This is a genomic window from Variovorax sp. NFACC27 (genome assembly GCF_048301545.1).
Taxonomy (GTDB): Bacteria; Pseudomonadota; Gammaproteobacteria; order Burkholderiales; family Burkholderiaceae_C; genus Variovorax; species Variovorax gossypii.
Genome location: NZ_CP157613.1, coordinates 6,004,995 through 6,116,575, shown reverse-complemented (window position 1 = coordinate 6,116,575; position 111,581 = coordinate 6,004,995). Strand labels below are relative to the sequence as shown.

At 67.4% G+C, this 111,581-nt stretch carries 102 protein-coding genes and 12 tRNA genes (2 of these 114 cut by a window edge); 60 read left to right on the top strand and 54 right to left on the bottom strand.

Annotation, left to right across the window (positions count from 1 at the left end):
- The 5 genes from ABL840_RS28685 to ABL840_RS28665 all read right to left on the bottom strand — a co-directional run.
- A protein-coding gene (locus tag ABL840_RS28685) for a c-type cytochrome (RefSeq protein ID WP_093305363.1) crosses the window boundary here: on the bottom strand, positions 1-1,128 show its 5' portion. It extends 192 nt beyond the left edge of the window; only the first 1,128 of its 1,320 coding nucleotides appear in the window; its start codon is at positions 1,126-1,128; the stop codon falls past the left edge of the window.
- Positions 1,125-3,368: a xanthine dehydrogenase family protein molybdopterin-binding subunit gene (locus tag ABL840_RS28680; RefSeq protein WP_093305361.1), complete on the bottom strand. Its 2,244-nt coding sequence runs from the start codon at positions 3,366-3,368 to the stop codon at positions 1,125-1,127. The genes ABL840_RS28685 and ABL840_RS28680 overlap by 4 nt, the downstream gene beginning before the upstream one ends.
- Positions 3,365-3,868, bottom strand: coding sequence for a (2Fe-2S)-binding protein (locus ABL840_RS28675; protein WP_093200117.1), 504 nt, complete (start codon positions 3,866-3,868; stop codon positions 3,365-3,367). Before ABL840_RS28675 ends, ABL840_RS28680 begins: the two co-directional genes overlap by 4 nt.
- 189 nt (positions 3,869-4,057) lie before the next feature.
- Positions 4,058-4,279 carry a DUF1059 domain-containing protein gene (locus tag ABL840_RS28670; RefSeq protein ID WP_093200118.1) on the bottom strand — a complete coding sequence of 74 codons (222 nt, stop codon included), beginning with the start codon at positions 4,277-4,279 and terminating at the stop codon, positions 4,058-4,060.
- A gap of 22 nt (positions 4,280-4,301) precedes the next feature.
- Entirely contained in the window at positions 4,302-5,363 is a 1,062-nt protein-coding gene (locus tag ABL840_RS28665; protein ID WP_093200119.1) for a class I SAM-dependent methyltransferase, read from the bottom strand.
- 148 nt (positions 5,364-5,511) lie between these two features.
- Between ABL840_RS28665 and ABL840_RS28660 the strand changes: the two genes are divergently transcribed.
- Positions 5,512-5,970, top strand: coding sequence for a helix-turn-helix transcriptional regulator (locus tag ABL840_RS28660; protein WP_093200120.1), 459 nt, complete (start codon positions 5,512-5,514; stop codon positions 5,968-5,970).
- A gap of 18 nt (positions 5,971-5,988) precedes the next feature.
- Here the strand turns inward: ABL840_RS28660 and ABL840_RS28655 are convergent, their stop codons facing one another.
- The 4 genes from ABL840_RS28655 to ABL840_RS28640 all read right to left on the bottom strand — a co-directional run bounded on the left by ABL840_RS28655 (position 5,989) and on the right by ABL840_RS28640 (position 11,139).
- Complete coding sequence (locus ABL840_RS28655; protein WP_093305359.1) at positions 5,989-7,302, bottom strand: MFS transporter; 1,314 nt, start codon at positions 7,300-7,302, stop codon at positions 5,989-5,991.
- 58 nt (positions 7,303-7,360) lie between these two features.
- Positions 7,361-9,001 carry a GMC family oxidoreductase gene (locus tag ABL840_RS28650; protein ID WP_093305357.1) on the bottom strand — a complete coding sequence of 547 codons (1,641 nt, stop codon included), beginning with the start codon at positions 8,999-9,001 and terminating at the stop codon, positions 7,361-7,363.
- Between the two features lie 222 nt (positions 9,002-9,223).
- Entirely contained in the window at positions 9,224-10,846 is a 1,623-nt protein-coding gene (locus ABL840_RS28645) for a methyl-accepting chemotaxis protein (protein ID WP_093305355.1), read from the bottom strand.
- Complete coding sequence (locus ABL840_RS28640) at positions 10,843-11,139, bottom strand: hypothetical protein (RefSeq protein ID WP_143042974.1); 297 nt, start codon at positions 11,137-11,139, stop codon at positions 10,843-10,845. The genes ABL840_RS28645 and ABL840_RS28640 overlap by 4 nt, the downstream gene beginning before the upstream one ends.
- Before the next feature lie 46 nt (positions 11,140-11,185).
- On the opposite strand from ABL840_RS28640, the gene ABL840_RS28635 reads away from it, so the two are divergent.
- Positions 11,186-11,992, top strand: coding sequence for an IclR family transcriptional regulator (locus ABL840_RS28635; protein WP_093305353.1), 807 nt, complete (start codon positions 11,186-11,188; stop codon positions 11,990-11,992).
- 16 nt (positions 11,993-12,008) lie between these two features.
- Here the strand turns inward: ABL840_RS28635 and ABL840_RS28630 are convergent, their stop codons facing one another.
- Positions 12,009-13,073 (bottom strand): DNA methyltransferase, encoded by a 1,065-nt coding sequence (locus tag ABL840_RS28630; protein WP_093305351.1) that lies wholly within the window; start codon positions 13,071-13,073, stop codon positions 12,009-12,011.
- Positions 13,066-14,250, bottom strand: coding sequence for a hypothetical protein (locus ABL840_RS28625; protein ID WP_176947567.1), 1,185 nt, complete (start codon positions 14,248-14,250; stop codon positions 13,066-13,068). The genes ABL840_RS28630 and ABL840_RS28625 overlap by 8 nt, the downstream gene beginning before the upstream one ends.
- 106 nt (positions 14,251-14,356) lie before the next feature.
- Here ABL840_RS28625 and ABL840_RS28620 point away from each other — a divergent pair, with 106 nt between their 5' ends.
- Positions 14,357-15,574, top strand: coding sequence for a DUF2252 domain-containing protein (locus ABL840_RS28620; RefSeq protein ID WP_093305350.1), 1,218 nt, complete (start codon positions 14,357-14,359; stop codon positions 15,572-15,574).
- A 6-nt stretch (positions 15,575-15,580) separates the two neighbouring features.
- On the opposite strand, the gene ABL840_RS28615 is transcribed toward ABL840_RS28620, so the two are convergent.
- The 8 genes from ABL840_RS28615 to ABL840_RS28580 form a co-directional block, all read right to left on the bottom strand.
- Entirely contained in the window at positions 15,581-16,378 is a 798-nt protein-coding gene (locus ABL840_RS28615; protein ID WP_093305348.1) for a sulfite exporter TauE/SafE family protein, read from the bottom strand.
- The gene (locus tag ABL840_RS28610; protein ID WP_093305346.1) at positions 16,375-17,892 is read right to left on the bottom strand and encodes an AMP-binding protein; all 1,518 of its coding nucleotides are present in this window, start codon (positions 17,890-17,892) and stop codon (positions 16,375-16,377) included. The genes ABL840_RS28615 and ABL840_RS28610 overlap by 4 nt, the downstream gene beginning before the upstream one ends.
- Positions 17,893-17,894: 2 nt before the next feature.
- The gene (gene sauS, locus ABL840_RS28605; RefSeq protein ID WP_093305345.1) at positions 17,895-19,334 is read right to left on the bottom strand and encodes an acylating sulfoacetaldehyde dehydrogenase; all 1,440 of its coding nucleotides are present in this window, start codon (positions 19,332-19,334) and stop codon (positions 17,895-17,897) included.
- A gap of 15 nt (positions 19,335-19,349) precedes the next feature.
- Positions 19,350-20,348 (bottom strand): tripartite tricarboxylate transporter substrate binding protein, encoded by a 999-nt coding sequence (locus tag ABL840_RS28600; RefSeq protein WP_093305343.1) that lies wholly within the window; start codon positions 20,346-20,348, stop codon positions 19,350-19,352.
- A complete protein-coding gene (locus ABL840_RS28595) occupies positions 20,345-21,154 on the bottom strand; it encodes an IclR family transcriptional regulator (RefSeq protein ID WP_093200150.1) in 810 nt (269 codons plus the stop codon). Before ABL840_RS28595 ends, ABL840_RS28600 begins: the two co-directional genes overlap by 4 nt.
- A gap of 143 nt (positions 21,155-21,297) precedes the next feature.
- Positions 21,298-23,034: a cobaltochelatase CobT-related protein gene (locus tag ABL840_RS28590; protein ID WP_093305341.1), complete on the bottom strand. Its 1,737-nt coding sequence runs from the start codon at positions 23,032-23,034 to the stop codon at positions 21,298-21,300.
- Positions 23,031-24,014: an AAA family ATPase gene (locus ABL840_RS28585; protein ID WP_093305339.1), complete on the bottom strand. Its 984-nt coding sequence runs from the start codon at positions 24,012-24,014 to the stop codon at positions 23,031-23,033. Before ABL840_RS28585 ends, ABL840_RS28590 begins: the two co-directional genes overlap by 4 nt.
- 28 nt (positions 24,015-24,042) lie before the next feature.
- On the bottom strand, positions 24,043-24,873 hold the full coding sequence (locus ABL840_RS28580; protein ID WP_418116037.1) for an IclR family transcriptional regulator: 831 nt from the start codon (positions 24,871-24,873) through the stop codon (positions 24,043-24,045).
- A gap of 172 nt (positions 24,874-25,045) precedes the next feature.
- On the opposite strand from ABL840_RS28580, the gene xsc reads away from it, so the two are divergent.
- Positions 25,046-26,869 carry a sulfoacetaldehyde acetyltransferase gene (gene xsc, locus ABL840_RS28575; protein ID WP_093305335.1) on the top strand — a complete coding sequence of 608 codons (1,824 nt, stop codon included), beginning with the start codon at positions 25,046-25,048 and terminating at the stop codon, positions 26,867-26,869.
- A 14-nt stretch (positions 26,870-26,883) separates the two neighbouring features.
- Positions 26,884-28,086, top strand: coding sequence for an acetate/propionate family kinase (locus ABL840_RS28570; protein WP_093305333.1), 1,203 nt, complete (start codon positions 26,884-26,886; stop codon positions 28,084-28,086).
- A 6-nt stretch (positions 28,087-28,092) separates the two neighbouring features.
- Here the strand turns inward: ABL840_RS28570 and ABL840_RS28565 are convergent, their stop codons facing one another.
- A complete protein-coding gene (locus ABL840_RS28565) occupies positions 28,093-29,013 on the bottom strand; it encodes a LysR family transcriptional regulator (RefSeq protein ID WP_093305332.1) in 921 nt (306 codons plus the stop codon).
- A gap of 83 nt (positions 29,014-29,096) precedes the next feature.
- On the opposite strand from ABL840_RS28565, the gene ABL840_RS28560 reads away from it, so the two are divergent.
- The 3 genes from ABL840_RS28560 to ABL840_RS28550 are packed head-to-tail and all read left to right on the top strand — an operon-like array spanning position 29,097 to position 33,824.
- Positions 29,097-32,036, top strand: a complete 2,940-nt coding sequence (locus ABL840_RS28560) for a molybdopterin oxidoreductase family protein (protein WP_093305330.1) — start codon at positions 29,097-29,099, stop codon at positions 32,034-32,036.
- Entirely contained in the window at positions 32,033-32,884 is an 852-nt protein-coding gene (locus ABL840_RS28555; protein ID WP_093305328.1) for a 4Fe-4S dicluster domain-containing protein, read from the top strand. Before ABL840_RS28560 ends, ABL840_RS28555 begins: the two co-directional genes overlap by 4 nt.
- A gap of 7 nt (positions 32,885-32,891) precedes the next feature.
- Positions 32,892-33,824 carry a dimethyl sulfoxide reductase anchor subunit family protein gene (locus ABL840_RS28550; protein WP_093200181.1) on the top strand — a complete coding sequence of 311 codons (933 nt, stop codon included), beginning with the start codon at positions 32,892-32,894 and terminating at the stop codon, positions 33,822-33,824.
- Here the strand turns inward: ABL840_RS28550 and ABL840_RS28545 are convergent.
- Positions 33,821-34,750, bottom strand: coding sequence for an SMP-30/gluconolactonase/LRE family protein (locus ABL840_RS28545; protein ID WP_093305326.1), 930 nt, complete (start codon positions 34,748-34,750; stop codon positions 33,821-33,823). The two genes, ABL840_RS28550 and ABL840_RS28545, sit on opposite strands and share 4 nt — an antisense overlap.
- Before the next feature lie 73 nt (positions 34,751-34,823).
- Positions 34,824-35,951, bottom strand: a complete 1,128-nt coding sequence (locus tag ABL840_RS28540; RefSeq protein WP_143093973.1) for a serine hydrolase domain-containing protein — start codon at positions 35,949-35,951, stop codon at positions 34,824-34,826.
- 143 nt (positions 35,952-36,094) lie between these two features.
- Here ABL840_RS28540 and ABL840_RS28535 point away from each other — a divergent pair, with 143 nt between their 5' ends.
- Positions 36,095-36,751 (top strand): response regulator transcription factor, encoded by a 657-nt coding sequence (locus tag ABL840_RS28535; RefSeq protein WP_093200190.1) that lies wholly within the window; start codon positions 36,095-36,097, stop codon positions 36,749-36,751.
- Positions 36,748-38,160 (top strand): HAMP domain-containing sensor histidine kinase, encoded by a 1,413-nt coding sequence (locus ABL840_RS28530; RefSeq protein WP_093305321.1) that lies wholly within the window; start codon positions 36,748-36,750, stop codon positions 38,158-38,160. The genes ABL840_RS28535 and ABL840_RS28530 overlap by 4 nt, the downstream gene beginning before the upstream one ends.
- A gap of 24 nt (positions 38,161-38,184) precedes the next feature.
- Here the strand turns inward: ABL840_RS28530 and ABL840_RS28525 are convergent, their stop codons facing one another.
- From ABL840_RS28525 to ABL840_RS28510, 4 genes are all read right to left on the bottom strand, one after another.
- Positions 38,185-39,015, bottom strand: a complete 831-nt coding sequence (locus ABL840_RS28525; RefSeq protein WP_093305319.1) for a hypothetical protein — start codon at positions 39,013-39,015, stop codon at positions 38,185-38,187.
- Positions 39,012-40,448: a DUF2314 domain-containing protein gene (locus ABL840_RS28520; protein WP_093305317.1), complete on the bottom strand. Its 1,437-nt coding sequence runs from the start codon at positions 40,446-40,448 to the stop codon at positions 39,012-39,014. The genes ABL840_RS28525 and ABL840_RS28520 overlap by 4 nt, the downstream gene beginning before the upstream one ends.
- A gap of 66 nt (positions 40,449-40,514) precedes the next feature.
- Positions 40,515-41,036, bottom strand: a complete 522-nt coding sequence (locus ABL840_RS28515) for an Lrp/AsnC family transcriptional regulator (RefSeq protein ID WP_093200194.1) — start codon at positions 41,034-41,036, stop codon at positions 40,515-40,517.
- Positions 41,037-41,146: 110 nt separating this feature from the next.
- A complete protein-coding gene (locus tag ABL840_RS28510; protein ID WP_093305315.1) occupies positions 41,147-41,935 on the bottom strand; it encodes a DeoR/GlpR family DNA-binding transcription regulator in 789 nt (262 codons plus the stop codon).
- 314 nt (positions 41,936-42,249) lie between these two features.
- Here ABL840_RS28510 and deoC point away from each other — a divergent pair, with 314 nt between their 5' ends.
- From deoC to ABL840_RS28465, 9 genes are all read left to right on the top strand, one after another.
- Entirely contained in the window at positions 42,250-43,230 is a 981-nt protein-coding gene (gene deoC, locus ABL840_RS28505; protein WP_418116380.1) for a deoxyribose-phosphate aldolase, read from the top strand.
- An 8-nt stretch (positions 43,231-43,238) separates the two neighbouring features.
- Positions 43,239-45,662 (top strand): aldehyde dehydrogenase family protein, encoded by a 2,424-nt coding sequence (locus tag ABL840_RS28500; RefSeq protein ID WP_093305582.1) that lies wholly within the window; start codon positions 43,239-43,241, stop codon positions 45,660-45,662.
- A 124-nt stretch (positions 45,663-45,786) separates the two neighbouring features.
- Positions 45,787-46,239 (top strand): RbsD/FucU family protein, encoded by a 453-nt coding sequence (locus ABL840_RS28495; protein WP_093305311.1) that lies wholly within the window; start codon positions 45,787-45,789, stop codon positions 46,237-46,239.
- A 5-nt stretch (positions 46,240-46,244) separates the two neighbouring features.
- Entirely contained in the window at positions 46,245-47,204 is a 960-nt protein-coding gene (locus tag ABL840_RS28490; protein ID WP_093305580.1) for a ribokinase, read from the top strand.
- 25 nt (positions 47,205-47,229) lie between these two features.
- The gene (locus ABL840_RS28485) at positions 47,230-48,282 is read left to right on the top strand and encodes an ABC transporter permease (RefSeq protein ID WP_176947565.1); all 1,053 of its coding nucleotides are present in this window, start codon (positions 47,230-47,232) and stop codon (positions 48,280-48,282) included.
- 13 nt (positions 48,283-48,295) lie between these two features.
- Positions 48,296-49,300: a substrate-binding domain-containing protein gene (locus ABL840_RS28480; RefSeq protein WP_093305307.1), complete on the top strand. Its 1,005-nt coding sequence runs from the start codon at positions 48,296-48,298 to the stop codon at positions 49,298-49,300.
- Between the two features lie 13 nt (positions 49,301-49,313).
- Positions 49,314-50,903 (top strand): sugar ABC transporter ATP-binding protein, encoded by a 1,590-nt coding sequence (locus ABL840_RS28475; protein ID WP_176947564.1) that lies wholly within the window; start codon positions 49,314-49,316, stop codon positions 50,901-50,903.
- Positions 50,900-51,952: an ABC transporter permease gene (locus ABL840_RS28470; RefSeq protein ID WP_093200205.1), complete on the top strand. Its 1,053-nt coding sequence runs from the start codon at positions 50,900-50,902 to the stop codon at positions 51,950-51,952. The genes ABL840_RS28475 and ABL840_RS28470 overlap by 4 nt, the downstream gene beginning before the upstream one ends.
- 151 nt (positions 51,953-52,103) lie before the next feature.
- Positions 52,104-55,712, top strand: coding sequence for an indolepyruvate ferredoxin oxidoreductase family protein (locus ABL840_RS28465; RefSeq protein WP_093305303.1), 3,609 nt, complete (start codon positions 52,104-52,106; stop codon positions 55,710-55,712).
- A gap of 9 nt (positions 55,713-55,721) precedes the next feature.
- Here the strand turns inward: ABL840_RS28465 and ABL840_RS28460 are convergent, their stop codons facing one another.
- Positions 55,722-56,675 carry a phosphate acetyltransferase gene (locus ABL840_RS28460; protein ID WP_093305301.1) on the bottom strand — a complete coding sequence of 318 codons (954 nt, stop codon included), beginning with the start codon at positions 56,673-56,675 and terminating at the stop codon, positions 55,722-55,724.
- A 131-nt stretch (positions 56,676-56,806) separates the two neighbouring features.
- Here ABL840_RS28460 and ABL840_RS28455 point away from each other — a divergent pair, with 131 nt between their 5' ends.
- The 19 genes from ABL840_RS28455 (at position 56,807) to ABL840_RS28365 (ending at position 68,635) form a co-directional block, all read left to right on the top strand.
- Entirely contained in the window at positions 56,807-57,010 is a 204-nt protein-coding gene (locus ABL840_RS28455; RefSeq protein WP_093305300.1) for a hypothetical protein, read from the top strand.
- A gap of 209 nt (positions 57,011-57,219) precedes the next feature.
- Positions 57,220-57,296 (top strand) — tRNA-Leu (locus tag ABL840_RS28450).
- A 6-nt stretch (positions 57,297-57,302) separates the two neighbouring features.
- Positions 57,303-57,380, top strand: a tRNA-Pro gene (locus tag ABL840_RS28445).
- 28 nt (positions 57,381-57,408) lie between these two features.
- Positions 57,409-57,484 (top strand) — tRNA-Trp (locus ABL840_RS28440).
- Between the two features lie 21 nt (positions 57,485-57,505).
- A tRNA-Glu gene (locus tag ABL840_RS28435) sits at positions 57,506-57,582 on the top strand.
- An 8-nt stretch (positions 57,583-57,590) separates the two neighbouring features.
- A tRNA-Gln gene (locus tag ABL840_RS28430) sits at positions 57,591-57,666 on the top strand.
- A gap of 23 nt (positions 57,667-57,689) precedes the next feature.
- Positions 57,690-57,765 (top strand) — tRNA-Asp (locus ABL840_RS28425).
- A 138-nt stretch (positions 57,766-57,903) separates the two neighbouring features.
- Positions 57,904-57,977, top strand: a tRNA-Cys gene (locus tag ABL840_RS28420).
- Positions 57,978-57,999: 22 nt separating this feature from the next.
- Positions 58,000-58,076 (top strand) — tRNA-Asn (locus tag ABL840_RS28415).
- A 35-nt stretch (positions 58,077-58,111) separates the two neighbouring features.
- A complete protein-coding gene (locus ABL840_RS28410) occupies positions 58,112-58,828 on the top strand; it encodes an SIR2 family NAD-dependent protein deacylase (RefSeq protein WP_093200215.1) in 717 nt (238 codons plus the stop codon).
- Between the two features lie 365 nt (positions 58,829-59,193).
- A complete protein-coding gene (locus ABL840_RS28405; RefSeq protein ID WP_130426498.1) occupies positions 59,194-59,676 on the top strand; it encodes a type VI secretion system tube protein Hcp in 483 nt (160 codons plus the stop codon).
- Positions 59,677-59,845: 169 nt separating this feature from the next.
- Positions 59,846-62,053, top strand: a complete 2,208-nt coding sequence (locus tag ABL840_RS28400) for a type VI secretion system Vgr family protein (RefSeq protein WP_418116036.1) — start codon at positions 59,846-59,848, stop codon at positions 62,051-62,053.
- 10 nt (positions 62,054-62,063) lie between these two features.
- Positions 62,064-63,407, top strand: a complete 1,344-nt coding sequence (locus ABL840_RS28395) for a DUF2169 family type VI secretion system accessory protein (protein WP_093305296.1) — start codon at positions 62,064-62,066, stop codon at positions 63,405-63,407.
- Positions 63,404-63,760, top strand: a complete 357-nt coding sequence (locus ABL840_RS28390) for a DUF4150 domain-containing protein (RefSeq protein WP_093200218.1) — start codon at positions 63,404-63,406, stop codon at positions 63,758-63,760. The genes ABL840_RS28395 and ABL840_RS28390 overlap by 4 nt, the downstream gene beginning before the upstream one ends.
- A 3-nt stretch (positions 63,761-63,763) precedes the next feature.
- Positions 63,764-64,972 carry a hypothetical protein gene (locus tag ABL840_RS28385; RefSeq protein ID WP_093305294.1) on the top strand — a complete coding sequence of 403 codons (1,209 nt, stop codon included), beginning with the start codon at positions 63,764-63,766 and terminating at the stop codon, positions 64,970-64,972.
- A 24-nt stretch (positions 64,973-64,996) separates the two neighbouring features.
- Positions 64,997-65,479: a hypothetical protein gene (locus tag ABL840_RS28380; RefSeq protein ID WP_093305292.1), complete on the top strand. Its 483-nt coding sequence runs from the start codon at positions 64,997-64,999 to the stop codon at positions 65,477-65,479.
- Positions 65,480-65,504: 25 nt separating this feature from the next.
- On the top strand, positions 65,505-66,512 hold the full coding sequence (locus ABL840_RS28375; RefSeq protein ID WP_093429341.1) for a hypothetical protein: 1,008 nt from the start codon (positions 65,505-65,507) through the stop codon (positions 66,510-66,512).
- A gap of 316 nt (positions 66,513-66,828) precedes the next feature.
- On the top strand, positions 66,829-67,101 hold the full coding sequence (locus ABL840_RS28370) for a hypothetical protein (protein ID WP_093305289.1): 273 nt from the start codon (positions 66,829-66,831) through the stop codon (positions 67,099-67,101).
- Between the two features lie 334 nt (positions 67,102-67,435).
- Positions 67,436-68,635, top strand: coding sequence for a restriction endonuclease (locus tag ABL840_RS28365; protein ID WP_093305287.1), 1,200 nt, complete (start codon positions 67,436-67,438; stop codon positions 68,633-68,635).
- Positions 68,636-68,688: 53 nt separating this feature from the next.
- Here the strand turns inward: ABL840_RS28365 and ABL840_RS28360 are convergent.
- From ABL840_RS28360 to ABL840_RS28330, 7 genes are all read right to left on the bottom strand, one after another.
- Positions 68,689-68,764: transfer RNA gene (locus ABL840_RS28360), tRNA-Thr, on the bottom strand.
- Between the two features lie 25 nt (positions 68,765-68,789).
- Positions 68,790-69,800 carry a class 1 fructose-bisphosphatase gene (locus ABL840_RS28355; RefSeq protein WP_093305285.1) on the bottom strand — a complete coding sequence of 337 codons (1,011 nt, stop codon included), beginning with the start codon at positions 69,798-69,800 and terminating at the stop codon, positions 68,790-68,792.
- 26 nt (positions 69,801-69,826) lie between these two features.
- Complete coding sequence (pepN, locus tag ABL840_RS28350) at positions 69,827-72,520, bottom strand: aminopeptidase N (RefSeq protein ID WP_093305283.1); 2,694 nt, start codon at positions 72,518-72,520, stop codon at positions 69,827-69,829.
- Complete coding sequence (locus ABL840_RS28345) at positions 72,507-73,202, bottom strand: HAD family hydrolase (RefSeq protein ID WP_093305281.1); 696 nt, start codon at positions 73,200-73,202, stop codon at positions 72,507-72,509. The genes pepN and ABL840_RS28345 overlap by 14 nt, the downstream gene beginning before the upstream one ends.
- Positions 73,203-73,207: 5 nt before the next feature.
- Positions 73,208-74,312 (bottom strand): peptide chain release factor 2 gene (gene prfB, locus ABL840_RS28340; protein ID WP_103893603.1). Its coding sequence is split into 2 segments (ribosomal slippage): positions 73,208-74,230 and positions 74,232-74,312, totalling 1,104 coding nucleotides; the frame shifts between segments, so codons are not numbered across the junction.
- Between the two features lie 91 nt (positions 74,313-74,403).
- Positions 74,404-75,177: an SIMPL domain-containing protein gene (locus ABL840_RS28335; protein WP_093305279.1), complete on the bottom strand. Its 774-nt coding sequence runs from the start codon at positions 75,175-75,177 to the stop codon at positions 74,404-74,406.
- A gap of 122 nt (positions 75,178-75,299) precedes the next feature.
- On the bottom strand, positions 75,300-76,112 hold the full coding sequence (locus ABL840_RS28330) for a MetQ/NlpA family ABC transporter substrate-binding protein (protein WP_093305578.1): 813 nt from the start codon (positions 76,110-76,112) through the stop codon (positions 75,300-75,302).
- Positions 76,113-76,362: 250 nt separating this feature from the next.
- On the opposite strand from ABL840_RS28330, the gene ABL840_RS28325 reads away from it, so the two are divergent.
- From ABL840_RS28325 to ABL840_RS28310, 4 genes are read left to right on the top strand one after another with little or no spacing between them, the layout of a single operon-like run.
- On the top strand, positions 76,363-77,235 hold the full coding sequence (locus tag ABL840_RS28325) for a methionine ABC transporter ATP-binding protein (protein WP_093305576.1): 873 nt from the start codon (positions 76,363-76,365) through the stop codon (positions 77,233-77,235).
- Positions 77,228-77,890 carry a methionine ABC transporter permease gene (locus ABL840_RS28320; RefSeq protein ID WP_093200265.1) on the top strand — a complete coding sequence of 221 codons (663 nt, stop codon included), beginning with the start codon at positions 77,228-77,230 and terminating at the stop codon, positions 77,888-77,890. The genes ABL840_RS28325 and ABL840_RS28320 overlap by 8 nt, the downstream gene beginning before the upstream one ends.
- A 34-nt stretch (positions 77,891-77,924) precedes the next feature.
- A complete protein-coding gene (locus ABL840_RS28315; protein WP_093305278.1) occupies positions 77,925-78,752 on the top strand; it encodes a MetQ/NlpA family ABC transporter substrate-binding protein in 828 nt (275 codons plus the stop codon).
- A gap of 32 nt (positions 78,753-78,784) precedes the next feature.
- Complete coding sequence (locus ABL840_RS28310) at positions 78,785-79,135, top strand: hypothetical protein (RefSeq protein WP_093200271.1); 351 nt, start codon at positions 78,785-78,787, stop codon at positions 79,133-79,135.
- Between the two features lie 64 nt (positions 79,136-79,199).
- Here ABL840_RS28310 and ABL840_RS28305 read toward each other — a convergent pair whose 3' ends face one another.
- The 9 genes from ABL840_RS28305 to ABL840_RS28265 form a co-directional block, all read right to left on the bottom strand.
- Complete coding sequence (locus tag ABL840_RS28305; RefSeq protein ID WP_093305276.1) at positions 79,200-80,552, bottom strand: LLM class flavin-dependent oxidoreductase; 1,353 nt, start codon at positions 80,550-80,552, stop codon at positions 79,200-79,202.
- Positions 80,549-81,388 (bottom strand): MetQ/NlpA family ABC transporter substrate-binding protein, encoded by an 840-nt coding sequence (locus ABL840_RS28300; RefSeq protein WP_093200277.1) that lies wholly within the window; start codon positions 81,386-81,388, stop codon positions 80,549-80,551. The genes ABL840_RS28305 and ABL840_RS28300 overlap by 4 nt, the downstream gene beginning before the upstream one ends.
- A gap of 145 nt (positions 81,389-81,533) precedes the next feature.
- A complete protein-coding gene (locus ABL840_RS28295; RefSeq protein WP_093305274.1) occupies positions 81,534-81,926 on the bottom strand; it encodes a DUF4150 domain-containing protein in 393 nt (130 codons plus the stop codon).
- A 27-nt stretch (positions 81,927-81,953) separates the two neighbouring features.
- A complete protein-coding gene (locus ABL840_RS28290; protein WP_093200280.1) occupies positions 81,954-82,592 on the bottom strand; it encodes a DUF3540 domain-containing protein in 639 nt (212 codons plus the stop codon).
- A 64-nt stretch (positions 82,593-82,656) separates the two neighbouring features.
- A complete protein-coding gene (locus tag ABL840_RS28285) occupies positions 82,657-83,706 on the bottom strand; it encodes a pentapeptide repeat-containing protein (protein WP_093305272.1) in 1,050 nt (349 codons plus the stop codon).
- On the bottom strand, positions 83,703-86,294 hold the full coding sequence (locus tag ABL840_RS28280; RefSeq protein WP_093305271.1) for a DUF2169 family type VI secretion system accessory protein: 2,592 nt from the start codon (positions 86,292-86,294) through the stop codon (positions 83,703-83,705). Before ABL840_RS28280 ends, ABL840_RS28285 begins: the two co-directional genes overlap by 4 nt.
- The gene (locus ABL840_RS28275; protein WP_093305270.1) at positions 86,294-86,755 is read right to left on the bottom strand and encodes a hypothetical protein; all 462 of its coding nucleotides are present in this window, start codon (positions 86,753-86,755) and stop codon (positions 86,294-86,296) included. The genes ABL840_RS28280 and ABL840_RS28275 overlap by 1 nt, the downstream gene beginning before the upstream one ends.
- Before the next feature lie 13 nt (positions 86,756-86,768).
- A complete protein-coding gene (locus ABL840_RS28270; protein ID WP_093305268.1) occupies positions 86,769-89,159 on the bottom strand; it encodes a type VI secretion system Vgr family protein in 2,391 nt (796 codons plus the stop codon).
- A gap of 287 nt (positions 89,160-89,446) precedes the next feature.
- Positions 89,447-90,373, bottom strand: coding sequence for an alpha/beta fold hydrolase (locus ABL840_RS28265; RefSeq protein WP_093305266.1), 927 nt, complete (start codon positions 90,371-90,373; stop codon positions 89,447-89,449).
- 126 nt (positions 90,374-90,499) lie between these two features.
- Between ABL840_RS28265 and ABL840_RS28260 the strand changes: the two genes are divergently transcribed.
- Positions 90,500-91,561 (top strand): aldo/keto reductase, encoded by a 1,062-nt coding sequence (locus tag ABL840_RS28260; RefSeq protein ID WP_093305264.1) that lies wholly within the window; start codon positions 90,500-90,502, stop codon positions 91,559-91,561.
- 1 nt (position 91,562) lies between these two features.
- On the opposite strand, the gene ABL840_RS28255 is transcribed toward ABL840_RS28260, so the two are convergent.
- The 3 genes from ABL840_RS28255 to ABL840_RS28245 are packed head-to-tail and all read right to left on the bottom strand — an operon-like array spanning position 91,563 to position 92,912.
- Positions 91,563-92,156 (bottom strand): hypothetical protein, encoded by a 594-nt coding sequence (locus ABL840_RS28255; RefSeq protein ID WP_143042973.1) that lies wholly within the window; start codon positions 92,154-92,156, stop codon positions 91,563-91,565.
- The gene (locus ABL840_RS28250; protein WP_093305260.1) at positions 92,132-92,347 is read right to left on the bottom strand and encodes a helix-turn-helix domain-containing protein; all 216 of its coding nucleotides are present in this window, start codon (positions 92,345-92,347) and stop codon (positions 92,132-92,134) included. The genes ABL840_RS28255 and ABL840_RS28250 overlap by 25 nt, the downstream gene beginning before the upstream one ends.
- A gap of 7 nt (positions 92,348-92,354) precedes the next feature.
- A complete protein-coding gene (locus ABL840_RS28245; RefSeq protein WP_093305258.1) occupies positions 92,355-92,912 on the bottom strand; it encodes a DUF2975 domain-containing protein in 558 nt (185 codons plus the stop codon).
- Positions 92,913-93,013: 101 nt separating this feature from the next.
- On the opposite strand from ABL840_RS28245, the gene ABL840_RS28240 reads away from it, so the two are divergent.
- From ABL840_RS28240 to ABL840_RS28225, 4 genes are read left to right on the top strand one after another with little or no spacing between them, the layout of a single operon-like run.
- Positions 93,014-93,508, top strand: coding sequence for an aminoacyl-tRNA deacylase (locus ABL840_RS28240; RefSeq protein ID WP_093200314.1), 495 nt, complete (start codon positions 93,014-93,016; stop codon positions 93,506-93,508).
- 8 nt (positions 93,509-93,516) lie between these two features.
- A complete protein-coding gene (locus ABL840_RS28235) occupies positions 93,517-94,350 on the top strand; it encodes a DUF6348 family protein (RefSeq protein ID WP_093305256.1) in 834 nt (277 codons plus the stop codon).
- Between the two features lie 52 nt (positions 94,351-94,402).
- Positions 94,403-95,041, top strand: a complete 639-nt coding sequence (gene plsY, locus ABL840_RS28230) for a glycerol-3-phosphate 1-O-acyltransferase PlsY (protein WP_093200320.1) — start codon at positions 94,403-94,405, stop codon at positions 95,039-95,041.
- A 20-nt stretch (positions 95,042-95,061) separates the two neighbouring features.
- Positions 95,062-95,415 (top strand): RidA family protein, encoded by a 354-nt coding sequence (locus tag ABL840_RS28225; protein ID WP_093200323.1) that lies wholly within the window; start codon positions 95,062-95,064, stop codon positions 95,413-95,415.
- 115 nt (positions 95,416-95,530) lie between these two features.
- On the opposite strand, the gene ABL840_RS28220 is transcribed toward ABL840_RS28225, so the two are convergent.
- Positions 95,531-96,175: a retropepsin-like aspartic protease family protein gene (locus ABL840_RS28220; RefSeq protein WP_093200326.1), complete on the bottom strand. Its 645-nt coding sequence runs from the start codon at positions 96,173-96,175 to the stop codon at positions 95,531-95,533.
- 140 nt (positions 96,176-96,315) lie between these two features.
- Complete coding sequence (locus ABL840_RS28215) at positions 96,316-96,801, bottom strand: YajQ family cyclic di-GMP-binding protein (protein ID WP_093200329.1); 486 nt, start codon at positions 96,799-96,801, stop codon at positions 96,316-96,318.
- A gap of 47 nt (positions 96,802-96,848) precedes the next feature.
- Here ABL840_RS28215 and murB point away from each other — a divergent pair, with 47 nt between their 5' ends.
- Entirely contained in the window at positions 96,849-97,901 is a 1,053-nt protein-coding gene (murB, locus tag ABL840_RS28210; RefSeq protein ID WP_093305254.1) for a UDP-N-acetylmuramate dehydrogenase, read from the top strand.
- Between the two features lie 18 nt (positions 97,902-97,919).
- Positions 97,920-98,756 (top strand): glycine-rich domain-containing protein, encoded by an 837-nt coding sequence (locus tag ABL840_RS28205; RefSeq protein WP_093200335.1) that lies wholly within the window; start codon positions 97,920-97,922, stop codon positions 98,754-98,756.
- Between the two features lie 90 nt (positions 98,757-98,846).
- On the opposite strand, the gene argG is transcribed toward ABL840_RS28205, so the two are convergent.
- The 4 genes from argG to ABL840_RS28185 form a co-directional block, all read right to left on the bottom strand.
- Positions 98,847-100,187 (bottom strand): argininosuccinate synthase, encoded by a 1,341-nt coding sequence (gene argG / locus ABL840_RS28200; RefSeq protein WP_093200338.1) that lies wholly within the window; start codon positions 100,185-100,187, stop codon positions 98,847-98,849.
- 159 nt (positions 100,188-100,346) lie between these two features.
- The gene (locus tag ABL840_RS28195) at positions 100,347-100,673 is read right to left on the bottom strand and encodes a pyrimidine/purine nucleoside phosphorylase (protein WP_093305253.1); all 327 of its coding nucleotides are present in this window, start codon (positions 100,671-100,673) and stop codon (positions 100,347-100,349) included.
- Positions 100,674-100,798: 125 nt separating this feature from the next.
- Complete coding sequence (locus tag ABL840_RS28190) at positions 100,799-101,404, bottom strand: hypothetical protein (RefSeq protein WP_093305251.1); 606 nt, start codon at positions 101,402-101,404, stop codon at positions 100,799-100,801.
- A 59-nt stretch (positions 101,405-101,463) separates the two neighbouring features.
- A complete protein-coding gene (locus ABL840_RS28185) occupies positions 101,464-101,817 on the bottom strand; it encodes an ArsC family reductase (protein ID WP_093305249.1) in 354 nt (117 codons plus the stop codon).
- A gap of 36 nt (positions 101,818-101,853) precedes the next feature.
- Between ABL840_RS28185 and folC the strand changes: the two genes are divergently transcribed.
- From folC to ABL840_RS28140, 9 genes are all read left to right on the top strand, one after another.
- Positions 101,854-103,161, top strand: a complete 1,308-nt coding sequence (folC, locus tag ABL840_RS28180; RefSeq protein WP_093305247.1) for a bifunctional tetrahydrofolate synthase/dihydrofolate synthase — start codon at positions 101,854-101,856, stop codon at positions 103,159-103,161.
- Positions 103,162-103,222: 61 nt separating this feature from the next.
- The gene (locus tag ABL840_RS28175; protein WP_093200353.1) at positions 103,223-104,098 is read left to right on the top strand and encodes an SPOR domain-containing protein; all 876 of its coding nucleotides are present in this window, start codon (positions 103,223-103,225) and stop codon (positions 104,096-104,098) included.
- Positions 104,099-104,125: 27 nt separating this feature from the next.
- Positions 104,126-104,611 (top strand): CvpA family protein, encoded by a 486-nt coding sequence (locus ABL840_RS28170; RefSeq protein ID WP_093305245.1) that lies wholly within the window; start codon positions 104,126-104,128, stop codon positions 104,609-104,611.
- 12 nt (positions 104,612-104,623) lie between these two features.
- Complete coding sequence (purF, locus tag ABL840_RS28165) at positions 104,624-106,126, top strand: amidophosphoribosyltransferase (RefSeq protein ID WP_093305244.1); 1,503 nt, start codon at positions 104,624-104,626, stop codon at positions 106,124-106,126.
- Positions 106,127-106,137: 11 nt separating this feature from the next.
- Complete coding sequence (locus ABL840_RS28160; RefSeq protein ID WP_093305243.1) at positions 106,138-107,364, top strand: O-succinylhomoserine sulfhydrylase; 1,227 nt, start codon at positions 106,138-106,140, stop codon at positions 107,362-107,364.
- Between the two features lie 4 nt (positions 107,365-107,368).
- A complete protein-coding gene (gene gltX, locus ABL840_RS28155; protein WP_093305241.1) occupies positions 107,369-108,757 on the top strand; it encodes a glutamate--tRNA ligase in 1,389 nt (462 codons plus the stop codon).
- Between the two features lie 35 nt (positions 108,758-108,792).
- Positions 108,793-108,868, top strand: a tRNA-Ala gene (locus ABL840_RS28150).
- A gap of 48 nt (positions 108,869-108,916) precedes the next feature.
- Positions 108,917-108,992, top strand: a tRNA-Glu gene (locus ABL840_RS28145).
- A gap of 69 nt (positions 108,993-109,061) precedes the next feature.
- Positions 109,062-109,138, top strand: a tRNA-Asp gene (locus ABL840_RS28140).
- A gap of 68 nt (positions 109,139-109,206) precedes the next feature.
- Here the strand turns inward: ABL840_RS28140 and ABL840_RS28135 are convergent.
- The gene (locus ABL840_RS28135) at positions 109,207-110,181 is read right to left on the bottom strand and encodes a LysR family transcriptional regulator (protein ID WP_176947563.1); all 975 of its coding nucleotides are present in this window, start codon (positions 110,179-110,181) and stop codon (positions 109,207-109,209) included.
- A gap of 81 nt (positions 110,182-110,262) precedes the next feature.
- Between ABL840_RS28135 and gstA the strand changes: the two genes are divergently transcribed.
- Both gstA and ABL840_RS28125 read left to right on the top strand, forming a co-directional pair.
- Entirely contained in the window at positions 110,263-110,877 is a 615-nt protein-coding gene (gene gstA, locus ABL840_RS28130; protein ID WP_093305237.1) for a glutathione transferase GstA, read from the top strand.
- A gap of 130 nt (positions 110,878-111,007) precedes the next feature.
- Positions 111,008-111,385, top strand: a complete 378-nt coding sequence (locus ABL840_RS28125; RefSeq protein ID WP_093200374.1) for an HU family DNA-binding protein — start codon at positions 111,008-111,010, stop codon at positions 111,383-111,385.
- Between the two features lie 116 nt (positions 111,386-111,501).
- Here the strand turns inward: ABL840_RS28125 and ABL840_RS28120 are convergent, their stop codons facing one another.
- A protein-coding gene (locus ABL840_RS28120) for a hypothetical protein (protein WP_093200377.1) crosses the window boundary here: on the bottom strand, positions 111,502-111,581 show its 3' end. It continues 130 nt past the right edge of the window; the window shows 80 of its 210 coding nt (coding positions 131-210); its start codon lies off the right edge, out of view; the stop codon is at positions 111,502-111,504.

Below are 111,581 nucleotides of genomic sequence, written 5' to 3'. Positions count from 1 at the left end.
CGTCACGTTCGAGCCGTTCGGGTCGTTCACGCCGCGCGTTCCGAGCAGCGATGCGTTGGCGGTCTGCTGGCCCTGTCCGTTCCATTGGTGGCAGCTCGCGCATGCGGCCGCGAAGAGCCGCAGGCCCTGCTCGTGGCCCTCGGCGGTGTTCGCGGCCGGTGCCGCCGCGCTCGCGGCCAGGGCCCATGGCGGCTTCGCATCGACCTCGATCGGATCCTTGCCGGCCTTGGCGGGCACCGTGCGCAGGTAGCTCACCAGCGCCGAGGCGTCTTCCGGCTTCAGGTACTGCAGGCTGTGCTCGACCGCCTCGCCCATCGGGCCCGAGGCGGAGCCACGGCCCGCGGCATGGCCGGTCGTCAGGTACGAGGCGATCTCGGCATCGCTCCACGCGCCGATGCCGTTCTTCGCGTCCGACGTGATGTTGTAGGCGCGCCAGCCCTGGATGGATTCGCCCGCGAGCTCGTTGCCCTTTTCCATCGCGAAGGCGAAGTTGCGCGGCGTGTGGCATTCCGCGCAGTGGCCCAGCGCGGTGGCGAGGTACTTGCCCTGGTTCCACGCGAGCGGCTTCGACGCATCGGCCTCGAAGCGAGCGCTCTTGAAGAAGGCCGCGTTCCAGAAGCCCATGGCCCAGCGCTGGTTGAACGGGAAGCCGAGGTCGGCTTCCCGGTTCGGCTGGTTCACCTTGGGCAGGCTGAACAGGTAGGCCTTGATCGCCAGCACGTCGCCGCGGCTCAGCGAGGTGTACGAGGTGTATGGGAAGGCCGGGTACAGGCGCTTGCCGTCGGCGCGCACGCCGTCGTGCAGCGCGCGCACGAACTGGTCGTCGCTCCACTTGCCGATGCCCGTCTCGGGGTCCGCCGTGATGTTCGACGAGTAGATCGTGCCGAAGGGCAGCACGAACGGCAGGCCGCCCGCGAAGGGCTGGCCCTTGCCGCCCGGCACCGTGTGGCAGGCGATGCAGTCGGCGGCCTTGGTGAGGTATTCGCCGCGCACGAGCAGTGCCGCATCGTTGGGCGCACCGGCCAGCACGGGTGCCTCGCCCGCCGAGCCGTCGGTGCGATTCAGGAAGAAGTAGAGCGCCGCGCCGATGACGACCAGCACCGCCAGGGTCTTGAAGAGCCGCTTCATGCCGACCTCCCTTCATCGTGCGGGGCTTCGGCGATCTTCTTCTTCATCGCCTCCTTGTCCTGCGCCAGCAGCGCGCGGTTCACCGGCAGCGCGCGCAGGCGCACGCCGGTCGCGGCGAAGATCGCGTTGGCCAGCGCCGGTGCCGCGATGGCGGTGCCGACTTCGCCGAGCCCGCCGGGCGCCTCGGCACTCTTCACCATGTGCACCTCGATCGGCGGCGACTCGTTGATGCGCAGCGTGCGGTAGTCGTGGAAGTTGCTCTGCTCGATGGCGCCGTCGCGCAGCGTGATCTCGCTGTAGAGCGCGGCGCTCAGCCCGAACAGCAGCCCGCCCTGTATCTGCGCCTCGATGGAGCCGGTGTTCACCGCGATGCCGCAGTCGAGCGCGACCACCGCGCGCCGCATGCGCACCTCGCCCTGCGGCGAGACCTCGGCCTCGACGATCGCGCACACGCGGCTGCCGAAGGCATCGCCCACGGCCACGCCTCGCCCCACGCGCGCCGGCAGCGTGCTCTGGCCCCAGCCGGCCTTGCTGGCCGCGAGGTCGAGCACGGCGAGCGTGCGCGGGTTCTTCTGCAGCATCGCGCGGCGGTAGGCCACCGGGTCCTTCTTGGCGCGGTGCGCCAGCTCGTCGATGAAGCTCTCCATCACGAAGAGGTTGTGCGTCGGGCCCACGCCGCGCCACCAGCCGACGTTCAGGCCCGGCGGCATGTCGTGCCGCACCCATTCGACCTTGAGGTTCGGCAGGTCGTAGCAGGGCTCGGCCACGCATTCGATCAGGTCGCCGTCCATGCCGTCCTTGCCCATGAAGGCGGGCGCCCAGCGGCCCAGCACCGTGCCGCCCGAGATGCGGTCGCCGAACCACTGGATGCGGCCTTCGCCGTCGACCACGGCCGAGATCTCGTCGTGGTACATCGGGCGCACGATGTCGTGGCGGATGTCTTCCTCGCGCGTCCACACCACCTTGAGCGGGTAGGGCACCTGCTTCGCGAAAGCCACGGCCTGCTCCACCGAGTCGGTCTCCAGCCGTCGGCCGAAGCCGCCGCCCAGGTACTGGTTGTGCACCGTCACCTTGTCTTCGGCCAGGCCGGTGATCTTCGCGGCCACGCTCACGCAGCGCGCAGGCACCTGCGTGCCGACCCAGACGTCGCAGCCGTCGGGCCGCACGTGCACGGTGGTGTTGAGCGGCTCCATGGTCGCGTGCGCCAGCATGGGCAGGTCGTAGGTGGACTGCACCAGCGTGCCCTCGGGCCGTTTGCCGGCTTCCTTGCCGACGATGGCCTTGCCCTTCGCCAGCGCATCGGCCAGCCCTTCGCGCAGCTGCTGCGTGGTGAGCGCGGCGTTGCGCCCCGGCGTCCATTGCACCTTCAGCGCATCGAGGCCGCGCTTCGCAGCCCAGAAATGCTCGCCGACCACGGCCACCGCGTCCTTGATGCGCAGCACGGCGATCACGCCGGGAATCGCCCGCGCGGCCTTGTCGTCCACCGAGGCCAGCACGCCGCCCAGCGTGGGGCTCGCCTTGACCGTCGCGACCTTCATGCCCGGCACGCGTACGTCGATGCCGAACTGCGTCGTGCCGTTGACCTTGGCGGCCGAGTCGACGCGCCGCAGCGGCTGGCCGATGAGCCTGAAATCCTTCGGCTCCTTCAGCGCCACCTTGGCCGGCATCGGCAGCTTCGCGGCGGCGCCGGCGAGCGTGCCGAAGCCGAGCTGCCGGCCCGAGGGCGAGTGGCTCACCACGCCGCGCGCGACCGTGCAGCTTTCGGGTTCGACCTTCCATTGCGCGGCGGCGGCGCTCACCAGCAGCGTGCGCGCCACGGCGCCGGCCTCGCGCAGCACGCCGTAGGTGCCGCGCGTACTGGTCGAGCCGCCGGTGATCTGGCCGCCGAGCAGCGGCATGCCGTAGAGCGCCTCGTTCGCCGGCGAGTGCTCCACGCGCACCTGGTCGAGGTCGACGCCGAGTTCCTCGGCCAGCAGCATCGCCGAGCCGGTGTAGATCGCCTGGCCCATCTCGGCCATCGGCATCACGAGGCGCACTCCGCCGTCGGCGTCGATGCGGATGAAGGCATTGGGCGCGAAGGCCGGGTTGCCGTCGGCGAGCGCGGCGGCCGCGTCGCCCGGCTGCTGCCTGGGGCTGATCGCGGCGAAGGCCTTGCCGCCGCCGATCCAGGTGAAGGCCAGCGCGAGGCCGCCGGCCTGCAGGGCCGCGCGGCGGCTGATGGTGCCCGCCGCCGCGTTCACGATGCGCTCCTTGCCGGCATCACCGCCACCGACTGCAGCACCTCGGCCTTGCCCGTGGCCGCCTGCTTGATGGCCGCGCGGATGCGCGAGTAGGTGCAGCAGCGGCAGACGTTGCCCGACATGGCCAGGTCGATGTCGGCGTCGCTGGGGTTGGGCGTGCGCTGTATCAGCGCGGCGGCCGACATGATCTGGCCCGACTGGCAGTAGCCGCACTGCACCACGTCGACGTCGAGCCAGGCCTTCTGGATGCTCTTGCCGGCCGGCGTCTGCTCTATGGCCTCGATGGTGGTGACCGCCTTCTTGCCGATGGAGCCCACCGGGAGCACGCACGATCGCACGGGCTGGCCGTCGAGGTGCACGGTGCAGGCGCCGCACTGCGCGATGCCGCAGCCGAACTTGGTGCCTGTGAGTCCGACGATGTCGCGCAATGCCCAGAGCAGGGGCATGTCGTCGGGTGCGTCGAGGGCAACGGACTTGCCGTTGATGTTGATGTCGATCATGGGCCCCGCCTTCTTCGTATGGTTCGCCGTGGGTGGCAGCGAACCATAGCGCGACTTGGCGAATCGCGCTTGCCGGGCAAGGGAGCGTTCAAGCGGCGTGCGCGGGCTTCCCCGCAAGGGGAACGCCCGCGTTCAGCCGAAGGTATTCATCGCCGCCATGCAGTGGCAGGCGTTGCCGCGAAGGGCTCGTCAGGCGGGCGTCTTCTGCGCGGGTGCCTGCAGCGGCGGCGTGCCGGTCTTGAAAAGGCCCACCAGCTGCTTGCGCAGCTCGGGCGTGTCGGTGTGGCCGTGGACGGTCACGGCGTGCTGCACGGCGGCATCGAGCAGTTCGCTCTCGCTGTCGGCGCTGAGCGCGACGCTGCAGTTCGTCGTGCTCGGGTACTCGCGGCAATCGATGTATTGGCGTGACATGGCGGCGCCTCCTGGAATGTCCTCACGGACGTGCTTCGAAGATCAGGTTGAAGGGCGTTTCGCTGGCGCGGCGGAAGTGCGCGAAGCCGCCTTTGGCGGCCACGTCGCGCAGGCGCGCCTCGCCGGCCTGCGCGCCCAGGCACAGGCCCACTTCCTGCGAACGCGAGGCCGGCGTGCAGATGAAGTTCGACGCCGAATAGAACACGCGCCCCACGGGGTTCATGTTGTCCTCCAGCCGGTCGTTGGCGAAGGGTTCCACGAGCATCCACGTGCCTCCGGGCTTGAGGCTGCCGCGCACGTGCGCCGCCGCGCCGACGGGGTCGCCCATGTCGTGCAGGCAGTCGAAGAAGGCCACCAGGTCGTAGTCCTTGCCCGGAAAGTCCTTCGCGCTCGCGACCTCGAAGCTCAGCCGCTTCGGATCGTCGATGCCGGCCTTGCGGGCCGTCTCGCGCGCACGCTCGATCGACGGCGCGTGATAGTCGAAGCCGACGAAGCTCGACTCGGGATAGGCCTGCGCCATCAGCAGCGTCGACGCGCCATGTCCGCAGCCCACGTCGGCCACGCGCGCGCCGCGCTCGAGCGCGGCCGGAACGCCTTCGAGCGCAGGAATCCACTGGCTCACAAGGTTGGCGGCATAGCCGGGCCTGAAGAAGCGCTCGGTGCCGTGGAAGAGCGCAGGGTCATGCTCGTGCCAGCCGATGCCCAGGCCCGTGCGCATGGCCTGGATCATCTTGGGCACGGCCTTGAACTGTGCCACCGCGATCTGGAAGGCGCCGGGCACGAAGGCCGGGCTGCCTTCCTCGGCGAGCGCGAAGGCCTGTTCTTCCGTGAGCGAGAAGCGCTGGCTTGCCGGCTCGTACTCCACGTAGCCGCTGGCGGCCTGGGCCGAGAGCCATTCGCGCAGGTAGCGCGGATCGGTCTCGGTGCGTTTGGCCAGTTCCTCCGCGGTGCCGGGGCCCTTGGCCATCTCCTTGTACAGGCCGAGCTGGTCGCCCACGACGATGGTTGCGGCGTGCATCACGGCGCCGATGTCATGGACGAAGTTACCCATGAACGCGTTAAGCCTTGTTTCGTCGATAGCCATGTGTATCCCCTTCGCCGGCGAACGGCTCGCGCGTCCCCCGCCTGCCTATACTGGGCTCGCGGCAGAGGGACAGTGGTCATCCTCCGTCCCGCTGCAGGCAGGCGCCATACGCAGCAATGCGTATGCGGCACGATGAAAGGGGCACGCCATGACGCATCTCACGCGCGGCGATTGCGCGAGCGCACTTCGCCTGCTGGAGCAACTCGAGTCCGGACAATCGCCCGTGCGGCATCGCGGCGTGCATGCAATCCGCCGCATGCCGACGAAGGCGCCGCGACGGCGCGAGTTCCGCCGGGCCTCGATGCAGGCCGACCACTACCGCCGCGCAGGGCTGGAGCATGCGGTGGCGGTGGCCCTGCTGTACCGGCTGGCCTGCCGCGCAGAGGCGCCGGCTCCCGCCGCCTCGCCGCCGCCCGGCCTTACGCCCCGCGAGGGCGACGTCATGCGCTGGCTATCGTGCGGAAAGACCGATGCCGAGATCGCCGCCTTGCTTCAGATCAGCCCGCGCACCGTGCACAAGCACCTGGAGCACGTGTACGTGAAGCTGGGCGTCGAGACGCGCACGGCGGCCGTGATGCGCGCCCTCGGCATGGGCGGCGCCCTTTGAGAAGCTCCGGGAGAGCCTTCAGCGCGACGCCACCGCCACCGGCGAATCCGCGGGCGAGGCGCTGCGCCCGATCATCCACGCGCACACCGCCGACACCATGCCCGCGAACAGCACGTACATGCAGATCTGCCACGGCTCGCCGCCGCCCGACTTCAGCAGCGCCGTCGCGATGATCGGCGTGATGCCCGAGGCGAAGATGCCCGAGAACTGGTAGACGAAGCTGATGCCCGTGTAGCGCACCTTCGCATCGAACAGGTCGCAGAAGAGGGCGGCCTCGGGTCCGTACACCGAGGCGTACAGGATGCCGAAGGGCACGATGATCGACAGCCAGACGAGCAGCACGTTGCCTCCGCTGTGCGTCATCAGCCAGAAGCCCGGGAATGCCGACACGGCCGTGATGAGCGAGCCCCACATGTACACGCGCGGGCGCCCCAGCCGGTCGGACATGCGCCCGAAGAAGGGGATGGCGAAGCACATCACCACCGCCGCGGCCATCACGCCCAGCAGCGCCTCGGTGCGGTTGATCTTGATGGTGGTCGTGAGGTAGTTGATGGAGAACACGCCGAAGATGTTGAAGAACACGCCGTCGATGTAGCGCGCGCCCATGCCCTTGAGCACATTGCCCGGGTAGCGCCGCAGCATGTCCATGAAGGGAATGCGCAGCTCGGCGTTGCGCGCCTTCACCGCGGCGAACTCCGGCGTTTCCTTCACGTGCAGGCGGATATACATGCCCACGATCACCATCGCGCCCGAGATCAGGAAGGCGATGCGCCAGCCCCACGAGAGGAACTGCTCGTCGGTGAGAAGCCACGACAGCAGCGCCACCACGCCCGAGGCCATGCACAGCCCGATGGCCAGCCCGATCTGCGGCAGCGAGGCGTAGAAGCCGCGCTTTTCCTTCGGCGCGTACTCGTAGGCCATGAGCACCGCGCCGCCCCATTCGCCGCCCAGCCCGATGCCCTGCGCCACCCGCAGCAGCAACAGCAGCAGCGGCGCCGCGATGCCGATCTGCGCGTAGGTGGGCACAAGCCCGATGAGGAAGGTGGCCACGCCCATGATCATCAGCGTGATGATGAGCATGCTCTTGCGGCCGATCTTGTCGCCGAAGTGGCCGAAGATCACGCCGCCCAGCGGCCGCGTGACGAAGCCCACCGCGAAGGTCGTGTAGGCCAGCAAGGTCGACACCACCGGGTCGCTGCCCGGGAAGTAGAGCTTGTTGAACACGATGCCGGCCACCACGCCGTACAGGAAGAAGTCGTACCACTCGATGGTGGCGCCCACCAGGGCCGAAACCACCACCCTGCGAATCGCTTTCTCGTCGCTTGCACTCATGTTTGTCTCCGATGAGGTTTGTCGTGGCGGCCTCTGCGGGCCTTGGTCTGCAAAAGAATCAGTGCGCGGCGGCTGCCGCTCTCGCGTCCTCTCTGATCAGGTCGACGGCCTTCTCGGCCATCATCACGGCGGGTGCGTTGGTGTTGCCCGACACCAGCGTCGGCATCGCCGAGCAGTCGATCACGCGCAGCCCAGCCACGCCGTGCACGCGCAGGCGCGCATCGACCACGGCGAGGGCGTCGCTGCCCATGCGGCAGGTGCCGGTGGGGTGGAAGATGGTGGCGCCGTTGTTGCGGCAGAACTCCAGCAGGTCGGCGTCGCTCGCCGCGCCGGGGCCGGGCTTCACCTCGCGCTTCACGTAGGGGCGCATGGCGGGCGATTCGGCGATCGCGCGCGCGGCCTTCACGCCGGCTACGGTGGTCGCGCGGTCGAGCTCGGTGGAAAGGTAATTGGGCTGCATCTCGGGCGGCTCGGCCGCGTCGAGCGAGCGGATGCGCACGTGGCCGCGCGACTCGGGCCGCAGCTGGCACACCGACATCGTGAAACCCGAGTACGGATGCACCTTGCCGCCCGCCATGTCGGCCGAGAGCGTGGCGACGTGGAACTGGATGTCGGGCGTGGCCGCCACCGGCCGGCCGCTTTCGTCCTTCAGCGCGCGCATGAAGCAGCCGCCCTGGTTGATGCCCACTGCCAGCGGGCCGGTGCGGTGCAGCAGCCATTCGAGGCCCATGCCCATCTGTCCGAACCAGGAGTTGAGTTGGTCGTTGGTGGTGATGGGCTTGGTGCACTCGTAGCCCAGGCGGATCTGCAGGTGGTCCTGCAGGTTCTCGCCGACGCCGGGCAGCTCGTGCACCGGCGCGATGCCGAAGCGCTCGAGCAGCGCGCGCGGGCCGATGCCCGAGAGCTGCAGCAGCTGCGGCGACTGCAGCGAGCCGGCCGACAACAGCACCTCCGCGCGGCAGCGCGCGGTCTTCAGCTCGCCGCCCTGGCGGTAGGTGATGCCCGCGGCGCGCCTGCCGTCGAACACCAGCCGTTCGGCCATCGCCTCGGTCTCGATGCGAAGGTTGGGCCGCCGCTTCACCGCCGGCGTCAGGTAGGCCTTGGCCGTGCTGCAACGCCAGCCCTTGTGCGTGGTGAGCTGGTAGTAGCCGGCGCCTTCCTGCGCGGCGCCGTTGAAGTCGCTCGTGCGCGGCACGCCGGTCTGCGCGGCACCGTCGATGAAGGCTTCGATCAGCTCGTGCTTCGCCGCGATGTCCGAGACCTTCAGCGGCCCCTCGCCGCCGTGGAAGGCGTCGCCGCCGCGCTGGTTGCCCTCGGAGCGGATGAAGTAGGGCAGCACCTCGTCGTAGCTCCAGCCGGCGTTGCCGAGCGCGGCCCAGTGGTCGTAGTCCTCGCGCTGGCCGCGGATGTAGATCAGGCCGTTGATCGAGCTCGATCCGCCCAGCGTCTTGCCGCGCGGCCAGTAGATGCGCCGGCCGTTCATGTTCGGGTCGGGGTCGGTCTCGAAGCGCCAGTTGTAGGTGGGGCTCCACATCGTCTTGCCGTAGCCGATGGGCAGGTGGATCCACAGCGACCTGTCCGCCGGCCCCGCCTCCAGCAGCAGCACGCGGGTGGCCGGATCTTCGCTGAGCCGGCCGGCGAGCACGCAGCCGGCGGAGCCTGCGCCGACGACGATGTAGTCGAACTCTTCTTCAGGCATGCAATGGGGTCCTGGGAGGTTCTGTGGGTCTTGCTGGCGTTGTGCGGAGGAGCGAGCACAGCACCTGACCGAATCCTAGGTCATTGATTTTCGGAACGCAATGTTCCATTTTTAAGGTTTACCCGCATGCCGGCGTGCGAGAGACGGGCTGCTCCAGGCGTCCGTCGAACCTTTGCAATCGAAGAGCCGTGTTGCTCAGGAAGTGGGAAACCTGCCCCCGGTTCACGCCGGGATCTGAAGCACCGGCGTGGATGCCAGCGCCGGCGGGGCGTCCGGACGGGGTGCCTTGATCCGGAAGACCGAAACGGCTTCCACCAGTCGGTCGGCCTGGAACTTCATGCTTCCGGCAGCGGCTGCGCTTTCCTGGACCAGCGCGGCATTCTGTTGCGTTGCCTGGTCAAGCTGCATCACCGCCTCGCTGACCTGCGCTACACCGACGCTTTGCTCGGAGCTGGCCGTGCTGATTTCGCCGACGATGTCCGCGACCCGCCTGATGGAGTCGACGACTTCCGACATGGTGACTCCGGCGCGATCCACCAGCACCGAACCGGTTTCGACGCGATCGACGCTCGCGCTGATCAGTGCCTTGATTTCCTTGGCGGCGTCGGCCGACCGGCTCGCGAGACTGCGCACTTCGGAGGCAACCACAGCGAAGCCTCGCCCCCGCTCGCCCGCGCGCGCGGCCTCGACGGCCGCGTTCAGCGCGAGGATGTTGGTCTGGAAGGCGATGCCGTCGATCACGCCGATGATGTCGGCGATCCGCCTGCTGCTGTCGTTGATGCTCTTCATCGTCTCCACCACCTGCACCACGACCTCGCCGCCGCGCATGGCCACGGTGCTCGCGCTGTCGGCGAGCCTGTTCGCTTCGGTGGCGTTGTCGGCGTTGCGCCTGACGGTGGAATTGAGTTCTTCCATGGAGGCCGCGGTTTCTTCGAGCGAAGACGCCTGCGACTCCGTTCGACGGGAAAGGTCGTTGTTGCCATGAGCGATCTCGGCGCTCGCCATGGCGATGCTGTCGGCGGAAGAGCGGACCTGGCCGATGAGCCCCACCAACTGTCGCTGCATGGTGGCCATGGAGGCCAGCACACTGCCCTCGGGGGCCTCGTGCGCGCCGTCGATTTCGCTGAGATCGCCCTCGGCGACGTTGTGTGCTGCCACGCTGAGCTTGGCCGGTTCGTCGCCAAGAGCCAGGAAAAGACGGCGCGCAATGAAGACGCCCAGCGCTGCTGCAGCAAGCACGGCAAAGATGCTCAAGGCAAGCAGCAGGGTCCGCTGCCTGGAATACGCGGCCGCGGAAGCCTCGACGTTCCTTCGGGAAGTCTCTTCGCCGTGGTCCGTGTATTCCTTCGAGGCGGCGAGAAGTTGCACGAGCAAGGGCCTGCACTCGACGTTCATCTTCTGGATGGCCTCGTCACGCTTTCCGGCACCGGCGAGTTCGACGATGGACAGCGCGATGGGCAGGTACTCCTTTTCGATTTTTTGGATCCTTGCAAAGATGGCTCGCTCGCCGTCCGTGATGTCTTCTCCAGCTTCGAGCGCTGCCTTGAGGTCCTTCAGGCTGGATTCCAGCTGTCCGTTGCTTCCGACCGCCATCGCCTTGGCCGATTCGCGATCGGCCGGACGGTCCAGAAGCACCATGTCGCGCACGCCGATGGCCCGCTGACTGGCCGCGACGCTGATGCCGGTGGCCAGCGCCTGGCGATGTGCGATGCCGGCGACGTATCCGGAGAAGCGATGGTCGGCCGCGCTCAGCGAACGCTGGGCGAGCAGGCTCACGAGCAGCACCAGCAGCGCGAGTACGGTGAAGGTCCCGGCGAGCAGTTTGCGGGTCGAGAGAGTTTTCATGGGTCCAAATCCGGAGAGAAGGAAAGAAAAGGGCAATACGCATTGCCGGAAGTGCCGCGTTCCGGGCGGCCGGTTTCCGTGCTTTTCTTTTCGGCCATGAATGCTGTTTTCTTAAGTCTTGTTTCCTCTTTTTTGTTTTTTTGATAACAAATGGCAGATTTTTGTTTACGAAGCGAGCTTTTATCGATCTTTTGAGCACTGCATGCGTCAGCGAATACGGGTTCACTGTCCGGAGTTTCCGGAATGCCCCGAAAGCCCGGCAATGGAACAATCGCCCCCGCCTGGCTGTTCACGGCCGGCGATTCCTGGAATGTTTCTCCGTCCATAAGGTTTATCTGCATGTCACGTAATGCGCGCGCATCTGCCGCAGCGATTCCCCCGGAGGAGCCGGAGCCCGCATCCGCCTCCGGCTCCTCGGCCGAGCGCAGCCTGCGCCTGCTGGCGCTGCTCGCCAACGAAGGCCGCGCCCTCACGCTCGCCGAACTCGCCGCGCAGCTCGGCCTGCCCAAGGGCACCGCGCACCGCATCTGCACCCAGCTGCTGGCCACCGGCTTCCTCGCGCGCGACGTGGACGAACGCTCCTTCACCGTCGGCCCCGCGCTGCGCAGGCTGGCCTTCGATACGCTGAACCACGGCGTGGTGCGCGGGCTGCGGCACGAGGTGCTGTCGGCGCTGGTGCGCCAGGTGGGCGAGACCTGCAACCTCACCACGCTCGACGGCGCGCAGGTGCTGTACCTCGACCGCGTCGAAGCGCAATGGCCGCTGCGCCTGACGCTCGACGTGGGCTCGCACGTGCCGCTGCACTGCACGGCCAGCGGCAAGCTGTTCCTCGCGCAGATGCCGGCGAAGGCGCGCGATGCATTCATCGACGGGCTGCCGCTGGAGCGCATGACGCCCAACACCATCACCAGTGCCGATGCGCTGCGCACCGAGTGCAAGGCGATCGCGAAGCAGGGCTATTCGCGGGACAACGAGGAATTCATCGCCGGCCTGGTGGCGGTGGCCGTACCGGTGCGCGACGCGGCCGGCGCGGTGCGTGCCGCGCTGGCTGTGCATGCGCCGACGGCGCGCATGTCGATGGACGACGCCGTCCGGCGCATCGACGCGCTGAAGGCTGCGGCCGAGAAGATGGCCGCGCTGCTCTGAGGCGGCCCGGCTACTGCTACTGCTCGTAGCAGATGTCCAGCCGCACCATGGCGCCGCTGCTGTCGACTCTTTCCGCGCGGAAGTAGTAGCGCCCGCGGTAGCTCTCGAAATGCAGGGGCAGGGCGACAGGTTCGTCCCAGCTCGCCAGCGCGAAGCCACGGTCGCGCAAGTCGCGCAGCAGCGCGTCCAGCCGCTGCGGATCGGCAGCGACGCGAATGTCCGCGTCGGCCGGTTGCGTGTCCTGCTTCGGGTCTTGCAGCCATCGCGCGAAGCTGCCGACGAGGGTGAAGACATGGCCTTGCGCGCGCAAGGCCTCGAGCAGTTCGGCCGTGGCTTGCAGATCGATGCGCGCGCGTTGCTTGCGGAACACCAGTGCGTATTCGTGGCTGCGATCCGTGCGGGCCGCGTCGACATCGCCGTCGGCACCTGTTTCTTCGCCGTGCGGGTAGATCAGCACCCGCTCTTCTTCCATGGTGAAGAGCGAACCGAGGATGCGTGCGAGGTCGAAGGCCAGGGGCAGCATGCGTTCGCCGATGCGGAGGTTCTGCGCCATCGCTATGCAATGGCCGCCTTCGCGCAGATGGGTGCGAACGGCGTGGAACACGTTGCGCAGGCCTTCCAGGTGCTGCGCATAGCTGCGGCTGTCGTAGAGCTGGCCGGCAGCGGGTGCTCCCGGCCATCGGCATCCGAAGTAGGGCACGTTGGTGAGGCAGAGCTCGAAGGGCTGCGGTGCCGCGCCGTCGAGTGCGTCGCAGGAGCCGTGCAGCAAGGCGACGCCGTCGTCATCGGCACCGATGCCGTGGCGCGCGAGCCGCTCGCGAATCAGCCCGAGCCGGTCCGCGTCGACTTCGCAGCCGGCGGCCCGCCGGCCTTCGAGGCGCGCCGCGAGCAGGGTCGTGCCGAAGCCCGCGAAGGGATCGAAGACCGTGTCGCCGGGCTGCGAGAAGCGGCGTATGAACGGCGTCATCTGCTCGACCCAGCCGCAGTCGCGCGCGCCCAGCGGGTCGCGTGCGCGCAGGTCGTCGGGCAGGCGGTGGCGCGGTGACTCGTGGTCGAGCATCAGCCAGCTGTGGTCAGGCATCGGCATGCTCCCGTGTCGAACGGGTGTCGAGCAGCACGTCGCGTCCCGGCTCCCAGCCAGCGCAGAGTTTTCCGTCGGCGAAATAGACCAGCTTGTAGATGTCGCCGCTCGCGTGGCGTGCGTGCATGGCGCCGTAGTCGGAGCTCTCGAAGATCACGGCCAGGCCGTCCGCGGTGCGCAGGCGCAGGTTCCAGAAGTAGTAGCCCTCGGTCAGGCTCTCGACCGTCCATCCGCGGGAGACGGCCTCGTCGTCGAGGCAGGCTGCCAGCAGCGCGTCCATCGGCACCCGCTGTGCCTGCAGGTAGCGGGCCGTGGCGTTCTCGCGGTAGCTGCTGTCGAGCCGCGAGAACTCCCTGAAGACGACGGTGCCGGCGCCGCAGCGCTCCCGAACCCACGAGAGGTAGGCCGAAACGTCCGGCGGCCGCGCGATGCCGTCGCGCTGGAGGATGCACACCATGCGCAGCGGCATGGCCGAGGCCAGTTGCCGCGCGGTCCGCTCGAACACGGCCTGGTCGGCAATGGCGAGCCCGGGCCTGAAACGCATGATGGACTGGTTGGCCGCTCCGTCGTGGTGATGGCGGGACAGCTCGAGCCAGCTCAGGCCGAAGTCCTGCAGCGCGCGTCGCAGGCCGGAGCCGTCGGGCTTGGCGAAGCCGGCGCCGTTGCTGTACAGCACGCGGTCTTCCACGATCGGGCCATCGCCGGCTTCGGCGGCAGCCAGCGTATCCAGAAGCCGGAGCATCCAGCCGGCGTCGTCGCTGGTCTCCAGGCCCGAGAGAGACCACGACAGCGGCACGCCGCGCAGGGCCCGCAGCGCGCGGGACAAGCCATCGAAATAGCCGTGGTCGGGCCGAAGCAGGGAGGCCGGCACGCCACCGTCGGCCTTGCGCAGATTCTCCGAACAGAAGCCGCAGCGCGCGGAGCAGGGCTGCACCGATGCGTAGGGCGTGAAGGTCAGCGGCTGTGCAAGACGCCACCGGGCGCCGCCGATGGCGTGCGGGTGCCAGCGCGTCGCCTGGCGCGGGTCGGGCGCACGCAGGCTGACCTGCCCGGCCGCGGCACGCAGTCGGGCGAAGAACGGCGAGCCCGCGCTGCGGGGCAGGTCGGCGAGGTCCACCCTGTCGATGGAGACGATGGGGACGCGCGCGGCACTGTCGGAGGGGGCTGCAAGAAGCATGTCGGGCGGGTCGGCGAGCCGGAAGTCGGGGCAGCCGCAACGATACGACACCGCGCCGCATGCGTTGACAGAGAATCTGCCGCTCACCCAACGGGAGAAAAACGCAATGGCCAACGTCGTCAAGACCATCCGCAACTTCAATGCCGGCCGCGATCCCGAGCGCCTGGCGATGAAGTACGAGAAGCTGCGTTCCAGCCCCTTCGTCTTCCTGCGCGGCACCTGCCACCTTTTTCACGACCGCCTGCCCTCGGATGCGCTGTTCGCGAAGGCGCCCGTGGCCTGGCTGTGCGGTGACGCCCACCTGGAGAACTTCGGCAGCTACAAGGGCGACAACCGGCTCGTGTACTTCGACATCAACGACTTCGACGAGTCGGCCCTTGCGCCCGTGACGTGGGAGCTGGTGCGCTTCCTCACGAGCATCCTGGTGGCCGGCGACAGCCTGCGCGCCACGCGCGACGACGCGAACGCCCTGTGCAGGGTGTTTCTCGACGGCTATGCCGGCGCGCTGGCGCTCGGCAAGGCCCGCTGGGTGGAGCGCGACACCGCCAGCGGCCTGATCCACGACCTGCTCGCGACGCTCAAGGCCCGTACCCGGCCCGAGCTCCTGGACAAGCGCACCGAGCGGAAGAAGAACGGTCGCAGGCGCATCCTGCGCGACGGAGAGCACGCACTGCCGGCCGACAAGGCCGGGCAGGAGAGGGCGAAGAGGCTGGTCGCCGCATTCGCGGAAACGCAGGACAACCCCGGCTTCTTCAAGGTGCTCGACGTGGCCCGACGCATCGCCGGCACCGGCAGCCTGGGCGTGGAGCGCTACGTGATCCTGGTCGAAGGCAAGGGCTCGCCCGACGGCAACTACCTGCTCGACCTGAAGCAGGCGCCCGCGTCGTCGCTCGTGCCGCACCTGGCGAAGATCAGGCAGCCCGCATGGCCGTCGAACGCGCACCGCGTGGTGACGCTCCAGCGCCGCATGCAGGCTGTGTCGATGGCCTTCCTGCACCCGATCGTCGACGGCAAGTCTTCCTACGTGCTGCGCGGCCTGCAGCCCAGCGAAGACCGCGTGAGCCTCGACGTGCGTCGCACCGGCCTCGACCATGTCCGAGGCACGATCGCGGAGATGGGGCAGCTGATGGCCTGGGCGCACCTGCGCAGTTCGGGGCGCCAGGGTTCGGCGATTGCGGATGCGCTGGTGGACTTCGGGGCGTCGGTGAAGTCGTGGCGAAGGGATTTGCTGGATGCAGCGCACCAGTGTGCGGCGCAGGTCGAGGAGGATTGGGAGGCCTACAGCGAGGCCTATGACGCGGGCAAGCTCGCGTTGCCGGCCTGACTGCCTTCACCAGACCAGCCCCACTACCGACCGCACCACGCTCACCGTCGCCAACGCAATCAGCAGATTCAGCACCTGCCGCCTGAACTGCTCCGGCGACACGCCCTTGAACGAGCGCTGTCCCCACCAGATGCCCGCGAGCATCGCCGGCGCGAGCCACAGCGCCCACTTGAGCGTGTCGGGCCCCAGCAGGCTGCCGGACGCGTGTGCCGACGAAGGCATCAGCGCCGCGCTGATCAGCGACACCACGTCGCTGAAAAGCAGCAGCGCGATCAGCGTGGCCCGCAGCGCTGCAGGCGCCATCTTCGCCGTGCTCAGCAGCACCGCGACCGCGATGCCACCGATGGCCGCCACGCCGTTGATGAAGCCCGAGGCCAGTCCGGCAACCAGCCGCAGGCCGCGCGTGGGCTCCAGTGCGACATGCGCGCCGCCGCGCAGCAGCAGGGCCGCCGCCATCAGCAGCACGCCGATCAGCAGCCGCAGCGGCGTCTCCGGCAGCCAGGCGAGCAACGCCACGCCGATGGGAATGCAGATCAGGTTGCCCAGCATCAGCCAGCCCAGCCAGGGCATGTCGACGTCGCGCGCGATGCCTCGCAGCTGGCTCAGGCTGGCGAGGATCTCCAGCATGAAGATCGCGGGCACCACCAGCGCGGGCGACACCACCAGCGACATGCCCGCCACGGTGATGGCCGAGAAGCCGAAGCCCGCGAAGCCGCGCACGATACCGGCCGCGAACACCACGCACAGGCTGTAGGCCAGCGTCGCCGGCGCCAGCGGCGGCACCAGCAGTTCGGCCGCCGTCATGCCTCGAAGAGCGGCATCAGCTTCAGTCGCTGCACCTTTCCGGAGGGGCCGCGCGGCAGGTCCTGCACGAAGCGGTAGTGGCCGGGGGCCTTGTAGCGGCCGAGCACGGTGGCGGCGAAGTCGCGCAGCTCTTCCTCGGTGCAGGCGCTGCCTTCGCGCAGCACGATGCACACGCCGATCTCCTGGCCGTAATGGCGGTCGGGCACGCCCACGGACGCAGCCTCGAGCACGGCGGGGTGCTTCAGCAAAGCCTCGTCGATCTCGCGCGGCGCGATGTTCTCGCCGCCCTTGATGATGAGTTCCTTGATGCGGCCGGTCACGAAGAAGAAGCCGTCCTCGTCGCGGTGGCCCAGGTCGCCGGTGCGCAGCCAGCCGTCGGGCGTGAAGCTCGCACGGGTGGCTTCCTCGTTCTTGTAGTAGCCGAGCATCACGTTGGGCCCGCGGATGACGATCTCGCCGGTGGTGCCGTCGGGCACGGCCGCGAGCTTCGCGTCGACCACGCCGGCGATGCAGCCCGAGGCGCGGCCCACCGAGCCGAGCTTGCGCGTGGCCGGATCCATCGGGTTGGAGAACGAGGGCGCCGCCGTCTCGGTGAGGCCCATGGTCTCGACGATGCCGACGCCGAACATCTGCTCGAAGGCGCGCAGGTGCTCCGGCGGCAGCGCGGCCGAAGCGGAGCGGCAGAAGCGGATGGCCAGCGTCTGCGCGAGCGGCGGCCTCGTGCCTTCGAGCAGGTACGAGATCATGGTGGGCACCACGTTGATCCAGCTGCACTGCGTCTGCGTGGCCTGTTCCCAGAAGCGGCCGGCCGAGAACTTCGGCGGCATCGCGAGGCTGCCGCCGTGCGCCAGCGGCGCGAGCATGGTCACGGTGAAGGCGTTGATGTGATAGAGCGGCAGCACCGCGAGCACGCGGTCGGACGGGCGCAATTGGTGCTCGGCACTGATGGCGTGCGCATTGGCCGCCAGGTTGCGGTGCGTGAGCATCACGCCCTTGGGGTTGCCGGTGGTGCCCGAGGTGTACATCAGCAGCGCGACAGCATCGGGCAAGGGCGGTGGCACCTCGGCCGCGGTTTCTTCCTCGCCGGGCAGCGCATCGCCCTCGGGGTCGACCACGATCAGCTTCACCGGCCGATCGAAGGTATCGACGATGCCGCGCACGCGCGATTCCCATTCGGGCGCGACGCAGACCATGCGGCAGTCGGAATGCGAGAGCACGTAGTGCATCTGCTCGGGCTGCGACAGCAGGTTGACCGGGTTCACGCGAAAGCCGCCATGCATCGCGCCCAGCAGCAGGCGCAGCGTCTGCAGGCCGTTGGGCATGACGACGGACACCGTGTCGCCCGGCTGCATGCCGAGCCCGCGCAGCACGGCCGCGACGCGACGGCATCCGCGCGCGAGCTCGCCATAGGCGATGTGCTGTTCCGATTCCGTGGCGCGCGCGTACACCGCGTGCGGCTGCTGCTGTGCCTGGCGCTCGATCAGCGCATGCACCGTGGTCGCGGCCGCCGTCATCTTCACTTCGCGCCGTGGCTGGCGAAGAAGGCGCCGAAGATGTCTTCCTCGCTCGGCACCACCTCGGGAATCGGCCGCGACACGCGCGTGATGTTCAGGTAGTGACGGTAGTTCATGTTGTCGGAGAAGTTGTTCTTGCCCCAGGTGCCGCAGCCCATCGACAGCGAGAAGGGCAACCCGTTGTCGAAGCTGCCGCCGGTGGCGATGCAGTGCGCCTGGTCGACGATCACGCGCGACACCGGCAGGGTGAGGCCCAGCGCCATCGCTCGTTCTGGCACGGCGCTGTGCAGGCCTACCGAATGGCCTGCGCCCTCATAGGAGTAGATGCGCGCCACGGTTGCGGCGGCCTCGTCGAAGTCGCGCGCCGCATACACCGCGAGCACGGGGCTCAGCTTCTCGCCGGAGAAGGGGTGGTCGTGCCCCACGCCGTCCTCGGCCACCATGAGGATGCGCGGGTCGGCCTCCGCGATGGCTTGCCACGCGGCCCGGTTGGCGCCATCGACCTCGGCCGCGCGCTCGGCGATGACGCGCGCCGACTGCCCGATGACGGCGGCCGAGAGCTTGCCCTCGGGCCACATCAGCTTCTGCAGCGTGGCTTTCTGCGCGTCGGCGAGCATGACGGCGCCACGGTCCTTCAGCGCCGAAAGCATCTTCGCGCGCACCGCGTCGACGATGACGAGGCTGTTCTCCGACGAGCAGCTCGTCGCGTTGTCGAAGGTCTTCGAGCGCACGATGCGGTCTGCCGCGGCTCCTACGTCCGCCGTCTCGTCGACGATGCCCGCCACGTTGCCCGCGCCCACGCCGAAGGCCGGCGTGCCGCTTGCGTACGCCGCGCGCACGTTGGCCTGCGAGCCGGTGGCCACCACCAGATCGCACAGGCGCATCAGCTCGGCGGTCGACTGCTTGTTGACCGGCGCCGGCAGCAGCTGCACGAGGTCGCGCGGCGCGCCGATGCGGTCGAACTGCTGGTGGATGAATTCGATGAGCCGCGCCGCCGTCGACCAGCCCTTGGGCGAGGGCGCGACGATGACTGCGTTGCGCCCCTTGAGCGCGTTGATGATCTTGTTGGCCGGCGTGGCGCCCGGGTTGGTCGATGGCGTGATGGCGCACACCACGCCCACGGGCCGCGCGATCTCGACGATGCCGCGTGCCGGGTCTTCGGCGATCACGCCGACCGAGCGCGCGCCGTGCAGGTCGCGCAGCAGGCCGAAGGTCTTGCGGTGGTTCTTGCGCACCTTGTCCTCGACGTTGCCCACGCCGGTGTCCTTCACGGCCAGCTCGGCCAGCTCGCGGTTGCGCGCGGGCTCGATGATGGCCCAGCCCGCCGCGACCACGGCGGTGTCGACCTGCGCCTGCGACCAGGTCTCGTAGATGCGCTGGGCGGCGCGCGCGCGCGCCACCAGCTCGGCGATGGGGGAGGAGGGGGTGTTCGTATGTTCCATGGGGACCTGTGTGGCTCAATCCACCTTGATGCTGGCTTCCTTGGCGAGCTTCTGCCAGCGTACGAGTTCGGCGGTCACGACCTTGCCCAATTGTTCGGGTGTGCCGCCTACGCCTTCGCTGCCTTGTGCGAGCAGCTTGTCGCGGATCTCCGGCTCCTTCACGACCGTGTTGATCACGCGGTTGAGCTTGTCGATGGCGGGCTTCGGCGTCTTCGCCGGCACGAACACGGCGTACCAGGAGTCGACGTCGAAATCGGGAATGCCGGCTTCCTGCATCGTCGGCACGTCGGGGAAGGCCGCGCTGCGCTTGGTGGTGGACACCGCAAGCGCCTTGAGCTTGCCGGCCTTCACGAACTGCGCGGCGGCGGGAATGGACACCCACAGCAGCGGCACCTGTCCGCCCATCACGTCGGTCACGGCCGGGCCGCCGCCGCGGTACGGCACGTGCGTCATCTGCGTGCCGGTGCGCAGCTTCAGCAGCTCGCCAGCGAGGTGCCCGGGCGAGCCGTTGCCTACCGAGGCAAAGGAGATGCTGTCGGGCTTGGCCTTGGCCAGCGCGACCAGCTCGGCCACCGTGTTCGCCGGAAACTGCGTGTTGGCCACCAGGATCTGCGGCAGCGACGCGACCATGCCCACGGGCGCGAAGTCTTTCGCGGTGTCGAAGCCCAGCTTCGCGTAGATGGCGGGGTTGATGGTGTGCGACGACAGCGTGAAGAGCACCGTGTAGCCGTCGGGCGGCGACTTGGCCACCAGTTCGGTGCCGATCGAGCCGGCCGCGCCGCCGCGGTTGTCGATGAGCACCTGCTGGCCGAGCAGGGCCGAGAAGCGCTCCTGCACGATGCGCGCGATCACGTCGGTGCCGCCGCCGGGCGGGTAGGGCACGATGAGGCGGATCGGCTTCGTCGGGTAGTCGCCGCCGTTGTCCGCCTGCGCGGCGAAGGGCGATGCGAGGGCGGTGAGTGCGGTGGCGGCCAGCAACCCGGCGCGCAGCCAGGAAGCGAAGAACAGCTTCATTCGAGTCTCCTTCTCTTTGTGATCGACATCGGCGACGGCCCGGCCGGTGCGGCGCCCACGCGATAGCCCAGCGTGACGCTGGCATCGCGCGCGCAGGCCATCAGGTGATCGGCCAGCCCGCGCGCCTGCGTGCGCGCGAAGCGGATCGAGGGCACGCTCATGCCGACGGCCGCCACGGCCTCGCCGCGTGCATTGAGCACGGGCACACCGAGGCCGCAGACGCCGATGCGCCATTCCTCGCGGTTCTCGGCGTAGCCGCGGGCGCGGGAGCGCTCCAGTTCGTTGAAAAGGGTTTCGAAGTCGGTGATGCTGTTCTTCGTGTGCGCCTCCAGCGTGCCGAGGCACTCCTGCAGCGCCGGCACGCCCAGGCCCGCCGCCGCGAGAAGCGCCTTGCCCGAGGCCACGCAGTACGCGGCCGCGCGGCCGCCGATGCGCGAGTAGGCGGCCACGGGCAACGGGCTGTCGAACTTGTCGAGGTAGACGATCTCGGCGCCGTCGAGCACCGCGAGGTGGATGGTCTCGCCGGTGGCCTGCGCCAGTCGCGCGAGATGAGGGCGCAGCAGCGAGCCGATGTCCGATGCCTCGGAGACCATGGCGCCCAGCTCGAAGAGCCTCAGGCTCGGCCGGTAGGTGCTCGTGTCCGGGTCCTGCACGGCCCAGCCGCATTCGACCAGCGTCTGCAGCGTGCGGTGCGCATTGCTGCGCGCCATGCCGAAGGCCTGGGCCAGGTCGGTGACGCGGCAGTCGCGCTGCTGGCGCACCATCCATTCGATGGCGGCGAGACCCTTGGCAAGCGTGGAGTCCATGAGGCTTCGGCTTTCATTCGTGTTCCAGATATTGGAACAGCGTTCTTGAATTTGAAACGCAATGTATGAACCCGGCGCCCCCTTTGTCAATCGGGGACTTGGATGTAGTTCCAAAGGCCTCAGCGACTCGACGGCTCAGCGGCTCAGCGCCGATGGCGCCCGGCCATGAGTTCGATGACTTCGCGAAAGATGGCGTTGCCGCTGGAGGTCGCCAGGTCGAGCACGTGGCTTCGGCTGTAGTAGGGGCTCAGGTCGAGGCCCACGCCGATGCCTGCGATGGCGATGTCGCCGCGCTGCTCCTGGCGCGCGATCACCTCGCGCAGGTGGTGGTCGAGGTAGTGAGCGTCGTTGGCGAGATGGGTGGCGCTGTCCATCGGCGAGCCGTCGGAGATCGCCAGCAGCAGCTTGCGCGCCTCGCCGCGCTGTCGCAGCCGCATGCAGGCCCAGTCGATGGCTTCGCCGTCGATGCCTTCGCGGAACAGGTCGGCCTTGAGCAGCGCCGCCATCGCGGGGCGCGCGCGGCGCCATGGCGTGGCCGCGGCCTTGAAGACGATGTGGCATCGCTCGTTGAGCCGCCCCGGATGCGGCGGCCGGCCCGCGCGCACCCACTCGCGCTGCGGGCGCCCGCCGTTCCATGCGCCGGTGGTGAAGCCCAGCACCTCGCAGGCCACGCCGGCCTGCTCGAGCGCGCGCGCGAACACGTCGACCATCATCGCTACCGATTCGGCGTGTTCCTTCATCGAGCCCGAGCAGTCGATGAGGAAGGTGACGACGCAGTCGGCGATCGGCTCCATGCGCTCGGTGCGGAACAGCCGGCGCTCGGTGGGCGAGGCCACGAGCTGCGCGAGACGGCGGCCGTCGACCAGGCCTTCTTCCTGCGCGCCGTCCCAGCCGTCGCGCTCGGGCTCGGCGAGCAGGGCGCGCAGCTCGCGCGCGAGGCGGGCGATGTTCACGCCCTGCGCGGCGATGCGACGGTCCAGACGTTCGCGATGGTCCGCGAGCACTTCCTTGCGCGCGAGCGCGGCGGCATCGTGCTCGCGGTCGTAGGCATCGGAGAAGACGCGGTATGCGCCGCCCGCGCCCTCGAGCACTTCGCTGCGGCCCGACTCGGCGGTGGTGAAGCGCTCGACTATCTCCTGGTCCATGTCGGCCACGAGGCTGAACACGCTGCGCTTGTCGTCCACATGCGCATCGCGCGCGTCTTCGCCGTCTTCCTCGCCGGCCTCGTGCAGCATCGCGGCCACCGTGCGCGCGATGGCGCGGGCGTGCACGGCGTATGCGGCCTGGTCGGCGCGGTCCTTGCGCAGGCCGGCCAATGCGTGCCCGATCAGCGGCGCGAGCGCGAAGCGCGTGGCTTCGAGCATGTCCTCGGTTTCTTCCACCACCTGCTCGCCGCTGACGCGCGCACGGCAGATCTGCGCCACGGCATACAGCAGCAGGCCGCGCGCGGTGTCGGTCAGGCCCGAGTGGTGGAAAGCCAGAGACCACTGCTCGTGCCGGTGCCGCAGGTTGTGCCGCATTCCGGCCATGATCTCGGGCGCAAGTGCTTCGACGCGGAACTGCTCCAGCATCTCGAACAGCATGCGCTCGACCGGCTCCTCGGGGCGCAGGCTTTCGTGCAGCGCGGCGTCCGATGCGGTGAGCCGCAACGCGAGGCCGTCCGCCACGCCGCGAAAGGAAGCGAAGTCGTCGGTCTCCGGCGATGGATGCAGGTGCGGCGCGAACCACGGCAGCGCCGCGCGGCCGCGGTGCAGCCGCCGTCCGCGAAAGTGCAGGTCGCGCTCGCCGCTGAAGGCGCGCACCACGCCCGCGCAAAGCTCCGCGACCAGCTCTTCCTGCCGCACGCGGCGCTGCATCGCGCTCGCGGGCCCGGCGTTCATCCGCGCGAATCCGGCGAGAGCTGGTGCGACTCCTTCAGTTCGCGGTCGAAGCAGCGCTGGAAATACTCCGCCACCAGCGGGCGCTCCGCGTCGTCGCACTTGTTGACGAAGGACAGGCGGAAAGCCAGCGCCGGGTCCTTGAAGATCTCGACGTTCTCGGCCCAGGTGATGACGGTACGCGGCGACATCAGCGTCGAGAGGTCGCCAGCCGCGAAGCCCTTGCGCGTGAGGTCGGCCACCGCCACCATCGACGCGACGAGCTTCGTGCCCGCCTCGTCGGCCAGCGAGGGCACGCGCGCCTGCACGATGGCGATTTCTTCCGCGGCCGGCAGGTAATCGAGAGAGGCCACGATGTTCCAGCGGTCGATCTGCGCGTGGTTGAGCCGCTGCGCGCCGTGGTACAGCCCGTTGAGATTGCCCAGGCCCACGGTGTTTGCCGTGGCGAACAGGCGGAAGAAGGGGTGGGGACGCAGCACCCGGTTCTGGTCCATCAGCGTGAACTTGCCGTCGCGCTCCAGGATGCGCTGGATGACGAACATCACGTCGGGCCGGCCTGCGTCGTACTCGTCGAAGATCAGCGCCACCGGCCGCTGCAGCGCCCAGGGCACGATGCCTTCCTGGAACTCGGTGACCTGCTTGCCGTCGCGCAGCACCACCGCGTCCTTGCCGACGAGGTCGAGCCGGCTGATGTGGCCGTCGAGGTTCAGGCGCACGCAGGGCCAGTTCAGCCGCGCTGCCACCTGCTCGATGTGGGTCGACTTGCCGGTGCCGTGCAGGCCCTGAACCATCACGCGCCGGTCGCGCGTGAAGCCGGCGAGGATGGCGAGCGTCACGTCGGGGTTGAAGCGGTAGACCGCATCGATCTCGGGCACGTGGTCGTCGCGCTCGTCGAAGGCGGGCACGCGCAGGTCGGAGTCGATGCCGAATACCTCGCGCACGCTGAGCATCCTGTCGGGTCGAAGGTCGGCGGTGTCGGTCATGGCGGCTCTCGGGAAATATGGGTTCGATTCAGGCCAGCGCGCGGTCGGAGGCCGCGTCGGCGTCGATGCGGCTCAGTGCCTGCGCGGCGCGCTGCAGCGCGGGCAGCAGCGTCTTCGCCTTGGCGGCGTCCAGCCGCATCACCGGCGCCTGCACCGCGATGCAGAGATTGGAGGGCGCGTCGTCGCCCGAGGGCACCAGCGTGGCGATGCACAGCAGGCCGGGCAGGAACTCTTCGTGGTCGATGGCGTAGCCGTCCTTGCGCACGCGCTGTACTTCTTTTTCCAGCGCATTGGGGTCGGTCAGCGTCCTTTGCGTGTACGGCTCCAGCGGCGCGTGCGACAGCAGCCGGCGGCGCTGCGCCGCGCTCATCTGCGAGAGAAAGATCTTGCCGCTGGCCGAGCAATGCACCGGCACGCGCGAGCCCGAGTGCAGGTAGAAGCGCAGCGGCGCGGCGGTCTCCACGCGGTCGAGGTAGACGACCTCGCTGCCCGAGAGGGCCGTGAGGTTGCAGCTCTCGCCGATTTCCTCCACCAGCTGGCGCAGCACCGTGTGGCGCGCGCCGTGCAGGCTGTCGTTGAGCAGCAGGTTCTCGGCCAGCCGCCGCAGCCGCGTGCCGATGCCGTAGTGCCGGCCGTCGCCCTCGCGCTGCAGCAGGCCTGCGCCTTCGAGCTGCTGGAGCATGCGGTGCAGCGTGGGCTTGGGCAGGCCGGTTTCTTCCACCAGGCCCTGCAGCGAGTAACGCTGGTCCTTCGCGGCCATGACTTCGAGCAGCGCGAACAGGCGCATGGTGGGCGAGTCGCCACCCGTGCCGGCCGGTTCCTGTTGTGCTTCCGGCGCGAGGCCTTTGACGATTTTCATGGCGCGGATCATATGCGTTTCACAAAAAAAGAGACAAGACGTTCCGATTTTTGTAAATTGTTTGACGCAAGGCGGATGGCGTCCTATATTCCGCCGAAACGAATTCCGGAACAAGAAGTTCCGACTTTTCGCGCTTCAACCCACAGCCACATCCCTTCAGGAGACGCCTTCCATGAGCCAGAAGCAACCCGCCGCACCCACCCGCGAAGCCGTCAAGGGCGTGCAGAAGATGACGCCCTCCGAGGCCTTCGTCGAGACCATGGTCGCCAACGGCGTGACCGACATCTTCGGCATCATGGGCTCGGCCTTCATGGACGCGATGGACATCTTCGCGCCCGCCGGCATCCGCCTGATTCCGGTGGTGCACGAGCAGGGCGGTGCCCACATGGCCGACGGCTATGCGCGCGTGTCGGGCCGCCACGGCCTCGTCATCGGCCAGAACGGCCCAGGCATCAGCAACTGCGTGACGGCCGTCGCGGCCGCCTACTGGGCGCACAGCCCGGTCGTGATGATCACGCCCGAGACCGGCACCATGGGCATGGGCCTCGGCGGCTTCCAGGAGGCCAACCAGCTGCCGATGTTCCAGGAGTTCACCAAGTACCAGGGCCACGTGAACAACCCCAAGCGCATGGCCGAGTACACGGCGCGCTGCTTCGACCGCGCCATCTCCGAGATGGGGCCCACGCAACTCAACATTCCGCGCGACTACTTCTACGGCGAGATCCAGTGCGAGATCCCGAAGCCGATGCGCGTGGAGCGCGGTGCGGGCGGCGAGAACAGCCTGAACGCGGCCGTCGAATTGCTGGCCTCGGCCAAGTTCCCGGTGATCCTCTCGGGTGGCGGCGTGGTCATGGGCGACGCGGTGGAAGAGTGCAAGGCGCTCGCCGAGCGCCTGGGCGCGCCGGTCGCCAACGGCTATCTGCGCAACGACTCCTTCCCCGCGAGCCATCCGCTGTGGGCCGGCCCGCTGGGCTACCAGGGCTCCAAGGCCGCGATGAAGCTGATCGCGCAGGCCGACGTGGTGCTCGCGCTCGGCTCGCGCATGGGGCCCTTCGGCACGCTGCCGCAGCACGGCATGGATTACTGGCCGAAGGAGGCGAAGATCATCCAGGTCGAGGCTGACCACACCAACCTGGGCCTGGTGAAGAAGATCACCGTCGGCATCCACGGCGATGCCAAGGCCACCGCCAAGGAACTGCTCAAGCGCTTGCAGGGCAAGACGCTGGCCTGCGACGCCACCAAGGCCGAGCGCGCGGCGAAGATCAAGGCCGAGAAGGCCGCGTGGGAGAAAGAACTCGACGAGTGGACCCACGAGCGCGACCAGTTCAGCCTCGACGTCATCGAGGAAGCCAAGGGCGAGAAGACGCCCACCGGCGGCAGCTACCTGCATCCGCGCCAGGTGCTGCGCGAGCTCGAGAAGGCCATGCCGCCGCGCGTGATGGTCTCGACCGACATCGGCAACATCAACGCCATCGCCAACAGCTACCTGCGCTTCGAGGAGCCGCGCAGCTTCTTCGCGCCGATGAGCTTCGGCAACTGTGGCTACTCGCTGCCCACCATGATCGGCGCCAAGTGCGCCGCGCCCGACCGCCCGGCCGTGGCCTATGCCGGCGACGGCGCATGGGGCATGAGCATGGTCGAGATCATGACGGCGGTGCGCCACGACATCCCGGTGACGGCGGTGGTCTTCCACAACCGCCAGTGGGGCGCCGAGAAGAAGAACCAGGTCGACTTCTACAACCGCCGCTTCGTGGCCGGCGAACTCGAGAGCGAGAGCTTCGCGGGCATCGCCAAGGCCATGGGCGCCGAAGGCATCGTGGTCGACAGGCTGGAAGACGTGGGACCGGCGCTGAAGAAGGCCATCGACATGCAGATGAACGAAGGCAAAACCTGCGTGATCGAGATCATGTGCACACGCGAGCTGGGCGACCCCTTCCGCCGCGATGCGCTGTCGAAGCCGGTACGATTCCTCGACAAGTACAAGGACTACGTCTGAACTCAAGCCACTCCATGACCGGTTCGCTGCTGACGCTCAACGCGGGTTCGTCTTCCATCAAGGTCGCGTTGTTCGACGCGACCGGCGATGGCGATGCCCCGCTGCCGGCGGCACGCTGGTCGGGGCAGGCCGACGGGCTCGGCGCGGGCCTGAAGGCGCGGCTGCGCGTGCGCGACGCCGAAGGGCAGACGCTGCACGACACGCCGCTCGAGGGCGCGCAGGCCTCGCACCAGGGCGCGCTCGCGGCCCTGCTCGACTGGCATGCGAAGCAGTCGGGAGGAGGGCGCATCGCGGCGGTCGGCCATCGCATCGTGCATGGCGGTGCGGACTTCGTGGCGCCGGTGCGCATCGACGCGGCCGTGCTCGACGCGCTGGCGCAACTGGAGCCGCTGGCGCCCCTGCACCAGCCGCACAATCTCGCGGGCGTGCGCGCGGCGACGGCCGCCTTCGACGGCGTGCCGCAGGTGGCGTGCTTCGACACCGCCTTCCACGCGGTGCAGCCCGAGGTCAACCGCCGCTTCGCGCTGCCGCGTGCATTGCACGATGCGGGCGTGCGGCGCTACGGCTTCCATGGCCTTTCCTACGAGTCGATCGTCGCGCAGTTCGCGGGCATCGCACCCGAGTTGGCGCAGCGGCGCGTGATCGTCGCGCACCTGGGCAACGGCGCTTCGATGTGCGCCATCGCGCAGGGCCGATCGGTCGCGACGACCATGACTTTCTCTCCGCTCGACGGCCTGACGATGGGCACGCGCTGCGGCCACATCGACGCGGCCGTCGTGCTGTACCTGATGCGCTCGCAGGGCATGTCGGCCGACAGGGTCGAGGCGCTGCTGTTCCGCGAATCGGGGCTGCTCGGCATCTCGGGCGTGTCCAGCGACATGCGCGTGCTGGAGGCTTCCGCCGAGCCTGCCGCGGCGGAAGCCATCGGCCATTTCGCCGAGCAGGTGGTGCAGCACATGGGCAGCCTCGCGGCTGCACTGCGCGGCGTCGATGCCATCGTGTTCACCGGTGGCATCGGCGAGAACGGCGCCGCGCTGCGCGAACGCATCCTCGAAGACTGCGAATGGCTGGGCGTGAATGTCGATGCCGCAGCCAACCGAAGTGGCGCCGCACGGCTCACCACGGCTGAGAGCCCGGTGAGTGCATGGGTGCTGCGCACCGATGAAGAGGCCGTGATCGCGCGGCACACGGCGCGCGTATTGCAAGCCGCCGGCTGAAGAGTCCTAGCGGCGCGGCACGATGGCGCCGCAGTGGCGCAGGAAGTCGGCCGTCGCGCGGCCCAGCAGCTTGTCGCGATGCATCACCGTCGCGAGCCGCCGCACTCCTGCCGGCAGCCGCGTGCGCAGCTCGACCAGATGCCCGTCTTCCAGCGCCTGCGCCACCGTGTAGCGCGAGAGGCACGCGAGCCCGGTGCCCGAGGCCACCACGCGCTTGATGGCTTCGGTGCTGCCCAGCTCGAAGCCGACGTGCACCTGCTCCAGGTTCTGGATCAACCACGCGTCCGTCACCTGCCGCGTGCCCGAGCCGTGCTCGCGCAGTACCCACGTCGCCTGCGACAGCTGCTTGTGCGTGGCGATGCGGCCCGCCAGTTCGTGGCCTGGCGCGGCGACGATCACGAGCTCGTCTTCGCGCCAGGCGCGCACCACGAGGTCGGGGTGCGTCTGCGGGCCTTCGATGAACCCCACGTCGACATCGAAGCCCGCGACCGCCTCGATCACGTCGTGCGTGTTCGCGATGTGCAGGTGCACCTGGCTCTGCGGATGCTGCGCGGTCCAGGTCGACACCCGCTCGGGCAGTAGGTATTCGCCGATGGTGAAACTGGCCGCTACGCGCAACGGCGCCGCATGCTCGCCGCTGAAGAGCGCCTCGACCTCGGCAGCCTGGTCGAGCAGCGCCTGCGCCTTGGGCAGCAGCGCGCGGCCGTTCTCGTTGAGCACCAGCCGGCGGCCCAATCGGTCGAAGAGCTGTACGCCCACGGAAGACTCCAGGTCGGCCAGCGCGCTGCTTGCGGCCGACTGCGAGCGCGCGATGCGGTCGGCCGCGGCGCGGGTGCTGCCTTCGCGGGCGGTGGCGACGAACACTTCGAGCTGGCGCAGGTTGAGGCGCAGGCGCTGGCTGGAAGACTGATCTGTTTTTCCGGTCATGGTGAGCGATATTCTCTGCTTTTTCGTTTGATCGAGGCTGCATACCATCGAGCGGACCCCGCCTGAAAACAAAGGACCTCCAAGTGTTCAGCTTCCTGTCTCGCGAGCCCGTGCACGACCCGCTGGTCGCGCCCACGCCCACGGCCGACACCACGGTCAAGACCACCACCTGCTACATGTGCGCCTGCCGCTGCGGCATCCGCGTGCACCTGCGCGAGGGCGAGAAGGGCCCCGAGGTCCGCTACATCGACGGCAACCCGAACCACCCGCTGAACCAGGGCGTGATCTGCGCCAAGGGCTCCTCGGGGATCATGAAGCAGGTGTCGCCTGCGCGCATCACGCAGCCGCTGTTGCGCAAGGCGGGCAGCGAACGCGGCGCGGGCGAGTTCGAGCCGATCAGCTGGGAGCGCGCCTACGACATCCTGACTGAGCGCCTCGCGAAGATCCGCGCCACCGATCCGAAGAAGTTCGCGCTCTTCACGGGGCGCGACCAGATGCAGGCGCTCACGGGCCTCTTCGCGCGACAGTTCGGCACGCCCAACTACGCAGCGCACGGCGGCTTCTGCTCGGTCAACATGGCCGCGGGAATGATCTACACCATCGGCGGCAGCTTCTGGGAGTTCGGCGGCCCCGACCTCGAGCGCGCCAAGCTCTTCGTGATGATCGGCACGGCCGAGGACCATCACAGCAACCCGATGAAGATCGCGATCAGCAAGTTCAAGCGGGCTGGCGGGCGCTTCATCTCCATCAACCCGGTGCGCACCGGCTATTCGGCGATTGCCGACGAGTGGATTCCGATCAAGCCCGGCACCGATGGCGCGCTGTTCATGGCGCTGCTGCACGAGCTGATCGGCAACGAGCTGGTGGATCACGCCTTCCTCAAGCGCTTCACCAACGCGCCGCAGCTCGTGGTGCTCGACGACTGCGAGCGCGAGGGCCTGTTCGCCTTCGATCCCGAGCGCGGCCCGCCGGGCGACGGCCGCAATCCGCACAACAAGCTGGTGTGGGACAAGGCCAGCGGCAGCGTGAAGCCCGCGTATCCCGAAGGCATTGCCGACGGCTGCGATCCGGCGCTCGAAGGCCACTACACGCTGGCCGACGGCACGCGCGTCGCGCCTTCGTTCCAGCTGCTGCGCGAGCGCGTGGCGAGCTGCACGCCCGAGTGGGCGCAGGCCATCACCGGCATCGACGCGGCGCGCATCCGCAAGCTGGCGCGCGAGATGGGAGAGACGGCGCTGAAGCAGGCCTTCGAGCTGCCGATCCCGTGGACCGACGCGTGGGGAAAGAAGCACGAGACCACGCAGGCACGGCCCGTGGCCTTCCACGCGATGCGCGGGCTGGCGGCGCATTCCAACGGCTTCCAGACGGTGCGTGCGCTGGCGGTGCTGATGAGCGTGCTCGGCACCATCGACGCGCCGGGCGGCTTCAGGCACAAGGCGCCGTACCCGCGCCACATCGTGCCGAACTACCGCGCGTTCAACGACCCCGGCATGATCCAGCCGAACACGCCGCTCAACGCCGCGCCGCTGGGCTTTCCGGCCAGCCCCGACGAGCTGGCGATCAACCCCGATGGCTCGCCGATCCGCATCGACCACGCGTTCTCCTGGGAGCACCCTCTGTCGGCGCACGGGCTGATGCACAACGTGATCACCAACGCGGTGAAGGGCGACCCGTATCGGATCGACACGCTGCTGATCTTCATGGCCAACATGGCATGGAACTCCAGCATGAACACGATGGCGGTGCGCGAGATGCTCAACCGCAAGGACGAGAAGGGCGAGCACATGATCCCCTTCCTGGTGGTGTGCGACGCCTTCCAGAGCGAGACAGTGGCATTCGCCGACCTCGTGCTGCCCGACACCACGTACCTGGAGCGGCACGACGTGATGGGCATGCTCGACCGGCCCATCTCGGAGTTCGACGGCCCGGTGGATTCGGTGCGCATCCCGGTGGTGCCGCCCACGGGGCAGTGCAAGCCGTTCCAGGAGGTGCTGATCGAGCTGGCCTCGCGGCTGAAGTTTCCGGCCTTCACCACGCCCGAGGGTGGGCGCAAGTACAGCGGGTATCCCGACTTCATCGTCAACTTCGAGCCGCAGCCGGGCATCGGTTTTCTCATGGGCTGGCGCGGCAAGGACGGTACCGAGCACCTGCGCGGCGCGCCCAATCCGAAGCAGTGGGAGGCCTACGCGCAGAACAACTGCGTGTTCCAGTACCACATGCCCGAGACCATGCACTACATGCGCAACTGGAACCGGGAGTACCTCGACTTCGCGAAGGACAAGGGCTGGCGCCAGCGCAACGACCCGGTTCAGCTGGCGCTGTACTCCGACACGCTGCAGAGCTTCAGGCTCGCGGCGCAGGGCAAGAGCCCGGGGCGGCAGCCGCCCGATGCGCTGCGCGAGCGCATCGACACGTATTTCGATCCGCTGCCGTTCTGGTACCCGCCGCTCGAAGAGGCCGCGACCGACCTCGAGGCGTTTCCGCTCAACGCGCTCACGCAGCGCCCGATGGCCATGTACCACTCGTGGGACTCGCAGAACGCGTGGCTGCGGCAGATCCACAGTCACAACTACCTGCACGTGAACCCGGTGACGGCGCAGGCCGCGGGCATCGCCGACGGTGGCTGGTGCTGGGTGGAGAGCCGCTGGGGCAAGGTGCGCTGCATGCTGCGCCACAGCGAGGCGGTGGAGCCCGGCACGGTGTGGACCTGGAACGCCATCGGCAAGGCCGACGGCGCGTGGCAGCTCGCGCCGGGTGCGGACGAGGCGCGCAAGGGCTTCCTGCTGAATCACCTGATCAGCGAGGAGCTGCCCTGCGCAGGCACCGCGAGCGGGACCATCAGCAACTCCGATCCCGTGACCGGACAGGCCGGCTGGTACGACGTGCGCGTGCGCATACGGCCGGCCGAACCGGGCGAGCCTGAAGAGAGCTATCCGCAGATGGCGAGCATGCCGGCGGTGCCCGGCGTGCTGGGCAAGGCGGCGAGCGTGTTGACCTACTTCGCGGGGAGGGCGCGGAAATGATGCAGTGGTTGAAGGACCTGATGTCGTCGGCCCCGGTCTTGCCCCCTCTCCCACTTGCGGGAGAGGGCTGGGGTGAGGGCGGCGGCGCTGGAGTTGGCAGCCTTGGGGTGATGAAGGCTGTTGCACCCTCACCCCGACCCTCTCCCCCAAGCGGGAGAGGGAGCAACACAGCTACCCAGCGGGCCGAGCAGGGCGAGACGCTCGCCAAGCAGCTCGCGCTGGTCATCGATCTCAACGTCTGCGTCGGCTGCCATGCCTGCGTGACCTCGTGCAAGCAATGGAACACTTCCGGCAGCGCGGGCCCGCTGGCCGACGAGCGGCCCTACGCCGCCAACCCCACCGGCACCTTCTTCAACCGCGTGCAGACCTACGAGGCCGGCGAGTTCCCGGTCACCGAGACCATCCACTTCCCCAAGAGCTGCCTGCATTGCGAAGACCCGCCATGCGTACCCGTGTGCCCCACGGGCGCCAGCTACAAGCGCAAGGAAGACGGCATCGTGCTGGTCGACTACGACAAGTGCATCGGCTGCAAGTACTGCGCATGGGCCTGCCCCTACGGCGCGCGCGAGCTCGACGAGGAACGCCAGGTCATGACCAAGTGCACGCTCTGCGTGGACCGCATCCACGACGAGCAGCTGCCCAAGGAAGACCGCAAGCCCGCCTGCGTGAAGGCCTGCCCGACCGGCGCGCGGCTCTTCGGCGACGTGAAGGACCCGGACTCGGAAGTGTCGAAGGCGATCCGCGAGCGCGGCGGCTACCAGCTCATGCCCGAGTGGGAGACCAGCCCGGCCAACCGCTACCTGCCGCGACGGATCACGTCGTCGACTCAGGCGCAGTCGCAGGAGTAGCCGCCGCATGCATCCCGCGTTCTCGATCCTTTTCTTCACCACGCTGGCCGGCGCCGCGCAGGGGCTGGTGTTCGCGCTTGCGCTGGCGGTGCTCTTCGGGCTCGAACTCGCGCCGGGTTTCCTGGGCGTGGCACTGGGCGTGGCCGAGGTGCTGCTCGTCGCGGGCCTCGCCGCGTCGTTCATGCACCTGGGCCGCAAGACGCGCGCATGGCGCGCGGTGCTGATGTGGCGCACTTCGTGGATGTCGCGCGAGGTGATCGTGCTGCCGGCCTTCATCGCGCTGGTGGCGGTGTGGTGGCTGTCGCTGCGCTTCGGCGCCGGCGCGCCGTGGTCGTGGCTGCTGCCCTTGCTGGCGCTGTGCGGTGCCGTCGCGCTCTGGTACTGCACCGCGATGATCTACGCCTGCCTGCGCTTCATCGAGGAATGGGCGCACCCGCTGACCGTCGTCAACTTCACGCTGATCGGGCTGTCGTCGGGGCTGGTGCTGGCCTGCGCGATGGCGGCGCTGGCCGGCGAGGCGCGCTTCGTGCAGGTCTTCGGGCCCTGCGCGCTGATCGCCACGCTGGCTGCCTGGGCCGCGCGCGGCACGGCGCTTCGGCGCAACGCAGGCATTCGCCACAAGTCGACGCTGCAATCGGCCACGGGCATCCGCACGCAGAAGCTGGTGCAGAAGTCGATGGGCATGTCGGCCGGCTCGTTCAACACGCGCGAGTTCTTCCATGGCGCGTCGCTGGCGGCGTTGAAGAACATGAAGTTGGGCTTCCAGCTGCTGGCCTTCGTGCTGCCCATGCTGTTGCTGGCGTGGGGCATTGCCGGCGCGGGCGTGCTTCCATGGCTGCTCGCGGCGCTGGTGCAGGCGCCGGGGCTGCTGGCCGAGCGCTGGTTCTTCTTCGCGCAGGCCCGGCATCCGCAGAACCTGTACTACCAGGTCGTTTCCTAGGCTTCGAAGTTCAGCGCGAGGCCGGGCGTCGGCCAGTCGTCGATGGCAACGAGCCGCCCGCTGCCAGAGAGCGTCACGTAGGCCGTGCGCCGCTCGCGCCCGCCGAAGCAGATGTTGGTGGTGTAGCGGTCGGGCAGCGGCACATGCTCGACCGTGCTTCCGTCGGGCGCCACGATGCTGATGCCGCCGTGCAGCAGCGTCGCCACGCAGATGTTGCCCAGCGCGTCGACCGCCATCGAGTCGAAGCGCTGGTAGTGCCCGCCCGGCGAGGCGCAGAGCATGCGGCCACCGTGCGGCGAGGGCCAGCCGTCCTTGCGCACGCGGCCCGGGGCGACGATGTCGAAGGCCCAGACCCGGGCGCCCTCTGTTTCAGCGTAGTAGAGCGTGCCGCCGTCGGGCGAAAGAGCGATGCCGTTGGGCGTCATCACCGGCCGCGCGATCACGCTGGCGGCGCTGCCGTCGGCGTGGCCGTAGAACAGGCCGCCGCGGTCCATGTCGCGCTCCCGCACCTTGCCCAGGTCGGTGAAGTAGAAGCCGCCCTGAGCGTCGAACACGATGTCGTTGGGGCCGCACAGCGCGCCGCCGTCGATCGTGTCGTACAGGCGCTCGGCGCGGCCGGTGGCGAGGTTCACGCGTTCGATGCGCCCGCCCGAATAGTCCTCGGCCTGCCCCACGGGCCGCAGGCAGCCGTCGGCCTCGGTGTGCCACCTGAAGCCGCCGTTGTTGCAGACGTAGACGGCGCCATCGGGGCCGATGGCCGCGCCGTTCGGGCCGCCGCCAAGGTCGGCGACCACCTGCACGAGCCCGTCGGCGCGCACGCGGGTGAGCGTGCCGCGCGCGATCTCGACCAGCAGCACGGAGCCGTCGTCCATGGCGATCGGGCCTTCTGGAAACTGCAGGCCGGTGGCGAGTTCGCGGATGCGCATCGGAGGCTCCTCGGTGATCGGACGGGCCTCCAGTTTGCGCCAGATCGCTGCATCGCGTGGCGGCTTGCCCGAGTCAGCGCAGCAGCGCCTGAAGCCACTCGCTGCGCCGCAGCCGCATCACGAAGCTGCAGCGACTGAGCCTGCAGCGCAGTTGTGCGAAGAGCGGCTTTGCGGTGGGCGTGTCGCTGCCCAGGCCGGCCATGAGCCGGTCCAGCACGGCAGAGGCACGCGTGCCGTCGCCGCCCTGGCTTGCAAGCGACAGCGCGAAGCTCGCGTTGCGGCCGTCGGTGTCGATGATGGCGTCGGACTGCGCCTCGGCCAGTGAGGCGTTGGCGTTGCCGCGCGCATGGCGCAGCACCGGGCGCCCCTGGACGAGCGCGCCCGTCCATCCGAGCGCGTAGCTGCCGGGCGAGAGGCCGCGCAGGCGCTCCACGTAGCCGAAGGGCAGGGGCGTCTCGTCGCCCTGCAACGCGTGCAGGTGCCAGCGCAGCCAGCCCGCGTAGTTCGACGCCGTGGTGGTGAAGCGGCCGGCCGGCATGATCGCGTCGAGCCAGGCCTGAGGGCTCGCCGGGCCGCGTGCGTCGGCTTCGCGCCATGCGCCGGCGATGCCGAGCGGACGGGCCAGTTCCTGCTCGAACATCGCGCGGTAGCTCAGGCCGGTCGCGCGCTCCATCATCGTGGTCGCGAGCGCGTAGCCCGCGTTCGAATACAGGAAGCCGGCGTTGCCCGCCGCGGGCGGCTGCCGCACCAGCCAGCGCGCGAAGAAGAGACGGCGCCCGGCGTCGGTCGTGGGCAGCGCGCCGGCTGGCACGGCCTCGGGAAGAACGGCCAGGAAGCGGCGGAATTCGTCTTCGGTGGTGAAGGCCGGCAGGCCGGCGCGGTGCGCGAGCAGGTCTTCGAGCGTCACGTTGCGGTAGGCCGGAAGCATCATGCGCCGCAGCTCGGGCAGGGCCTCGGCGATGCGCGTGTTCCAGCGCAACGCGCCGCGCTCGACCAGGCGCGCGGCGATCACGGCCGTCATCGCCTTCGCGTCGGCCCCGATGGGAAACAGCGCCCTGGCACCGGCCCCGCCGAATTCGCCGTCCGCCAGCGTGACGCGGCCCGTCACCGCGTCGGCACGCTGTTGCGGGCCGGGGCCTGCTGGCTGCGGGCCGGCATCGTGGTTGCCGCATCCCGACAGGAATGCGGCGGCGAGGAGCATGGTTGCGAGGGTGATGTTCACTCTGTGCGACTCCGGAATGCTCGGGGGGCTCGGGAAAATCGTGGGCTCGGAACGAAGAGCGAAGCATTGTTCTTCGCCGAACCTTTGGCAATGCTTAAGGTTCCCGCCGGAAAATCCGGGCAATGCACCTCCTGCTCATCGAAGACGACCTGGACCTGGGCCGCGCCCTCTCGCAGGCCCTGAAGGCCGAGGGCTTCAGCATCGAGTGGCTGCGCCGCATCGCCGACGCCCCGCGCTCCTTCGAGGGGGACGCCTGCGGCTGCGTGCTGCTCGACGTGAGCCTGCCCGACGGCTCGGGCCTGCAGCTGCTCTCGCGCTGGCGCCGTTCGGGCGTGACGGTGCCCATCGTGGTCATTACCGCGCGTTCCGCGCTGGAAGACCGGCTGGCAGGCCTCGACGGCGGCGCCGACGACTACGTGGTGAAGCCCTTCGCCACGCCCGAGCTGGTGGCGCGCATCCACGCGGTGCGCCGGCGCTATGCGCACCAGGCGAGCGACGTTTGGTCCTTCGGCGAGCTCGAGATCGAGCCGCGCAGCCATGTGGCGCGGCTCGGCGGCGCCACGCTCGACCTGTCTCCACGCGAGTTCCAGCTGGTGCTGGAGCTCGCCCGCGAGCCCGGCGCGGTGATCCCCAAGGGCACGCTCTCGCAGCGGCTCGATCCGCTGGGCGAGCCGGTGGATTTCGGCGCGATCGAGGTGCATGTGTCGAACCTGCGCCGCAAGATCGGCGCGGAGCGGATCAAGACAGTGCGCGGCGTCGGCTACATGCTCGCGCCATGATGTGGCTGTTTCGTCGCAGCCTGGTGCGGCGCGTGGCGCTGTCGCTGCTGCTCGCATTCACGCTGGCCTGGGTCGCGCTGGTCGTCTACATGTACCTGAGCTTCAGCTGGACCATGAACACCGACTCCAGCGTGGTTCGTGCCGGCCGGGAGATCAACGCCGGGCTGGCCGACATCGAGAACGAGGAGGTCGCCGCCGGCGTGATGGACACGATGGGGCGGATCATCAACGAGCTGCGCCGCAGCGAAGGCGGTCTTCCGGGCAACGTGGTTTTCCAGCTGAAGAACCGCGAAGGTCGGCTGCTGTACGTTTCCCCCGAGATCAAGGGCTTCGCGCTGCGCGGCGAGCCCGACAAGATGGTGGACGTGACGCTGGGCGGCCAGCGCTACTGGCTGTACGAAGGCAGCAGCCCTCGCTGGCAGGTGTGGCTGGGCGAGCCGCACTCGGGCATTCCGTGGCTGATCGGCCTGTTCGGCAGCTCGCTCTTCATGCCCTTCCTGATCGCTTTTCCTTTCGTGCTCGCGCCGGTGTGGATCGCCGCGGCGCAGGGCATCAAGCCGCTGCGCCTGCTCGGCGAGCGCATCCAGATGCGCGGCGCGGAAGACCTGTCGCCGCTGGGCGTCGATCCGAAGTACGCCGAGCTCAAGCCGCTGGTGAAGGCACTGGAAGACCTGCTCGCGCAGCTGCGGGGCAAGGTCGAACGCGAGCGCTCGTTCGTGAACGATGCGGCACACGAGCTGCGCACGCCGCTCGCGGTGATCGGCGCGCAGGCCCACGTGCTCTCGCGCTCCACCGATCCGCAGGAGCGGCAGGAGGCGGCGCAGCACCTGGCGCATGCCATCGCGCGCGGATCGCACCTGATCCAGCAGCTGCTCGAGCTGGCCACCATGGACGGTGCCGAGCGTCCCGCGACGCAGTACATCGACGTCGCCGAACTGACGCGACGGCACCTCGCGCAGGCGTCGAAAGACGCAGACCACCGGCGGCTGGAGCTGATCCTCGAAGCCCCGGACAGCCTCGTCTTCGAGCTGGCGGTGCCGCTTTTCGAGTCGGTGCTGCGCAACCTGCTGGACAACGCGGTGAAGTACGTCGAGGCCGGCGGCCAGGTCGTGGTGACGCTGCGGCGCGATGCGCGGGAGCTGGTGCTCTCTGTGGTCGACAGCGGACCGGGCATTCCGCCCGAGGAGCATGAACTGGTGTTCGAGCGCTTCCATCGCGGCTCGGGCACCCTGGCGCAGGGCACGGGGCTGGGCCTCTCGATCGCGCGCCAGGCCTGCCAGCGCATGGGCGGGACCATCGGGCTCGCGCAGGCGCCGGGCGGGAGCGGGTGCGCCTTCACGGTCGTCATTCCGACCGGGCCGGTTTCCATGGCGGCCTCCGCGACAGCGCGTCCGTCGCGCTGCGGATGAAGCGACGAGGAAGAAGCTTGTCGGCTAGCCGGCGGCGGGCTCGCGTATCGCCGCCCGCGCCAGCCGCCATGCGATGAACAGGAAGGCCAGCGGCAGCACCACCGTCTGCAGCACGAACAGCGCGATCAGCCGCACGATGCGCTCGGCCCAGTCGGAGGCCGACTTCAGGATCTGGTCGTAGGTGGCCTTCAGGTCCGGCAGCTTCGGCAGCCAGCGCTCGATGCGCTCGCGCCAGCCTTCTCCCTGCGCGGCGGGGGGCTCGCGCGTGGCGTCGGTCACTGCGCCGGGCGACTTCTCGATGCCCGAGAGGGCCGCCTGGTACTCGTTCGCCATGAACACGCGGTAGATGCCCTCGTTGGCCACCGCGCTCAGCGGTACCGCGAAGCGCACCAGCAGCAGCCCGATCAGCGCCGACTGCAGCCAGCGCGGCGAGCTGCCGCGCCGCCAGCGCACGGCGATCCAGACCAGCGCCACGATGCTGACCAGCCACGACATAAGCTGATGCGCGCCGATGTTCAGCAGCACCAGCTGGATGCCGAAGGACACGCTGGCCGCCAGCATGACGGCCGCGAACTGTTCGATGAGCTCGTTGAGCGGCTTCAGCGCCTGCCCCGGCGCGAAGCTCACGCCGACCCCGCCCGGGGTGGCGTCGACCTGCGTGCCCTGCGCCACCGACACCACCGCGCCCAAGGCGCGCGCCGCGGCGAAGGTGGTCAGCGCGCGCTTCAGGCCGTCGTTGACCTGCTCGCGCGCCGGCGCGTCGATGGGGGCGACCCAGCAGCCGACCAGCACGAGGATGGCGACGAGCAGGAGGTAGGCGCGCCGCAGGCCGAGGCTCTTCGCCACGTCGCTCATTTCTTCGCGCCCTGCATGCGCTCGATGATCCGGGAGGTCTCGTTGCCTTCTTCACGGCCATCGGCGTGGCGGCGCATGTAGTCGAACACCTTGGCCTGCGAGACCTTCACCATCTGGCCTGCATGCAAGCCCTGTACGTCGACCGGTTCGTTCTTCAGCAGACCCTCGATGGCATCGCCGTTCCAGCGCGCAACCTCGACCCACATCCATTCGTTGCCGCCCTCGCGCGTGGTGAACGGTGCCTTCACGAGGATGTATTCGCCCGGCTGCAGGCCCTTGGCGAAGGCGTCGCGTAGCCTGGGCAGTTGCGCGACAGCCTTCTTGCTGGCGGCGAGCAGTTCGTCGTTGTGCCTGAGCCGGGTGACGCCGTCTTCGTCGGCGCCGAAGGCGGCGGTGAGCAGGGCGGTCTGCTGGGCGTAGCGGTCGGGCCCCTTGTAGCGATCGAAGCGGATCTCGTACAGCCGGTTCTGCGGATCGCCGTTTTCCCATGTTCCGTTGACCAGCGAGAGCCGGGCCACCGCGGCGGCGTTGGGCTTCAGGTTCGCGAGCATGGGGTCGCGCGCCGCCGCGTGCTTCAGCGCGCGCAGGTCCAGGTCGTACTGGCCGGGCCGCGCCAGCGTGGCGCCCTCGACCATCGCCTGCGAGAAACCGTTGACGAGATTGCCCATCGGCCGGTTGCTCGACCACGAGAAATCGCTCACCACCACGTCGGGCAGGCCGAATTTCGCCATGCCGAGCGTGATGGCCCGCACGAGGTCGCCGCTGCGGTAGGCGTGAATGGTCGTGTGCCGCGCCACATCAGGCACGCCGCCGGCCCAGGTGTCGATGCGGCGCTTCTGCCATTCGTCGGGCGTGAAGACCTCGCGCGTCTCCTCGTCCCACAGCAGGCCGTTGGTGTCGCGTGCGACCTGCAGGGTGATCTGCAGCGCCTTCTGCATGGCCAGCGAAGACTGCTGCGCCGGATGCGCGAAGTCGAGGATCAGCGCCTTGTCGGCCTTCTGAAGCGCTTCCGCCTGTTCGCGCGAGATGCCCCGGCCGAAACGCTGCAGCATCTCCATGCTTGGCGCGCGGTACTCCTTCAACACCGTGGTGGTGTTCCAGTTCGCGAAGACCACCGGGGCGGTGACGGAGGCGGGGGCCGGCATGGCCGCAAGGAGCTTCGGCCCGCCGCTCGTCTTGCCGAGCGCGCCGCGCAGCGCGCCCATCGGATCGGTTGCCGGGTTGCCGGCGTAGTAGATGGCGAACTGGAAGTGGATGGGGCTGGCCTGTTGCGGCGAACCTGCGGGTACCGGTGCGCCGGGCACGGCCTTGGCGGTGCTCTGCGCCGCGGCGGGCGGCGTGGCTGGCGTCGCCGCGAGGGACGCGGTGCCCATCGGGACGACGAACGCGGCGAGGAGTGCGAGTCGATGCGGAAAAGTCTTCGGCAAGGTCATGGGCGTGGAGTCGTCATGGCTGCGGAGCGGCCATTCTCCATGCAGTCCATGCAGTCCATGCAGACCCTAGCCGCGCCGCGAACCCGAGGCGCGCGGCGTGCCGGGCAGAAGGTGGTCGAGCGGCAAGGCTGCTTCCGACTTGATCTCGCGCAGCACGATGCTCGAGCGCACGTGCGTCACGCCGGGCAGGCTGAACAGCACCTCGTGCAAGAAGCGCTCGTAGTGCTTCATGTCGGGCACGGTCACGTTGAGGATGTAGTCGGCGGGGCCTGTGGCCGACACGCAGCGGATGATCTGCGGGCTGGCGGCCACGGCCTCCTCGAAGCGCTGCACCATCGCCTCGCTGTGGCGGTCGAGGTTCACCTCGGCCACGGCCGAGACGTGCAGGCCGACCAGTTCGGGGTCGACCAGCGTGGTGTAGCCGCGGATGACGCCGGCGGCTTCCATGTCCTTGATGCGCTTCCAGCAGGGCGTGGGCGACAGGCCGACGGCCTCGGAGATCTGCTGCACGGTCTGGCGGCCGTCGTGCTGCAGTGCGGAGAGGATCTTGAGGCAGTGCTCGTCGAGGGAAACGGTGCCGGCATTCATCGCGGGTAGTGGGGTTCGGGGGATCGGGTGCCGATCCCGGCCGTCGCCGCGATTCTCCTTGATCGAGGCGGCGGGGCAATGTCGTGCCCCGCCGCCGCCGGGTGTTCCTTCTACGCGTCGGCGGCGCGCGCGAATTCCAGCGGCAGGTCCTTGAACTGCTTCTTCAGCGAAGCCTCGGGCGAGCCGCCGACCACGATGTGCGCGAAGGCGTCGAGCGGGCTGAAGAACGCGGGCCGCAGCGTGCCCAGCTTGCTCTCGTCGATCACCAGGAAGCTCTGCGACGCGCTGCGGATGGCAGCCTGCTTCACCGGCACCTCGTGGAAGTTGGAGCAACTCGCGCCGCGCTCCAGGTCGACACCGCCCGCCGAGATGAAGGCCTTGTTGACGCCCAGCCTGCTGAGGTACTGCAGGCCCTCGTCCGAGAAGAAGGTGGCCGAGGAGGGGTGGTACAGCCCGCCCAGCAGCATCAGCTGCGTGTTCGGGCGGCGGCTGAGCACCGAGGCAATGTTCGTGGAATAACACACCACGCTCAGCGGCATCTCGGGCGGCAACGCCTCGGCGAAATGGACCATGGTGGTGCCGCAGTCGATGAACAGGCTGTCGTGCGGCTGCACCAGCCCGGCGGCGCGCTCGCAGGCCAGGCGCTTGTTGGCCGCGTGCTGGTCGCTGGCCTCGTCGAGCGAGTAGCGCTCGGCGCCCGGCAGCGTGGTCGCGAGCACGTAGCCCCCGAGGGCGGAGAGGGGCGATTCGGCCGACGACAGGTCGCGGCGGATGGTCATCTCCGTCACGTCGAGCTGCTGCGCCGCCTGCTTGATCGGCAACGGGCCGCCGGCCTCGACGAGTTCCTGCATCCTGGCCAGGCGCACGGCCCGGGCCTCGGCTCCGGCGGTTCTTCGCATGTTCGGTCTCCTCAGGTCCACGTGCCGGAGTATCGGGCATCGCACGCTGTTTCAATGTTGTTTGAAAAACATATTGCGCAGATAAATGTTGTTGTAATAACATTTGTGCCAACACGAACGACATACGGCTGCGTCGCCAGACGACACAGACCGGAGACAAAAGACATGCCCCTTGCCTGCCCGCCGCAGTCGCGGCCCTCGCGCGCCACGGCGCCCGCCCATCCATGACTTCCACTTCCCTCGTTCGCCCCAGCGGCGCGGTGCGCTCGCGCCCGGCTGCGCCGGCCTCGGCCGCAGCAGCAGCAACAGCACCGATGACGTCGACGCCCGCGCAGACGCACATCGCCGCTTCTCGCAACACCGCCCAGCCCTTCGACACCGGCTGGATCGACGGCATCCGCTTCAACCTCTCCGCCGCCGAGCGCCGCGTGGCCACGCTGCCCGGGCGCCGGTCGGTCAAGAAGGACGCCCAGGCCGGCTGGCTGCTCAAGGCCATCACCTGCATCGACCTCACCACGCTCAGCGGCGACGACACCGCCGAGCGCGTGAAGCGGCTCTGCGCCAAGGCCGTGATGCCGGTTCGCCCCGACTTGCTGGCCGCGTTGGGCTTCGCCGACCGCAAGCTGCACACCGGCGCGGTGTGCGTGTATCACCGCTTCGTCTCGACGGCCGTCGAGGCGCTGGCCGGCACCGGCATTCCGGTGGCCGCGGTGTCCACGGGTTTTCCGGCGGGGCTGATTCCGCACGAGCTGAAGCTCAAGGAAATCGAAGCCTCGGTGCGCGATGGTGCCGCGGAGATCGACATCGTCATCACCCGCGAGCACGTGCTCTCGGGCCAGTGGAAGAAGCTCTACGACGAGATGCTCGACTTCCGCCGCGCGGCAGGCGATGCGCACGTGAAGGCGATCCTTGCGACGGGCGAACTCAAGACGCTGCGCAACGTCGCGAAGGCCTCGATGGTCTGCATGATGGCCGGCGCCGATTTCATCAAGACCTCCACCGGCAAGGAGGGCGTGAACGCCACGCCGCTGGTCACGCTCGCGATGCTGCGGATGATCCGGCAGTACGAGGCCCGCACCGGTTTCCGCGTGGGCTACAAGCCCGCGGGCGGCGTCTCCACCGCGAAGACGGCGCTCGACTACCAGGTGCTCATGAAGGAAGAGCTGGGCCGCGACTGGCTCGAGCCCGACCTGTTCCGCATCGGCGCTTCCACGCTGCTGGCCGACATCGAGCGCCAGCTGGAGCACCACGTCACCGGCCGCTACTCGGCCTACAACCGCCACCCGATCGGATGAGCAGCCCGATGAGCAACAACAACAGCAGCAACAGCAACGTCGCACGCTACTTCGACACCATGGACTACGGCCCCGCGCCCGAGAGCGACACCGACGCGCGCGAATGGCTCGCGCGCCATGCCGAAGGCTTCGGCCATTTCATCGACGGGCGCTTCACGCCAGCATCGGAGGGTGCGCATTTCGACACGGCCGAGCCGGCCACCGGCCAGCGCCTGGCCCGCATCGCCCAAGGTTCCGCGAAGGATGTGGATGCAGCGGTGGCTGCGGCGCGCGCCGTGCAGCCCGGCTGGTTCGCGCTGGGCGGCCACGGCCGCGCGCGGCATCTGTATGCGTTGGCACGAATGGTCCAGCGCCATGCGCGCCTGCTCGCGGTGGTCGAGGCTCTCGACAACGGCAAGCCGATCCGCGAGACGCGCGACCTCGACGTACCGCTGGCCGCGCGCCACTTCTATCACCACGCCGGCTGGGCGCAGCTGCAGGAGCGCGAGTTCGCCGACCAGGTGCCGCTGGGCGTGGTCGGCCAGATCATTCCGTGGAATTTCCCGCTGCTGATGCTCGCGTGGAAGATCGCGCCCGCGCTCGCGCTGGGCAACACCGTGGTGCTCAAGCCCGCAGAGTTCACGCCGCTGAGCGCCTTGCTCTTCGCCGAGCTTGCGGCCCAGGCCGGCCTGCCGCGCGGCGTGCTCAACGTGGTGACCGGCGACGGCGCCACGGGCGCGGCGCTGGTCGCGCACGAGGGCGTGGACAAGATCGCCTTCACCGGCTCGACCGAAGTGGGGCGGCTCATCCGCACCGCCACGGCGGGCACGGGCAAGTCGCTCACGCTGGAGCTGGGCGGCAAGTCGCCCTTCATCGTGTTCGACGATGCGGACATCGACGCTGCCGTGGAAGGCGTGGTCGACGCCATCTGGTTCAACCAGGGCCAGGTGTGCTGCGCCGGTTCGCGGCTGCTGCTGCAGGAAGGCATCGCCGAAGACTTCATCGCGCGGCTCAAGCGCCGCATGCAGACCCTGCGCGTGGGCGCGCCGCTGGACAAGGCGATCGACATGGGCAGCCTCATCGACGCCACGCAGCTGGAGCGCGTGCGCTCGCTGGTGGCCACCGGCGTGCGCGAGGGCGCGAGCTGCTACCAGGCGCCAGGCGAACTGCCGCCGGGCGGCAGCTTCTTTCCGCCGACGCTGCTGACGGGCGTGCAGCCGGCATCCACCGTGGCCACCGAGGAAATCTTCGGCCCCGTGCTGGTGACGATGACTTTCCGCACGCCAGACGAGGCCGTCGCGCTGGCCAACAACACGCGCTACGGACTCGCCGCCAGCGTGTGGAGCGAGACCATCGGCCTCGCGCTGGGCATCGCGCCGCAACTGCAGGCGGGCGTGGTGTGGGTCAACGCGACCAACTTGTTCGACGCCGGCGTGGGCTTCGGCGGCTATCGCGAATCGGGCTATGGCCGCGAGGGCGGGAGAGAAGGCTGTTACGAGTACCTGAAGCCGCGTGCGTGGGCGCAGCGCAAGCCGCGCTCGGCTGACGTGGCTGTCGCGGCGAACGAAGCTGCGGACACGAGGAACGAGTCTCCGCTCGCTTTGCCCGCCATCGACCGCACCGCCAAGCTCTTCATCGGCGGCAAGCAGGCGCGTCCGGATGGAGAACTCTCTCGCTCCGTCTTCGCCGCCAACGGGCAGCCTGCCGGCGAAGTGGGCGTGGGCAACCGCAAGGACATCCGCAACGCCGTCGCCGCCGCGCGCTCGGCCGCGGGCTGGTCGAGCGCGACGCCGCACCGCCGCGCGCAGGCGCTGTACTACCTCGCGGAAAACCTCTCGGCCCGTGCTGGCGAGTTCGCCGCCCGCATCGCGAGCCTGACCGGCGTTGCCGCGAAGACCGCGCAGGCCGAGGTCGATGCATCGGTGAGCCGCCTGTTCGCCTATGGCGCCTGGGCCGACAAATACGAGGGCACGGTGCATGTGCCGCCGCTGCGCGGCGTGGCGCTGGCCACGGTCGAGGCGATCGGCGTGGTGGGCGTGGTGTGCCCCGACGAGGCGCCGCTGCTGTCCTTCGTGAGCCTGCTGGCACCGCTGCTCGCCATGGGCAACCGCACGGTGATCGTGCCGGGCGAGAAGCACGCGCTGGTCGCCACCGACTTCTACCAGGTGCTCGAAACCTCCGACCTGCCGGCGGGTGTCGTCAACCTCGTGACCGGGCCGGCCGCGAGCCTCGCGCGCACGCTGGCGGAGCACGACGACGTCGATGCGCTCTGGGTCTTCGGCGCGAAGGAACTCTCGCGCGAAGCCGAGCGGCTGTCGGTCGGCAACCTCAAGCGCACGCTGGTCGACCACGGCCTGGCCACCGACTGGTACGACGCGGCTTCGGCCGAGGGCGCCGCATTCCTGCGCCATGCCACGCAGGTCAAGAACATCTGGATTCCCTATGGCGAATGAACGCGTAGCCGTTGTTCGCAACATCGCAAACAAGGGAAATCCCCAAATAGAAAACGTTTGCGCAAACGTTTTCTTTACATAGGATCGCAACCGCGACGCCGTTCATTTCGAGGAGACAGACCGCATGCTGAAGTCCATCCACCCACTGCTCAATGCCGACGTGCTCTACGCCCTGCGCGCCATGGGCCATGGCGACGAGCTGGTGCTGTGCGACGCCAATTTCCCGGCCGACTCGGTCGCTCGCCAGACTTCGCTGGGCCGGCTGCTGCGCATCGACGGCGTCGGCACTACCGAGGCGGCGCGCGCCATTCTTTCGGTGCTGCCGCTGGACAACGCGGTGGACGATCCGGCGCGGCGCATGGAGATCATGGGCGCGCCCAGCGAGATTCCGCCCGTGCAGCAGGAGATGCAGCGCGAAATCGACGTGGCGGAAGGGCGCTCGCGGCCGATGGGCTCCATCGAGCGCTTCGCCTTCTACGAGGCCGCGCGCCGTGCCTACTGCGTGATCGCCACCGGCGAGCGTCGCTTCTACGGCTGCTTCGTGTTCAAGAAGGGCGTGCTCGCCTCCGAGGCGTGATCGCGATGGCTGCCGCTTCTCCGCATCAGCAACAACGACAGCACGGCGTGGCCGTGCTCGGCATCTTCGTGGCGGACCTCGCCTTCCGCGCGGCCGACCTCCCGGGCGTGGGCCAGACCATCGCCGGCTCCGGCTTCGCGATGGGGCCCGGCGGCAAGGGCTCGAACCAGTCGGTGGCGGCGGCGCGCGCCGGCGCCCGGGTGACCTTCATCTCCAAGCTCGGGCAGGACTCCTTCGGCGCCAATGCGCTGGCACTGTGGGCGCAGGAAGGCATCACGCCGCGCGTGCCGCAGGTGGCGACGCAGCCGACCGGCGCAGCCTTCATCTACGTGCACGAGGTCACGGGCGACAACGCGATCATCGTGGTGCCCGGTGCGGCGGCGCTCATCGACTCGGCTGACGTCGATGCAGCCGCCGACGCCATCCGCGGCGCGCGCGTGTTCGTCACGCAGCTGGAACAGCCGGCCGGCGCCGCGCAGCGCGGCCTGGAGCTTGCTCGCGCTGCCGGCACGGTGACGGTGTTCAACCCCGCGCCCGCGCTGCCCTTCGACGACGCGGTGTATGCGCTGTGCGACTACATCACGCCCAACGAGCATGAGGCGGCGGCGCTCAGCGGCATCGCCGTCGAGACCATCGACGACGCGCGCCGCGCCGGCGACTTCTTCCTTTCGAAGGGCGTGGGCTGCGCGCTCATCACGCTCGGTGAGAAGGGCGCGCTGCTGCACAGCGCGAAGGAATCGGTGCACCTGCCCGTGTTCCACGCCGGCGCGGTGAAGGAAACGGCCGGCGCGGGCGATGCCTTCAACGGCGGCTTCGCTGCCGCACTGGCCGAGGGCGCGTCGCCGCTGGAGGCCGCGCGCTTCGGATCGGCCGTGGCTGCCATCTCGGTCACGCGCGCGGGCACCGCGCCGTCGATGCCCACGCGCGCCGAGGTCGATGCGCTTCTGGGCCGGGTGGCGGCCTGAATCGCGAGCCGCAAAGGAGCCTTCCGTGAAATTCAGGTTTTCAGACCGCGAGCTCAACTTCCTGGTCGGCATCAATGTCGCGATCCTCGTGGTCGCCACGGTGCTCTCGAAGGGTGATTTCCTCGACGTCTACAACTTCCAGTCGATGGGCGGCCAGCTGCCCGAGCTCGGCCTGCTGGCGATGGGCGTGGCGCTGTCGATGATCTCCGGCAACGGCGGCATCGACCTCTCGGGGGTGGCGCTGGCCAATCTCTCGGGCGTGGTCGCGGCCACGCTGGCGCCGATGCTGGTGGATGCCGATGCCTCGCCGTGGCTCTACACCGGGTCTTTCGCCGCCATCGCGCTGGCGACGGGGCTGGCGGGCGGGCTGCTCAACGGCGTGCTGATCGCGCGTGCGGGGCTCACGCCCATTCTCTGCACGCTGGGCACGCAACTGCTCTACACCGGCCTGGCGGTGGTGCTCACCGGCGGCTCCAGCCTGCGCGTGGGCAATGCGGAGCCGCTGTCGGCCATCGGCAACGAGAACGTGCTGGGCGTGCCCATTCCGTTCGCGATCTTCGTGGCGATGCTGCTGGCCGTGGGCTGGTTGCTCAAGCAGAGCCCGTTCGGCATCCGGCTCTTCCTGCTCGGCACCAATGCCAAGGCGGCGCGCTACGCGGGCATTCCGCAGGGCCGCATGCTGATCGCCACCTATGCGCTGTGCGGCGTGCTGGCGGCGGTGGCGGGCGTGATCATCGCGGGCCGCACGGCCAGCGTGAAGTCGGACTACGGCAACTCCTACCTGCTCATCGCCATCCTCATCACCGTGATGGCGGGTGTGCGGCCGCAGGGCGGCTACGGGCGGATGGTGTGCCTGTTCTTCTCGGCCGTGGCGCTGCAGCTGCTGTCGAGCACCTTCAACCTGCTGGGCATTTCCAACTTCTTCCGCGACTGCGCCTGGGGACTGCTGCTGCTGTTCTTCCTGGCATCGGCGCGCTTCAGCCTGGCCGACCTGCGCAGCTTCATCTCCGTTTCGCGCACCAGCGCACCGCCGCATCAGCCCCCTCCTGGCGCGACGCAGAGAACCACCGAGGGCTAGGAGACAAACGAACATGCTGAAGAAAACCAAGATCGCCTGCACCGTGCTGGCACTCGGCACCGTGGCCTTCGCCTCGGCGCTGCATGCGCAGGGCAAGCCGCAGGACATCGTCACCGTGGTGAAGATCACCGGCATCAGCTGGTTCAACCGCATGGAAGTGGGCGTGAAGGAGTTCGGCAGCAGCACGCCGGGCGTGGCCACGCGCCAGATCGGCCCGGCCCAGTCGGACGCCGCCCAGCAGCAGCGCCTGGTGGAAGACCTGGTGGCCAAGAAGGTCGATGCGATCGCGGTGGTGTCGATGGACCCGCCCACGCTGGAGCCGGTGCTCAAGCGCGCGATGGAGCGCGGCATCAAGGTCGTCACGCACGAGGCCGACAACCAGAAGAACACCATGGTCGACATCGAGGCCTTCGACAACACGGCCTACGGCGCGCGCATCAACGAGCGCCTGGCCGCCTGCATGGGCCAGCAGGGCAAGTGGACCTCGCTGGTCGGCTCGCTGGGCAGCCAGTCGCAGGTGCAGTGGGCCGACGGCGGCGCGGCCAACGCGAAGAAGTACCCCAAGATGCAGCTGGTCGACGCCAAGAACGAGTCGCTCAACGACGCCGAGAAGGCCTACGGCAAGGCCAAGGAAATGCTGCGCAAGCACCCGGACCTGAAGGGCTTCCAGGGCTCGTCGTCGCTCGACGTGCTGGGCATCGGCCGCGCGGTGGAAGAGGCCGGCCTGCAGGGCAAGATCTGCGTCTTCGGCACCGGCCTGCCGAGCGAGGCGGCCAAGTTCCTCGAGTCGGGCGCGGTCGGCGGCATCGCCTTCTGGGACCCCAAGGACGCCGGCATCGTCATGAACAAGGCCGCCAAGATGCTGCTCGACGGCAAGACCATCACCGACGGCACCGACATGGGCGTGCCGGGCTACAACAAGGTCTCGGTGAAGAAGGGCCCGGGCGTCGGCATCATCGTCACGGGCCAGGCCTGGGTCGAGGTCGACAAGCAGAACTACAAGAAGTACTCGTTCTGAGCTTCCGCCGGCCATGACTCTTACCGCGCCTTCCACGCAAGCAAGCCCGGCAATCTCAGAGAGCGCGGCCGGGCGCCGGGTCTTCCTCGAGGTGCAGGACGTGCACAAGCGCTTCGCGGGCGTGCACGCGCTGCGCGGCATCGACCTCGTCATCGAGGCCGGCGAGATCTACCACCTGCTCGGCGAGAACGGCTGCGGCAAGAGCACGCTGATCAAGATCATCTCGGGCGCGCAGCCGCCGAGCCAGGGGCGCATCGTGATCGACGGGCAGCCGTACGAATCGCTGTCGCCGCTGCAGGCGCTCACGCTGGGCATCGAGACGGTCTACCAGGACCTGTCGCTGCTGCCGAACATGAGCGTGGCCGAGAACGTGGCGCTCAGCGAGCAACTCGTTGCCACCGGCGGCCGGCTGGCGCGTCGCTTCGACCGCAAGGCGGTCGCGGCCACCGCCACGCGGGCGCTGCAGGCGGTGAAGCTGCCGACCGACGCGGCATTCCTCGCGCGGCGAGTGGACGAAATGCCGATCGCCACGCGGCAGTTGGTGGCCATCGCGCGCGCGGTGGCCACGCGTGCGCGCATGGTCATCATGGACGAGCCCACCACCTCGCTCACGCAGAAGGAGGTGGACAACCTCGTGCACGTGGTCGAAGTGCTGCGCGAGCAGGGCGTGGCCGTGCTGTTCGTGAGCCACAAGCTCGACGAGTGCATGGCCATGGGCGGCCAGGCCATCGTGTTCCGCGACGGCACGAAGGTGGCGCAGGGACCGATCCGCGACTTCACCAAGGCGCAGATCGCGCACTGGATGACCGGCAAGCACCTCGACGGTGAGCGCTACCGCCACGGCACGCACGGTGGCGACGAACTGCTGAAGGTGGAATCGCTGGGCCGCGGCGCGCAGTTCAGCGACGTGAGCTTCGCGCTGCGCAAGGGCGAGATCCTCGGCGTGACCGGGCTGCTCGACTCCGGCCGCAACGAGCTCGCGCTGGCGCTGGCCGGCGTGCAGGGTGCCGACCGCGGGCGCGTGCTGCTCGACGGCAGGCAGATCGTGCTGAAGACGCCCACCGACGGCATCCGCCAGGGCATCGGCTACGTGCCGGAAGACCGCCTGAGCGAGGGCCTGTTCCTCGACAAGCCGATCCGCGACAACATCGTCACGGCGGTGCTGAACCGCCTGCGCGGCCGCTTCGGCGCGCTCGACATGCGGCAGTGCCAGGCACTGGCCGAGCGCACCGTGGGCGAGCTGCAGATCGCCACGCCAGACGTCGACCGGCCGGTGCAGTCGCTCTCGGGCGGCAACCAGCAGCGCGTGCTCATCGGGCGCTGGCTGGCCATCGGGCCGCGCGTGCTGATACTGCACGGCCCCACCGTGGGCGTGGACGTGGGCTCGAAGGACACCATCTACCGCATCGTGCAGCGGCTGGCCGAGCAGGGGCTGGGCGTGATCCTGGTGAGCGACGACCTGCAGGAGCTGCTGCAGAACTGCGACCGCATCCTGCTGATGCGCAAGGGCCGCATCGCCAACGACTTCGAAGCGCAGGGGCTCGCCGAGAGCGACCTCTACCACGCGCTGGTTTCCGACACACCTTCCCCCGCATTCTCATGACGGCTTCCACCATGCAAGCGCATTCCGCGCCGGCCACGCCGGAATCGGCTCCGCTCCCGCCCGAGGCGCGGTTCTCGCTGCGCGGCTGGCTCGCGCAGCGTCCCTCGGTCTTCACGCTCGCGCTGATCGTGCTGGCGAGCCTGGCGGTGGGCGCCATCAACCCGAGCTTCTTCCAGCTGCCCGTGCTCTTCGACATCGTGCGCGCCTGCACGGTGCTGGGCCTGTTCGCGCTGGGCGTGCTGATCGTGCTGGCCGCCGGCGGCATCGACGTGTCGTTCGCGGCCATCGCGGCGCTCACCATGTACAGCATCACCAAGCTGGTGCTGAACTACTTTCCGGAAGCGCCCATCGCGCTGCTGCTGATCGCCGGCGCGGCGAGCGGCGCGCTGCTGGGCGTGCTCAACGGGCTGCTGGTGCACTGGCTGAAGGCGCCGTCGCTGATCGTGACCATCGGCACGCAGTACCTGTACCGGGGCATCCTGCTGACCTTCGTGGGCACCGTGTTCTTCATGAACGTGCCCGCGCCGATGGACGCCTTCGGCAAGCTGGCGCTGTGGCGCTTCGACACCCCGCAGGGCTTGCACGTGGTGCTGCCCGCCACCGTGCTGGTGCTGGTCTTCGCGGCGGCGCTGACCTGGTGGCTGCTGAACCGCACGCTGATCGGCCGCGCGGTGTACGCCATAGGCGGCAGCCTCGCGATCGCGGAGCGGCTGGGCTACAACCTGCGCACGGTGCACGTCTTCGTGTTCGCCTACGCGGGCTTCCTCTCGGGGCTGGCGGGCATCGTGCACGTGTCGAGCACGCGGCTGGCGAACCCCTTCGACCTGGTGGGCAACGAGCTGGACGTGATCGCTGCCGTGATCCTCGGCGGCGCGCGCATCACCGGCGGCAGCGGCACCGTGGGCGGCACGCTGCTGGGCGTGGTGCTGGTCACGCTGATCAACAACGTGCTGATCCTGGCCGGGGTGCCCAGCACCTGGCAGAAGGTGATCATCGGGGCGTTCATCCTGGTGGCGGGCGGCTTCTTCGCGATGCGCAGGCAGGACTGAGATTGGTGGCGCTTGTTTTCTCGGAATTTCGACAATCGGGAAAGGAAATCGTATTTTTCCGATTGATTGAAGTGGATTTTTCTCGAAACAAGGGTCTGCCCTAGCGTATTGAGGAAGCACTTCCCCGGAGGGCGGCAGAACAATTCCGGGCATGAATGCCCCACTCAATGCCACCGCGATAAGACGGCCCGGCTACCAACTCTCCGACAACATCTGGGCCGAATCCGGCTCGGTTTTCCTGACCGGTACGCAGGCGCTGATCCGCGTGCTCGTGATGCAGGGCCGGCGCGATGCGCAACGCGGCCTGCACACCCAGGGCTTCGTCAGCGGCTACCGCGGCTCGCCGTTGGGCATGGTCGACCAGGCGATCTGGAAGGCCGGCGCGCGCTTCAAGGAGACGGGCATCCGCTTCGTGCCGGCCGTCAACGAAGAACTGGCCGCCACGCAGGTGCTGGGCACCCAGCGCGTGGAATCGGACCCCGAGCGCACCGTCGATGGCGTGTTCGCCATGTGGTACGGCAAGGGCCCCGGCGTGGACCGCGCGGGCGACGCGCTCAAGCACGGCAATGCCTACGGCTCGTCGCCGCACGGCGGCGTGCTGGTGGTGGCGGGCGACGACCACGGCTGCGTGTCGTCGTCGATGCCGCACCAGAGCGACCACGCCTTCATGGCATGGCGCATGCCCATCATGCAGCCCTCGAGCGTGGCCGAGTACCTGGAGTACGGCCTGTACGGCTACGAGCTCTCGCGCTACTCGGGCGCGTGGGTCGGCATGGCGGCGCTGTCTGAAGTGGTGGAGAGCGCGGGCACCGTCGACCTGGACGCGATCAACACCCGCGTCGATGCCTGGGAGGACGCCGAGGCGGTGAGCGCCGCCACCGGCCACCGTGCGCCGCCGGACGGCCTGCATTACCGCTGGCCCGACCTGCCTTCGCTGCGCATCGAGTCGCGGCTCGAAGACAAGCTCGCGGCCGTGGCCGCATTCACCAGGCGCAACAGCATCGACCGGCACGTGATCGTGAGCGAGCACGCGAAGGTGGGCATCGTCACGTGCGGCAAGGCGCACCACGACCTGATGGAAGTGCTGCGCCGGCTCGAGCTTTCGCCCGAGCAGCTGGCCCGCGCCGGCGTGCGGTTCTACAAGATCGGCCTGAGCTTTCCGGTGGAGCAGACGCGCATCAAGGCCTTCGCGCAGGGGCTGGAAGAGATCCTCATCGTCGAGGAGAAGGGTGCGGTAGTCGAGACGCAGCTGCGCGACATCTTCTACAACGCGCCCGCCGATGCACGGCCCGTGCTCGTGGGCAAGCACGACCGCGAGGGGCAGCCGCTGGTGTCGGCGCTGGGCGAGCTGCGCCCGTCGCGGCTCATCGAGCTGGTCGCCCACTGGCTGGCCGTTCACTTCCCCGACAACCACGACCTGGGCGACCACCTGCAGCACGTGCGCGACTTCACGCCACCCGAGCTGCTCGGCAACGCGAGCGATGCGGTCAAGCGCCTGCCTTACTTCTGCGCGGGCTGCCCGCACAACACCAGCACCAAGGTGCCTGAAGGCTCGACGGCGCGCGCCGGCATCGGCTGCCACTTCATGGCCAACTGGATGGACCGCAGCACCGCAGGCCTCATTCAGATGGGCGGGGAGGGCGTCGACTGGATCTCGCACGCCATGTTCACGAAGACGCCGCACGTCTTCCAGAACCTGGGCGACGGCACTTACTATCACTCGGGCTACCTTGCGATCCGGCAGGCCGTGGCGGCCAAGGCGACGCTCACCTACAAGATCCTGTTCAACGACGCGGTGGCGATGACGGGCGGGCAGCCGGTCGACGGCGTCATCAGCGTGGACGCCATCGCGCGGCAGGTGGAGTCGGAGGGGGTGAGCAAGGTCGTGGTGGTCAGCGATGCGATCGGCAAGTACGACGACATCAAGGGCCGCTTCCCGCAAGGCACCGAGTTCCACGACCGCGCCGCGCTCGACGAGGTGCAGCGCCGCCTGCGCGAGATGGCGGGCGTGACAGTGCTCATCTACGAGCAGACCTGCGCCGCCGAGAAGCGCCGCCGCCGCAAGAAGGGCGAGCTGGCCGATCCGCCCAAGCGCCTCTTCATCAACGAGGCCGTGTGCGAGGGCTGCGGCGACTGCACCGTGCAGAGCAACTGCGTGGCCGTGCTGCCGCACGAGACGCCGATGGGTCGCAAGCGCAAGATCGACCAGACCAGCTGCAACAAGGACTACTCCTGCGCCAAGGGCTTCTGCCCAAGCTTCGTGGGCGTGACGGGCGGCAAGCTGCGCCGCAAGAGCGGCGCGCTGGCGGCGGGGCGCAATGCCTTCCTGCACCGCGTGGCCGCGCTGCCGTACCCGGCGGAGCACGCCTGGGCCGCTCCCTACGACCTGCTCGTGACCGGCGTGGGCGGCACCGGCGTGGTGACCGTGGGCGCGGTGATCGCCATGGCCGCGCACCTCGAGGGCAAGGCCGCGAGCGTGCTCGACTTCATGGGCTTCGCGCAGAAGGGCGGCTCGGTGCTGAGCTTCGTGCGGCTGGCCGATTCGCGTGAGCGCCTGCACCAGGTGCGCATCGACACGCAGCAGGCCGACGCGATCCTCGCCTGCGACGTGGTGGTGGGCGCATCGGCCGATGCATTGCAGACCGTGCGGCACGGGCGCACACGCGTGCTCGCGAACATCCACGAGATTCCGGTGGCTGAAGCACTGCGCAACCCGGATGCGGACCTGCACGTCGACCTGTTGCTGGAGAAGATGCGCTTCGTGGCCGGCGAAGAGCAGGTCGAGACCTTCGATGCGCAGAGCCTGGCCGAGGAGTTCCTTGGCGATACGCTGGCCGCGAACATCGTCGCGACCGGCTACGCATGGCAGCGCGGTCTGGTGCCGCTGAGCCTGGAGGCGCTGATGCATGCGATCGAACTCAACGGCGTGGCGGTGGCTGCCAACCAGTCGGCCTTCTCGCTGGGGCGGCTTGCGGCGGGCAACCCCGAGGCGCTCGATGCGCTGCGCGCCGCGCCTGTCGATGCGCAGGCTTCTTCTGCCGACGAGCGCCCGCTCGACGTGCTGATCGCCGATGCGCGCCGCCACCTGACGGGCTACCAGAACGCTGCGTGGGCAGACCGCTTCGAGACGCGCATCCGAGGCCTGCGTGCACGCGAGGCTGCACTACAGGGCGGCGATGCGAGCCTGCCGTTCACGCGCAATGCGGCGCGCAGCCTGCTCAAGCTCATGAGCTACAAGGACGAGTACGAAGTGGCGCGGCTCTATACCGACGGTGCGTTCGTGCAGAAGCTGCAGGAGCAGTTCGAAGGCGACCTGAAGCTCGAATTCCACATGGCACCGCCGGTGCTTTCGCGCGGTGCGCACGGGAAGGCGCCCGCCAAGATCCGCATCGGAAGCTGGATGCTGCCTGCGATGCGCTGGCTGGCGCACGGCAAGCGGCTGCGCGGCACGGCGTTCGATCCGTTCGGGCGTACGGGCGAACGGCGCATGGAGCGCGAACTGATCGCGCACTTCGACGGCTTGCTCCAGGCGATGACAGGAGAGCTTTCCGCCGACAACCAGGCAACGGCCGCGCGCATTGCGGCGCTGCCGCTGTCCATTCGTGGCTTCGGCCACGTCAAGCTCGCGAATTTCGAAGCCGCCAAGGTGCAGGAGGCGGAACTGCTGCACCGCTTCGCACCGGCGCGCTATCCGAAGCCCGAGCGCACGCCGGCAGCAGGGCAGATCAGGGGGATCGCGATCGTGGCGGGCGCGCGCTGAGGCCGAGGTTCAGCCCACTGCCTTGATGAGCTTGTCGCGCCCCGCCTTCGCGAGCATGGAGGCGACGGCGCACGAGGCGAGCCGCGCGGATTCGGAGTCGGCGCGGCTCGTGAGGATCACGGGCACCTTGGTGCCCAGCACGATGCCTGCCGCATAGGCGCCGCCGAGGAAAGTCAGGCTCTTCGCGAGCATGTTGCCCGCGTCGAGGTCGGGCACGATGAGCACGTTGGCGCGGCCCGCCACCGGCGAATTGATGCCCTTGATGCGCGCGGCCTCGGCGTCGATGGCGTTGTCCATCGCCAAGGGGCCGTCGAGCACCGCGCCGGTGATCTGGCCACGGTCGGCCATCTTGCAGAGCACGGCCGCATCGAGCGTGGAAGGCACCTTGGCGTTGACCGTCTCCGTTGCCGAGAGCACAGCCACGCGCACCGCCGGCATCAGCAGCGCATGCGCGAGGTCGATGGCGTTCTGCACGATGTCGACTTTTTCCTCCAGCGTCGGTGCGATGTTGATCGCCGCGTCGGAAATGATCAGCGGCTGCGCGTGGCCGGGGATGTCCATCACGAAGCAATGGCTGATGCGACGCGAGGTGCGCAGACCGCCTTCGCGACGCACGACGGCGCCCATGAGCTCGTCGGTGTGCAGGCTGCCCTTCATCAATGCATCGACTTCTCCGCGCAGCGCCATCGCGACGGCTGCGTCGGCCGCCGCATGGCTGTGAGGCGCGTCGACGATCGCGATGCTGGAGAGGTCGATGCCGATCTCGCGCGCCGCGGCTTCGATCTTCGCGCGCGGGCCCACCAGCGTCGGCGCGATGAGTCCCAGTGCTGCGGATGCAAGCGCCGCTTCGAGCGACACCGCGTTGGCCGGATGCACTACGGCAACACGCAATGGAGGAAGGCCGCGCGCGGTTGCGATGAGGCGGTCGTAGTGCGGGTGCGTTGCGAGTGTCGAAGACGCCATGCGGGCTCCTGTGGATGATCGGGACGAGATGAGTTGCCGCAACGGTACTTGAAAAAAAGTTTGTCCAAGCAGTTGACGATTGTGTAAAGACTATTTACAGTTCGCTCCACTCAACGCCATCAGGACACATCGTGAAAGCCGCAAAGATCCGCATCTACAGCACCTGCCCCACATCGGGCAACGTGTTTGTGCGCGTCGCTTCGCATGCTGTTCTCGGCCTGCAGCCGGTGCTGCAGCAGCTCGATCAACTCCCGTATCCGATGCTCAAGCCGCAGACCAATCTGTGGTCGTGCGATTACGAGGATCAGGTGCAACCGGGTGGAGGAAGCGCGTAGGCGCAGACCTCCCAAGCTCTCTCCAGCAGAGGCCCGGACACCGAAAGGTTCCGGGCCTCTTTATTTTTCGTTCAACCCATTTTTCTGAGCAGCGATCGTGCTGCATGACACAAGGCTCGGGCCTTGTGGACGCTCCTTAAAAATTCGCAAACATCGAAGCGAGACCGGCCACCGGTACGGATCGTCGCTTCGCACCATCTTTTCTTTCAGCCCTGGTGACGCAATTGGTAGACGTGTCCGCCTTAGAAGCGGAATTCTGGGAGTTCGAGTCTCCCCTGGGGCACCAATTTCTCTGGGTGTAGTGTCAATCTGGTAGACGGCCTGCCTTGGAAGCAGGAGGCTGCAGGTTCAAATCCTGCCACTCAGACCATCTCTTTTCTTTCTTCTTTTTCTCTTACGCGTGTGTAGCTCAATTGGCAGAGCACTGGACTCCAAACCCAACGGTTGAAGGTTCGACTCCTTCCGCGCGCGCCATTTCCTCATTTCTGTTTCAACGTCTCGTTCGTCTAGCGGTCCAGGACCTCGGAGTTTCATCCCGAAGATCGTGGGTTCGAATCCCACACGAGGCACCATTTTTTACCGGCCCTTCGCCTAGTGGTCCAAGGCACCGGGTTTTGATCCCGGGATCCAAGGTTCGAATCCTTGAGGGCTTGCCAGCTTTTCTTCTTTTTCTCTTTTCGTTCCGCTAACTCAGTGGCCAGAGTGCCTCCCTGTCCAGGAGGAAGCCAGGGGTTCGACTCCCCTGCGGAACGCCATTCGTCATCGGCTTGTCCCTTCATGGATCGTGAGCAGCACTGGCGACTGCAGCGGGCTGTAACCCCGTCTCCTCTGGAATACTTCGTTCGACTCGAAGACGATCCACCATTCTTTCTTCAATCTCAACATCAGGTTCCGGCGCGATAGCAAAGCGGCTGTGCAGCGGATTGCAAATCCGTCCAGCCCGGTTCGACTCCGGGTCGCGCCTCCATCCACACTCTTCAATCCACTTTTCCCCGGTAGCTCAGCTGGTAGATGCGGCGCACTGTTAATGCGCAGGTCACACGTTCGATCCGTGTTCGGGGAGCCAGCAATTCATCGACAACACCAAAGGAGCGCCGAAGCATGAAACTCCAGGTTCAGCCGAACAAGATCGTCGTGCTCTCGGGCTCCGGCGTGAGCGCCGAGAGCGGCCTGCCCACGTTCCGCGACGCCAAAGGCTTGTGGAACAGCTACTCGTGGCAGGAGCTCGCAAGCCCCGAAGGCTGGCAGAGGCACCCGGAGGCGGTGCTGGACTTCTACAACGAGCGCCGGCAGAAGGCATGGCAGGCACAGCCGAATGCCGCGCACGCTGCCATTGCATCGCTCGAGGCTGCATATGAGGTCGTGATCGTCACGCAGAACGTCGATGCGCTGCACGAGCGCGCCGGGTCGAGCAACGTGGTGCACCTGCACGGGCAACTCGCCTACGCGCGGGGCACTTCGGAGCCCGAGCCGAAGCGCTATCGCATCGATGGCAGTCCCATTGCCATGGGGCAGTTGTGCGAAGACGGCACCCAGTTGCGCCCCGACATCGTGTGGTTCGGCGAAGCGGTGCAGCACTTCGAGGAAGCCGAGGAGCACGTGGCCACGGCGGCGCGCGTGCTGGTGGTGGGCACTTCGCTCACTGTCTATCCGGCGGCATCGCTCGTGCGGTATGCAGACCGCAGTGCGCAGAAGGTGCTTGTGGCGCTCGACATGGAAGAGGTGCCGCACGGCTTCACTTTCCTGCAGGGCAGGGCGGCGGAGCTGGTGCCTGCGCTGGCCGCGAAGTGGTTGAGCGAGGCGCAGAAGGCGTCGTAGCTGCGGTCGATGCCTGCAAATCAAAGGGCCCGCCATCGTGTCGATGGCGGGCCCTTTTTTGCATTCGGCGAGGCCAATGAATTGTTTGGTTCTCAGGGTCTGGGCTTTGGCTAATTTTGATTAACTCCTTTGGTCTTCATATTTCGGATGCTCGAAAAATGATTTGTGAGAAATGACTCGAAGAGGAAAGGAATTCGTCCGAATTCAATCGATTTGTCACAGTCAGATCCGAACATCGCATTCACCCAGCCCCGGAGGCGCACGACAACCGTGTTGCCACAACCGGATTTCAATATTGCCCGCCGCAATGGCGGCAAATGTTCAAGGCGCCCGGAGGGGCGCCACAACCGAGGGAACGATCAATCATGGCAGTAGACATGTTCATGCGCGTCGAAGGCGCGAACGGCGAATCGAAGGACTCGAACCACAAGGAGTGGACGGACATCAAGTCGTTTGCATGGGGCGCAACGCAGCCCGGCAACATGGTCAGCGGTGGTGGCGGCGGTGTCGGCAAGGCCAGCTTCAATGATCTGCAGGTTCTGGCGCGCATCGACAAGGCGGCGCCTTCGGTCATGAAGAACTGCGCCAGCGGCAAGCACCTGAGCAAGGTGGAGGTGTCGGTGTGCAAGGCCGGTGGCTCGCAGATCGAATACACCCGCGTCACGCTCGAAGAGGTGCTGGTGACCTCGGTGCAGTACACGGCCGAACAGGGCTCGGACGCGGTGTTCGTTCAGTACGCATTCCAGGCCGCCAAGGTGAAGCAGCAGTACTGGGAACAGACCGACAAGGGCGGCAAGGGCGCCGAGACGGTTCTGGCCTGGAACATCAAGGAAAACAAGGAAGCCTGATCCTTCCTTGAGTGAAACATGAAACGGAAGCCGGTCGCTTCCGTTTCATCGAGCCGCATGAGTCGGCTCGTCGTCCCGACTTTCGTGCGTCGATCCGAATTCCAGGGAGAGTGCCATGCCGACAGGCGCAGCGCGGTCCATCCGCGTCCTGACCGCTTCCTGTGCCGCCATGCCCACGATGGGCGGGCAACCCGCACTGGAGCCCATCGCCATGGAGGGCGACGAAGGCCTGAGCAAGCTGTTTCGCTACACCCTTACGCTCGGCACACCCGAGCAGGCGGGCTACAACGAGCGGCAGGCTGCCAACGTGAACATCAAGCAGCTCGTGGGCGAAACGCTCACGGCGCACATCGTGCTCGACGGCCGCCCCGGCGCGGGCGACGGCAAGCGGCACATCTCCGGCCTCGTGACACGCGTGCGCTTCCTGCGCCTGGAAAACCGCCGCGCGCTGTACGAAGCGGTGATCGAGCCCTGGCTCACGCTGGCCACGCGCACGAGCGACTACCGCATCTTCCAGAACAAGACCGTGCTCGACATCCTCGGCGAGGTCCTCTCCGACTACGACTTCGCCCATGAAGTGAAGGCCACCCGCAGCTACCCGGTGCGAGAGTTCCAGGTGCAGTACGGCGAGAGCGACTTCGACTTCGTCGCGCGGCTGATGCACGAGTGGGGCCTGTACTACTACTTCCAGCATGCCGAAGGCAGCCACAAGATGGTGGTCGTCGACGACATGTCCGCTCACCAGCCGTACGCCAACGCGGGCTACCAGAAGATTCCTTTCTACGGCGCAGACGACACCGTGCGCGCCGAGCACTGCGACCGCTTCAACGCATGCGAGTCGCTGCAAAGCGGCCGGTGGGTCACCGACGATTTCGATTTCAAGCGACCCAAGGCGCGGCTGCAGCAGGTGAGCGCCATGCCGCGCAAGACTGCGCAAGGCAGCCAGGAGCGCTATGGCTGGCCGGGCGACTACGTCGTCGAGTCCGAGGGCGAGCAACTGGTGCGCACCCGCATGGAAGAAACCGGCAGTCAGGGCGAGCGCGCCAGCGGCTCGGGCAACCTGCGCGCGGTGGTGCCGGGCTGCCTGATGACGCTGGAGCGGCATCCGCAGGACGAATCCAACCGCGAATACCTTGTCACCGATGCGCACCTGCGGCTTCAGGACATCGGCGATGCGAGCGCGCAGCAGGAGTTCGAGTGCCGCGTGGATTTCGAGGTTTTGCCCAGCAGCAAGGTGTTTCGTGCGCAGGAGCCGGAGGCACCCAGGCCGCGCACCACGGGCCCGCAGACCGCCATCGTCACGGGCCCGGCAGGCCGCGAGATCTGGACCGACGAATACGGCCGTGTAAAGCTCAGCTTTCACTGGAACCGCTACTGCACCAAGGACGAGAACAGCTCATGCTGGGTGCGCGTGTCTTCCCCCTGGGCCGGCACGAATTTCGGCGGCATCCAGATCCCGCGCATCGGGCAGGAGGTGATCGTCGACTTCGAGAACGGCGACCCAGACCGGCCCATCGTGACGGGCCGCGTCTATAACGCCGACAACATGCCGCCTTGGACGCTGCCAGCCAATGCGACGCAAAGCGGCCTGCTCACACGCAGTTCAGAGGGCGCGACGGACGCCAACGCCAATGCATTGCGCTTCGAAGACAAGAAGGGCCAGGAGCAGGTGTGGTTGCACGCCGAGCGCAACCAGGACATCGAGGTCGAGAAGGACGAAACCCACTGGGTCGGCCACGACCGCACGAAGACCATCGACCACGACGAGACCGTGCACGTGAAGCACGACCGCACGGAGACCGTGGACCATGACGAAACCATCACGGTGCACAACAACCGCACCGAGACGGTCGATGGCAACGAGACCATCACCATCCACAAGAACCGCACGGAAACCGTCGACCTCGACGAGACCATCACGGTGCACAAGAACCGTACCGAGACCGTCGACCTCAACGAGACCATCGGCATCGGCATGAACCGCACCGAGAAGGTCGGCCTGAACGAGACGATCAACATCGGCGAGCACCGGACCGTGACCATCGGCGGCGCGAAGATGGAGACCATCGCGCTGGCCAAGGCCGAGACGATCGGGCTCGCGAAGGCGCTGACCATCGGCCTCGGCTACCAGATCACGGTGGGCGCGGCCATGAACACCACCGTCGCGCTGATGCAGACCGAGCAGGTGGGGCAGTCCAAGCGCGTGGACGTGGGCAAGTCGCTGACCCTGCATGCCGGCGATCGCATCGAGCTGGTGTGCGGCAAGAGTTCGCTGGTCATGACCTCGGATGGCGCGGTCTCCATCAGCGGGTCGACCTTCGACTTCTCCGCGAGCGGGCCGGTGCAGATCAGCGGCAAGGACATCGACCTCAACTGAGTGCCTCGCAGTGGAGTTTCGCAACCTCACGCCCTTCGACGCGCTGTGCTTTCGCGCGGCCACGCCGGGCGACCGCGAGTACAGGGTCGTCGCCATGAAGGTCGGCTACCGGCTCGTGCGCGGCAGGCAAGGCCGCTGGCAGGCCGAGGTCAACGACGACGACCCGGTGCCGCTGGCACTGGCCGACGCCTACTGGGGCGAGGAGGGCGCATCGAGCCCGCGCGAGGAGAGCGACCTGGCTCCCTACAAGCCACGCTGCGACGTGATCGTGAATGCCACCGCTCATGCCCCGGAGGGGATTCCCGCGCCCGAATGGGAAGTGCGCGTGAAAGTGACGGCCGGCCAGCAGTGGGCGCAACCACCGGAGCCGCCCAAGCCGCTGCACCCCGGTGCCCGGCTGACACCGCAGCAGCAAGCCGCATGGGAAGACGAGAAGCGCCGGGCCGAGGCCCTGGCCGCGCCGCGCACGGTGCTCGACAAGCGGCTGCTCGTCAGTGGCCCCTCTCTGCTCTATCTGCGCAATGGCCGTGAATGGGCGCGCATTGTTTCGCAGCCCGTCGAGAGCGTGCCCATGCGCTGGGAGCACGCCTTCGGCGGGCGCAGCCTCTTGCGCCGGCCCGACGCGCCCGACGATGAGCCGCCGTTGCTGAACGAGGTCTGCTTCTCCAACCCGCTGGGCCAGGGCTGGGTCGACCGGCGTGCCGGCGATCTGGCGCGCCAGGCCGGGCTGCCTGCCGTCGAGCGGATGCCCGCACCCCAGATCGAAGCAGCGCACGAGCGCATGCAACAGCCGGTGCTGGCGAAGCACGCCGGGGTGAACCTGGATGCGCGGGCCATGGCCGAAGTCGCGAAGGGCTATGGCCGCGAACCGGCCGGGCTCGGCGTCGTGGGCCGGGCCTGGGCACCCAGGCTGGCGCTCGCAGGCACCTACGATGACACATGGCTCGCGCAGCGCCACCCCTGGCCGCCGCACGACTTCGACTTCGGCTACTGGAACGCGGCGCCCGCCGACCAGCAGATTCCGTATTTGCCGCCCGACGCGCGCATCGAGCTGTGGAACCTGACCGACCCCGCGTCGGCGCCGGACGGCCACCTGTCGGTCACCCTGCCTGGCCACCGCGCGCTGGTGCTGCTGCGGCTCGACAACGGCGCATTGCTGCCGCTGCCCATGGTCACCGACACCGTGCTCGTGGATGCCGAAGCCCTGACGCTGTCGCTCGTGCATCGCGTGTGGATTCCGTCGGACGCGCCCGTGCGCGTGCTCGAGGCGCGCTTCGAGACGGACCCGCACGCGCCGCTGGTTCGTTCCGCGCCACAGCCCGGCCAGACGGCGACCCTGGAGCCCACGCCATGAGCGCCAACGTCGCCGCGCGCAAGCAGGGAGGCTGGAAGGTCGTGAGCCTCGCCCCCGACGTCTGCAAGACGCCCATGGGCAGCTCGATTCCGCCCGTGCCTTACCCCGTGACGGCGCAGCTGAACAGCACGACGTCGGTGGCGCTCAGCGTGCGCGCCAACGGGCATCCGGTGGTGGTGTACGACATGAGCATCGTGCCCACCACCATCGGCGACGCGGCGGGTGCTGCCAAGGGCGTGAAGAGCGGGACCGTGCAGGGCAAGTGCTATCCCAAGGATCACAGTGGAACCGTGCGTGCCGAGGGCAAGCTCGTGGTGCGGCATGACGATCTGTTCTGGATGAACGGGAAGTAGGGCATGACGGAACTCACGACCTCCGCGACCTTCGTCCCGACGGGGGACGGCGGATCGATCGGCATTGCCTTCATTCCGGCCGATGTTCCGAAGCCGGTGGTGATCATGCGGTACCCCACGTACCCACCGCAGGGCGAGCCGACCTCGTTCATTCAGCTCAGCCAGGAAGAGTACGAAAAACTCCAGCGAGACACACCCAACACCAAGCTTCCTGATTTCAAGCCCAGGAAGCCCGGCACCAACGCCAACGGAAACACGCTCGGCCCCGCCGTCGGCGATACCCCGTCCACGCAGGTGCCCGCCAAGAAGGCAAACCCCGAGGTCAAGCCCGAGACGCCGAAGGAAGAGAGCTGGTGGAGCAGCTGGGGCAGTTCGATCACCCACACCGTGCTGGACGTCGGCGGCGTCATTCCCGTGGTGGGCATCTTCGCCGACGGTGCCAACGCGGCGATCTATGCGGCCGAGGGCGACTACGTCAATGCCGCCATCTCCGGCGCATCGGCCGCCGCCAACCTCGTGCCGGGTGGCGGCATCGCAGCCAAGGCGGGCAAGGTCGCCATCAAGGGCGCGCTGAAGGGCGGCGAGCGGGTCGGCATCAAGCAGGCCGAGAAGCTCCTTGCCGAGCGGATCGCGAAAGAGAAGCTCGAGAAGGAAGCAGCGGAGGCCGCGGCAAAAAAGGCCGAGAAGGAAGCCGCAGCTGCAAAGGCTGAATCGGGTGGTGGGTCGAAGAAGAAAGACACCCAGGTCAAGAAGAAGGTCAAGCCGAAGCCGAAGTGCGGACAGAAGGGCCCCTACAAGGATCGGTTGAAACACGACAATGAAGGGATGAACTGGGATCACATCCCGTCACAGAAGGCGCTGCTCGAGCGTGCCGCCGAGATCAAGGGAGCGCCGCTCACCAAGGCCGAGAAGACCGCCATCGTCGACAGCGCCCCCACCATTGCGACGCCGACCGAACTGCACCGGGACCACAGCGAATCGTTCGGCGGCCGGCAGCATCAGAAGATCGACGGCGTCAGGCGCCCGACGAGAGACGCGCAAGACCTGCAGAGAGCCGCCAAGGAGAACACCGAGAAGATCCTCCAGGAGATCGACAAGTACGACCCCGGCTGCAAGGGAAAGTACCGAGAGGCGGCCGAGGAGATCACCAAGATGACCCACGATCAATGGACGAAGTGGCTGAAGCAGGCCATGAAATCGGCTAGAAAATGATTTGAAAGTACAGGAGCGCAACGCATGACACTGAACGAACTACTGCCCTTGCTCGGACATTCCGAGCTGAACGCCAACCTCGATCAACTCCTGAAGTCCGCGGGAGCAAGCGTCCAGTCTCTGTCGGCCAAGACACTCCGCGCCGAAGGCTCGGACGCCATCGAGCTCAAGTCACTGGGGCTCGAACTGGCATTCTGGGAGCGTGAAGGCTACGAACGAAAAATGGGCGTCCCGAAGGACGCGGGCAAGGCGATCCTGGCGGCGGTTTTTGCGTATGGCCCGGGCGGCAAGAGCTTCAAGCCCTACAAGGGGACGGTTCCGTTCAGCGGCGGTCCCATCGCCAAGCGGCAAGATGCGCTGGCCGAATTCGGCACGCCGGACCTGACCGAGGAAGACGACGACGTGGTCGAGTGGGACCAGTGGATCAAGGACGGGCTGCAAGTGCGCGCCACCTACAACGACGATGGTTCGTTGTGGAATCTCTCTTTCTCCGTTCCCTTCAAGTGACGCCTTGTGCGCCCTGGTTCCGCAGATGAGCAGCCAGACCCACGCCTTCGAGACGAGCAACTATCTGCTGGGCCACGCCTGGCAGAGCGCGCGGGTGCGTGCGCTGGTCGAAGGCTGGGAGCAACTGGAGTGGATCGACGACGAGGCGCTGAAGAAAGCCCGCACGGACCATCGCCTCTCGCTCGTGAACCCGGCGCAAGGCATCTACCTGTTCTTCACCGATGCGGACAGCTACGAGGCTCGATATGGGGAGCCTCGCAGCAAGGGCAACCTGATACTGAGCCGGGTTTCGCTGCTGCTGCACTTCGACCCGCAATGGACTCCGTACGCGGGTGAATTGCCTGTCGCGCTCCGCGCCGATGACATGGTCGGCGATGTGCTGCGGCGACTGGGTTCGCCGGCGGAACTGTGGCGGGTAGGCCTGAATGTCTCCAAGGCGCGATGGTCCACGCCGGATGCCGAAGTGGACGTGAGCTTCGAGCGCGACACGGGGCGGCTCAAGCTGGTGACGATGACGCGGCCCCGGGTGGCTCCGGTATCAGCAAGCGCGATGCCCACACCCGAACAGTTCGCGCGGCAATTCGGCCGACCGTTGGCCGAGTTGCAGGAGGACGCCCAGTTCGCTCCCTTCTTCCTGGGCGCGAAGGCTCGTGAGATCGCCGAGTACGGCGAAGCCGACTACTCCCGGGAGTTCGGCATCGAGCTCTACTTCAAGCCAGGCGCCGAGATGGCGGATGCCGTGCCGGGAGCACCACGAAGCAGCGAACCCTGCCTGAGCGGCGTGCGCTACCGGACGGATCTGGATTTTCAGAGCAGCGGCTACGCAGGCCCCTTGCCATGGGGCTTGCAGATGAGCGACACCGTCGACGTGACGATGTCCAAAGCCGCGGCGCGCCCATTCAAGGAAGCGCTGGATTGCGACGATGGCTATCAGCTGTGGCGCACGGACCTCTGCGATGTTCATGTGCTCTACAGCTTTCTTGAAGATCGCATTTACCGGGTCACGTTGCTTGCGCGTGGGTGTTACGAGTAGGGCGCAGCAGGCCAGCTGCGAACCGCCGTTCGCTCGTTCGTGAGAAGGGTAAGCAGATCAAGGTTTGAGCGCCAACACCGCAACGATCGCGGTCATGCGCGCAAAGTCGATGCGATCCCCAATTTGTTCACTGCATGGAGTCGTCCACCAGCGCGGTTCTCCCATACATTTGAACGACCGCCGCGCCTCACGGCGGGACATCGATGCACACCGCAGCGATGTCGATGTGAGGCACAAAAGGCGACGGCCAAGGTGCGCTAACACCATGGCCGTCTGACCACTCAACGTGCACTAACTTTGCAGGAAAGCACATCAAATGGCTGATCAAATTATCGCCGGGCAAGACACGCCCACCTCCCACAGCGCAATCGCCTCATCCGACGCGGCTGATCTTCTTGAGAAAAAGTTGTCCCAATTGCAATCGCTGCTGAAGTGTTGCTACGGGGACGGATGTGATTGGTTCGACGCGATCGGGGCGGCGCATCGAGATCGCGTCATGTGGATCGCTGCAGATTTGGCCGATGACGCGGCGCAGCTCTCTCAGGAACTGCTGAAGCAAATCAATGCGGCGGACATGCCGAAGGCTTGACGAGAAATCAGTCGCTGGAAGGGGGCGTTCAAAGTCAAAGTGGTATGCGGCCTTTGCACCGCCGCTGTAGCCGTTGTTCCCTCCATATCTTTCGTTTCCTCCGCGACCGGTGGGCACGCTCGTGAAAACCGGGCAGGAGGCTGCGCGAAGTCGACAGTAAATTTCAGGCGAGGCGCTATGAAACCAATGTAGCCGGGGTTGGGTGGCAGTGACCTATTTCACTGGGAGTCGGTCCCGTGAGTTAGGCTTGGTTGTTTCAAGATTGTTAAATTTATGCGCGGGCGCTTGTCGCCTGCGCATTTTTGACCAGTCTGCCTCAACCCTCTGCTTCGACATGACCCGCATATTCAGCTTCGACGATTTGCCGACAGCAGACCTTGTCGTGGATGCGATTTATGAAGGGGGAAGTGCCGCCAACACCGGCAGTGATCCGATCGCCAAACTGCTCCCCGGAGCAGGCAATCAAGGTGGATTCAGAGCGTCGGGTCCGGGCTTGAAGAAGAAATTCGTCGTTCTGTATTCCAGCGGAGAAGAGGGCGACTGGCCCGATCGCTTGGACCTGAATACTGGGCAGTTCATCTACTACGGCGACAACCGTACGCCGGGTCACGATCTTCACGACACCACGCGACGCGGCAATCTTCTTTTGAAAGCGGCCTTCGAGAGCGCGCATGGAGACGCGGCGAAGAGGGCGGAGGTGCCGCCGTTCTTTGTCTTCACCAAGTGCCCCACTGCGAAGAGCAATCGGTCTGTCCAGTTCAAAGGGCTCGCTGTGCCTGGGTTTTCCGGTCTTCCCATGACGGAGGATTTGGTGGCCATATGGAAGACGACCGCTGGCGAACGATTCCAGAACTACCGCTCAGTTTTCACGGTTCTCAACGCGGCGACAGTCTCTCGCGAGTGGATTCATAGCCTCTCGATTTCGGAGGGAGCGCCGACAAGTGCGCCCAGCGCATGGCGCTCGTGGATCGAGACGGGGGTCTATAAGCCGCTGACCTCAGAGCCGACGAAAGTGATTCGAACGGAAAGCGAGCAGCGCCCGGATACCGCTCTCAAGGCAGCGATCCTGGAGCAGGTCTGGACCCATTTCAAAGACTCGCCGCACGTGTTCGAGTCCTTTGCTGCACGGATCTATCAGCTTTCAGATCGGCGCGTGATCATCGACGAGATCACGAGGGGCAGCGTTGACGGTGGGCGGGACGCGATCGGCAGATACCTGCTCGGGCTGAGTGGCGACCCGGTTTATGCGGAGTTCGCCTTAGAGGCGAAGTGCTATCGGCCTGCGTCCGATGGCGTGGCGGCGAATACGGTTGGCGTGCGTGAGGTTGCGCGCTTGATCTCGCGGATCAGGCACCGGCAATTCGGTATCTTGGTCACCACGTCATCGATCGCAAGACAAGCCTACGAGGAGGTGCGCGACGACCGCCATCCGATCGTGTTCATCTGCGGCAGGGACATTGCTGAAATACTGATTCAAGCCGGCTACAACTCGCCCGAGCGCGTCGGCGAATTGCTCGCCGAATGGCCTGCCTGAATTCCGCATAACGGAAAAAGCCCGCTACCTTTTGGATAGCGGGCTTTTAATCTTGGTGCCGGAGAGATGAATCGAACACCCGACCTTCTCATTACGAATGAGCTGCTCTACCGACTGAGCTACACCGGCGAAGCCTCAGATTATAGCCAAGAAATCACGCCTTCTCGGCGTGGTACTGCGTCAAACGCTCAACTTCGTTTCTAGAACCCAACATCACGCTCACCCGCTCGTGCAGTTTCGTGGGCTGCAGGTCCAGGATGCGCTGCTTGCCGTTGGTGGCCGCGCCGCCGGCCTGCTCGACCAGCCAGCTCATCGGGTTGGCCTCGTACATCAGGCGCAGCTTGCCGGCCTTTTCGGGCTCGCGCTTGTCCCACGGGTACATGAAGACGCCGCCGCGCATCAGGATGCGGTGCACGTCGGCCACCATGCTGGCGATCCAGCGCATGTTGAAGTCCTTGCCGCGCGGGCCTTCCTTGCCGGCCAGGCATTCGTCGATGTAGCGCTTCATGGGCTCGTCCCAGTGGCGCATGTTGCTCATGTTGATCGCAAATTCCTTGGTGTCCGGCGGAATCTGGATGTCTTCCTGCGTCAGCACGAAGCTGCCCTGTTCGCGGTCGAGGGTGAACATGGCCACGCCGTTGCCCACGGTCAGCACCAGCGTGGTCTGCGGGCCGTAGATGCAGTAGCCGGCGGCCACCTGTTGGGTGCCTGCCTGCAGAAAGTCGCTTTCCTGCACACCGGGGTGGTCGTCGGGCTTCTTCAGCACGCTGAAGATGGTGCCGATGCTGACGTTCACGTCGATGTTGCTGCTGCCGTCGAGCGGGTCGAACATGAGCAGGTATTCGCCCTGCGGGTAGCGGTTGGGCACCACGTAGATGCTGTCCATTTCCTCGCTGGCCATGGCCGCGAGGTGGCCGCCCCATTCGTTGGCCTCGATGAGCACTTCGTTGGCGATGATGTCCAGCTTCTTCTGGATCTCGCCCTGCACGTTCTCGCTCTCGGCCGTGCCGAGCACGCCGCCCAGCGCACCCTTGTTGACGGCCTGGCTGATGCTCTTGCAGGCGCGAGCGACCACTTCAAGCAGCAGGCGCAGCTGGCCGGGAATGAGGCCGTCGGCACGCTGTTGTTCGACGAGGTAGCGGGTGAGGGAAATCTTTTGAGCCATGTGTCTTCCGGGTTCGAGTTGCTTCTTCAGTTGCCAGCCAGGGCGCGGGTCACGACTTCATGCGTGTCCTTGCTCAGGTCGGGCTTGGCGGCCACGCGGGCAATCGCCTCGCGAGCGGCGCTGCGGTACGGCTCGGCAAGCTTGCTCCAGCGGTCGAGCGAGCGCGCGAGGCGGGCGGCAACCTGCGGGTTGATGGCGTCGAGCTCGATCACGCGCTCGCTCCAGAACACGTAGCCGGCCGCGTCGGGGCGGTGGAACGCGCCGGGGTTGGCGCTGCAGTAGCTGAAGATCACGCTGCGCGCGCGGTTCGGGTTCTTCAGCGAGAAGTCGGGGTGCTTCATCAGCTGCTTCACCAGCGGCAGGATGTCGCCGCCGCGGTCGGATGCGCCGGCCTGCAGCGAGAACCACTTGTCGATGACCAGCGCCTCGTCCTTGAAGATGGCGTGGAAGCGCGCCAGCGCCTGCGCCGCCAGGCTGTGGCTCGACGCCACCAGCGCGTTGAGGGCGTTGAAGCGGTCGGTCATGTTGCCCGCGTCCTTGAAGCGTTGCAGCGTCTTGCCCGGCCACACGACGTCGCCCGAGGAGCGCGCCGCCAGGCACAGGAAGTTGAGCGCCATGCCGGCCAGCGCGCGGCGGCCCGAGGAGGTCGGGTCGGGGCTGTAGGCGCCGGTGTCGTGGTTCTCTTCATACGCCCACTGCCAGTCGGCGAAGAGGGCGGTGGCCAGCTGGGCGCGCATGGCTTCGCGCACGAGGTGCACGCGTTGCGGGTCGACCACGTCGAGCTGCTCGGCGATGTAGGTTTCCGACGGCAGCGTGAGCACCAGTTCCTTGAAGGCGGCGTCGAGCTGCGGGTTGCGCAGCACGCTGCGCATGGCGTCGATGTAGGCGTCGTTCAGCACCGGCGTGGTGTCGGTGGCCAGGGCGGCGATGCCTTGCAGCGCGGCGCGCAGGCCCAGGCGCTGGCCTGCTTCCCAGCGGTTGAACGGATCGGGGTCGTTGGCCAGCAAGGTCAGCAGCTGGGCGTCGGTGTACTCGAAGTCGAGGATCACCGGCGCGCTGAAGCCGCGCAATATGGAAGGCACGGGCTCGGCGTCGAGGCCCGTGAAGGTGATCTGCTCGCCGGCGCGCGACAGCACCAGGGTGCGGGTGCCGCGGGTCACGTCGCTTTCGCCTTCGAGCTGCATCGGCAGTTCGCGGCCGCTGGCGTCCAGCAGGCCGATGTTCAGCGGAATGACGAAGGGTTCCTTGGTCGGCTGGCCCGGCGTGGGCGGGCAGCTCTGCACCACGCTCAGGGTGTAGCTGCGGTTCTGCGCGTCGTACACGCCGTGGGCGGCAAGGCGCGGTGTGCCGGCCTGGCTGTACCAGCGCTTGAACTGGGGCAGCAGGCGGGCCAGTTCCGACTCGGGGTTCGCGTCGGCAATGGCCTGCGCGAAGTCGTCGCAGGTCACGGCCTGTCCGTCGTGGCGCTCGAAGTAGAGCGTGATGCCCTTCTCGAAGCCCTTGCGGCCGACCAGCGTCTGCATCATGCGAACCACCTCGGCACCCTTCTCGTAGATGGTGACGGTGTAGAAGTTGCTGATCTCGATGTAGCTGTCGGGCCGCACCGGGTGGGCCATGGGGCCGGCGTCCTCGGGGAACTGGGCGGTGCGCAGCACGCGGACGTCCTCGATGCGCTTCACGGCGCGGGCCGAGGCGTCGGCGCACAGGTCCTGGCTGAATTCCTGGTCGCGGAAGACGGTGAGGCCTTCCTTCAGCGAGAGCTGGAACCAGTCGCGGCAGGTCACGCGGTCGCCGCTCCAGTTGTGGAAGTACTCGTGGCCGACCACGCTTTCGATGTTGCTGTAGTCGGCGTCGGTGGCGGTGGCCTGGTTGGCCAGAACGTACTTCGTGTTGAAGATGTTCAGGCCCTTGTTCTCCATCGCGCCCATGTTGAAGTCGCTGGTGGCGACGATCATGAAGCGGTCGAGGTCCAGCGGCAGGCCGAAGCGGGCCTCGTCCCACAGCACCGAGTTGATGAGCGAATTCATCGCGTGCTCGGTCTTGTCGAGGTCGCCGGCGCGCACGTACACCTGCAGCAGATGCTCCTTGCCGCTGCGCGCCTTGATGCGCTGCTCGCGCGCCACCAGCTTGCCCGCCACCAGGGCGAACAGGTAGCTGGGCTTCTTGAACGGGTCGACCCATTTGGCGAAGTGGCGGCCCTCGGGCAGCTCGCCTTGCTCGACCAGGTTGCCGTTCGACAGCAGCACCGGGTAGGCGGCCTTGGCCGCTCGCAGGGTAACGGTGTAGCTCGCCATCACGTCCGGACGGTCGAGGAAATAGGTGATGCGGCGGAAGCCCTCGGCCTCGCACTGCGTGAAGAAGGTGTCTTCGCTCACGAACAGGCCCATCAGCTTGGTGTTCTTGATGGGGCAGCAGGTGGTGAATATCTCGAGCTCGAAGCTGTCGGGCAGGCCGTCGATGACGAGCTGGTCGCCCTCCATGCGGAACGACGCGCCCTGGCCGTTGACCAGCACGCGCGCCAGGTTCAGCTCGTCGCCGTCCAGGCGCAGCGGCTGTACCGGCGCCTCGGGGTTGCGGCGCATCTGCATGCGGTTGAGCACGCGGGTCTTGGCGGGGTCGAGGTCGAAGGTCAGGTCGACGGTGTCGATCCAGTACGCCGGGGCGGCGTAGTCTTCGCGGCGGATGGCGATGGGTTGGCCTTGTGCGTCACGTAGCAGCATCGAGGGTCTCCAGAAAGTTCGAATGGGCGAGTTCGTCGTAGTCGCGAACCGCGGCGATCACATGGGGGCCGGCCAGCTCGGCGGCGGTATGGGTGCTGCAGACGGCCACGGCGCGCATGCCGCCGCGGCGGGCGGCCTCGATGCCGAAGGGGGCGTCTTCGAAGACGATGCAGCGCTCGGGCGCGACGCCGATGCGGCGCGCGGCTTCTAGGAAGATGGCGGGCGTGGGCTTGCCGCTGAAGCCCTCGTCGCCGCCCACGATGGCCAGCGGCAGCGGGTCCATCTTCAGGCGCGACATGGCGAACTCGATGTTGCCCTTGTCGCCCGCGGTGCCGACGGCTACCTTCAGGCCGCGCGCAACTGCAGCCTTGGCGAATGCGGTGAAGCCCGCCACCTCGGTGAAGTTGTCGCTGAACATGGCGCGGTAGATCTCTTCCTTCTCGTGCACCATGGCCTGGCACTCGGCGTCGGAGAGTTCGCGCTCGAACAGCTCGCGCATGCACTCGGTGCCGGTGCGGCCCGTGGTGCGCGCGAGGATGTCGCTCACGTCGAGTTCGAGGCCGTGGCGCGCCACGAACTCCACCCACGACCGCGCATGCCAGGGCATGGAGTCGATCATGGTGCCGTCCATGTCGAAGATGAAGGCTTCGACCTTGCCACCCTTCAGGCTTTGCAGGCTCATCGGTTTTACACGCCCTGCTTGAGAGAGGCTTCGATGAACACGTCGAGGTCGCCGTCGAGCACCTTCTGCGTGGCCGAGACTTCGACGTTGGTGCGCAGGTCCTTGATGCGGCTGTTGTCCAGCACGTAGCTGCGGATCTGGTGGCCCCAGCCCACGTCGGTCTTGCTGTCTTCCAGCTTCTGCTGTTCTTCCTGGCGCTTGCGCATCTCGTGGTCGTACAGGCGCGAACGCAGGCGCTTCCAGGCCACGTCGCGGTTGCTGTGCTGGCTTCGGCCGTCCTGGCACTGCACCACGATGCCGGTCGGGATGTGCGTCAGGCGCACGGCCGAGTCGGTCTTGTTGATGTGCTGGCCGCCGGCGCCGCTGGCGCGGAAGGTGTCGGTGCGCACGTCGGCCGGGTTGATCTCGATCTCGATGGAGTCGTCGATCTCCGGATACACGAAGATGCTGGCGAAGCTGGTGTGGCGGCCGCCCGACGAGTCGAAGGGCGACTTGCGCACCAGGCGGTGCACGCCGGTTTCGGTGCGCAGCAGGCCGAAGGCGTAGTCGCCTTCCACCTTGATGGTGGCGCTCTTGATGCCGGCGGTGTCGCCGGGCGTCTCGTCTTCGAGCTGTGCCTTGAAGCCCTTGCGCTCGGCGTACTTGGTGTACTGGCGCAGCAGCATGCTGGCCCAGTCGCAGGCCTCGGTGCCGCCGGCGCCGGCCTGGATGTCGATGAAGGCGTTCAGCGGGTCGGCCGGATTGCTGAACATCCGGCGGAATTCGAGCTGCTTGATGTCGGCTTCGAGCGCTTCGGCGTCATCGGAGATGGCCTGCAGGCCGGCGATGTCGCCGTCTTCCTTCGACATCTCGTAGAGCTCGGTGTTGTCCGACAGGCCGCTGGTGAGCCGGTCGAGCGTGACGACCACGTCGTCGAGCGACTTCTTTTCCTTGCCCAGTTCCTGGGCCTTCTTCGGGTCGTTCCAGACGTTGGGATCTTCGAGCGATGCGTTGACCGTCCTCAGGCGTTCGGCTTTGGCATCGTAGTCAAAGATACCTCCGTAAATCGACCGTGCGGGCGCTCAGGTCCGCAAGCATTGCGCCGATTTGGTTGATTTGTTCTGCGTCCATGGGGTGTCCTGACTGTCTGGCTGTGTAGGGGAGGGTGTCCCGGGGGAACCCGCCATTTTCTCACGGGTGACAGATGACCCCGGAAGCAGCGTTATTCAAGCTGGAAGTCCACGCTGATCGTGGCCGTGATGCTGATCTGGCCGACCGACAGGTCACCTTCGCCGCCTTCGCCCTGGCCGCCGGAGCGCGGGGCCACCTGCATCACGTTCTGCTGCATCAGCTGTCCCTCGTTTCGGTAGCGGCCGGCCCAGCCGCCCCAGTTCCAGCCCGAGCTTTCGCTGATGCGCATCGCGCGGCCGCGCTTCACGCCCAGCTGGGAGGTCAGCGCGTCGGCCTTCTCGCGCGCCGCGATCACCGCCAGCTCGCGGGCCTTGTCGCGGTGCTTGCGCATGTCGGTGTTGCGGAATTCGATGTTCTCGACCTGGTTCACGCCCACCGCGTACAGGTCGGTCAGCAGCGGCTCGAAGGTGTCGAGCTTCGTGACCTTGATGCCGATGCTCTTGTGGGCCACGTAGGCCTTCGGGACGGTATAGCTGCTCTGGTAGTCGTACGTGGGCTGGACGTCGATGTAGTTGACCTGCACGCTCTTCTCGGGGATGCCGTAGCGCTTGATGACCGCCAGTGCCTTGGCGATGCGCTCCCGGTTGTCAGTCGTGGCTACCTGCAGGTTCTTGTCCCGGCTCTCGACGCCGACCGTGAGATAGACCTCGTCCGGCGCCACGCGCACGGCGGCCGAGCCGCTCACGCTGATCTGGCCGAGGGCCTGGTTGCCGGCTTCCCTGGGTGCGAGCTGCGCCGGAGCGGTGGTCGCGGCGGCCAGCGCGAGGGCGCCAAGGCCGGCGGAAAAGGTGCGTCGAGAGAACATGGAAAGGACCCTCCGGGTTGATGAAGCCCGAAAGATACCTTCAGACACATGTCAGGCGTAAAAAGAAAAAGCCCCCGGCGCGGCGCGAGCGCACGGGGGCAAGGGGGACAACCGGGTGCGTGTCAGAACGCCGGAACCAGCGAGCCCTTGAACTGGGTCTCGATGAAGCTCTTCACCTCGGGCGACTGGTAGGCCGCCACGAGGCGCTTGGCCCAGGGCTTGTCCTTGTCGGCGCGGCGCACGGCGATCAGGTTGGCGTAGGGGCTCTTCGGCGATTCCTTGATCACCGCGTCCTTGTTCAGCGACAGGCCGGCCTTCTCGGCGTAGTCGTTGTTGATGGAGGCGATGGTCAGGTCGTCCAGCGAGCGCGGCAGCTGGGCCGCGTCGAGTGCCACCAGCTTCAGCTTCTTGGGGTTGGTCACCACGTCCAGCGGCGTGGCGTTGTTGTTCTTCACAGCATCGGGCTTCAGCGTGATCAGGCCGGCCTGCTGCAGCAGCAGCAGGGCGCGGTTGCCGTTCGACGGGTCGTTCTGGATGCCGACCGAGGCGCCGTCGGGCAGCTGGTCGATCGACTTGAGCTTGCGCGAGTAGAAGCCCAGCGGCGCGGTGATGGTCAGGCCCACGGGCACGATGTCGAAGCCGCGCGCCTTGTTCTGGTTGTCCAGGAAGGGCTGGTGCTGGAAGGCATTGGCGTCGAGGTCGCCCGAGGCCAGCGCGGCGTTGGGCAACTGGTAGTCGTTGAACACCACGACCTGGATGTTCAGCCCGTCCTTGGCGGCGACCTTCTTGACCACCTCGAAGATCTGCTCGCCGTTGCCGACGGAGACGCCGACCTTGATCGAGTTCTTGTCCTGCGCGAAGGCGCTGCCACCTGCGAAGAGGGCGGCAGCCAGGGTGGCGAGGGCAAAGGTGCGGCGGCGGAAATTGGTGTGCATGTCGTTGCGCGAATCGAAAAAATGAAGGCGCGAATGTGGCATTGCCCGGTGCCGAAGGGAACGAACCAATGCTCATATCCATATGGCCCATATGGCGACGGAAAGCGGTGTAGGGTGTGTCCTTATGTGCTCCAGTGCATAAGCAAGCGCCGATTTGTTCGTTCCCTTTCGCTGCGTTTCTTTTCATACTCGGCACCTTTTTGCGAACCTACGCGACCTGCGCCATCCGCTCGGGCCGCGCTTCTTCTCCATGACCCACCCTACGCCTGACGAGGGCCGCGGCGATCACGCGGCGCCAGTCATCCGTCTCCAATCGGTGCAGAAATCGTTCGCCTTGCCCAACGGCGAGGTGTTCGACGCCGTGCAATCGCTGTCGCTCGACATCCAGCAGGGCGACGTGTTCGGCCTGATCGGCAAGAGCGGCGCCGGCAAATCGACGTTGCTGCGCCTCATCAACCTGCTGGAGCGGCCCGACGCGGGCCGCGTCTTCGTCGGCGGGCGCGACCTCACCACGCTCTCGCGCAGCGAGCTGCGCGACACGCGCCAGAACATCGGCATGATCTTCCAGCAGTTCAACCTGCTGCAGAACGCCACGGTGTTCGACAACGTGGCCTTCCCGCTGAAGATCCACGGCCGCCACTCCAAGGCCGAGATCGACGCCCGCGTGCGCGAATGCCTGGCCCTGGTCGGCCTGGCCGAGAAGATCGACACCTACCCGGCCCAGCTTTCCGGCGGCCAGAAGCAGCGCGTGGCGATCGCCCGCGCGCTGGCGCCGCGCCCGCAGGTGCTGCTGTGCGACGAGCCCACCTCGGCGCTCGACTCCGAGACCACGCGCTCGCTGCTGGAAACGCTGCGCGACATCAACCAGAAGATCGGCGTGACCATCGTGATCGTCACGCACGAGCTGTCGGTGGTCGAGGTGCTGTGCCGCAACGTGGCCATCCTCGAGAAGGGCCGGCTGGTGGAGCAGTTCGCGGTCGACGCCGCGGGCGACGCCGAGCGCAAGACCGCGCTGGGCCGCGAGATCGACGAGCTGGTGCGCCGTCGCGAGCGCGAGGCGCGCGAATCCCGTTCCGCGCAATCATCCGTTCAGGTAGGCGCACAGGAGTTGGCTTATGTTTGAGAACATCGCCCCCATCCTCCCCGAGCTGTGGGTCGCCACCGGCCAGACTTTCATGATGCTGGCCATCGGTCTGTCGGCTGCCGTGCTGATCGGCGGACCGCTGGGCATCCTGCTGTTCCTGCTGGGGCCAGGCCAGTCGCTGGAGAACAAGCCGGCGTTCCTGGTGCTCAACTGGCTGGTGAACACGGTGCGCTCGTTCCCCTTCATCATCCTGCTGGTGGCGCTGGTGCCGTTCACGCGGGTGATCGCGGGCACCTCCATCGGGCCGCTGGCGGCCGCGGTGCCGCTGTCGTTCGCGGCCATTCCCTACCTGGCGCGGCTGGTCGACCAGTGCCTGCGCGAAGTGCCGCGCGGCGTGATCGAGGCGGCCCATGCCATGGGCGCGACCGAGCTGCAGATCGTTTGGCGCGTGCTGCTGGTCGAGGCCCGCTCGGGCCTGGTGCTGGCGCTGACGGTGCTGGCCGTGAGCTTCCTGTCGTACTCGGCCGTGGCCGGCGTGGTGGGCGGCGGCGGCATCGGCGACCTGGCCATCCGCTACGGCTACTACCGCTTCCAGACCGACGTGATGGTGCTCACCGTGGCACTGCTCGTGGTGCTGGTACAGATCCTGCAATTCGCCGGCAACGCCACGGCACGCAGGCTCGACAAGCGCTGATCCCTCTTTCCCTTCTCACTGTTTCTCCAATCTCATGAAGACCGTTTTCCTGCGCCGTTCCGTTCTCGCCCTGTCGCTGGCAGCCCTTTCCCTGGGCGGCCTCTCGCTGCAGGCCCACGCGCAAGACCCCGCCAAGAAGAACCTGGTGATCGGCGGCACCGCCGGCTCCAACACCGACCAGCTCAAGGCCGGCATCGTGCCCATCCTCGAGAAGAAGGGCTACAAGGTGAAGCTGGTCGAGTTCAACGACTACGTGCAGCCCAACCTCGCGCTGGCCCAGGGCTCGCTCGACGCCAACTTCTTCCAGCATCAGGTCTACCTGAAGAAGTTCGCTGCCGACCAGAAGCTCGACCTCGCCGAACTGGTGCAGGGCCCGATCGCGCCCATGGGCGTGTACTCGACCAAGCGCAAGACGCTGGCGGACGTGAAGGAAGGCGACCGCGTGACGCTGCCGAACGACCCGAGCAACCTGGCCCGCGCGCTGGTGCTGCTGGAGCAGAACAAGCTGATCACCATCAAGTCCGGCATCGACCCGCTGCGCGCGTCCGAAAAGGACGTGGCCGAGAACCCGAAGAAGCTGAAGTTCATTCCGCTCGAAGCCGCCCAGCTGCCGCGCTCGCTCGGCGACACCGAGTACGCCATCGTCAACGGCAACTTCGCGATTTCGTCGGGCCTGAAGCTCACCGAGGCCGTGGTGCTCGAGAAGACGCCCGACTACTACCTGAATGTGGTCGCCGTGAAGACCGCCGACAAGAACACCCAGTGGGCCAAGGACATCGCCGAGGCCTACCGCTCGAAGGAGTTCAAGGCGGTGGTCGACAGCAAGTTCCAGGGCTACGCCAAGCCCAGCTTCCTGCAATAACTCTTCCTTCAGCCTTCAGAAAAGGACGCCCCATGCCCGTTCTGGCCGTATTCGATGCTCAGGGAAGCTGGCGCGACACGCACGTGTGCGACGGCTGGATCACCGAACACCTGGCCGGGCAGGGCGTGAGCTGGGGGCGCGGCAAGAAGAAGGGGCAGCGCGTGCTCGAGAGTGCGGGGCTGTTCTATGTGCCGACCGCCGACGGCTATCTGGGGCTGCTGCTGGAAGCCGGCGAATGGGCCTCGATGCCGGTGGGCAAGCCGCATTTCTTCGATGCGGGCGAGGCCGAATCCATCGAGGGCCTGCCCGCGGAGCTGCCGCTCTTCGAGGCCTTCGTCGAGGAAGTGCTGTCGCTCACGGGCAACGACGCCGACGAGGAGTGACGAAAAGGAAAACGAAAAAGGCCGCGGTTCTCGCGGCCTTTTACTTTGCCTTGTTTGTCGCGCTTCAGGCAGCCAGTCGTTGCGCGGTTCGCCCGCCAGGCCGCGCCAACCCCAAGTGGTCGCGCAGCGTGCGGCCCTCGTACTCGGTGCGGAAGATCCCGCGCTTCTGGAGGATCGGCACCACCCCGTCGACGAAATCCTGCAGCCCGTGCGGCAGCGCATCGGGCATCAGGTTGAAGCCGTCGGCCGCGCCGGCCTTGAACCAGCGCTCGATGTCGTCCGCGATCTGCTCCGGCGTGCCGACGATCACGCGGTGCCCGCCGCCGCCGGCGAGCTCGCGGATCAGCTGGCGCACCGTGTAGCCGTGCGTGCGGCCGGCAGCGACCACCGCGTTGAAGAAGGTGTGGTTGCCGTTGCCATTGGCGGGCAGCGGCAAGTTGTCGGGCAGGCGCTCGTCCAGCTTCAGCCGGTCGGGCGTGATGCCCAGCGTGCCGGCGATGCGCGTGAGGCTGTAGTCCCACGGAATCAGGTCGACCAGCTCGTCGCGTCGGCGGATGGCTTCGGCCTCGGTGGAGCCGACGATGGTGGTCAGGCCCGCGAGCACCTTCACCGCGTCGGGGCCGCGACCCAGCTCGGCGGCGCGAGTCTTCAGGGCGCGCGCATAGGCCAGCGATTCCTCGAACGACTGCGAGGCCGAGAACACCGCCTCCGCGTGGCGCGACGCCAGTTCGCGCCCGTCGGCCGAGGCTCCGGCCTGCACCAGCACCGGGTGCCCCTGCGGCGGGCGCGGCAGGTTCAACGGCCCCTGCACCGCGAAGTGCTCGCCGCGATGCGCGATGGCTTGCACCTTCGCCGTGTCGATGAAGCTGCCGGTGGCCTTGTCGCCGACGAAGGCGTCGTCCTCCCAGCTGTCCCACAGCGCCTTCACGATGTCGGTGAACTCCGAGGCGCGTGCGTAGCGCTTCGCATGGTCGGGCACGGCGTCGAGGCCGAAGTTGCGCGCGGAGGGCAGGTCGGCCGTGGTCACCACGTTCCAGCCTGCGCGGCCGCCGCTCACATGGTCGAGCGTGGCGAAGCGGCGGGCGATGTTGAAGGGCTCGTTGTAGCTGGTCGAGGCGGTGGCGATCAGGCCGATGTGCGTGGTGGCCGCGGCCACGCAGGCCAGCAGCACCGTGGGCTCCAGCGCGGTGATCGGCCGGAAGTGGATCTGGTCGACGATGGCCGCGTTGTCCGCGAGGAACACCGCATCGAGCTTGCCCGCCTCGGCGATCTGCGCCGTGCGGATGTAGTGCGCGATGTCGGCGAAGGCCCACGGGTCGCTCTCCGGCAGGCGCCACGCCGAGGGCACGAAGCCCGAATGCAGGATGTTGACGTTGAGGTGCAGCTGCCGCGGCCGGGTCTTGTTCGGAAGGCTCATTGCGAGAAGTAGTCGGGCAGCCGGTAGCCGGCCCATGCCGGGTTTGCCTTGAAGAAGCGCTGGAACTCGGCCGACTGGTAGGCGGCCGCGATGTCCTGCGCGAACTTCGCCTTCTCGTTGCTGCGCTTGACGGCCACCACGTTCACGTAGGGCAGCGTCATGTTCTCCAGCTTCAGTGCCTCGGTCAGCTTCAGCCCCGAGGCGATCGCGAAGTTGCCCTGCACGGCGGCGATATCGGCATCAGCCAGTGAGCGCGGAGCCTGCGCGGCTTCCAGCGGCACCAGCTTCAGGCGCTTGGGATTGGCCACGATGTCGCGCTCCGACACCGAGATCGGGCTCACACCCGGCTTGAGCGTGACCCAGCCGATGCCCGCGAGGATGTTGAGCGCGCGCGCCGCGTTCACCGGATCCGAAGGCAGCGTGACCGTGGCGCCGTCGGGCACCGTGTCGAGCGACTTGTGGCGCTGCGAGTAAAGGCCCATCGGCGGCGTCGGCACGTGCACCACCGGTACCAGGTCGAAGCCCTGCTGCTTGTTGGTGGCCTCGAGATACAGCGTGTGCTGGAAGATGTTGGCGTCGATCTGCCCGCGCTCCACCGCGTCGTTGGGCTGCACGCCCTGGCTGAACTCGACGTACTTGACGGTGTAGCCCAGCTTCTTCAGCTGGGGCTCGATGCCGTTGGTGAAGGCATCGCGGTACGGGCCGGGCATGAAGCCCACGCGCAGGTCGGCGGCGTGGGCGGAAAGCTGGAGCGCCAGGCCGAGGGCGAGGCCGCCCAGCGGCAGGGCAAGGCGGCGCAGCCACGAAGCGGAGGGCGCGCGCGAAGGGGAAGGCATGAAAACAACTCCGGAGAACGGCGAAAGGAGCTGGGCACTCTAGGCCGCGATGCCTGCGCGGCGAACGAAGATTTGCGCGCTTCCTTATCCGCTGGCCGGATATGGGGCCGGCCCGGTTCCGGCTACCCGGGCTGCGCCCCTGGCTTCAGGGCGACAGGATCATCACCTTGCACTGGCTGGGCACGATCCGCATGCCCACCATGTTGCCCCGGTTCTGCGTGCTCAGGCTGGTCATGCGCGTGGCCGGCGTGCCCTTGACCAGCACGGTGAACGCACCCGTCACGTGCCGCGACTGGCTCATGAAGGTCTGCGAGACGATGCCGCCGCCCGCGCCCGTGGTGTCGCCCAGCGTGATCGGCGTGGTGGTCGCCATGTTGTGCGCGGGCATGCACATGAAGAGGATGTTCCAGGCGTTCGGCACGGCCGTGGGGCCGAACGCCATGTTGGGGTATGGAATGGGCGCCATCGCGGCGGGCGGCGTCTTGCAGACGTCGGGAAAGGCGAGGGCCATTCCCATCAGCTGGCAGTTGGCGAACATGGCGGCGCTCCTTTCGGTGGGGGTGGGTCAGCCCATGTGGATCTGCGCGGCATCGACCTTGACGAGGTCGCTGGCCGTGACCACAGTGTGGCGGGCGTGCAGCCGGGCGGTGCCGCCGGCTTCGCAGTCGAGATGGCCGACGCGGACCTGTTCGGTCTCGTCCACCACGCGCAGCGCCCTGCGTGCCATCTGCACCACGCGGTCCGCCACCGACTCGAAGACCTGGCCGACCAGCCGCAGCCGGCCCACCGTGGCATCGAGCGCCTGGCCGGTGAAGCGCATGTCGTCGACACGGCACTGGCCGCTGTCGGCCTGGAGGTTCCATTGCGCGGCCCGCATCTGCAGCTCCGCGCCGCTGCTCAGCCGCAGGCCGCCCGGGCTCTCGATCGAGAGTGCGCCGGCAGCATCGAGCCGGCTGACCGAACCGTCGGCTTGCTCGAGCACTGCGATCAGGTACACCCGGCTGCGGTCGGGCCCGGAGAGCAGCACGGTGTCGCCCGCCTCGGGCCGCAGCAGGCAGCTGGCCGCGCGGCGGCAGCGCCAGGTTTCGCCGTGCTCGTCTTCCACCTCGAGGTTCGCATCGGGCAGCGAGGCCGTCAGCCGGCCGACGAAATGGACCGGCGCGGCGGTCGTCGCGGGGGCAGGGCGCAGTGGAACGACATTCATGGCTGATTCCTTCTCGATGTTGGTTGGTGTGTTTCTTCGGAAAGCGGGTTGTCGGATGCGGGGTTCAGTGCGGGCCGGACCAGGCCTGCGCCTTGAAGAGTTCGGGCTCGTTCTCGATGATTCCGGCGCGGCTGGAGAACCGGGCGCCTTGCTGCTGCGCGCGATGCAGGCGGGTGCGCAGGAAGTGCGCGCCACCGAGGTCGGCGCCGCTCAGGTCGGCATACGAAAGGTCGGCATCCTGCATCGCGGCATCGCGGAAGCTCGCGCCGGCACAGCGTGCGCGGTGGAACACGCAAAGCGGCAGGCGGGCTCCCGAGAAATCGGCGCGTTCCAGCAAGGCCTCCGCCCAGATCGACTGGTCGAAGCGTCCGCCCCTGCAGTCGGCGTCACCGAGGTCGGCCTCCGGAAACAGGGCCTGGCACGCGTCCGCGTTCGAGAAGTTCGCCCGCTTCAGCGTCGCACCCTTGAAGTTGGCCCGGGTGAGCGTGGCACCGCCGAAGTCGGCGCCGTCCAGGCGGCTGTCGGTGAACTGGCACATCGGCAGCGAAAGGCCGGCGAAGCGCTGGCCGCTCAGGTCGCACTCCAGGAACATTGCGTTCGTGGCCGACGCGCCCTGGAAGACCGCCGTCCTCAGGTCGAGCCGGTGGAAGGTCACGTAGGCCAGCGCCGCGCCGCTGAAATCGGCGCGCCCGAGCTGCGACTCCATGAAGCTCGCCCGTTCGAACCGGGAAGACCCGAGGCGGCTTTCCGCCAGCTCGCAGCGAAAGAACCGGGTGTAGTCGAGCCTTGCCTCCACGAAGCTGGCCTGCGCCGCATGGCATTCGGCGAAAGAGGCTCCCTCCAGCATGGCGGCTTCGAACCGCGCGGCATCCATGCGGCTGCGGAAGAACTGCACTTCCTTCAGGCGAGCGAAGGAGAAGTCGCAGCCCGACAGCCTGCAATGCGAGAGCGAGCTGCCCTCGAGGTTGGCGTGCGAGAAGTTCGCGCCGCCGAAGTCGACGTCGTCCATCATCGCGCCCGAGAGGTCGAGGCCGCTCAAGTCCCATCCCCTGCAGTCGGCGCTGCCGACCTGGATGCCGTGGCGGACCTTGTCGACGAGTTCATCGCGGGTCATTCGGCGGAAGGGGCGCGTCGCGCGGGCAAGGTTCGGGCGTGCTGCGTGTAGGCGCCGAGCAGGTGGGTGGTGCCGTCGATCAGGCTTTGCGACACGTCGGTGCGGAACAGGTTGGCTCCGCTGAGATCGGCCTGCGTGAAGACCGCCTTGGAGAAGTTGGCATCGATGAGGTTGGCACCGCGCAGGGTGGCGCCGGTGAGGTCGGCGCGTACGAAGAGGCTTTCGCCGGCGACGATCCGTTCCAGGTTGGCCTCCTGCAGCGCGCATTCGGAGAAGTCGCAGTTGTCCAGGCGCGCCTGCGCCAGGTCCGCGCGCGTCAGCGGCGTGGTGCGCAGCCCGCAATGCCTGAGCACGCAGCGGCGCAGGACGGCTCCGGCGAGCGTGCTTCCGTGCGCGAAGCTGCAGGCGTCGAGCCGAGCGTCGGAGAAATCGGTCGACCGGCTGCAGTCGGTGGTGACGAAGCCGCAGCGCACCAGTGACGCGTTGACGAAACGCACGTCCGCCAGCGTGCATTCGAGCCACACCACCTGCCGGAAGGAGGCTCCGTCGAAGGCGATGCCGTTCATGCGCAGCTTCGTCAGGAACACCTGGTGCCAATCGGAGCCACGGAAGTCGCACCGGCTCATCTCGCTCTCGGCCAGGCGCGTCTGGTCGAAAGTGGTGTTGGCCATGTTGCATGACTCGAAGCGCGCCTTTTCGCAGTTGGCCCCGCTCAGGTCGGCGCCGGAGAAATCCGAGAACTCGCACTGCGCGCCGCCGAGGTTGGCATTGCGCAGGGTCGCATTGGCCAGCGAGGCGCGCGACAGCCTGGCGCGGGCCAGCACCGCGCCGCTGAAGTCGGCGTTCGCGAGCAGGGCTCCCTCGAGGTTGGCGTCTTCGAGGGCGGCGCCGGAAAGATCCGCTCCGCTCAGGTCCATGCCCGAGAGGTCGGCGCCGACAAGCCGCATGCCGCGGAAATCGCGCTCGCCGGGAGCCGCCGCCGCCAGCTGCCGGCGCAGCTTCGCGGAGCGGAACGAGGGCATGGGCGGCGCGGGGTCGAAGAGGTGGGCACCGTGGAGGTAGCCCTGCCTGATCTGCACCGTCATCCGCTGCGTGGTTCCGGCGGGTATGAGCGCGGGGGCCGGTCCCGAGGTGGCTGGCGCGGCGGCAAGCTGTTCGAGCTGCCGGATGAGCGCGTCCGGATCGAAGCGCTGCGGCTGCCCGCGGCTCTTGTCGAGCAGCACCGGGTCGATTTCTTCTTCCTGCCTGCGGCGCATCTGCGCGCCTTCTGCCTCGAGCTTGCGTCGGGCTTCCATCATTTCTTCCTGCATTCGCCCGAAATACTCGGGCACGTCGTCGAAGGCCGGCGGCGCGGCTGGAGGCAGGGGCGCTGGCAGGTATTTGTCGGGGTCCACGCCCAGCGCGATGAGTTCGGCTCGCCGGCTTTCGTGGTCGCGCTGCTGTCCGGCGCGGAGGTTGCGCACCAGCGGCCGTGCCATCGGGTCGGGTGCGTCGAGGACGCTCCAGTTGCCGAGAATGGCCTTGGGCGCGAGGTCGCTGTCGCGAAAGGCGAGCAGGCCGCCTCGCGCGGTGTCCAGCCGCTGGAGCAGCACGCACTGGTAGTGCTCGGGCGTGCGCGGCTGCTGGGGCAACTCCAGCGCCGGCATGATGTGCCGCACGTCCGCCGCGTCGTCCTCGCGCACCGGCAGCACGCCATGCCAGACGAGCGCCACGCGCTCGCGATGCGGAAAGAACCAGGCGGTGGTCAGCCGCAGGCCGATCTCGCGCAGCCCGTTGCCCTCCTTGTCGAAGCTCGCGAAGCAGCGCGTGCGCCAGTCGGGCAGGGTGCCGGCCAGCACCGATTTGTCCGGGTGCATGTTGAGGATCTCGTAGGGAGCACCTGGCGGCAGCTCCTGCAGGGCCGGCCAGCGCTGGTCTTCGGGCGCGGCGTTGAAGAAGCGCCAGTCCATGTCCGGGGCGAAACCGGGGAAGTGCTGTTCGAGCCAGTGCTGCCCGAAGCTGCTGCCCATCAGGGCCATGCGCCGGGGGCTGTCGATGGGCACCGGGCCGAAGCTGGCGGGTGTCACCTCCTGCCCGCGCGAGCGCACGCGCCCATGAACGGCTTCCACGTTGGGCGCGCGGCGGGTGCGCACGCCGTTGACCGGCTCGTCGAACGCGCCAATGCCGGCGGGGTTCTCCGGCACGTCGGGCCCGCCGTAGGCATGCGCCCAGTCCAGCGGCATCGCCTCGAAAGGCTGCGGCGCGCTCAGCCGGCCGTCGAGCCAGTAGCGGTCGCCGGATACGTGCAGGGACTTCTCCAGGCCGGCGACGCGCAGGCGCACGGCGCACGCGGTCTTGTCCTGCTGGTGGCGGGTGTATGCGCGGCCGCTCGCCAGCACTTCCGGCATGCACTTGGGCACGCCCATGTCGAACACGCCCATGCCGCCGATTTCCTCGCCGACGGTCTGCCACAACTCCTGGTCGGCCATGAGCTTGGGTTCTGCTTCCAGGCTGGCGAATGCCGTGACGGCCACGCCGAGCTGGTCGACGCCCTGCCAGCGGTAAGGCCGGGTGAGGATGCCAAGGCGCAAGGGCTTGACGGTCTTCATCAGCCGGCAGCCTCCGCGGGTGGGCGAGGCCGGGAGCTGTCGGCACCGTGGTGGACCGGCGAGTTGCCGCGACGCTCGAGGACGACTTCACGGCTCGCCGGGTCGAAGCGCACGGCGATGGCTTTTCCGGCCGCGTGGTCGGGCAGGTCGGGCAGGGCGATGGCGGTGGTCTGGTCGACGTCGAAGGCCTCGTTGCTCGCCGTGGCCTGCACGCGAAGATGCAGCTTCGCGATCGCCCAGGTGGTGCCTTCGCCCGAGAGGCGCTGGCCCGTGTCGTGAAGGGAGATCACCTGCGCCATGGCAGGCGTGCCGTTCGCGAGGATGCCGACGGCCTTGCGCGTGCGTGCGAGTCTTGCGGAATGCCGGCGGCGCTCGCGCACGAGCGTGACGCACAGGGTGAACGCCAGCCACGCAAGCAGCGGAGCCAGCACCCACCAGATCGAGAAGGAGACATCCGGCATCCGGCCTGGGCGCTCAGCCGAAGAGCACGAAGCCCTTGAGCGCGCCCCAGAAGCCTCCGGCGTGCTCCTCGGCCACCACGTTCGAGAAGCTCACGGCGCCGAAGTTGGCCTGGTGCGCGTACATGTTCAGGATCTGCGCGGTGGCGTCCATCTTCTTGATGTTGCTCGTGATCGTGAGGCCGGCGTTGCTGTTGTTCACGCCGTAGGTCGCGCTCGAGAGTCCGGTGGCCAGCACGGCCGTGGGCGACCAGTCCCACAGCAGCACGCGGTTCACGCGCTTGACGTGATTGCCCTCGAAGGTGAAGTCGCCGCTGGCCTTGATGTCGACGTCGCCCGCCGTGGCCTCGATGGTCACCTTCTGCGCCTTGCCGTGGTAGTTGCCGGACGAAACGGTCGAGTTGTGGTCGCCCGTCTCGATGGTTTCCTCCAGGCCGCCCTTGATGTTGTCCTTGCCGCCGCCGCCCACGACGTTGCGCTGCCAGCCGGTCTGGTAGGTTTCCTGCCGGTTGCCGACGAGCGTCTTCAGTATGGAGTTGCCGGTGTGGATCTCCTCGTCCATGCCCTCCTTCACGTCGACCAGCAATCCCTTGTCGAAGGTCTCGTGGCGCAGGCCCGCGTTGACGACGACCTCCGACTGGCCGCTGAGCACCGTCTCCTTCGAGCCGAGCCTGGTGGTGGTCTCGATGCGGTTGTCGAAGAAATGCTCGGTGAGCGCGCCCGAGACGGTGAGCTTCGAGCCGTTGCGGTACTCGGCGGTGTCCTTCTGCTTGACGATGGTGTCGCGGGTGCGGTCGACGGTGAGGGTGTCGGTCTTCAGGACGTGGGTGTTGCGGTGGCCGTCGATGGTCTCTGTCTCGTCGTTCTCGACGTGGATCCTCAGGTCGTTCTCCACGTCGATCTCGAAGTCCTTCTCGGCATGGATTCGCACCAGCTCGCAGCCCGGCGCGTCGTCGAGGATGAACTCGTTGGCGTTGGCGGCGGAGCCGTCCCTGCTGCGGCTGACGAAGCCGCTCACCGTGACCTTGGCCGGCAGCTCCAGCGGCGGCATCTGGTCGGCGTTGTAGACGCGGCCGATGATGATCGGCCGGTCGGGGTGTCCTCCGATGAAGTCGACCACCACCTCCTGGCCCCGGCGCGGATGGTTCACTGCTCCGTAGTTCGAGCCGGCCCAGGCGCTGGACACGCGCACCCAGCACGAGCTGTTCTCGTCGCTCTTTCCGTAGCGGTCCCAGCGGAACTGCACCTTCACGCGGCCGTACTGGTCGACCCAGAACTCCTGTCCTGCCTTGCCCACCACGGTGGCTGTCTGCGGGCCGTTGGCGCGCGGCATCGGCGTCACGCGCGGCGCGCGAAAGGCGCAGCTGGCGGGCTGTACCGCGAAGTCGAAGCTGCAGGAGCCGGGTTCGCTGCCGCTCGCATAGCCTCCCTCGCGCAGCGCATAGGAGACCGACACCACGAGGTACTCGCGGTTGTCGTCCTCGCGCGGGCAGTTCTGCATGGTGAAGCGGTAGCCGGGCGCCATGCCGCGCACATTGGTGTGGCCGATGTCGCGCTCGGCCTGTGCCTGCGCCTCCTCGAGGCGGATGCGCGCGTAGTGCTCGCCCTGCTCGGACTCGCTGAAGCCGCCGAGCCATTCGTACATCTCGTACTGGCCGTGATCGCCGCCGCGCGGCTGGTTTCGCACGTTCATGAGATCGGCGCGAGGCTTTTTGAAGTCGAAGTCGTCCACCACGTAGCTGCCGGGGCGGATTTCTTCCGTGACCTGCCACTGGTCGATCACTTCCTGGAACGGGGCCAGGTCGCGGTCGGTGGCGAGGTAGCTGATCTTCGGATAGGCCGGCAGGGGCTCGTGCGCGCCGATGTCGTCGGCCAGCACCAGCGTGTGCTGGTTCTTCGCATGCTCGAAGAAGTAGTAGATGCCTTCGTGCTCCATCAGGCGACTGACGAAGGCGAAGTCGGTTTCCTGGTACTGCACGCAGTATTCCCACTGCCGGTAGCTGCCGCCGAGCCTCTTCTCGAAGGCGAAGCCGTAGTCGGCGAACACCTCCTCGAGGATCTCGACCACCGACTTGTTCTGGAAGATCTTGCAGTCGCTGCTGCGCGTGAGGTACCAGAGCCAGGGCCGCACGCTCGCGCGGTAGACGATGTGGCGCGAGGTGTCGCCTTCCTTGCCGATCATCGTGAAGCGGACGATCTGGCCGTTGAGGAAGCGCGGTTTCCCGGCCGTCTGTATCTCGAGCGCGAGAGGCTTGCCGAGCACTGCCTTCATGTCGATCGACATGCTCGGGCTCAGCAGGTCGACGTCGAACTCGAACAGTTGCGACAGCCCCTCCATGCCGCGCATGGAGCGGAACATGAGCTGCTCTTCGCCCAGCGGCGTGTGGGCGCGTACGACTCTGGTCATTCGAGGACTCCCTTTCGCTCAAGAACACCCAAGACGTGCCGGCTGCACCAGCATCGACCACCGCGCGTGCACCTGCAGGCCGTGTTTGCGAACTTAGGTGTGAAACGTTTGCTCGCCTGGGCGCGCACGCGCACCACGGTCTGCCTCATCGTTGTGCCAACGAAGCGGCGTGAGGCTTTCTTTGCAAGTAGCAGGCCAAGAGGCCGAGCAGCCGCGCCGGCCGCGATGTCGCGCCGCGCGTGGAAGAAAAAGGGAGTAGGGGGAGTACCGGGCCGCGGCCGGCTTCTTCAGGCGATGAACTCTTCGATCATCCGCGCGACGATCCGTGGCTGGTCGTGATGAAGCATGTGTCCCGCATCCGCGAGCCGCTCGATGCGAGCGTTGCCGACCGACTTCAGCCGCTCGCGGAATTCGTCGAGTGTGTAGCGGTTCTTCCACCAGCCGTGCAGGCTGTCGTCGGAGGCTTCGACCATCAGCAGCGGCGCGGTGATGCGCGAATAGAGCGCCAGCGTCTCATCGACGCGGAAGATGTGTGCGTTGACGATCTTGTGCGCCGCCTCGCCGAGGATCTGCCAACGCTCGCTGCCGTCGGGCTGCGCGTGGTTCACCGACCAGTGGCTGGCGAGCCAGGCGGCCTTGTCGGGCGTGAGGCGCGGGTTGGTCTTCATGAGGCGGCGGGCCACGCCGTCCACGGCCGAGTAGCCGGCCAGCGCCATCTCGCCGCGGTGCAGGCGCTTGAGTTCGTCGATCCACTGGCCGTAGCGCGCGGGGGCTTCGTCGGGCTTGCGCGCGGGCATGCCGAAGCCTTCGAGGTTGACGAGGCGGCGGATGCGCTGCGGCCGCACGCCGGCGTAGTGCATGGCGACGTTGCCGCCCATGCTGTGGCCGACGAGGTCTACCTGCCGGCTGTTCTCGCCCTCGCCGACGTAGTGGTCGAGCAGCCATTCGAGGTCCGCCAGGTAGTCGGCGAGCCAGTAGTTGTCGACGCCGCCGCCGTCGGTGAGGCCGAAGCCTCGCCAGTCGGGGGCGATGATGAAGCGGTCTTCCTCCATCGCGTCGACCACGAACTGCCACGACGCCGCCACGTCCATCCAGCCGTGCACCAGCACCAGCGGCGGGCGCGCGTCGGAAGGCTGGCCCCACAGCCGCACGTGGTAGCTGAGGTTGCGCACGGGCACGAATTCGCTGCGGGAGGGGCGGAGGGCTTGGTACATGGGCGTCGATGATAAGGAGGCCTTTGTACTGACGCAGTCCGGCACAGGACAGTGCCCGGGGGCGCGGCGCTCGGGTTTTGGCGGGGCCGTCTGCGGGCTGCGGACCGGGGCGGTAGCATCCCGCGCATGAAAAAGATCCAACTCGGTCAAAGCGACCTGCACGTCACCCCGATCTGCCTCGGCACGATGACCTTCGGCGAACAGGTCGACGAGCCCACCTCCCATGCCATCCTGAGCCGCTCGCTGGAGCGGGGCGTCGACTTCATCGACACCGCCGAGATGTACTCGGTGCCCACGCGCAAGGAAACCTACAGCGTCACCGAGACCATCATCGGCAACTGGTTCGCCGCCAATCCCGGCGCGCGCGAGAAGCTGGTGGTCGCGACCAAGGTGGCCGGCCCCTCGCGCGGCATGCCCTGGGTGCGTGAAGGCAGCGGCATGACGGCTGCGGACATCGAAGCCTCGTGCAACGCCAGCCTGAAGCGGCTGCGCACCGACGTCATCGATCTCTACCAGATCCACTGGCCCGAGCGCCATGTGCCCCTCTTCGGCAACATCTACTACGACCCGGCGAAGGAAACCTCGAAGACGCCGATCCACGAGCAGCTGGAGGCGCTGGGCAAGCTGGTGAAGGCGGGCAAGGTGCGTGCCATCGGCCTGTCGAACGAAACGCCCTACGGCGTGCACGAGTTCGTGCGGCTGGCAGAGCAGCACGGGCTGCCGCGCGTGGCGACGGTGCAGAACGTCTACAGCCTCATCAGCCGCGGCTACGAGAACGGGCTGGACGAGACGATGCACCGCCTGGGCGTGTCGCTGCTGGCGTATTCGCCGCTGGCCTTCGGCCTGCTGACCGGCAAGTACGACCAGAGCGGCATCGAGGGCCCGGACGCGCCGAAGGGTGCGCGCATCTCGAGCTACGAATCGGTGCGCAAGCAGCGCTGGGGCCGCCCCGATTCGCTGCGCGCCGCCAAGCGCTACAACCAGCTCGCGCGCGACAACGGCCTGACGCCGACGCAGCTGGCGTTGGCCTTCTGCTACACGAAGTGGCAGGTGGCGAGCACGATCATCGGCGTGACCTCGCTGGCGCAGCTGGAAGAAGACCTGGACGCGTACGGCACCACGTTGTCGCCGGAAGTTCTTGCGGAGATCGACAAGATCCGCTGGGAAATCCGCGACCCGGCCGCCTGATTCAGCGGGCGCATTCGCCGTTCGCCGCGGCCAGGGCGAGTGCGGGCAGGCTCAGCAGGCCCATGTTGCTGCCCTTGAACTGGCCCTTCATGCAATCGCCGCGACCGGCGCCCGAGACGCCCGCGCTCAGCCGGGAATCGAAGGCTGAGCGCGAGTCGCCGTTGAGGTTCTGGCCGGCCCGGTCGGCGAAGGAGCGTTCACGGCCGATGTCGCGCAGGGCGCGGCGGGTGCTTTCCGAGTGGAGGATCAGCGGCGGGGGCGGTGCGTGGCTCGTGGCCTGCGGCGATTCGGGAGCTGCCGACGAAGCGTTGGGCGTGGCGATCACGTTGCTGCGCACGGGCCTGGGCGTGCGGACAGCGCCGGCACGTGGCGACGGCGCGGTCGGAGCGCGTGCTGCCGGAGGTTCGATCTTCACCTCGGGCACGACCTGCACCAGTTCCATCACGACGCGCTTGGCCGAACGCGGGGCACTGCTTGCGTTCGGCCTGGTGGCGATCACCAGCAGCCATAGCGCGACCGCGTGCGTCGCGGCCACGGCCAGCACGAGCGCCGGCAATGCGGGGCGGCGCATCAGTCGCCGGGCGGCGGCTGCCACTCGAGCAGGTCGCCGGGCTGGCACTGCAGCGCCTCGCAGATGCGCTCCAGCGTGTCGAAGCGCACGCCGCGCACCTTGCCGCTCTTGAGCAGCGACAGGTTCTGTTCGGTGATGCCGACGCGCTCGGCCAGTTCGCGCGAGCGCATCTTGCGGCGGGCGAGCATCACATCGAGGTTCACGACAATGGGCATGGCGGGGTCAGACGAAGCCTGCGTTGTCGTCGGCCAGGCGGCGCGCCTCGGCCATGACCCGGGCGATGGCCACGAGCACGGCGCCGAACAGGATGTGCAGGCAGTCGAACCAAGCGATGCTGATCGCCAGGAATCGCTGGCCCGGCGGATTGCCGATGCTGAGCGCGACGGTCATCAGCCCGCGCGCCAGCGGGAGCAGCAGGGCCAGCAGCAGCACGGCCCAGGCAAAGCGGACCAGCGCATCCTGCGCCGTGGCGCCGAAGACGCGGCCACGGCCGTATTCGCCGAACAGTCGCCACAGATGCAGCAGCGCATAGAGGCCGCCGCCTACCGGCAGCAGGCTGACCGACGCGGTGCGCCAGCGGCCCGCCGCGTTGGTCGGCAGGCTGGGCAGGCCGAGGAAGCTGCCGATGCCGAAGACGTCGAGCCAGTCGCTGGCCGCGAGCAGCAGCACGGGTTGCACGAGCAGCAGGGCGGCCCCGGCCAGAACGAGCGCCTGCACGACCTGCGCGTGGCGCTTCAGGTAGAACGAGGGCGTGGCGGCCGAGGCTGGCGTATGCTGCATGAGTGAGCCGGTATTCAATGCAATACGGCAAGTTTTTATCGTAAAACAATAAATTTCCTGAAGCATTCCTGAAGCCGCCTTGCAACCGGGCGGCCGCCGAGATGGCCAAGAAGAGCACCCACACCTCCGAGACACCCGCCACCCAGCTGCTGCGCGCGCACAAGATCGCGTTCACCGAGCATCCCTACGAGTACGTCGAGCACGGCGGCGCGCAGCGCGGCGCCGAGATGCTGGGGCTGGACCCATTCACCGTCATCAAGACGCTGGTGATGCAGGACCAGGACGCCAGGCCGCTGATCGTGCTGATGCACGGCAACCGCACGGTGTCGACCAAGAACCTCGCGCGGCAGATCGGCGCCAAGTCGGTCGAGCCCTGCAAGCCCGAGGTGGCGCAGCGGCACAGCGGCTACATGGTGGGCGGCACTTCGCCCTTCGGCACGCGGCGCGAGATGCCGGTGTACGTGGAGTCGAGCATCCTGGAACTGCCGCGCATCGTGCTCAACGGCGGGCGGCGCGGCTACCTGATCGGCATCGATCCGCAGGTGTGCGTGGCGCTGCTGGGCGCGAAGCCCGTGCAATGCGCGCTGGCAGAATAGCCGCCGCCATGGCGACATCACCGTCTTCCAACTCCGGTTTCTTTCCTCCGCTCTGTCCGGCCAACGAGGGCGGCGGGCCGTCCTTCGAGGTCGAGTTCAACGACGGCAAGAAGGACTGGACCGAGGTCTTCGACCTCACCGACCTGCTGCTCGAAACGCTGGAAGCACGCGGCCACGCGCCGGTGCGCGAGCGCGAAGGCTGGCTGCGGCTGCCCGACAGCGGCCTGTGGCTGTGGCCGCAGATCACCAGCTACTGGGCCAACTCCGACGGCAGCGTGCGCACCAGCAGCACGATCGAGGTGGCGCATGCCGAGCTGCTGCCGCAGGGACTCTTCGAGTTCCAGCATTCCCTCGGCGCCGACATCGCGGCCTCGCTGACCCGGGGCTTCGATCTCTGGGCGCAGGTCGACCTGGTCGTGTTCCTCGACGCGCTTTCGGCCGATGCGGCCGGCCTGAGCCACTGCACCTCGATGCAGATGAACTGGAGCGCGGAGGAGGGCGAGGGGCAGCCGGCTCGCGAGCGGCGCGTGCTCTTCGGACCGGTGGCGCACCAGCATGCGAAGGAAGCCACGGAAGAGGAAGAACATCCGTTCTGCCCCTGCTGCCTGTTCACCAACACCTGGGACGCCTTCAAGCCGCAGATCGAGTCGGACGGCCTCTATGGCGTGCGGCTCTATGCCGCGCGCGACGCCGAGGGCGAGGTGCAGGCCGACTGCCGCATCAACGGCGAGGACTGGCCCGCCGGCGCCGATGCCCTGCGCGCCTATGCGGCGCAATGGCCCGACCGCGGCTTCGAATTCCGCAAGCAGTACGTCGTGATCCAATCGCCGCCCGGGGCGTAGATCGCCCGATACGCCGAACACAGAACAACAACCATCCCCGCGGAGTGCCGTCTTGAGCTTCACCTTGCCTTCCATCATTGCCATCGTGGCGTCGTACCTGATCGGCTCGCTTTCCTTCGCCGTCATCGTCAGCAAGGCGCTCGGCATGGCCGACCCGCGCAGCTACGGCAGCAAGAACCCCGGCGCCACCAACGTGCTGCGCTCCGGCAACAAGGGCGCGGCGCTCGCCACGCTGCTGCTCGACGCACTCAAGGGCTGGGTGCCGGTGTTTCTCATCCACCAGTTCGGCGCCCAATGGGGGCTGGGCGGGGGCGTTGCCGCGGTGGCCGGCGTGGCTGCGTTCCTCGGCCACCTCTACCCGGTCTTCTTCGGCTTCCAGGGCGGCAAGGGCGTGGCCACGGCCGCCGGCGTGCTGGTGGGCGTCGCGCCCTGGCTCGGGCTGGCCACCGGCGCCACCTGGCTGATCATCGCGATCTTCTTCCGCTATTCGTCGCTGTCGTCGCTGGTGGCTGCCTTCTTCGCACCGGCCTACTACCTGATCGGCGGCGGCATCGCATGGCCTCTGGACCGCACGGCGCTGGTCGCGATCATCGTCATGAGTCTGCTGCTGATCTGGCGGCACCGCGAGAACATCCGCCGGCTCGCCGCCGGCACGGAGTCGAAGCTCGGCTCCAAGAAGAAACCAACCTGAACCGAAGAAAGAACACGTCCATGGCTTCCATCACCCGCTACCACGTCGGCCCGCGTCTCTCGGAGACGGCCGTGCACAACGGCACCATCTACCTCGCGGGCCAGGTGCCCGACGACACCACCCAGGACATCCGCGGCCAGACCACGCAGGTGCTCGGCATGGTCGACCGCCTGCTGGCCGAGGCCGGCAGCGACAAGTCGCGCATTCTCATGACGCAGATCTTCCTGGCCGACATCAACGACATCACCGCGATGAACGAAGTGTGGGACGCATGGATCCCGGCCGGCAACACGCCGCCGCGCGCCACCGTGCAGGCCAAGATGGCCAACGCAGCCTACAAGATCGAGATCGTGGTGACGGCCGCCCAGGCCTGATCCGACAGGGTTCTTTTCGCGAGGGCCGCTGCGCACGGCCGCCCGAAGCGGCCGGCCCGCCCCCGGTAGGGGGTTGGCGAAGCGCACGCAGTGCGCGCAGCCTGGGGGCGAGCAATCAATACCGCTTTTCGAGGACCATCTGGTCCGCGTCGCGACGCATCGAGAAGCGGTTGATGAAGCTGTTGCCCAGCAGCACGAAGGGCATGGCCTGCTGCGAGACGATGGCGTCGATGTCGTACACCTCCACGTCGCCCACGCGCACCGACTGCAGGCGCAGCTTGTAGCCGGTGGCCGTGCCGTTGGCGGTGTTCATCAGGACGCGCTGGCCCTTGCTGTAGTCCAGACCGATGCGCTGGGCGTCGTCGGCCGACAGCGCGATGGCCGTCGCGCCCGTGTCGAGCATGAAGGTGACCGGCCGGCCGTTGATTGAGCCCTGCGTCATGAAGTGCCCGCGGCTGTCGGCCGACAGAACCACGCGGTTTCCGCCTCCGCCAGAGCCGCCTCCGCCGCCGATGCTGACCGGCGTGTCCATGCGCAGGTTGACGCGCTTGCCCTCCAGCTCGACCACGGCCTGGTCCGCCTGCAGCGACACCAGCTTCACGCCCTGGTAGCTCTCGCCAACAGCCACCGTCTTGGGCGGGTTGCCGTTCACGATCAGGATCGCGCGGCTGCCGATGCTGCCGGTCAGGGTGACCGAGCCGGCCGCGTGCGCCACGGCAGCGGCAATGAAGAGCTGCGCTGCGACGACGAGTTTTTTCATACGAGGCTTGCTACTCCAAGTGCCGGTTGTTCGGCGTGAATAGACCAGGAATACCGCGGAACCGGCTCCGCCGGGCCGCCGGTATTGCCCCCGGCGAGGGGGTTGGCGGCCACACGAAGTGGGCAAGCCTGGGGGGGGCGTCAATCCCTGAAGTTGTTGAACGTGAGGGGCATGTCCGGCACGTCCTTCTTGATCAGTGCCATGGCCGCCTGCAGGTCGTCGCGCTTGGCGCCGGTGATGCGCACCGCGTCGCCCTGGATCGCGGCCTGGACCTTGAGCTTGCTGTCCTTGACGATGCGGGTGATCTTCTTGGCCTGGTCGCTCTCGATGCCGCTCTTGACCTTGATGACCTGCTTGACCTTGTCGCCGCCCATCTTCTGGACGTCGCCCTTGTCGAGGAAGCGCACGTCGACGCTGCGCTTGGTGAGCTTGTTGCGAAGGATGTCCTCGACCTGGACGAGCTGGAACTCGGCGTCGCCGATCATGGTGATTTCCTTGTCCTTGAGCTCGACGGCGGCGGCCGTGCCCTTGAAATCGAAGCGCGTTGCGATTTCCTTGGCGGTGTTCTCGACTGCGTTCTTCACCTCGGGAAGGTTGGGCTCGCAGACGGTATCGAAGGACGGCATGGACTCTCTCCTGAATTCTTCACGGGTGCAGATGAGACAATTCTCCCATGATCGTGGAGTCCAACGTCCCGCTGCAGCCCTACAACAGCTTCGGCATCGTCGCGCGCGCGCAGAACCTGGCGCGCATTGCCGGCGAGGCTGACCTGGCCGCGCTGCATGCCGATCCGGCATGGCGCGACGCGCCCCTTTTCGTGCTGGGCGGCGGCAGCAACATCGTGCTGACGGGCGACGTGAAATCGCTGGTGCTGAAGGTCGAGATCAAGGGCCTGCGGCTGCTCGAGGAAACACCGCGCGCCTGGATCGTGGAAGCCGGCGCCGGCGAAACCTGGCACGACGCCGTCGAGTGGATGGTGCGCAACGGCTACCCGGGGCTGGAAAACCTGGCGCTCATTCCGGGCACGGTGGGCGGCTCGCCAGTGCAGAACATCGGCGCCTACGGGGTCGAGCTGCAGGACCGCTTCGATTCGCTCGACGCCTTCGACCTCGAAACCGGCCGCAGCTTCACCCTCGATGCCGCCCAATGCGCCTTCGGCTACCGCGACTCGGTCTTCAAGCACGTGCGCAGCGGCCCGAACGATTTCGGGCTGGCGGGCAGGGCGGTGATCACCCGGGTGCGCTTTCGCCTGCCCAAGCCCTGGAAACCCGTGGTCGGTTACCTCGATCTCGAGCGGAAGATGGAGGAAACCGGCAACTTCACGCCGAGCGCGCAGGACATCTTCGACTGGATCTGCGCCATCCGCCGGGCCAAGCTGCCCGACTGGCGCGTGCTGGGCAATGCCGGCAGCTTCTTCAAGAACCCGACCGTCACGCCGGAACAGTGCGCCGACATCATCGCGCGCGACCCGAAGATCGTTCACTACCCGATGGACGACGGCAGCATCAAGCTGGCTGCCGGCTGGCTCATCGACGCGTGCGGCTGGAAGGGCAAGTCGGTGGGCAACGCCGGTGTCTACGAGCGGCAGGCGCTGGTGCTGGTCAATCGCGGCGGCCGCGAGAACCCGGTGACGGGCGGCGAGGTGATGACCCTTGCCAAGGCCATCCAGACCAGCGTGTACGAGCGTTTCGGCATCCGGCTGGAGCCGGAGCCGGTGGTCGTCTGAGCTGACGCCGGCGCCAGCATGGATCTCGACTTCCTCCACCTGAATTTCCGCCGCCGCATTGGCGCACTGGTATGGGCCCGACGGGCCGTGCCGCTCGTCGCACTGCTGGCGCTCTTCCTCGGAACGCGGCGCTGGGGCTCGATGGTGGCGGTGATCGTGTTCGCGCTGCTGTTCGCGGCGGTGCTCAAGTTCCTCGAGAACAGCCTGCGGCGCCAGTTCATCCGCGAGGCCCGGCTGCCGCCCTTCCTGATCGGCAAGCTCTGCGAGGCGCATCCGCAGCTCAGCCGGCGCGACGCCGAACTGGTGCTGCGCGGCCTGCGCCAGTTCTTCATGGCGCACCTGCGCAGCGACCGCAAGTTCGTGGCGATGCCCTCGAAGGTGGTCGACACGGCCTGGCACGAGTTCATCCTGCACACGCAGGGCTACCAGAACTGGTGCAAGGCGGCCTTCGGCGGCATGCTGCACCACAGCCCGGCCGAGGTGCTGGGCAGGGACGCCCGGCGCAACGACGGCCTGCGCCGCACCTGGTACTGGGCCTGCAAGGAGGAGAGCATCGATCCGCGCAAGCCGGGGCGCCTGCCATTGCTGTTCGCGCTGGACATCAAGTTCGCCATTGCTGGCGGCTTTCACTACGTGCCCGACTGCCGTGCGGTGGAGCGGCACATCGGCTCGGACGCCCACTGCGGAACCAGCTTCGGCGAGTCGTCTTCGTCGGATGGCGGCAGCGCCGGCGATGCCGGCGGGTTTGGCGGCAGCGAGTCGTCGAGCAGCGGCGATGGCGGCTCCAGCGATGGCGGTTCGTCCGACGGCGGTGGCGGATGTGGCGGTGGCTGCGGCGGAGGCGGCGGGGACTGACATCGCAGTGCGCCTGCAATGGCAATGAAAAACGGGCCCCGAGGGGCCCGTTGTCGTTTCTGCCTCGCGCGGGAGGCAGAGGGAGGTCGATCAGCTCGCGTCGCCGTCGTTGGCCAGCTTCGGCAGCGCCGCGCCTTCGTTCGGCGACAGCAGGCCGACCTGCGTGTAGATGCCCAGCTTCTCGCGCGTGTCGGCGATGTCGAGGTTGCGCATCGTCAGCTGGCCGATGCGGTCCAGCGGCGTGAACGCGCCTTCGACCTTCTCCATGCTCAGGCGCTCGGGCTTGTACGTGAGGTTGGCCGACTCGGTGTTCATGATCGAGTAGTCGTTGCCGCGGCGCAGCTCGACCGTCACTTCGCCGGTGATGGCGCGCGCCACCCAGCGCTGGGCCGTCTCGCGCAGCATGATGGCCTGCGGGTCGAACCAGCGGCCCTGGTAGAGCAGGCGGCCGAGCTTGCGACCGTTCTCGCGGTACTGCTCGATCGTGTCCTCGTTGTGGATGCCGGTGACCAGGCGCTCGTAGGCGATGAACAGCAGCGCCAGGCCGGGGGCCTCGTAGATGCCGCGGCTCTTGGCCTCGATGATGCGGTTCTCGATCTGGTCGCTCATGCCCAGGCCGTGGCGGCCGCCGATGCGGTTGGCCTCGAGGATCAGGTCGACCAGGTTCGAGTAGCGCACGCCGTTCAGCGCGACGGGCACGCCTTCCTCGAAGCGCACCGACACGGTCTCGCGCTTGACTTCGACTTCGTCCTTCCAGAAGGCCACGCCCATGATCGGCTGCACGATGGTGATGCCGCTGTTCAGGTGCTCCAGGTCCTTCGCCTCGTGCGTCGCGCCGAGCATGTTGGAGTCGGTCGAGTAGGCCTTCTCGGCCGACATCTTGTAGGCGAAGCCGGCCTTCTGCATGAACGCCGACATCTCGGCGCGGCCGCCCAGCTCGTCGATGAAGACCTGGTCGAGCCAGGGCTTGTAGATCTTGAGAGCGGGGTTGGTCAGCAGGCCGTAGCGGTAGAAGCGCTCGATATCGTTGCCCTTGTAGGTGCTGCCGTCGCCCCAGATGTGAACGTCGTCTTCCTTCATGGCCGACACCAGCATCGTGCCGGTGACGGCGCGGCCCAGCGGCGTGGTGTTGAAGTAGGTGACGCCAGCGGTGGTGACGTGGAAGGCGCCGGCCTGCAGGGCGGCGATGCCTTCGTTGGCCAGCTGCGCGCGGCAGTCGATCAGGCGGGCGTTCTCGGCGCCGTAGAGCATCGCCTTGCGGGGAATCTCGTCGTAGTCGGGCTCGTCGGGCTGGCCGAGGTTGGCGGTGTAGGCGTAGGGAATGGCGCCCTTGTTGCGCATCCAGTGGAGCGCCGCGCTGGTGTCCAGGCCGCCGGAGAAGGCGATGCCGACCTTCTGGCCGGCGGGAACGTTTTGGAGGATGGTCGACATGATGGGAGTTCCGTTGGTGGTGGCGCGGTTCAATGGTTCATGACATTCGTGGCGCGGCTCTGTGCCGTGGATACCGTGGAACCGGCTTTGCCGGGCCACTGGTATCGCCCCCTGCAAGGGGGTTGGAGAAGCGACACGAAGTGCGCGAAGCCTGGGGGTTTACCCAAAATGGCAGATGTAGCTGTAGGGCTCGCCCGTCACGCGGATCTTGAAGCTCGAGTTGCTGGGCACGTTGAACTTCTGGCCGGGGCCCGAGGCGACCCATTCGTCGGAGCCCGCGAGCTGGTATTCGCAGCTGCCGGCGGTGCCTTCCATGATCTCGGGGGCGCCGGTATTGAAGGTGAGGGTGGACGGCAGGATCACGCCGACCGATTTCTTCGTGCCGTCTGCCAGGGTGAGGCTGTGGCTCACGCACTTGCCGTCGAAATACACATTGGCCTTGGTGGCCACTGCGGCGCTGTTCAGAGTGTCGGTAGTCGTCGTCATTGGGTGGCGCCGGCGGGTTGGCAGCCGGCGAATCGAGGACGCACCGCACCAGCGGCGCACCCGTCAAGGGTTGGAAAAGTCCTCGATTTTAGGGGTTCGGGCGGCTCGGGCCGCCGGCCGGCGAATCAGCGGTGCCAGCCGCGATAGCCCCAGCCGCCGCGGTAGTAGCCGCCGCCCCAGCCGCGCGAGTACCCGAGGTTCAGCGAGATGCCGACCGGCGGGTAGGCGTACGGGTAGGCATAGGGGTACGTGTAGGCCGGTTCCACGTAGACCGGGGCGCTGTACACGGGAGCGGCGTACACGGGCGCCGGCTGGTAGACCGGTGCCGGGGCGTTGGAGACGACGACGCCGGGCTCGGGCACCACGTTGTCCCACGGCGAGCCGCCGGACTGCGGGGCATAGCCGCCGCTGTTGGCTTCGACCGGGTACGCCTGCAGCTGCGATTGGGGCACCACCGGGGAGGTCGTCACACCCGTCACGCCATAAGCGCTGGCCTGGATCGGGATGGTCGCGCCCGGCCGGGTGTTCATGCGGGTGGTGTACTGGCGTCCGTTGTATTCGTACGTGACGTTGTAGTTGACGTCGCTGCCGGTCGTTTCGCGGATCGGGGTGGCGGAGATCACCCGAGCCTGGACCACCTGGTTCTGCTGTGCATGAACGAGGCCGGTGCCGGCAGCCAGCATGCCGGCGACCGAAATGCCTGCGAGAGTGCGAAAAGTGCGATTGTTCATGGTGTGTCTCTCCTGCGGATCGAGGTTCGACGCCGGGCGGCAGGCCGGGGTTCCAGGATTTACACGGCGTTGACAGCCCAGGCTTCGGCGTCGAATCCCGTCGTAACGGGCTTTTTCGGGCCCCAGTTGACCACCGGCCGCTTGATCAGGCTGGGGTTGGCCAGCAGCACGGCACGGGCGGAGGCCGCGTCGACCACGCCTTCGCGGGTGGCGTCGTCCAGCTTGCGCCAGGTGGTTCCCTTGCGGTTGACCAGGGCCTCCCAGCCGGGCTTCTTGAGCCACTGGTCGAGCTCGGCCTCGGGAACGCCCTGTTTCTTGAAATCGTGGAAGGCGTAGTCCACGCCGTGTTCGTCGAGCCAGGCGCGGGCGCGCTTGACGGTGTCGCAATTCGGAATGCCGTAGAGGGTTGTCATGGCCGCGATGATGCCCCGGCCGACGGGTCGGCGACAATGCCCGCCTCCATGGAAACCCTGAACGACTGGCTCGAGCGCGCCGAGCGACTCCATCCCAAGAACATCGAGCTCGGACTCGAGCGCGCCAAGGAAATGGCGCAGCGCCTCGGCCTGCGTTTCGGCTGCCCCGTCATCACGGTGGCGGGCACCAACGGCAAGGGCTCGACCTGCGCCATGCTCGAATCGATCCTGACGCACGCGGGCTACCGCACGGCGGTGTTCACCTCGCCGCACCTGGTGCGCTTCGAGGAGCGGCTGCGGCTCCTGGGCGAGGCGGTTGATGCTTCCAAACTGATAGCAAGCTTCGAGGTGGTGGAAAAGGCGCGCGGCGAGATGCCCCTGACCTATTTCGAATTCACCACGCTCGGCATCCTGCACTGCATGATCGAGCAGAAGCCCGACGTGGCGATCCTCGAGGTCGGCCTGGGCGGCCGGCTCGACGCGGTCAACATCATCGACACCGACTGCGCCGTCATCACCAGCATCGACCTTGACCACATGGAATACCTCGGCCCCGACCGCGAGAGCATCGGCTTCGAGAAGGCCGGGATCATGCGCCCGGGCAAGCCGGTGGTCGTGAGCGACCCGGTGCCGCCGCAGAGCGTGGTCGACCACGCCAACGCCATCGGCGCCGACCTCTGGCGCTTCGGAACCGACTTCAACGTCTCGGGCGACAAGCAGCAGTGGGGCTGGTCGGGCCGCGGGCGGCGCTACAGCGGGCTGGCCTATCCGGCCCTGCGCGGCGCCAACCAGCTCATCAATGCGGCCGGCGTGCTGGCGGCGCTCGAGGCGCTGCGGCCGCAGCTGCCGGTCACGGCGCAGGCCGTGCGCAACGGCTTCGCGATGGTCGAGCTGCCGGGGCGCTTCCAGATCGTGCCGGGCGAGCCGGCGCTGGTGCTCGACGTGGCGCACAACGCGCACGCCGTGGCCGCGCTGGCCGAGAACCTCGACGCGATGGGCTTCTACCCGACCACGCACGGCGTGTTCGGCGTGATGGCGGACAAGGATCTCGCGCCCATCCTGGCGCGCATCGGCCCGCTGATCGACCGCTGGTACTTCACCGACCTGCCAACGCCGCGCGCCGCCAAGGCGGCCGATCTGCTGGCAGCCTGGCAGGCGCAGAACAAGCGCACCGATGCCTCGGGCAGCGTGCACGCGAGCCCCATGGAAGCGCTGGGCGCGGCCATCGGGCAGGCAGGGGCCGCTGATAGAATTGTGGTCTTCGGATCGTTCTTCACCGTGGGTGGCGTGCTCGAAAACGGCACCCCCCGGCTGCAAGCCAAACACCTGTCGCCGGGCGGCTGACCGTCGGGCCGCACACACCTTCTGGCGCAACCTCGCTGCACTCCTTCAGGGATCGAACTTCATGGCGTTTTTCAAGTTCCGCACGCGCGGCCAGCAAGGCAACGAAGGACGAGGCGCCCCGGCAGCCGTCCCGGCGGAAAGTGTCGAAACCATGCGTCGGCGTGCGCGCCACCGGCTGCTCGGCGCAGCGGTGCTGGTGCTGCTGGGCGTGATCGGCTTCCCGCTGCTGTTCGATACCCAGCCGCGGCCCGTGTCGGTCGACATTCCCATCGAGATTCCCGATCGCAACAAGGTCAAGCCGCTGCCGGTGCCCGCCACGCCGGCGCCTGCCGCAACCACCTCGCCGGCCGCGCCCGACAACAGCGGCAGCTCGCGCGTTGCCTCGTCGTCTTCCGGCGGCATGATCACCGAGACTGCCGACGGCACCGTGATCGACCCCGGCAAGCCCTTGCCCGCCACGCCGCCCGTCGCGGCCGTGGAACCCAAGCCCGAACCGAAGCCGAAGCCCGAGCCCAAACCGGAGCCGAAACCGGAAGCGAAACCCGAACACAAGCCGGAATCCAAGCCCGAGGCCAAGCCGAAGCCGGAACCCAAGCCCGAAGCGAAACCCAAGCCCGCCGCCGCGGACGACGGCGCCCGGGCCCGCGCGCTGCTCGAAGGCAAGCCCCTCACCGCTGCCGCGGCCAAGCCTGCCGCAGCCGACGAGGGCGGCCGCTTCGTGGTGCAGGTCGGCGCCTTCGCCGATGCCGACAAGGCGCGCGAAGTGCGCCAGAAGCTCGAGAAGGCCGGTCTCAAGACTTATGTGCACGTGGCCAAGACAGCCGACGGTGAGCGCACGCGTGTGCGTGTCGGCCCCTTCGGCTCGCGTGCCGAGGCCGACCGCGCTGCCGAGAAGGTCAAGGGCTTGTCTTTGTCGGCCGCGATCCTCACGTTGTAAGGGCCGTCGCCCGCTGTCGCCGTTGCCGTGGCCTTGTTCGACTGGATCGCCGTCGCGCTCATCGGGGTGTCGATGCTTTTCGGCCTGATGCGCGGGCTGGTGTTCGAAGTGATTTCGCTGATCGGATGGGTGGCCGCCTTCATCGCAGCCCAGTGGCTGGCGTCGGGCGTGGCGGCATGGCTGCCGTTCGGCGACCCGCAGGGGGCGTGGCGCTACCCGCTGGCCTTCGTGCTGGTGTTCGTGGCGGTGGTGTTCGGCGTGGGGCTGGTGGCAGCGCTCACGCGAAAGTTGATCACGGTCGTGGGTCTGCGGCCGGTGGACCGGATTCTGGGAGCGGCGTTCGGCGCGGCGCGGGGCGTGGTGGCCCTGCTCGTGTTCGCCGTCGTTGTCCATTTGCTGGTGTTGAGCGACAGTGCCTGGTGGCACGAATCGCGCAGCGCCATTGTTCTCGATGCGGCATTGCAGGGCCTCAAGCCCTCGCTGCCTGAAAAGTTGGCAAGCTACCTGCCCTGAGAGGAATAGTTCATGTGTGGAATCGTCGGCGTTGTCAGCAACGCACCCGTCAATCAGCTGCTCTATGACGCGCTGCTGCTCCTGCAGCACCGCGGTCAGGACGCCGCAGGCATCGTCACCCTGCAGGAACGCAAGTTCTTCATGCACAAGGCCAAGGGCATGGTCCGCGACGTGTTCCGCACGCGCAACATGCGCGCGCTGCCCGGCAGCGTGGGCCTGGGCCAGGTGCGCTACCCGACCGCCGGCAACGCCTACAGCGAGGAAGAGGCCCAGCCTTTCTACGTGAACGCGCCCTTCGGCATCGTGCTCGTGCACAACGGCAACCTGACCAACGCGCATGCGCTGCGTTCGGAGCTGTTCTCCACCGACCATCGCCACACCAATACCGAGAGCGACTCCGAAGTGCTGCTCAACGTGCTGGCCCACGAACTCGAGCGCGCGTCTCGTGGTGTGCCGCTGCATCCGGCCGAGGTGTTCGCCGCGGTCAAGAGCATGCACAAGCGCCTGCGCGGCTCGTACGCCGTGGTGTCGCTCATCGCCGGCCACGGCCTGCTGGCCTTCCGCGATCCGTACGGCATCCGCCCGCTGTGCATGGGCCGCAGCGCCGACGGCACCGTGATGGTGGCGAGCGAATCGGTCGCACTGGAAGGCTCGGGCCATACCTTCGAGCGCAACATCAACCCCGGCGAGGCCGTGTTCATCGACCTCGAGGGCAATGTGCATTCGATGCAGTGCGCCGAGTCGCCGACGCTCAACCCCTGCATCTTCGAATTCGTCTACCTCGCGCGTCCGGACTCGGTGCTCGACGGCATCTCGGTCTACCAGGCGCGCCTGAACCTGGGCGAGACGCTGGCCAAGCGCGTGGTGTCGACCGTGCCGCCGAACCAGATCGACGTGATCATCCCGATTCCCGAGTCGAGCCGCCCGAGCGCCACGCAGCTCGCGCACCTGCTGGGCGTACCGTACCGCGAAGGCTTCGTGAAGAACCGCTACGTCGGCCGCACCTTCATCATGCCGGGGCAGGGCGTGCGCAAGAAGTCGGTGCGCCAGAAGCTCAACGTGATCGGCAGCGAGTTCAAGGGCCGCAACGTGCTGCTGGTCGACGACTCCATCGTGCGCGGCACCACCAGCCGCGAAATCGTGCAGATGGCGCGCGATGCCGGCGCCCGCAAGGTCTACCTCGCCAGCGCCGCGCCGCCGGTGCGCTACCCCAACGTCTATGGCATCGACATGCCGACCAAGGACGAGCTGGTGGCGCACGACCGCACTGTCGAAGAAATCCGCGAACTGATCGGCTGCGACGCGCTGATCTACCAGGACGTCGACGCCATGAAGCGCGCCATCGGCTCGCTCAACGCCAAGCTCGACGGCTTCGACGCATCGTGCTTCGACGGCGTGTACGTGACCGGCGACATCGACACCGACGCCATCTCCCGCATGAACGGCAACCGTCCCCGCATCGAAGAGACCGAAGAGGATTCCTCGCGCCTCGCGCTTCCCAATCACAGCGAGTGAGAGCAGACGAAGTGACCGACGACGAACGAACACTGCCGCCGGGGTTGCATCCCGACACGCTCGCGCTGCGCACCGGCCTCGCGCCGAGCCAGTACGGCGAGCATTCCGACGCGCTCTTCCTGACCAGCGGCTTCGTGCAGCCCGACGCTGAGACCTCGATGCGCCGCTTCGCGGGCACCGAGCCGGGCTTCACCTATTCGCGCACCTCAAACCCGACCGTGACCAGCTTCGAGCAGCGCATCGCGGCGCTCGAGGGCACCGAAGCGGCGATCGGCGCGTCGACCGGCATGGGCGCGATCCTCATGATGTGCATGGGCCTGCTGAAGGCCGGCGACCATGTGGTCTGTTCGCGCTCGGTGTTCGGCTCCACGCTGAACCTTTTCGGCAAGGAGTTCGCCAAGTTCGGCGTCGAGACCACTTTCGTGTCGCAGACCGACGTCGCCGAATGGCGCGCGGCCGTTAAGCCCAACACCAAGCTGCTGTTCGCCGAGACGCCGACCAATCCGCTTACCGAGGTCTGCGACATTCGAGCGCTGGCCGATGTGGCGCATGCGGCGGGCGCGCTGCTGGCGGTCGACAACTGCTTCTGCACGCCGATCCTGCAGCGTCCGGCGGCGCTGGGCGCTGACCTCGTCATCCACTCGGGCACCAAGCACCTCGACGGCCAGGGCCGCGTGATGGCGGGCGCGATCTGCGGTCCTTCGAAGCTCATCGTCGACGTGTTCGGACCCATCGTGCGTACGGCCGGCATGGCGCTGGCGCCGTTCAATGCGTGGGTCGTGCTCAAGGGCATCGAGACGCTCGGCATTCGCATGAAGGCGCATTGCGCGAACGCGATGGACATCGCTCAGTGGCTCGAGAAGCAGCCCGGCGTTGCACGCGTGTACTACCCCGGGCTCGCTTCGCACGCGCAGCACGAACTGGCCATGCAGCAGCAGTCGGGGCAGGGCGGGGCGGTCGTGTCGTTCGACGTGGTCGGCGATTCGCCCGAGACGGCGCGCGCCAATGCCTTCCACGTCATGAACAGCACGCGCGTGGTGAGCCTCGCGACCAACCTTGGCGACGTGAAGACCATCATCACGCATCCGGGCACCACCTCGCACGGCCGCCTGACCGAGGCGCAGCGCCAGGCCGCCGGCATCGGCCAGGGGCTGATCCGCCTCGCGGTCGGCCTCGAGCATGCCGAAGACATCAAGGCCGACATCACGCGCGGCCTGAGCACCCTGTATTCACGATAACGAAATGACCGGCAAAGTACGCACCCGCATCGCACCATCCCCCACGGGTTTTCTTCATCTGGGCACGGCACGCACGGCCCTCTACTCGTGGGCCTATGCGCGCCACTATGGCGGCGAGTTCGTGCTGCGCATCGAGGACACCGACGTGGCCCGTTCCACGCAGGACTCGACGGACCAGATCCTCGCGTCGATGCACTGGCTCGGCCTCGAATACGACGAAGGCCCGATCTACCAGATGCAGCGCCTGGAGCGCTATCGCGAAGTGATCGCGCAGATGCTGGCGGCCGGTACGGCCTACTACTGCTACTGCACGCCGGCCGAGCTCGACGAGATGCGCGAGGCGCAACGCGCGCGCGGCGAGAAGACGCTGTACGACCGCCGCTGGCGTCCCGAGCCGGGCAAGGTGCTGCCGCCCGTACCCGAAGGCGTGCCGCCGGTGGTGCGCTTCTGCAATCCGCCCGAAGGCGACGTCACGTGGAACGACCTCGTGAAGGGCGAGATCACCATCAACAACCGCGAGATCGACGACCTCATCATCCTGCGGCCTGATGGTGTGCCGACCTACAACTTCGCGGTGGTGGTCGACGACTGGGACATGAACATCACGCACGTGTTCCGCGGCGACGAGCACATCAACAACACGCCGTGGCAGATCAACATCTTCCGCGCGCTTGGTGCATCGCTGCCCGAGTTCGGCCATGTGCCGGTGATTCTTGGCGACGACGGGCAGAAGCTCTCGAAGCGTCGTGGCGCAGTGAGCGTCACTGCCTATGAAGACAACGGCTACCTGCCCGAAGCGATGCTCAACTACCTCGCGCGCCTTGGCTGGAGTCATGGCGACGACGAGCTCTTCACGCGCGAGCAGATGGTGAGCTGGTTCGATGGTTCGCATCTGTCGAAGAGCCCCGCGCAGTGGGATGCGGCCAAGCTCGCGTGGGTCAACGCGCAGTACATCAAGGCGAAGAGTGGTGATGAGCTCGCACCGCTCGTTGCAGCACAGTTGCAGAAGCGAGGCATCGTTGCGGACGAGCGCTTGCCTGCGATCTGCGCGCTGTTCAAGGACCGTTGCGAGACCACGGTTGCGCTCGCCGACTGGGCTGCTGCGTTCTATGCGGACATCAACGTGACCGAAGCCGATCGTGCGCAACACATCACTGATGCAGTGAAGCCCGCAATCGCAACGCTCGCTGAAAAAATGATGACGGTCGCGTGGGATAAGGCCTCGATCGCAGTTATGATCAAGGAAGTCCTCGCGACACACGCATTGAAGATGCCGGTGTTAGCGATGCCAGTACGAGTGCTTGTGATGGGAACACCGCAAACACCGTCCTTGGATTCAGTCCTCGAAATTTTTTCCCGCGAAAAAGTTATCGAACGATTGAGAAAGGCCTGAAATTCGGGCTATAATCTGAGGCTCGACACCCACACGGGGGTATAGCTCAGCTGGGAGAGCGCTTGCATGGCATGCAAGAGGTCAGCGGTTCGATCCCGCTTACCTCCACCAGTGTGTCGAGATGGTTAGAGATGCTGATCGCAGCACGTCCAAGGTTTTGACCCTATCGTCTAGAGGCCTAGGACACCACCCTTTCACGGTGGCTACCGGGGTTCGAATCCCCGTAGGGTCGCCAGTTTCACTTCAGTGAAGCAGGCATGAGTCGTCAACACTCGGTTCCGCAAGGAGCGAACGTTGTCTACCAGGAGTGGTAGTTCAGTTGGTTAGAATACCGGCCTGTCACGCCGGGGGTCGCGGGTTCGAGTCCCGTCCACTCCGCCAGTCAGAAGCCCTTGCAGCTCAATGAGTTGCAAGGGCTTTTCACTTTCTGGCCTCTTCTCTTCTTCCCTCTATTCGATCAGCGGACTCGGGCGCATCACGCCCGCGAGTTGCTGTTTGCCCGACAGCAGGAAGTCGATGAAGGCACGCACGCGGCGTGGCATCGAGCGACTCGCCGGATAGACCAGCGATGCAAGCTTTGGCGCAGGCTCGAAGTCCTGCAGCAGCCTGTCCAATCGACCGCTGGCGATGTGCTCGTTCACGACGAACATCGGCAGATGCGCGATGCCCAGTCCTGTCACCGTCATCGCCGCAAGGTGATGCATGTCGTCCGAGCGCACATCGGCGCGCGTCTCGATCTGCAGCGGCCCTTCCGGTGTCTTGAAGTTCCATGACTCCTCCCGACCATCCGGCCGCGTATAGGCCAGGCACTGGTGCGCGAGGAGTTCTTCAGGTCGTGATGGCCGCGACCTCCCTCCGAAACACGCAGGTGCCGCGACGGTGACGAACTGCCCGTATCCCAACGGACGTGCCACGAGGCTCGAATCGGGCAGGGCGCCCACGGCGATCGCGACATCCAGCCCCAGATCGAAGATGTCCGACAGCAGCATGGTCGACACGATCTCGATGCGCAGTTTCGGATGTCGCGCGAGCAGCGCCGGCAGCATAGGCGCGACGACGAATGTGCCGAAGAGTGGCGGCAATCCCACGCGCACGGTGCCGGACACCGCATGCGCGCCCGCCCCAGCTTCTTCCACCGCTTCCGCCAGCAGTTCGAAGGCTCGCGCACAACGTTCGTGAAACGCCATGCCTTCCTCGGTCAGATGCAGCGCCCGCGTCGTGCGCGTCAGTAGCTGCACGCCGAGGTCGCTCTCGAGTCGACCGATGGCTTTGCTCACGGCCGACGGCGTCATCGCGTGCAGCGCCGCGGCAGCGGTGAAGCTGCCCGCATTGGCCACCGTCACGAATACGCGTGCATCGGCTTCCGATATGGGCAACTCGTGAGTCCGGCTCATCAGTCTTGTGCCTTCAGCCTGCTTTTTCATGAAGCTCCTCGCGGCCACCATTCGTGGCGTGCACATCGATCACATCGACACAGCCCGTCTGACCATCAACAGGAGCCGATCATGAAACTCTTCTACAGCCCCGGTGCTTCTTCATTGTCCCCGCACATCGTGCTGCACGAGGCCGGCCTGAGCGCGGAGATGATCCGTGTCGACCTCGAAACCAAGACGCTGCCTTCCACCGGGCAGAGCTATCTGCCGATCAACCCCATGGGCAAGGTGCCCGCGCTCGAGCTCGACGACGGCGAGGTGCTGACCGAAGGCATTGCCGTGCTGCAGTACCTCGCCGATCTCGCTCCGGCGTCGCAGCTTGCACCGACGGCCGGCACCATGGCGCGTCATCGTTTGGCCGAGGCCCTGAGCTTCGTCGCGACCGAGCTGCACAAGGGCTTCGCGCCCATGTTCGATCCCGACGTGCCGGCAAGCTACAAGCAGAGCCTCATCGCAGACACCCGGGCCTTCGAACGCGTCGCATCGCTGGTGCAGCCGGGGCCGTACATCCTCGGCGAATGCTTCACCATCGCGGATGCGTACCTCTATCCGATCCTGCGTCTCGGCCGTCATGCAGGACTCGATTTCTCGCCGTGGCCGGCGATCGTCCGCTACATGAAGTCGGTCGCGAAACGCCCCGCTGTACATGCAGCAATGCAGGCAGAAGCACTGATCGAAGATCGATAGATGAAGGTTTGAAGCGACCGCGTTACATCCGGGCTCTCGCAGTCGAATAAACTCCGCCCCGCTTGCAGCTTGTATTCGTGCTGCGCCGCCATAGGCAACATGGCGAAATTAAACCTATCAGGAAACTCAGTTGAACCGCATCGAACTCGTCGAAAAAATCGCCGCCGCCCACAACCTCAGCAAGGCAGAAGCCGCGCGCGTTCTCGAGACCATCACCAGCTCGATCGTCGCCGCCGTGAAGAAGGACGACCCCGTCCAGATCGTCGGCTTCGGCACTTTCAAGCAAGTGGCGCGCGCCGCTCGCTCGGGCTTCAACCCCAGCGCCGGCACCAAGATCAAGATCGCCGCACAGAAGGTGCCGAAGTTCGTGCCGGGCGCAGCCTTCAAGGCCGCCGTGGACCCGAAGGCTGCAAAGCGCAAGGCCGACAGCAAGGCTGTGGCCGCCAAGCCCGCCGCGAAGAAGGCTGCCGCGCCCGCCAAGAAGGCCGCCGCTGCCAAGAAGAAGTAAGAGGCAGTGACGAAAGCGTCGCGGCCATGCGCTGCGAACGCAGAAACGAAAAACGGCCCGAAAGGGCCGTTTTTTCATGGGCGGCGCACCTTGCCTGTCGATGCGCTGGTTCTTCCTCAGTCGGGTTGGATCACGCCCTCGCTCAGATAGCGTTCGTACTCGGCGATCGGAATCGCCGTCGTCTGCATGTTGCCGG

Excerpts from the sequence above, each read along its gene's own strand:
- ABL840_RS28675 (WP_093200117.1), bottom strand. The coding sequence starts at position 3,868 with ATGATCGACATCAACATCAACGGCAAGTCCGTTGCCCTCGACGCACCC.
- ABL840_RS28670 (WP_093200118.1), bottom strand. The coding sequence starts at position 4,279 with ATGTCACGCCAATACATCGATTGCCGCGAGTACCCGAGCACGACGAAC.
- ABL840_RS28665 (WP_093200119.1), bottom strand. The coding sequence starts at position 5,363 with ATGGCTATCGACGAAACAAGGCTTAACGCGTTCATGGGTAACTTCGTC.
- ABL840_RS28660 (WP_093200120.1), top strand. The coding sequence starts at position 5,512 with ATGACGCATCTCACGCGCGGCGATTGCGCGAGCGCACTTCGCCTGCTG.
- ABL840_RS28655 (WP_093305359.1), bottom strand. The coding sequence starts at position 7,302 with ATGAGTGCAAGCGACGAGAAAGCGATTCGCAGGGTGGTGGTTTCGGCC.
- ABL840_RS28650 (WP_093305357.1), bottom strand. The coding sequence starts at position 9,001 with ATGCCTGAAGAAGAGTTCGACTACATCGTCGTCGGCGCAGGCTCCGCC.
- ABL840_RS28645 (WP_093305355.1), bottom strand. The coding sequence starts at position 10,846 with ATGAAAACTCTCTCGACCCGCAAACTGCTCGCCGGGACCTTCACCGTA.
- ABL840_RS28635 (WP_093305353.1), top strand. The coding sequence starts at position 11,186 with ATGTCACGTAATGCGCGCGCATCTGCCGCAGCGATTCCCCCGGAGGAG.
- ABL840_RS28630 (WP_093305351.1), bottom strand. The coding sequence starts at position 13,073 with ATGCCTGACCACAGCTGGCTGATGCTCGACCACGAGTCACCGCGCCAC.
- ABL840_RS28625 (WP_176947567.1), bottom strand. The coding sequence starts at position 14,250 with ATGCTTCTTGCAGCCCCCTCCGACAGTGCCGCGCGCGTCCCCATCGTC.
- ABL840_RS28620 (WP_093305350.1), top strand. The coding sequence starts at position 14,357 with ATGGCCAACGTCGTCAAGACCATCCGCAACTTCAATGCCGGCCGCGAT.
- ABL840_RS28615 (WP_093305348.1), bottom strand. The coding sequence starts at position 16,378 with ATGACGGCGGCCGAACTGCTGGTGCCGCCGCTGGCGCCGGCGACGCTG.
- ABL840_RS28610 (WP_093305346.1), bottom strand. The coding sequence starts at position 17,892 with ATGACGGCGGCCGCGACCACGGTGCATGCGCTGATCGAGCGCCAGGCA.
- sauS (WP_093305345.1), bottom strand. The coding sequence starts at position 19,334 with ATGGAACATACGAACACCCCCTCCTCCCCCATCGCCGAGCTGGTGGCG.
- ABL840_RS28600 (WP_093305343.1), bottom strand. The coding sequence starts at position 20,348 with ATGAAGCTGTTCTTCGCTTCCTGGCTGCGCGCCGGGTTGCTGGCCGCC.
- ABL840_RS28595 (WP_093200150.1), bottom strand. The coding sequence starts at position 21,154 with ATGGACTCCACGCTTGCCAAGGGTCTCGCCGCCATCGAATGGATGGTG.
- ABL840_RS28590 (WP_093305341.1), bottom strand. The coding sequence starts at position 23,034 with ATGAACGCCGGGCCCGCGAGCGCGATGCAGCGCCGCGTGCGGCAGGAA.
- ABL840_RS28585 (WP_093305339.1), bottom strand. The coding sequence starts at position 24,014 with ATGACCGACACCGCCGACCTTCGACCCGACAGGATGCTCAGCGTGCGC.
- ABL840_RS28580 (WP_418116037.1), bottom strand. The coding sequence starts at position 24,873 with ATGAAAATCGTCAAAGGCCTCGCGCCGGAAGCACAACAGGAACCGGCC.
- xsc (WP_093305335.1), top strand. The coding sequence starts at position 25,046 with ATGAGCCAGAAGCAACCCGCCGCACCCACCCGCGAAGCCGTCAAGGGC.
- ABL840_RS28570 (WP_093305333.1), top strand. The coding sequence starts at position 26,884 with ATGACCGGTTCGCTGCTGACGCTCAACGCGGGTTCGTCTTCCATCAAG.
- ABL840_RS28565 (WP_093305332.1), bottom strand. The coding sequence starts at position 29,013 with ATGACCGGAAAAACAGATCAGTCTTCCAGCCAGCGCCTGCGCCTCAAC.
- ABL840_RS28555 (WP_093305328.1), top strand. The coding sequence starts at position 32,033 with ATGATGCAGTGGTTGAAGGACCTGATGTCGTCGGCCCCGGTCTTGCCC.
- ABL840_RS28550 (WP_093200181.1), top strand. The coding sequence starts at position 32,892 with ATGCATCCCGCGTTCTCGATCCTTTTCTTCACCACGCTGGCCGGCGCC.
- ABL840_RS28545 (WP_093305326.1), bottom strand. The coding sequence starts at position 34,750 with ATGCGCATCCGCGAACTCGCCACCGGCCTGCAGTTTCCAGAAGGCCCG.
- ABL840_RS28540 (WP_143093973.1), bottom strand. The coding sequence starts at position 35,951 with ATGCTCCTCGCCGCCGCATTCCTGTCGGGATGCGGCAACCACGATGCC.
- ABL840_RS28535 (WP_093200190.1), top strand. The coding sequence starts at position 36,095 with ATGCACCTCCTGCTCATCGAAGACGACCTGGACCTGGGCCGCGCCCTC.
- ABL840_RS28530 (WP_093305321.1), top strand. The coding sequence starts at position 36,748 with ATGATGTGGCTGTTTCGTCGCAGCCTGGTGCGGCGCGTGGCGCTGTCG.
- ABL840_RS28525 (WP_093305319.1), bottom strand. The coding sequence starts at position 39,015 with ATGAGCGACGTGGCGAAGAGCCTCGGCCTGCGGCGCGCCTACCTCCTG.
- ABL840_RS28520 (WP_093305317.1), bottom strand. The coding sequence starts at position 40,448 with ATGACCTTGCCGAAGACTTTTCCGCATCGACTCGCACTCCTCGCCGCG.
- ABL840_RS28515 (WP_093200194.1), bottom strand. The coding sequence starts at position 41,036 with ATGAATGCCGGCACCGTTTCCCTCGACGAGCACTGCCTCAAGATCCTC.
- ABL840_RS28510 (WP_093305315.1), bottom strand. The coding sequence starts at position 41,935 with ATGCGAAGAACCGCCGGAGCCGAGGCCCGGGCCGTGCGCCTGGCCAGG.
- deoC (WP_418116380.1), top strand. The coding sequence starts at position 42,250 with ATGACGTCGACGCCCGCGCAGACGCACATCGCCGCTTCTCGCAACACC.
- ABL840_RS28500 (WP_093305582.1), top strand. The coding sequence starts at position 43,239 with ATGAGCAACAACAACAGCAGCAACAGCAACGTCGCACGCTACTTCGAC.
- ABL840_RS28495 (WP_093305311.1), top strand. The coding sequence starts at position 45,787 with ATGCTGAAGTCCATCCACCCACTGCTCAATGCCGACGTGCTCTACGCC.
- ABL840_RS28490 (WP_093305580.1), top strand. The coding sequence starts at position 46,245 with ATGGCTGCCGCTTCTCCGCATCAGCAACAACGACAGCACGGCGTGGCC.
- ABL840_RS28480 (WP_093305307.1), top strand. The coding sequence starts at position 48,296 with ATGCTGAAGAAAACCAAGATCGCCTGCACCGTGCTGGCACTCGGCACC.
- ABL840_RS28475 (WP_176947564.1), top strand. The coding sequence starts at position 49,314 with ATGACTCTTACCGCGCCTTCCACGCAAGCAAGCCCGGCAATCTCAGAG.
- ABL840_RS28470 (WP_093200205.1), top strand. The coding sequence starts at position 50,900 with ATGACGGCTTCCACCATGCAAGCGCATTCCGCGCCGGCCACGCCGGAA.
- ABL840_RS28465 (WP_093305303.1), top strand. The coding sequence starts at position 52,104 with ATGAATGCCCCACTCAATGCCACCGCGATAAGACGGCCCGGCTACCAA.
- ABL840_RS28460 (WP_093305301.1), bottom strand. The coding sequence starts at position 56,675 with ATGGCGTCTTCGACACTCGCAACGCACCCGCACTACGACCGCCTCATC.
- ABL840_RS28410 (WP_093200215.1), top strand. The coding sequence starts at position 58,112 with ATGAAACTCCAGGTTCAGCCGAACAAGATCGTCGTGCTCTCGGGCTCC.
- ABL840_RS28405 (WP_130426498.1), top strand. The coding sequence starts at position 59,194 with ATGGCAGTAGACATGTTCATGCGCGTCGAAGGCGCGAACGGCGAATCG.
- ABL840_RS28400 (WP_418116036.1), top strand. The coding sequence starts at position 59,846 with ATGCCCACGATGGGCGGGCAACCCGCACTGGAGCCCATCGCCATGGAG.
- ABL840_RS28390 (WP_093200218.1), top strand. The coding sequence starts at position 63,404 with ATGAGCGCCAACGTCGCCGCGCGCAAGCAGGGAGGCTGGAAGGTCGTG.
- ABL840_RS28385 (WP_093305294.1), top strand. The coding sequence starts at position 63,764 with ATGACGGAACTCACGACCTCCGCGACCTTCGTCCCGACGGGGGACGGC.
- ABL840_RS28380 (WP_093305292.1), top strand. The coding sequence starts at position 64,997 with ATGACACTGAACGAACTACTGCCCTTGCTCGGACATTCCGAGCTGAAC.
- ABL840_RS28375 (WP_093429341.1), top strand. The coding sequence starts at position 65,505 with ATGAGCAGCCAGACCCACGCCTTCGAGACGAGCAACTATCTGCTGGGC.
- ABL840_RS28370 (WP_093305289.1), top strand. The coding sequence starts at position 66,829 with ATGGCTGATCAAATTATCGCCGGGCAAGACACGCCCACCTCCCACAGC.
- ABL840_RS28365 (WP_093305287.1), top strand. The coding sequence starts at position 67,436 with ATGACCCGCATATTCAGCTTCGACGATTTGCCGACAGCAGACCTTGTC.
- ABL840_RS28355 (WP_093305285.1), bottom strand. The coding sequence starts at position 69,800 with ATGGCTCAAAAGATTTCCCTCACCCGCTACCTCGTCGAACAACAGCGT.
- pepN (WP_093305283.1), bottom strand. The coding sequence starts at position 72,520 with ATGCTGCTACGTGACGCACAAGGCCAACCCATCGCCATCCGCCGCGAA.
- ABL840_RS28345 (WP_093305281.1), bottom strand. The coding sequence starts at position 73,202 with ATGAGCCTGCAAAGCCTGAAGGGTGGCAAGGTCGAAGCCTTCATCTTC.
- ABL840_RS28335 (WP_093305279.1), bottom strand. The coding sequence starts at position 75,177 with ATGTTCTCTCGACGCACCTTTTCCGCCGGCCTTGGCGCCCTCGCGCTG.
- ABL840_RS28330 (WP_093305578.1), bottom strand. The coding sequence starts at position 76,112 with ATGCACACCAATTTCCGCCGCCGCACCTTTGCCCTCGCCACCCTGGCT.
- ABL840_RS28325 (WP_093305576.1), top strand. The coding sequence starts at position 76,363 with ATGACCCACCCTACGCCTGACGAGGGCCGCGGCGATCACGCGGCGCCA.
- ABL840_RS28320 (WP_093200265.1), top strand. The coding sequence starts at position 77,228 with ATGTTTGAGAACATCGCCCCCATCCTCCCCGAGCTGTGGGTCGCCACC.
- ABL840_RS28315 (WP_093305278.1), top strand. The coding sequence starts at position 77,925 with ATGAAGACCGTTTTCCTGCGCCGTTCCGTTCTCGCCCTGTCGCTGGCA.
- ABL840_RS28310 (WP_093200271.1), top strand. The coding sequence starts at position 78,785 with ATGCCCGTTCTGGCCGTATTCGATGCTCAGGGAAGCTGGCGCGACACG.
- ABL840_RS28305 (WP_093305276.1), bottom strand. The coding sequence starts at position 80,552 with ATGAGCCTTCCGAACAAGACCCGGCCGCGGCAGCTGCACCTCAACGTC.
- ABL840_RS28300 (WP_093200277.1), bottom strand. The coding sequence starts at position 81,388 with ATGCCTTCCCCTTCGCGCGCGCCCTCCGCTTCGTGGCTGCGCCGCCTT.
- ABL840_RS28295 (WP_093305274.1), bottom strand. The coding sequence starts at position 81,926 with ATGTTCGCCAACTGCCAGCTGATGGGAATGGCCCTCGCCTTTCCCGAC.
- ABL840_RS28290 (WP_093200280.1), bottom strand. The coding sequence starts at position 82,592 with ATGAATGTCGTTCCACTGCGCCCTGCCCCCGCGACGACCGCCGCGCCG.
- ABL840_RS28285 (WP_093305272.1), bottom strand. The coding sequence starts at position 83,706 with ATGACCCGCGATGAACTCGTCGACAAGGTCCGCCACGGCATCCAGGTC.
- ABL840_RS28280 (WP_093305271.1), bottom strand. The coding sequence starts at position 86,294 with ATGAAGACCGTCAAGCCCTTGCGCCTTGGCATCCTCACCCGGCCTTAC.
- ABL840_RS28275 (WP_093305270.1), bottom strand. The coding sequence starts at position 86,755 with ATGCCGGATGTCTCCTTCTCGATCTGGTGGGTGCTGGCTCCGCTGCTT.
- ABL840_RS28270 (WP_093305268.1), bottom strand. The coding sequence starts at position 89,159 with ATGACCAGAGTCGTACGCGCCCACACGCCGCTGGGCGAAGAGCAGCTC.
- ABL840_RS28265 (WP_093305266.1), bottom strand. The coding sequence starts at position 90,373 with ATGTACCAAGCCCTCCGCCCCTCCCGCAGCGAATTCGTGCCCGTGCGC.
- ABL840_RS28260 (WP_093305264.1), top strand. The coding sequence starts at position 90,500 with ATGAAAAAGATCCAACTCGGTCAAAGCGACCTGCACGTCACCCCGATC.
- ABL840_RS28250 (WP_093305260.1), bottom strand. The coding sequence starts at position 92,347 with ATGCCCATTGTCGTGAACCTCGATGTGATGCTCGCCCGCCGCAAGATG.
- ABL840_RS28245 (WP_093305258.1), bottom strand. The coding sequence starts at position 92,912 with ATGCAGCATACGCCAGCCTCGGCCGCCACGCCCTCGTTCTACCTGAAG.
- ABL840_RS28240 (WP_093200314.1), top strand. The coding sequence starts at position 93,014 with ATGGCCAAGAAGAGCACCCACACCTCCGAGACACCCGCCACCCAGCTG.
- ABL840_RS28235 (WP_093305256.1), top strand. The coding sequence starts at position 93,517 with ATGGCGACATCACCGTCTTCCAACTCCGGTTTCTTTCCTCCGCTCTGT.
- ABL840_RS28225 (WP_093200323.1), top strand. The coding sequence starts at position 95,062 with ATGGCTTCCATCACCCGCTACCACGTCGGCCCGCGTCTCTCGGAGACG.
- ABL840_RS28220 (WP_093200326.1), bottom strand. The coding sequence starts at position 96,175 with ATGAAAAAACTCGTCGTCGCAGCGCAGCTCTTCATTGCCGCTGCCGTG.
- ABL840_RS28215 (WP_093200329.1), bottom strand. The coding sequence starts at position 96,801 with ATGCCGTCCTTCGATACCGTCTGCGAGCCCAACCTTCCCGAGGTGAAG.
- murB (WP_093305254.1), top strand. The coding sequence starts at position 96,849 with ATGATCGTGGAGTCCAACGTCCCGCTGCAGCCCTACAACAGCTTCGGC.
- ABL840_RS28205 (WP_093200335.1), top strand. The coding sequence starts at position 97,920 with ATGGATCTCGACTTCCTCCACCTGAATTTCCGCCGCCGCATTGGCGCA.
- argG (WP_093200338.1), bottom strand. The coding sequence starts at position 100,187 with ATGTCGACCATCCTCCAAAACGTTCCCGCCGGCCAGAAGGTCGGCATC.
- ABL840_RS28195 (WP_093305253.1), bottom strand. The coding sequence starts at position 100,673 with ATGACGACGACTACCGACACTCTGAACAGCGCCGCAGTGGCCACCAAG.
- ABL840_RS28190 (WP_093305251.1), bottom strand. The coding sequence starts at position 101,404 with ATGAACAATCGCACTTTTCGCACTCTCGCAGGCATTTCGGTCGCCGGC.
- ABL840_RS28185 (WP_093305249.1), bottom strand. The coding sequence starts at position 101,817 with ATGACAACCCTCTACGGCATTCCGAATTGCGACACCGTCAAGCGCGCC.
- folC (WP_093305247.1), top strand. The coding sequence starts at position 101,854 with ATGCCCGCCTCCATGGAAACCCTGAACGACTGGCTCGAGCGCGCCGAG.
- ABL840_RS28175 (WP_093200353.1), top strand. The coding sequence starts at position 103,223 with ATGGCGTTTTTCAAGTTCCGCACGCGCGGCCAGCAAGGCAACGAAGGA.
- purF (WP_093305244.1), top strand. The coding sequence starts at position 104,624 with ATGTGTGGAATCGTCGGCGTTGTCAGCAACGCACCCGTCAATCAGCTG.
- gltX (WP_093305241.1), top strand. The coding sequence starts at position 107,369 with ATGACCGGCAAAGTACGCACCCGCATCGCACCATCCCCCACGGGTTTT.
- ABL840_RS28135 (WP_176947563.1), bottom strand. The coding sequence starts at position 110,181 with ATGAAAAAGCAGGCTGAAGGCACAAGACTGATGAGCCGGACTCACGAG.
- gstA (WP_093305237.1), top strand. The coding sequence starts at position 110,263 with ATGAAACTCTTCTACAGCCCCGGTGCTTCTTCATTGTCCCCGCACATC.